Annotated in this window: 98 protein-coding genes, 1 tRNA gene and 1 pseudogene (1 of these 100 running past the window's edge); 47 read left to right on the top strand and 53 right to left on the bottom strand. The window is 53.8% G+C overall.

What is annotated here, in order from left to right; all coding sequences use genetic code 11:
* Positions 1 to 347 precede the first annotated feature (347 nt).
* The 17 genes from BLV48_RS01435 to BLV48_RS01515 all read left to right on the top strand — a co-directional run bounded on the left by BLV48_RS01435 (position 348) and on the right by BLV48_RS01515 (position 19418).
* Positions 348 to 1280 (top strand): helix-turn-helix domain-containing protein, encoded by a 933-nt coding sequence (locus tag BLV48_RS01435; RefSeq protein ID WP_091821931.1) that lies wholly within the window; start codon positions 348 to 350, stop codon positions 1278 to 1280.
* Positions 1281 to 1396: 116 nt separating this feature from the next.
* Positions 1397 to 3640, top strand: coding sequence for a TonB-dependent siderophore receptor (locus tag BLV48_RS01440; RefSeq protein WP_217632923.1), 2244 nt, complete (start codon positions 1397 to 1399; stop codon positions 3638 to 3640).
* A gap of 14 nt (positions 3641 to 3654) precedes the next feature.
* The gene (gene fepB / locus BLV48_RS01445) at positions 3655 to 4614 is read left to right on the top strand and encodes a Fe2+-enterobactin ABC transporter substrate-binding protein (RefSeq protein WP_091821936.1); all 960 of its coding nucleotides are present in this window, start codon (positions 3655 to 3657) and stop codon (positions 4612 to 4614) included.
* Positions 4611 to 5645: a FecCD family ABC transporter permease gene (locus tag BLV48_RS01450; protein ID WP_091821939.1), complete on the top strand. Its 1035-nt coding sequence runs from the start codon at positions 4611 to 4613 to the stop codon at positions 5643 to 5645. Before fepB ends, BLV48_RS01450 begins: the two co-directional genes overlap by 4 nt.
* Positions 5642 to 6679, top strand: a complete 1038-nt coding sequence (locus BLV48_RS01455; RefSeq protein WP_091821943.1) for a FecCD family ABC transporter permease — start codon at positions 5642 to 5644, stop codon at positions 6677 to 6679. Before BLV48_RS01450 ends, BLV48_RS01455 begins: the two co-directional genes overlap by 4 nt.
* A 39-nt stretch (positions 6680 to 6718) precedes the next feature.
* A complete protein-coding gene (locus tag BLV48_RS01460; protein ID WP_091821947.1) occupies positions 6719 to 7546 on the top strand; it encodes an ABC transporter ATP-binding protein in 828 nt (275 codons plus the stop codon).
* Entirely contained in the window at positions 7543 to 8853 is a 1311-nt protein-coding gene (locus tag BLV48_RS01465; protein WP_091821951.1) for an NtaA/DmoA family FMN-dependent monooxygenase, read from the top strand. The genes BLV48_RS01460 and BLV48_RS01465 overlap by 4 nt, the downstream gene beginning before the upstream one ends.
* Before the next feature lie 21 nt (positions 8854 to 8874).
* On the top strand, positions 8875 to 9612 hold the full coding sequence (locus tag BLV48_RS01470; protein ID WP_091821954.1) for a siderophore-interacting protein: 738 nt from the start codon (positions 8875 to 8877) through the stop codon (positions 9610 to 9612).
* 102 nt (positions 9613 to 9714) lie between these two features.
* Positions 9715 to 11892, top strand: a complete 2178-nt coding sequence (locus tag BLV48_RS01475) for a TonB-dependent receptor domain-containing protein (RefSeq protein ID WP_175527536.1) — start codon at positions 9715 to 9717, stop codon at positions 11890 to 11892.
* Between the two features lie 140 nt (positions 11893 to 12032).
* The gene (locus BLV48_RS01480; protein WP_091821962.1) at positions 12033 to 12902 is read left to right on the top strand and encodes an IS5 family transposase; all 870 of its coding nucleotides are present in this window, start codon (positions 12033 to 12035) and stop codon (positions 12900 to 12902) included.
* Between the two features lie 100 nt (positions 12903 to 13002).
* Entirely contained in the window at positions 13003 to 13629 is a 627-nt protein-coding gene (locus BLV48_RS01485) for a TonB-dependent receptor (protein WP_091821966.1), read from the top strand.
* A gap of 101 nt (positions 13630 to 13730) precedes the next feature.
* The gene (locus BLV48_RS01490; protein WP_091821969.1) at positions 13731 to 14936 is read left to right on the top strand and encodes a DUF2325 domain-containing protein; all 1206 of its coding nucleotides are present in this window, start codon (positions 13731 to 13733) and stop codon (positions 14934 to 14936) included.
* Between the two features lie 160 nt (positions 14937 to 15096).
* Positions 15097 to 15243 (top strand): hemin uptake protein HemP, encoded by a 147-nt coding sequence (gene hemP, locus BLV48_RS01495; protein ID WP_091821973.1) that lies wholly within the window; start codon positions 15097 to 15099, stop codon positions 15241 to 15243.
* Positions 15244 to 15766: 523 nt separating this feature from the next.
* A complete protein-coding gene (locus tag BLV48_RS01500) occupies positions 15767 to 16027 on the top strand; it encodes a type B 50S ribosomal protein L31 (RefSeq protein ID WP_091821977.1) in 261 nt (86 codons plus the stop codon).
* A 12-nt stretch (positions 16028 to 16039) separates the two neighbouring features.
* Positions 16040 to 16180: a type B 50S ribosomal protein L36 gene (gene ykgO, locus BLV48_RS01505; protein WP_010323113.1), complete on the top strand. Its 141-nt coding sequence runs from the start codon at positions 16040 to 16042 to the stop codon at positions 16178 to 16180.
* A gap of 161 nt (positions 16181 to 16341) precedes the next feature.
* A complete protein-coding gene (locus tag BLV48_RS01510) occupies positions 16342 to 17241 on the top strand; it encodes a helix-turn-helix transcriptional regulator (RefSeq protein WP_091821981.1) in 900 nt (299 codons plus the stop codon).
* Positions 17242 to 17339: 98 nt separating this feature from the next.
* Positions 17340 to 19418, top strand: coding sequence for a TonB-dependent receptor (locus BLV48_RS01515; RefSeq protein WP_091821985.1), 2079 nt, complete (start codon positions 17340 to 17342; stop codon positions 19416 to 19418).
* 52 nt (positions 19419 to 19470) lie between these two features.
* Here the strand turns inward: BLV48_RS01515 and BLV48_RS01520 are convergent, their stop codons facing one another.
* The 7 genes from BLV48_RS01520 to moeB are packed head-to-tail and all read right to left on the bottom strand — an operon-like array spanning position 19471 to position 27252.
* Positions 19471 to 20664: an MFS transporter gene (locus BLV48_RS01520; RefSeq protein ID WP_091821989.1), complete on the bottom strand. Its 1194-nt coding sequence runs from the start codon at positions 20662 to 20664 to the stop codon at positions 19471 to 19473.
* On the bottom strand, positions 20657 to 21823 hold the full coding sequence (locus BLV48_RS01525; protein WP_091821993.1) for an acyl-CoA dehydrogenase family protein: 1167 nt from the start codon (positions 21821 to 21823) through the stop codon (positions 20657 to 20659). Before BLV48_RS01525 ends, BLV48_RS01520 begins: the two co-directional genes overlap by 8 nt.
* A 9-nt stretch (positions 21824 to 21832) precedes the next feature.
* On the bottom strand, positions 21833 to 23482 hold the full coding sequence (locus BLV48_RS01530; protein WP_091821998.1) for a class I adenylate-forming enzyme family protein: 1650 nt from the start codon (positions 23480 to 23482) through the stop codon (positions 21833 to 21835).
* Positions 23479 to 25287 carry a CoA transferase gene (locus tag BLV48_RS01535; protein WP_175527537.1) on the bottom strand — a complete coding sequence of 603 codons (1809 nt, stop codon included), beginning with the start codon at positions 25285 to 25287 and terminating at the stop codon, positions 23479 to 23481. Before BLV48_RS01535 ends, BLV48_RS01530 begins: the two co-directional genes overlap by 4 nt.
* A gap of 18 nt (positions 25288 to 25305) precedes the next feature.
* A complete protein-coding gene (locus tag BLV48_RS01540; protein WP_091822005.1) occupies positions 25306 to 25605 on the bottom strand; it encodes a MoaD/ThiS family protein in 300 nt (99 codons plus the stop codon).
* A 51-nt stretch (positions 25606 to 25656) separates the two neighbouring features.
* Positions 25657 to 26061 (bottom strand): M67 family metallopeptidase, encoded by a 405-nt coding sequence (locus BLV48_RS01545; protein ID WP_091822009.1) that lies wholly within the window; start codon positions 26059 to 26061, stop codon positions 25657 to 25659.
* Between the two features lie 15 nt (positions 26062 to 26076).
* On the bottom strand, positions 26077 to 27252 hold the full coding sequence (moeB, locus tag BLV48_RS01550) for a molybdopterin-synthase adenylyltransferase MoeB (protein WP_091822014.1): 1176 nt from the start codon (positions 27250 to 27252) through the stop codon (positions 26077 to 26079).
* A gap of 259 nt (positions 27253 to 27511) precedes the next feature.
* Here moeB and BLV48_RS01555 point away from each other — a divergent pair, with 259 nt between their 5' ends.
* Positions 27512 to 28426 carry a helix-turn-helix domain-containing protein gene (locus BLV48_RS01555; RefSeq protein WP_217632924.1) on the top strand — a complete coding sequence of 305 codons (915 nt, stop codon included), beginning with the start codon at positions 27512 to 27514 and terminating at the stop codon, positions 28424 to 28426.
* A gap of 37 nt (positions 28427 to 28463) precedes the next feature.
* Here the strand turns inward: BLV48_RS01555 and BLV48_RS01560 are convergent, their stop codons facing one another.
* The 13 genes and pseudogenes from BLV48_RS01560 to BLV48_RS01620 form a co-directional block, all read right to left on the bottom strand.
* The gene (locus tag BLV48_RS01560; protein ID WP_091822022.1) at positions 28464 to 28607 is read right to left on the bottom strand and encodes a phosphoribosyl-AMP cyclohydrolase; all 144 of its coding nucleotides are present in this window, start codon (positions 28605 to 28607) and stop codon (positions 28464 to 28466) included.
* A 70-nt stretch (positions 28608 to 28677) separates the two neighbouring features.
* Positions 28678 to 30075, bottom strand: coding sequence for a dihydroorotase (locus BLV48_RS01565; protein WP_091822027.1), 1398 nt, complete (start codon positions 30073 to 30075; stop codon positions 28678 to 28680).
* Positions 30072 to 32120 carry a threonine--tRNA ligase gene (gene thrS, locus BLV48_RS01570; RefSeq protein WP_091822031.1) on the bottom strand — a complete coding sequence of 683 codons (2049 nt, stop codon included), beginning with the start codon at positions 32118 to 32120 and terminating at the stop codon, positions 30072 to 30074. Before thrS ends, BLV48_RS01565 begins: the two co-directional genes overlap by 4 nt.
* Positions 32121 to 32264: 144 nt before the next feature.
* Entirely contained in the window at positions 32265 to 33368 is a 1104-nt protein-coding gene (locus BLV48_RS01575) for a CobW family GTP-binding protein (protein WP_254774943.1), read from the bottom strand.
* A 67-nt stretch (positions 33369 to 33435) separates the two neighbouring features.
* Complete coding sequence (dksA, locus tag BLV48_RS01580; RefSeq protein WP_091822036.1) at positions 33436 to 33840, bottom strand: RNA polymerase-binding protein DksA; 405 nt, start codon at positions 33838 to 33840, stop codon at positions 33436 to 33438.
* Positions 33841 to 33869: 29 nt separating this feature from the next.
* Positions 33870 to 34043: pseudogene (locus tag BLV48_RS01585) on the bottom strand (GTP-binding protein); the annotation flags it as partial.
* Positions 34044 to 34280: 237 nt separating this feature from the next.
* A complete protein-coding gene (locus BLV48_RS01590) occupies positions 34281 to 35015 on the bottom strand; it encodes a PIG-L deacetylase family protein (RefSeq protein ID WP_091822039.1) in 735 nt (244 codons plus the stop codon).
* Positions 35016 to 35198: 183 nt separating this feature from the next.
* Positions 35199 to 36065: an acyl-CoA thioester hydrolase/BAAT C-terminal domain-containing protein gene (locus BLV48_RS01595; RefSeq protein WP_175527538.1), complete on the bottom strand. Its 867-nt coding sequence runs from the start codon at positions 36063 to 36065 to the stop codon at positions 35199 to 35201.
* A gap of 20 nt (positions 36066 to 36085) precedes the next feature.
* Complete coding sequence (locus BLV48_RS01600; protein ID WP_091822048.1) at positions 36086 to 36427, bottom strand: helix-turn-helix domain-containing protein; 342 nt, start codon at positions 36425 to 36427, stop codon at positions 36086 to 36088.
* A gap of 48 nt (positions 36428 to 36475) precedes the next feature.
* Positions 36476 to 37954 (bottom strand): surface lipoprotein assembly modifier, encoded by a 1479-nt coding sequence (locus BLV48_RS01605; RefSeq protein WP_091822051.1) that lies wholly within the window; start codon positions 37952 to 37954, stop codon positions 36476 to 36478.
* Between the two features lie 83 nt (positions 37955 to 38037).
* Positions 38038 to 38892: a Slam-dependent surface lipoprotein gene (locus BLV48_RS01610; protein WP_091822054.1), complete on the bottom strand. Its 855-nt coding sequence runs from the start codon at positions 38890 to 38892 to the stop codon at positions 38038 to 38040.
* A gap of 249 nt (positions 38893 to 39141) precedes the next feature.
* Positions 39142 to 39996 (bottom strand): Slam-dependent surface lipoprotein, encoded by an 855-nt coding sequence (locus BLV48_RS01615; RefSeq protein ID WP_091822057.1) that lies wholly within the window; start codon positions 39994 to 39996, stop codon positions 39142 to 39144.
* Between the two features lie 112 nt (positions 39997 to 40108).
* Positions 40109 to 43615, bottom strand: coding sequence for a TonB-dependent receptor domain-containing protein (locus BLV48_RS01620; protein ID WP_091822060.1), 3507 nt, complete (start codon positions 43613 to 43615; stop codon positions 40109 to 40111).
* A gap of 449 nt (positions 43616 to 44064) precedes the next feature.
* Here BLV48_RS01620 and BLV48_RS01625 point away from each other — a divergent pair, with 449 nt between their 5' ends.
* Complete coding sequence (locus BLV48_RS01625) at positions 44065 to 45993, top strand: TonB-dependent receptor (RefSeq protein WP_091822063.1); 1929 nt, start codon at positions 44065 to 44067, stop codon at positions 45991 to 45993.
* 207 nt (positions 45994 to 46200) lie between these two features.
* On the top strand, positions 46201 to 46953 hold the full coding sequence (locus BLV48_RS01630; RefSeq protein ID WP_091822067.1) for an SDR family NAD(P)-dependent oxidoreductase: 753 nt from the start codon (positions 46201 to 46203) through the stop codon (positions 46951 to 46953).
* Between the two features lie 139 nt (positions 46954 to 47092).
* On the opposite strand, the gene BLV48_RS01635 is transcribed toward BLV48_RS01630, so the two are convergent.
* From BLV48_RS01635 to BLV48_RS01650, 4 genes are all read right to left on the bottom strand, one after another.
* Entirely contained in the window at positions 47093 to 47401 is a 309-nt protein-coding gene (locus tag BLV48_RS01635; RefSeq protein ID WP_091822071.1) for a DUF2149 domain-containing protein, read from the bottom strand.
* A 1-nt stretch (position 47402) separates the two neighbouring features.
* Positions 47403 to 47897 (bottom strand): MotA/TolQ/ExbB proton channel family protein, encoded by a 495-nt coding sequence (locus tag BLV48_RS01640; RefSeq protein WP_091822074.1) that lies wholly within the window; start codon positions 47895 to 47897, stop codon positions 47403 to 47405.
* The gene (cobN, locus tag BLV48_RS01645; protein WP_217632926.1) at positions 47897 to 51748 is read right to left on the bottom strand and encodes a cobaltochelatase subunit CobN; all 3852 of its coding nucleotides are present in this window, start codon (positions 51746 to 51748) and stop codon (positions 47897 to 47899) included. The genes BLV48_RS01640 and cobN overlap by 1 nt, the downstream gene beginning before the upstream one ends.
* 67 nt (positions 51749 to 51815) lie before the next feature.
* Positions 51816 to 53750 (bottom strand): TonB-dependent receptor domain-containing protein, encoded by a 1935-nt coding sequence (locus BLV48_RS01650; RefSeq protein ID WP_091822082.1) that lies wholly within the window; start codon positions 53748 to 53750, stop codon positions 51816 to 51818.
* Positions 53751 to 54057: 307 nt separating this feature from the next.
* On the opposite strand from BLV48_RS01650, the gene BLV48_RS01655 reads away from it, so the two are divergent.
* Both BLV48_RS01655 and BLV48_RS01660 read left to right on the top strand, forming a co-directional pair.
* Positions 54058 to 55071: a methyltransferase gene (locus BLV48_RS01655; protein ID WP_422730686.1), complete on the top strand. Its 1014-nt coding sequence runs from the start codon at positions 54058 to 54060 to the stop codon at positions 55069 to 55071.
* Positions 55068 to 56288 carry an MFS transporter gene (locus BLV48_RS01660; protein WP_091822089.1) on the top strand — a complete coding sequence of 407 codons (1221 nt, stop codon included), beginning with the start codon at positions 55068 to 55070 and terminating at the stop codon, positions 56286 to 56288. Before BLV48_RS01655 ends, BLV48_RS01660 begins: the two co-directional genes overlap by 4 nt.
* 65 nt (positions 56289 to 56353) lie before the next feature.
* On the opposite strand, the gene BLV48_RS01665 is transcribed toward BLV48_RS01660, so the two are convergent.
* From BLV48_RS01665 to BLV48_RS01695, 7 genes are all read right to left on the bottom strand, one after another.
* Complete coding sequence (locus BLV48_RS01665) at positions 56354 to 57475, bottom strand: cytochrome-c peroxidase (protein WP_091822094.1); 1122 nt, start codon at positions 57473 to 57475, stop codon at positions 56354 to 56356.
* A complete protein-coding gene (locus BLV48_RS01670; RefSeq protein WP_175527540.1) occupies positions 57475 to 60108 on the bottom strand; it encodes a TonB-dependent receptor in 2634 nt (877 codons plus the stop codon). The genes BLV48_RS01665 and BLV48_RS01670 overlap by 1 nt, the downstream gene beginning before the upstream one ends.
* Positions 60109 to 60276: 168 nt before the next feature.
* Positions 60277 to 61278: a FecR family protein gene (locus tag BLV48_RS01675; protein WP_091822100.1), complete on the bottom strand. Its 1002-nt coding sequence runs from the start codon at positions 61276 to 61278 to the stop codon at positions 60277 to 60279.
* A 3-nt stretch (positions 61279 to 61281) separates the two neighbouring features.
* The gene (locus tag BLV48_RS01680; protein ID WP_091822105.1) at positions 61282 to 61785 is read right to left on the bottom strand and encodes a sigma-70 family RNA polymerase sigma factor; all 504 of its coding nucleotides are present in this window, start codon (positions 61783 to 61785) and stop codon (positions 61282 to 61284) included.
* Positions 61786 to 61853: 68 nt separating this feature from the next.
* Positions 61854 to 62609 carry a heme ABC transporter ATP-binding protein gene (locus tag BLV48_RS01685; RefSeq protein ID WP_091822111.1) on the bottom strand — a complete coding sequence of 252 codons (756 nt, stop codon included), beginning with the start codon at positions 62607 to 62609 and terminating at the stop codon, positions 61854 to 61856.
* Position 62610: 1 nt separating this feature from the next.
* On the bottom strand, positions 62611 to 63636 hold the full coding sequence (locus BLV48_RS01690) for a FecCD family ABC transporter permease (protein ID WP_254774944.1): 1026 nt from the start codon (positions 63634 to 63636) through the stop codon (positions 62611 to 62613).
* 1 nt (position 63637) lies between these two features.
* A complete protein-coding gene (locus BLV48_RS01695) occupies positions 63638 to 64480 on the bottom strand; it encodes a heme/hemin ABC transporter substrate-binding protein (RefSeq protein WP_091822114.1) in 843 nt (280 codons plus the stop codon).
* 143 nt (positions 64481 to 64623) lie between these two features.
* Here BLV48_RS01695 and BLV48_RS01700 point away from each other — a divergent pair, with 143 nt between their 5' ends.
* The 3 genes from BLV48_RS01700 to BLV48_RS01710 are packed head-to-tail and all read left to right on the top strand — an operon-like array spanning position 64624 to position 67631.
* Entirely contained in the window at positions 64624 to 66675 is a 2052-nt protein-coding gene (locus tag BLV48_RS01700) for a TonB-dependent hemoglobin/transferrin/lactoferrin family receptor (RefSeq protein WP_175527541.1), read from the top strand.
* Between the two features lie 12 nt (positions 66676 to 66687).
* Positions 66688 to 67104, top strand: a complete 417-nt coding sequence (gene hutX, locus BLV48_RS01705; protein WP_091822119.1) for a heme utilization cystosolic carrier protein HutX — start codon at positions 66688 to 66690, stop codon at positions 67102 to 67104.
* The gene (locus BLV48_RS01710; RefSeq protein ID WP_091822122.1) at positions 67101 to 67631 is read left to right on the top strand and encodes a HugZ family pyridoxamine 5'-phosphate oxidase; all 531 of its coding nucleotides are present in this window, start codon (positions 67101 to 67103) and stop codon (positions 67629 to 67631) included. The genes hutX and BLV48_RS01710 overlap by 4 nt, the downstream gene beginning before the upstream one ends.
* Positions 67632 to 67745: 114 nt before the next feature.
* Here BLV48_RS01710 and BLV48_RS01715 read toward each other — a convergent pair whose 3' ends face one another.
* The 7 genes from BLV48_RS01715 to BLV48_RS01745 form a co-directional block, all read right to left on the bottom strand.
* On the bottom strand, positions 67746 to 69812 hold the full coding sequence (locus tag BLV48_RS01715) for a TonB-dependent receptor domain-containing protein (RefSeq protein ID WP_091822125.1): 2067 nt from the start codon (positions 69810 to 69812) through the stop codon (positions 67746 to 67748).
* A gap of 68 nt (positions 69813 to 69880) precedes the next feature.
* Entirely contained in the window at positions 69881 to 71299 is a 1419-nt protein-coding gene (locus tag BLV48_RS01720; RefSeq protein ID WP_091822128.1) for an ABC transporter ATP-binding protein, read from the bottom strand.
* Complete coding sequence (locus BLV48_RS01725; RefSeq protein WP_091822131.1) at positions 71296 to 72066, bottom strand: ABC transporter permease; 771 nt, start codon at positions 72064 to 72066, stop codon at positions 71296 to 71298. Before BLV48_RS01725 ends, BLV48_RS01720 begins: the two co-directional genes overlap by 4 nt.
* Positions 72067 to 72069: 3 nt before the next feature.
* On the bottom strand, positions 72070 to 73023 hold the full coding sequence (locus BLV48_RS01730; protein ID WP_175527542.1) for an ABC transporter permease: 954 nt from the start codon (positions 73021 to 73023) through the stop codon (positions 72070 to 72072).
* Positions 73024 to 73049: 26 nt separating this feature from the next.
* Complete coding sequence (locus BLV48_RS01735; RefSeq protein WP_175527543.1) at positions 73050 to 74624, bottom strand: ABC transporter substrate-binding protein; 1575 nt, start codon at positions 74622 to 74624, stop codon at positions 73050 to 73052.
* Positions 74611 to 75366 (bottom strand): SAM-dependent methyltransferase, encoded by a 756-nt coding sequence (locus BLV48_RS01740; RefSeq protein WP_091822141.1) that lies wholly within the window; start codon positions 75364 to 75366, stop codon positions 74611 to 74613. Before BLV48_RS01740 ends, BLV48_RS01735 begins: the two co-directional genes overlap by 14 nt.
* 16 nt (positions 75367 to 75382) lie before the next feature.
* Positions 75383 to 77416, bottom strand: coding sequence for a TonB-dependent receptor domain-containing protein (locus tag BLV48_RS01745; protein WP_091822144.1), 2034 nt, complete (start codon positions 77414 to 77416; stop codon positions 75383 to 75385).
* A 119-nt stretch (positions 77417 to 77535) separates the two neighbouring features.
* Here BLV48_RS01745 and BLV48_RS01750 point away from each other — a divergent pair, with 119 nt between their 5' ends.
* On the top strand, positions 77536 to 78432 hold the full coding sequence (locus tag BLV48_RS01750; protein ID WP_091822147.1) for a LysR family transcriptional regulator: 897 nt from the start codon (positions 77536 to 77538) through the stop codon (positions 78430 to 78432).
* A 67-nt stretch (positions 78433 to 78499) separates the two neighbouring features.
* Here the strand turns inward: BLV48_RS01750 and BLV48_RS01755 are convergent, their stop codons facing one another.
* On the bottom strand, positions 78500 to 79192 hold the full coding sequence (locus BLV48_RS01755; protein WP_091822150.1) for a Crp/Fnr family transcriptional regulator: 693 nt from the start codon (positions 79190 to 79192) through the stop codon (positions 78500 to 78502).
* Between the two features lie 80 nt (positions 79193 to 79272).
* Here BLV48_RS01755 and BLV48_RS01760 point away from each other — a divergent pair, with 80 nt between their 5' ends.
* From BLV48_RS01760 to BLV48_RS01785, 6 genes are read left to right on the top strand one after another with little or no spacing between them, the layout of a single operon-like run.
* Complete coding sequence (locus BLV48_RS01760) at positions 79273 to 81396, top strand: TonB-dependent receptor (protein WP_091822153.1); 2124 nt, start codon at positions 79273 to 79275, stop codon at positions 81394 to 81396.
* Positions 81396 to 82460: an ABC transporter substrate-binding protein gene (locus tag BLV48_RS01765; protein ID WP_091822156.1), complete on the top strand. Its 1065-nt coding sequence runs from the start codon at positions 81396 to 81398 to the stop codon at positions 82458 to 82460. The genes BLV48_RS01760 and BLV48_RS01765 overlap by 1 nt, the downstream gene beginning before the upstream one ends.
* Positions 82457 to 83482, top strand: a complete 1026-nt coding sequence (locus BLV48_RS01770) for a FecCD family ABC transporter permease (RefSeq protein WP_091822159.1) — start codon at positions 82457 to 82459, stop codon at positions 83480 to 83482. The genes BLV48_RS01765 and BLV48_RS01770 overlap by 4 nt, the downstream gene beginning before the upstream one ends.
* Positions 83475 to 84248, top strand: a complete 774-nt coding sequence (locus BLV48_RS01775; RefSeq protein ID WP_091822163.1) for an ABC transporter ATP-binding protein — start codon at positions 83475 to 83477, stop codon at positions 84246 to 84248. Before BLV48_RS01770 ends, BLV48_RS01775 begins: the two co-directional genes overlap by 8 nt.
* 2 nt (positions 84249 to 84250) lie before the next feature.
* Positions 84251 to 84874, top strand: coding sequence for a hypothetical protein (locus BLV48_RS01780; RefSeq protein WP_091822166.1), 624 nt, complete (start codon positions 84251 to 84253; stop codon positions 84872 to 84874).
* Position 84875: 1 nt separating this feature from the next.
* Complete coding sequence (locus BLV48_RS01785; protein WP_091822169.1) at positions 84876 to 85517, top strand: hypothetical protein; 642 nt, start codon at positions 84876 to 84878, stop codon at positions 85515 to 85517.
* Positions 85518 to 85585: 68 nt separating this feature from the next.
* On the opposite strand, the gene BLV48_RS01790 is transcribed toward BLV48_RS01785, so the two are convergent.
* The 3 genes from BLV48_RS01790 to BLV48_RS01800 form a co-directional block, all read right to left on the bottom strand.
* The gene (locus tag BLV48_RS01790; protein WP_139253865.1) at positions 85586 to 86836 is read right to left on the bottom strand and encodes an MFS transporter; all 1251 of its coding nucleotides are present in this window, start codon (positions 86834 to 86836) and stop codon (positions 85586 to 85588) included.
* A 62-nt stretch (positions 86837 to 86898) separates the two neighbouring features.
* Positions 86899 to 88965 (bottom strand): putative bifunctional diguanylate cyclase/phosphodiesterase, encoded by a 2067-nt coding sequence (locus BLV48_RS01795; RefSeq protein WP_091822176.1) that lies wholly within the window; start codon positions 88963 to 88965, stop codon positions 86899 to 86901.
* Positions 88966 to 88987: 22 nt separating this feature from the next.
* Positions 88988 to 89296: a hypothetical protein gene (locus BLV48_RS01800; protein ID WP_091822179.1), complete on the bottom strand. Its 309-nt coding sequence runs from the start codon at positions 89294 to 89296 to the stop codon at positions 88988 to 88990.
* A gap of 343 nt (positions 89297 to 89639) precedes the next feature.
* Between BLV48_RS01800 and BLV48_RS01805 the strand changes: the two genes are divergently transcribed.
* From BLV48_RS01805 to BLV48_RS01825, 5 genes are all read left to right on the top strand, one after another.
* Entirely contained in the window at positions 89640 to 90281 is a 642-nt protein-coding gene (locus BLV48_RS01805; protein ID WP_175527544.1) for a TorF family putative porin, read from the top strand.
* Positions 90282 to 90423: 142 nt separating this feature from the next.
* Positions 90424 to 91245, top strand: coding sequence for a symmetrical bis(5'-nucleosyl)-tetraphosphatase (locus BLV48_RS01810; protein ID WP_091822186.1), 822 nt, complete (start codon positions 90424 to 90426; stop codon positions 91243 to 91245).
* A 3-nt stretch (positions 91246 to 91248) separates the two neighbouring features.
* Positions 91249 to 91566 carry a thiosulfate sulfurtransferase GlpE gene (glpE, locus tag BLV48_RS01815; RefSeq protein WP_091822188.1) on the top strand — a complete coding sequence of 106 codons (318 nt, stop codon included), beginning with the start codon at positions 91249 to 91251 and terminating at the stop codon, positions 91564 to 91566.
* Entirely contained in the window at positions 91566 to 92687 is a 1122-nt protein-coding gene (locus tag BLV48_RS01820) for a tRNA nucleotidyltransferase/poly(A) polymerase-related protein (protein WP_091822864.1), read from the top strand. The genes glpE and BLV48_RS01820 overlap by 1 nt, the downstream gene beginning before the upstream one ends.
* Positions 92688 to 92693: 6 nt before the next feature.
* Positions 92694 to 93431 carry a pteridine reductase gene (locus tag BLV48_RS01825; RefSeq protein WP_091822191.1) on the top strand — a complete coding sequence of 246 codons (738 nt, stop codon included), beginning with the start codon at positions 92694 to 92696 and terminating at the stop codon, positions 93429 to 93431.
* On the opposite strand, the gene folK is transcribed toward BLV48_RS01825, so the two are convergent.
* Both folK and folB read right to left on the bottom strand, forming a co-directional pair.
* Positions 93417 to 93941: a 2-amino-4-hydroxy-6-hydroxymethyldihydropteridine diphosphokinase gene (gene folK, locus BLV48_RS01830; protein ID WP_091822195.1), complete on the bottom strand. Its 525-nt coding sequence runs from the start codon at positions 93939 to 93941 to the stop codon at positions 93417 to 93419. The genes BLV48_RS01825 and folK overlap by 15 nt on opposite strands.
* A complete protein-coding gene (gene folB, locus BLV48_RS01835) occupies positions 93941 to 94297 on the bottom strand; it encodes a dihydroneopterin aldolase (protein ID WP_091822198.1) in 357 nt (118 codons plus the stop codon). Before folB ends, folK begins: the two co-directional genes overlap by 1 nt.
* 144 nt (positions 94298 to 94441) lie before the next feature.
* Here folB and plsY point away from each other — a divergent pair, with 144 nt between their 5' ends.
* Entirely contained in the window at positions 94442 to 95014 is a 573-nt protein-coding gene (plsY, locus tag BLV48_RS01840) for a glycerol-3-phosphate 1-O-acyltransferase PlsY (protein WP_091822201.1), read from the top strand.
* On the opposite strand, the gene tsaD is transcribed toward plsY, so the two are convergent.
* Positions 95011 to 96039, bottom strand: a complete 1029-nt coding sequence (tsaD, locus tag BLV48_RS01845) for a tRNA (adenosine(37)-N6)-threonylcarbamoyltransferase complex transferase subunit TsaD (RefSeq protein ID WP_091822204.1) — start codon at positions 96037 to 96039, stop codon at positions 95011 to 95013. The two genes, plsY and tsaD, sit on opposite strands and share 4 nt — an antisense overlap.
* A 183-nt stretch (positions 96040 to 96222) precedes the next feature.
* Between tsaD and rpsU the strand changes: the two genes are divergently transcribed.
* The 5 genes from rpsU to BLV48_RS01870 all read left to right on the top strand — a co-directional run bounded on the left by rpsU (position 96223) and on the right by BLV48_RS01870 (position 100978).
* The gene (gene rpsU, locus BLV48_RS01850; RefSeq protein ID WP_091822206.1) at positions 96223 to 96438 is read left to right on the top strand and encodes a 30S ribosomal protein S21; all 216 of its coding nucleotides are present in this window, start codon (positions 96223 to 96225) and stop codon (positions 96436 to 96438) included.
* 45 nt (positions 96439 to 96483) lie between these two features.
* On the top strand, positions 96484 to 96927 hold the full coding sequence (locus BLV48_RS01855) for a GatB/YqeY domain-containing protein (protein ID WP_091822209.1): 444 nt from the start codon (positions 96484 to 96486) through the stop codon (positions 96925 to 96927).
* A 37-nt stretch (positions 96928 to 96964) separates the two neighbouring features.
* Positions 96965 to 98806: a DNA primase gene (dnaG, locus tag BLV48_RS01860; protein ID WP_091822211.1), complete on the top strand. Its 1842-nt coding sequence runs from the start codon at positions 96965 to 96967 to the stop codon at positions 98804 to 98806.
* Between the two features lie 177 nt (positions 98807 to 98983).
* The gene (gene rpoD / locus BLV48_RS01865; protein WP_091822214.1) at positions 98984 to 100840 is read left to right on the top strand and encodes an RNA polymerase sigma factor RpoD; all 1857 of its coding nucleotides are present in this window, start codon (positions 98984 to 98986) and stop codon (positions 100838 to 100840) included.
* A gap of 61 nt (positions 100841 to 100901) precedes the next feature.
* Positions 100902 to 100978 (top strand) — tRNA-Ile (locus BLV48_RS01870).
* 41 nt (positions 100979 to 101019) lie between these two features.
* Here BLV48_RS01870 and BLV48_RS01875 read toward each other — a convergent pair.
* Positions 101020 to 102915: a trypsin-like peptidase domain-containing protein gene (locus BLV48_RS01875; RefSeq protein ID WP_091822217.1), complete on the bottom strand. Its 1896-nt coding sequence runs from the start codon at positions 102913 to 102915 to the stop codon at positions 101020 to 101022.
* Positions 102916 to 103092: 177 nt separating this feature from the next.
* On the opposite strand from BLV48_RS01875, the gene rfbB reads away from it, so the two are divergent.
* From rfbB to rfbD, 4 genes are read left to right on the top strand one after another with little or no spacing between them, the layout of a single operon-like run.
* Entirely contained in the window at positions 103093 to 104160 is a 1068-nt protein-coding gene (rfbB, locus tag BLV48_RS01880) for a dTDP-glucose 4,6-dehydratase (RefSeq protein WP_091822221.1), read from the top strand.
* Entirely contained in the window at positions 104157 to 105041 is an 885-nt protein-coding gene (rfbA, locus tag BLV48_RS01885; RefSeq protein WP_091822224.1) for a glucose-1-phosphate thymidylyltransferase RfbA, read from the top strand. The genes rfbB and rfbA overlap by 4 nt, the downstream gene beginning before the upstream one ends.
* An 11-nt stretch (positions 105042 to 105052) precedes the next feature.
* Positions 105053 to 105610, top strand: a complete 558-nt coding sequence (gene rfbC / locus BLV48_RS01890; RefSeq protein WP_254774945.1) for a dTDP-4-dehydrorhamnose 3,5-epimerase — start codon at positions 105053 to 105055, stop codon at positions 105608 to 105610.
* Between the two features lie 23 nt (positions 105611 to 105633).
* Entirely contained in the window at positions 105634 to 106500 is an 867-nt protein-coding gene (gene rfbD, locus BLV48_RS01895) for a dTDP-4-dehydrorhamnose reductase (protein WP_091822229.1), read from the top strand.
* 40 nt (positions 106501 to 106540) lie between these two features.
* Here the strand turns inward: rfbD and BLV48_RS01900 are convergent, their stop codons facing one another.
* From BLV48_RS01900 to BLV48_RS01930, 7 genes are all read right to left on the bottom strand, one after another.
* Positions 106541 to 107554, bottom strand: a complete 1014-nt coding sequence (locus tag BLV48_RS01900; protein ID WP_091822232.1) for an acyltransferase — start codon at positions 107552 to 107554, stop codon at positions 106541 to 106543.
* Between the two features lie 81 nt (positions 107555 to 107635).
* Complete coding sequence (locus tag BLV48_RS01905) at positions 107636 to 109393, bottom strand: ArnT family glycosyltransferase (protein WP_091822235.1); 1758 nt, start codon at positions 109391 to 109393, stop codon at positions 107636 to 107638.
* Between the two features lie 4 nt (positions 109394 to 109397).
* Positions 109398 to 110369: a glycosyltransferase family 2 protein gene (locus BLV48_RS01910; RefSeq protein ID WP_091822237.1), complete on the bottom strand. Its 972-nt coding sequence runs from the start codon at positions 110367 to 110369 to the stop codon at positions 109398 to 109400.
* Between the two features lie 13 nt (positions 110370 to 110382).
* Positions 110383 to 110730, bottom strand: a complete 348-nt coding sequence (locus BLV48_RS01915; protein ID WP_091822240.1) for an EamA family transporter — start codon at positions 110728 to 110730, stop codon at positions 110383 to 110385.
* Between the two features lie 15 nt (positions 110731 to 110745).
* The gene (locus tag BLV48_RS01920) at positions 110746 to 113046 is read right to left on the bottom strand and encodes a hypothetical protein (protein ID WP_091822243.1); all 2301 of its coding nucleotides are present in this window, start codon (positions 113044 to 113046) and stop codon (positions 110746 to 110748) included.
* A 26-nt stretch (positions 113047 to 113072) separates the two neighbouring features.
* Positions 113073 to 114017, bottom strand: coding sequence for a glycosyltransferase (locus BLV48_RS01925; protein WP_091822246.1), 945 nt, complete (start codon positions 114015 to 114017; stop codon positions 113073 to 113075).
* On the bottom strand, positions 114014 to 115343 hold the 3' portion of the coding sequence (locus BLV48_RS01930; protein ID WP_091822248.1) for a glycosyltransferase. Its footprint extends 866 nt past the window's final position; only the last 1330 of its 2196 coding nucleotides appear in the window; its start codon lies beyond the right edge, outside the window — the gene reads right to left on this strand; it ends in the stop codon at positions 114014 to 114016. Before BLV48_RS01930 ends, BLV48_RS01925 begins: the two co-directional genes overlap by 4 nt.

Here is a 115343-nt window from a genome sequence, read left to right on the forward strand (position 1 = left end):
TAACACTTGGTCACCGCCGTTCCACGCTAGGTCACCGTTGTCATCAAGCGTCACCTGCCAGCTGTTTTAACGGGGAGATTTTGGTGGAGAAGGAAGCCTGCGAAAATACAGCGAGGGCCCAAAAGAAATGAAAACTCACTAAAAGAAAGCCGCCTCCCCTTACTATTGAGTTGAAGGAGTATGCGGCCATAAATGCTGAACTTGGCTGTTTCGCAACAGCTGGGTCAGACCTGTCAATGAACGAATTAAATATTAATGATAGTTGTTCGTATTTGCAATACTTTTATTATGTTTGTTTTGCCGCTAACATAGCGACTCTCAATTGACTCACTCAGCGGACTCCGGCCATGAACGAATGTCAGTCCCAACAACCGCTGTCAACCCTACGCAACCAGCACTCTCCCATAGACAAAGTGTTGCGCCAGGGCCTTACTTTCCATTTTGGCGACACTCTGGAACAACAGGATCGTGTCAGCCATGGGCAGGTTGATGACCACATGCGGATCGTGCTGTTACTGGAAGGTTCGTTGGATCTGCGTTTCGGCGACCATGCCCTGCACATGAAATCGGCATCGGGTCGCTCGATACGCAATCAAGGCAGCTACATGGATGCCGCTCTGATCGCCCTGAACGCCCCCGAGCGTTTCAGTCGTATTGCACACAAAGGCCACTATTCCCGCCGTATCAGCCTTGGGCTGAGCGCACAATGGGTTGATGACGCTTTGCACAGCGGCGGACTCAATTCGTCAGGATCCATGAGCGGTTTTCGTCGCCACCTGAACACCTTCAGGTGGCGAGCTACACCTCACGCCTGTAGCATTGCCGAACAGATGCTGGCACCTCCAGCCCTGTCCGAAGCCATCGCTGGCATGTACCTTGAATCCCGTGCTCTGGAACTGATCATTGAAGCTTGGTCTACGCTAACAGATGCACAGCCGTGTACCACTACACCACGCCTGTCCGTCCATGCCACCCGGCGCATCCATGAGGTGGCGGCCTGGCTTCAGGAGCACGCCTCTCGGCACCTGACTTTGGCCGATATCGCCCGCGAAGCCCACATGAGCACGGCTACCTTACAGCGTCATTTCAAGCAAGTGCATGGCATCACAGTCGCCGATTATCTGCTGCGCACGCGCATGCAGCAGTCGCATCAGGCATTAACCCGGCAGGGGCTCAGCGTCACCGAAGCCGCTCACCTGGCGGGATATTCCAGCCCGAGCAATTTCGCCACCGCCTTTCGTCGTTACTTCGGCATTTCACCACGGCAGGTACGCACCTGAGCCAGCGAGGATCTGCAGCCAATTGCACCGTTTGCATAGGTTTTTGATCCGTTTACAAAGGACAAGGTACGCCCTGGAATGAAAAAATAATCGTTCTCATTTAAAGGAGCGATTGCATGATGTCTTTACTCTCAGACCGTCGTCCAAATCGGGTCAACCACTGTCCGGCCCGCCTGTCTCTGCTGACCTTAGCTCTGGCGACCGCTTCAGCCAGCGCCAGTGCAACCGATACGGATACTATTCGGGTGCAAGAGCCCGACACAGGCCGTACAGAACTGGAGACACTGGTCATCAATGCCTATCGCCCCGCCCAAACCATTGGCGGTGCAACCAAGACGGATACACCGCTGCTGGAAACGCCTCATTCTGTTTCGGTTATTGAGCGTCAGGAGCTGGATGCCCGCGGTGTCCAGAACCTGAATGAAGCCGCCCGCTATACCTCCGGTGTGCTGCCCGAAAGCCAAGGCATTGATAACCGCGTGGATGACCTTTACATCCGCGGCTTCGATGCCGGCAGCTTCGGCAATAACGTCATGCTGGACGGCATGCGTGCCCCTTCGGACAGCAACTTGAGCTGGAATCGCACTGCCTTCAACAGCTGGAATCTGGAGCGCGTCGAGATTCTCAAGGGACCGTCCAGCGTACTCTATGGCCAGATCGCCCCGGGCGGTATGGTGAACCAGGTCAGCAAAACGCCGACCCTGGACCAGGAACACATCCTGCAACTGCAGGCCGACAGCCACGGCCGCTATCAAACGGCCTTCGATACCGGTGGTGCCAGTGATGACCGCAACAGTCTCTGGCGTCTGGTGGGCTTGATCAAGGACGGAGGCACCCAGATTGACGATACCGAGCACCAACAGTGGTTCCTCGCGCCCAGTGCCAGTTTCCGCCTCAATGACGACAACACTCGGCTGACACTGTTGGGCCTGTACCAGCAGGATGCAGGAGGCAGCACTTTCCAGTTCATGCCCTATCAGGGATCTGTCATTCCGGGAGCAAACGGCTATATCGACAACAGCACCTTCCTGGGCGAGCCGGACTGGAACCAGTACGACCGCAACATCTGGTCGGCCGGCTGGCTGTTCGAGCACCAGTTCAACGACGACTGGCGCCTGCGTCAGAGCGCCCGCCATACCCATGTGGACTCGCTGTACCGCACCACCGTGGGTTACGGTGTACGTGGCGCGGCACTGACCGATCTTAATACTCTGACCGACGGCCATATACTCAAGCGGCGGGCGGTACAGGGCGAAGGAGACTCCGATGGACAGACGCTGGATACCCGTATCGAAGGTCGCTTCAGCACCGCAGCCCTTAACCATCAGCTGCTGGCAGGCGTCGACTGGCAAAAGACAGACTGGGACTTCCTGCGCAAGGCCGCACAGGTGGCGCCGGATGCGATTCAGATCGATATCTACAACCCCGAGTACACCTATTACGACTTTTCCAAGGTACTGTTCGACCAGATGTCCACCAAAGAAACCGATCGCCAGACCGGCGTCTACCTGCAGGACCAGATCGCCCTGAATAACTGGCGCTTCACACTAGGAGGACGTTACGACTGGTTCGAGATTGACAGCCTGAATCGCCTGAACGGCGTGACAACCCGCACCGAGGACGAGGCGCTCACTGCCCGCGCCGGGGTCACCTATTTGTTCGACAACGGCTTCGCGCCCTATCTGAGCTATGCCGAGTCCTTCCAGCCGGCCGTGGGCACCAGCCGCTCCGGAGCGGCCTTCGATCCGATCACCGGCAGCCAGTGGGAGATCGGCGTCAAGTACGAGCCCAGTCAAATCGACGGCATGATCACCCTGGCCGCTTATGATCTGCGACAGCAAAACGTGCTCACCGCCGACCCGCTGAACCAGGCCGATGAACGCTATCAGGTCCAAACGGGGGAGGTGCAAATCCGCGGTCTAGAACTGGAAGGCCGCATCACGCCATTCGCCGGTTTCAGCCTGATCGGTGCCGCCACCCGTTTCGACTCCGAAGTCACCCGTAACAACGACGGCTACACCGGCAATCGCATGATTCGAGTACCGGACTGGATGGCATCCCTGTGGTTGGATTACACCTTCCTCGGTGGCTCCCTGGATGGCCTGAGTCTGGCCACCGGCTCCCGTTACGTGGATGAAACCTACGGCAACCTGGCCAACAGTCTGAAGATCCCGTCCTATACCCTCTACGACGCCGCCGTCCGCTATGACCTGGGACAGGTCGGCAACAGCCGGGTACAACTTTCACTCAACGCCAGCAACCTGACCAACGAGCGCTATGTCGCCACCTGTACCGCCGCTACAGCCTGCTATTACGGCTCCGGCAGAACAGTGATGGCCACCGCCCGTTTCAGCTGGTAACTCCTAAGGCAAAGATGCAGAACACTTACCACAACACTCGCCTCTGGACGCCAGGGGCACTGCTGCTCCTGACCCTGCTGGCGACAACGCTACTTGCTCCCGACCTCTATGCCGAAGGCTGGCCGCGCAACTTCAGCAATGCCGATGGCAGCAGCACTCGCCTGACGGCACCGCCGCAACGCATCCTGTCCACCTCGGTGACCATCACGGGTACCCTGCTGGCAATGGATGCGCCGGTGGTTGCCAGCGCATCCTCCGCCAATGGCCAGTTTTTCGACCAATGGGCCGAGCTGGCAACCCGGCGCGGCCTGGAAAACCTCTGGCCCGCCGGCAGCATCGACTTGGAAGCCGCCTACGCGACGGCACCAGACCTGATCGTCATTTCCGTCAATGGCGCCGACTCTGCCCTGGAACAGCGCCAAGCGCTGAGCCAGATTGCTCCGGTCATACTGCTTGACTACGGCGCTCTCGACTGGCAAGCGCTGGCAGTGCAACTGGGTCAAGCCATCGGCCTGGAGCGACAAGCGCATGCCCGCATCGCGGCCTTCGAGAAAACCCTGGCCGAGGCCCGGTCACGTATCCGCTTGCCGGCAGGAAAGGCAAATATCGTCAGTTACAACGGTCCCGGTATCGCCAACCCCATCGCCACCGCCGAGGGTACCCACGGCCGCTTGTTGAGTGCACTGGGCTTCCGTATAGAATCCCCCGATCCGGCCTGGCACAGCGGTGCCGGCAAGCCCGGCGATTTCGTACGCTCCGAATATGCCTATCTGACCCGACTGAAGGCGCCAACCACCTTCCTGTTGCGCAGCGATGCCCAGGACGTCAGCCGATTTCGTAACGATCCTGTACTGGCAAACCTCCCATCAGTGCGCACGGGCCAGGTCTACGGTTTGGGCCTGAATTCCTTCCGGATCGACTATTTCAGCGCCAATGAAGTGGTCGCCGAGCTGGTGGCGGCCCTGCAGCCATGAGACTCTCCGACGCCCGACACAGAGTCCCTCCTCGACAAAGACGCTTGCTGAGTGGCCTGATCGGCAGTGGTCTGGCACTGCTGCTGCTGACCCTGCTTAGCCTGGCTACAGGCCTGCACGGCCTGGACCTGGCCGGTACTCGAGCGGCACTGTTCGCTTACGACCCCGGCAACAGCGACCATCTGCTGGTACGCCATCTTCAGGTACCGCGTACATTGGCCGCGATTCTGGTCGGGGCGGCGCTGGGCGTGGCCGGTGTACTCATGCAGGCCCTGACCCGCAACCCGCTAGCCGACCCTGGGTTGCTGGGTGTCAACGCCGGAGCATCGGCGGCGGTTGCCACAGTGGTAGCCCTGTTCGGCATTACCGAGATCGGTGGTCAGATGCTGGCCGGACTGCTTGGGGCTGGTCTGGCCGGTCTGGCGGTCCTGCTGCTGGGAGGCCTGCGCCAAGGTCATGACCCTGTGCGCTTGGTGATCGCGGGCACCGCCCTGTCCGCCGTGCTGCTGGCCCTGACCCAAATTATCACCGTCAACAGCGATACCCCCGTATTCGAGCAATTCCGTCACTGGGCCGTCGGCTCCTTGCAGGGACGTGGCTACGATGTTCTGCCGCCGCTGGCCCTACTGACCGCCCTCGGTCTGGTGCTGGCACTGAGCCTGGCCAGATCTCTGGACGCATTGGTGCTGGGACGTGAACTGGGGCAAACGCTGGGCACACGACCCAGACTGATCTGGTGCCTGGCCGCCGCGACACTAACCCTTCTGACCGGTGTTGCCACCGCCGCAGCAGGCCCCATCGTATTCATCGGCCTGACGGCACCACATATGGCCCGCTTTTTCACCGGCCCCAACCACCGTTGGCTGCTACCCTGTACACTGATACTGGCCGCTGTCCTGATGCTGGCTGCAGACACTTTGGGACGTCTGGTTGCCCGTCCAGGCGAGGTCAGCGTCGGCATTATGGCGGCATTGATCGGCGGCCCCTTCTTCGTTGCGCTGGTACGCCGTGGCGGCAGGATTGCGCTATGAATACTCGGTCACATACAGGCCGGGTCTGGCGTGCCGGCCCCTGGTCCATACTCCTGCGACCACGTGTGTTGCTAGTGAATCTATCCCTCTCGATTCTCGTCTGCGCAACGGCTCTGCTGTTACTGACCAGCGGTCGCTTTGAACTATCGATTGGTGACATCAGCCAGATCCTGCTACAACAGGAGTCCGGCCACACGGCTTCCCATATTGTCCTGAATATCCGCCTGCCAAGAACCCTGACTGCGGTATTTGCCGGAGCGGCGCTGGGCATATCCGGCGCAATTTTCCAGTCGATCTCGCGCAATGCTCTGGGATCACCCGATATCATCGGCTTCACCACCGGAGCCGCCAGTGGCGCCATCGCACATCTGATCTTTCTGGAGCCCAGCACCGTGGGTGTCGCCCTTGCGACTATTACCGGCGGCCTGTTCACCGCTGTTCTGGTATATCTGCTCACCCTGCGGCATGGCCGCATCGGCAGCGAACGGCTGGTTCTGATCGGCATAGGCACAGGCACAACACTGGCGGCTCTCAACGGGTTGATGCTGGTCAAGGGCGATCTGGACAGCGCCGTGATGGCCAATCTCTGGCTGGCCGGCTCGCTCAACGCGCGCAACTGGACCCACGCCCTCATGCCCCTGTTTGGCGTGCTGCTGTTGCTGCCATTGATACTACTGTCGGCACGTCGCCTGAGTCTGATCGAAATGGGCGACGATTTGGCCAGTCAACTGGGCGTATCCGTGGAGCGGACCCGAATGCTGATGACACTTTACGGCGTTCTGCTGGCAGCTCTGGCTACCGCTGCGACCGGCCCCATCGCCTTCATCGCACTGGCAGCACCTCAGCTGGCCATACGGCTGACCGGTGCTCAGGAACTGCCAGTGTGCGGTGCCGCCACCATGGGAGCAGCATTGCTGGTGCTGGCGGATCTGCTGACACAATCCATACCGATCTCGCTGACACTGCCTATCGGCCGCATGGCAGCCATCATCGGTGGCCTGTACCTGCTCTGGCTGCTAAGCCGACGACGTTAAACTCTGCCTTCAACCTGTCACAACGAGAGCAACCCACACATGCAACAGGATCCACTCGACACAGCCATATTGAGTGCCAAATCAGTACGGCTCGCCTATGACCAGCGCTGCGTTGCGGATCAGTTGAGTCTAGCCATTCCCAAAGGCCGCATCAGCGTCATTCTCGGCGCCAACGGCTGCGGCAAATCAACACTGTTGCGAGCGCTGGCGCGCCTGCTCAAACCCACCACCGGACATATTTTGCTGGACGGTCGCGACCTGCGTTCCTACGCCAGCCGCGAACTCGCCCGCACCCTGGGCCTGCTGCCTCAGGCACCCAATGCACCCGCCGGCATTCGGGTCTGGGAGCTGGTTGCACGCGGCCGTTACCCGCATCAGGGCCTGTTGCGACAGTGGAGCGAGACCGACGAGCAGGCGGTACGCCAAGCGTTGGCCAATACCGACCTGAGCGAGCTCGCCGAACGTCCGGTTGATGAGCTATCTGGCGGTCAGCGCCAGCGCGTCTGGCTCGCTATGGCGCTGGCACAACAGCCGGACGTAATGCTGCTGGACGAACCCACCACCTGGCTTGATATCGCCCACCAGTTCGAGGTGCTGGAACTCTGCCGACGCCTCAACCATGACCAGAGCAAAACGCTCGTCATGGTACTGCACGACCTTAATCAAGCCGCCCGTTATGCCGACCACCTCATCGTACTCAAGGCGGGGCAGGTCATCGCCGAAGGTCCTCCCGAGCACGTGATCAAGCCCGATCTCATCGCACGAGCCTTCGGTCTCAACGCTGTCATCATCGAGGACCCGGTGACCGCCACGCCTCTGGTGGTACCTATCGCCGGCCCAGCCCCCACCACAGGAGACCCTTTATGAACACCACTCCCCCTCTGTGTATCGGCCTATCACTGGCCGTCACCTGGCTCAGCGGCAACGGCTGGCGCCGCGCCGACAGCCAGGTTGAAGGGATCTACAGTGCCGGTTTCTATACCCGACTGGCGCAACTGGCCGAACAGGCTTGCCTGGACTTCCTGTTTCGCCCGGACTCGCTGTTCATTGAGCCGGCCACACTGGAGCAGGCTCCCGGCTTCAGTAGTCTGGACCCGACGCTGCTACTCACCGCCATCGCCCGCGAAACCTCTCATATTGGTTTGGTAACGACAGCCTCTACCACTTTCAACTCGCCTTATCTGGTAGCACGCCAGCTGCAATCACTGAGCTGGCTCAGCAATGGCCGGGCCGGCTGGAACGTGGTCACGGCACTGGATGGGCAGCGCAACTTTGGTCTGGAACAGATGCCTGCTGCAGCCGAACGTTATGCCCGGGCGCAGGAGTTTGTCGATGTCGTACAGCAGCTCTGGGACAGCTATCCAGACACGGCGCTGCTGGCCGAACGCCGCTCAGGTCAGTACGCCGACAGTGGTCTCATCCGGCCAATCCAGCATCAAGGTGTATATTTCAAGGTAGAAGGGCCGTTGAGCACTCCAATGCATGGCAGTGGGCGAGTCCCCTTGTTTCAGGCAGGGGCTTCACCGGAGGGACGTGATTTCGCAGCTCGCATTGCCGATGCCATTTTTGCCGCCACACCGGATATCCATGCCGGTGTTGAACTGCGCCAGGATATCCGCACCCGTGCTCAGCATCATGGCCGAAGCCCTGGCTCCGTGCGTGTATTGCCGGGCCTCAGCCTGTATCTGGCCTCCTCGCGTGCCGAGGCGCGCGACTTGTTTGAAGCCACCCAGACCGAGGATAGCCGCATGCGTAAGCTGAAGTATCTGCAGACCAACCTCGGCCTTGATCCCACCACTCTACCACCGGACCAACCCATTACCGCCGATCTACTGCAACCCACGCCAGCGAACGTCAGAAGTAGAACCCATGCAGGGCTGCTGCGTCGTTTGATCCTGCGTGAATCACCCAGCCTCAACAACCTGCTGCAACGCCCCGAAGTCAGTCCTTCAGCACACTGGCAGGTGATAGGCACGTCGGAGGATGCGCTTCAGGCGATTCTGGAACGCTATCAGGCGGGCGCGGCTGACGGCTTCATCGCCCTGCCAGGAGGCGCCGTGCAATCGCTCGAACTGGTATGCGCTGAACTGGTGCCGGCACTGGCAGACTTGGGGCTGTTCCGCCAGGCATACCAGGGCACCAGTCTGCGCGAGCACTTGGGACTGCCCTATTAAAACAACTTCAGAGGATTCGACATGAATCAACCGCAACGCCGTACGCACCGTATTCACTACGAACTCAAACATCGCCCGGTACATGTGGTACGCATTGAACCTCAGGGCAGTCAGTTTATCCGCATCGTTTTTGGCGGGGAGGCGCTGTATGATTTCTGCTCGCGTGGCTTTGACGATCACATCAAGTTCATTTTTCAGGATGTAGACAGTAGCGAGACCCTGATGCGTGACTACACGCCACGACACTTCGACCCTGAACGCCAGGAGCTGAGCATTGAATTCGCACTGCACGGAGAGGGCAGCGCCTGTCGCTGGGCACAGCAGGCCCGCCCCGGCCAGACAGCCACCATCGCAGGCCCAAGAGGATCTCTTCTCATTGCCGGCGACTACGACTGGTATCTGCTGGCGGGAGACGCCACAGCCCTGCCCGCCATACGCCGTTGCGTAGAAGAGCTGCCAACGAACAGCCGAATACGTGTCATGTTGCAAATGCCCGAGGACTACAGCGCTGACGAATGGCAGGCACACCCGCATATCGACCTGCACTTGCAGCACACGGACTCCGCCTTGCTCGAACAGCTACAGACCCTGCCACTGCCAGAAGGCATCGGTTTTGTCTGGGCTGCCGGCGAAAAAAACAGCATGGCCCAAATACGCAAACTCATCCGTCAACAGACACCGTTTCTGAGTCCGAACACACGTATTGCCGCCTATTGGCGCAAAGGCTGTCCCTGTTTCCACGAAGAGCTGCAGGAGTAAACATTTAAGTTTGATGTATAGGGTTCTCATCCTGACACAACAAATGCTAATATTTGAATGATATTAATTATCATTTACATTAAATCATGTGAGGAATACAGGATGAGGTACCCCACCCTGACGCAGGTCACGCTGATGACAGCGGGCCTACTCAGTACCCATATGGCCCAAGCAGATGAACCCTCCGTACAATGCACCCCAACCCTTAGTAATCAATGCGAGCAGGTAAGGCCCCCATTAAAATTACCCCCTGTTACCATCACCGCCAACCGCGTCGCCACTGAATTGCCGCGTTATACCGGCCAAATCAGTGTTCTTGAGGCTGGTGATCTAACCAGTCCAAATATCATCGAAAATCTGACGCAGATCCCGGGGTTTGAGACTGGTGATGATTTTGGTCGCCAAATTGGCTCTCAGTTCAAACTGCGTGGCTTTGGCTATCAATCCGAAACACGCGTCATCATCGAACAGGACGGCGTTAAGCGCTCTCCCAGTTTGTTCTCTAACCACATATCGTCATTTCGAACCGATCCCAACCTGTTGAAGCGCGTTGAGGTGGTAAAAGGCGGCTCCTCCGTGCTTCATGGCAGCGGCGCCATTGGCGGTATCGTCAGTATGACGACCAAGGACGCGAAAGACTTTTTGCGCGACGGCGATAGCACAGGAGTAACACTGGGTACTCGTTACGACAGCAACAATTCACGGCAGGCACACATTGCACTGGCCATCGATGCCGAACAGGCCCCTGTCGATTTTCTTGTGTACCGCAAGCAAGGCCAATTCGATGACATCACGCTGGCTGATGGTGGCGTCCGCAATAGCGAAGATGGCAGTCGCATTGATGAAACCCTTAATGACGAAACGATCAAAAACAGTTTCTTCAAAGCCGGATGGGATATCAGCGATGAACAGCGCATGGCCCTGTCCTACTACAAATACGATGAGGAACTCGAAACCAGCTGGCAAACACTCTGGCATCGTGATCCAGGCGAATCTCCAGTGGACGGAAATCTGGAACAGCGCGATATCATTCTGGATTACAGCTTTGCACCCTCGGATAATGACCTGATCAATTTCAGCGCCAAGGTATACGATTCCGAAGCGTTTTACCGCCGAACACGTGCCAGTGACACCTACAGCGTCTTTTACATCAACAGGGACGAACGTCAGGGTTTTAACCTCAAAAACAGTGCCGAGTTCACCACCGGTAGCCTGAAGCACTCATTGGTGGCAGGCCTCGACTACGAAGAGCGGGAGGAGGACGCAACTTACCTCTACAACAATGAACCATCGGACTTTGGCTCTTTCCCGAACTACTACAAGGATACCGGCCTGTATGCACAGGATATTATTCAGCTCGGCAAGGCAGAGATTTCCTTGGGCGGACGTCTTGATCGGTTCAAGCGAGGTGTCGATCTTCCCGGGCGTTCAGAATACAGGGACGGTCATTTTTCACCCAAAGTCGGTATCAGTTACGAAGTACATGACGGGGTGTACTTGTTGGCCAACTATGCGGAAACTTTCCGCGGGCCAACACCTAACGAAACCTCTGCCAGTGGCGCATTGAACCCTCATTATTGGTATGTTCCCAATAATGCTCTTAAACCTGAAGTTGCCAAAGAATATGAAATTGGCTTCTCCCTGAGTCAACAGAATCTATTGGGAGATGACAGTCTCTATCTGAAAGCAACTTGGTTTGATGGGGATATCAAGGACATGATCAGCCTTGAGCGCTCACCCGAACTGGGGATGCCGCCGGATATTGGTGATGGTTACGCAGACTATCGGGAATATGCCCAGTACAAAAACATCGCCAGTGCCAGCCGAAGAGGTTTTGAGGTTGAAGCCAAATACCGCCTGCCTAGCTGGGCCTTTGCGGCAGGTTATGACCACCTCAAACTGCATGACGATAGCACGGGCAAATTGCTGCAGCCTTCTACCGACAAGCTTTACCTGAACGCCAGTTATACCCATCACCCCTGGGATCTGACTACAGGTATGCGTCTAACACACTGGTTTGAACCCAAGCGGGACAGCTATGTTCGCGTCATCAGTGGTGAGGAGTACCATTATATCAAGGATAGCTTCACCACGGTTGATCTGCTTGGCAGCTGGCAACCCAGTAACTGGGGGCAGCATGAACTGGCACAGGACTGGTCAGTGAAGTTTGGCATCAACAATCTGTTCGATGAGCAGCGCATTAACGCCGCCAACTATACAACCACTACGGCCGTTGGCAAAGGGCGCAACTACTACCTTACCCTGGAAAAGTACTTCTAATTTGGCAGCATAACCGCCCGTGACGACGAGCCATTCACTCTAAAACCCCGGTCATCACTGATCGGGGCTTTTCTCATTCAGCACAGTATCAGCCGCAGAGGCCCTATCAGCGCGCAGCACTTTAACCACTTCCCCATGTTCTGAATCGCCACTCAACCTCTACCGGATTCCGTGACTTACAAGACAAGCGCCGCCAAACCCGCAAGGAGAAGTTCCTGGGCCGGATGGACAAGTTGATCCCTTGGGCACGTCTCGAAGACGTCATCGAACCTCATTATCCCAAGGCCGACAACGGTCGTCGGCCTTATCCGTTGTCCACCGTGCTGCGAATTCATTGTATGCAGCAATGGTACAACCTCAGTGATCCGGCCATGGAGGATGCACTGTACAAAATTGCCTCCATGCGCTTGTTTGCCGGCCTGTCACTGGACAAGTCCATCCCGGATCATTCCACGATTCTGAAGTTCCGCCACCTGCTGGAACAACATGGCCTGGCACGCCAGATCTTCGGCAAGGTCAATCAATGGCTGTCAGAGGCGGGTGTACTGCTCAGGGAGGGTTCTTTGATCGATGCCACCATCATCGAAGCTCCCAGTTCAACCAAGAACCGCAGCGGCAAGCGCGATCCGGAGATGCACCAGACCCAAAAAGGGAATCAATGGCATTTCGGCATGAAAGCTCATATCGGCGTGGATGCCCGCACCGGTATCACGCACAGCTTCACCACTACGGCAGCCAATGAGCACGACCTGAACCAAACAGAGCACCTGCTTCACGGTGATGAAGCGTTCATCTTTGCCGATGCGGGCTACCGGGGCGCCGAAAAGCGGGAGGAGCTGAAGGCGAGCCTCCGCGCCAAGGTCGAGCATCCGTTCCGGATCATCAAGTGCCAGTTCGGCTTCGTGAAAGCCCGTTATCGTGGCCTTAAGAAAAATGATGGAAAATTGGCGATGCTGCTTGCTCTGTCAAACCTCGTGCGCGTGGATCAGATGTTGCGAGCACAGGGCTAATCCGTTTGAAGTGCCTGAAAAGGCAGCTTTCCGAGGGAAAACGCGGGATAGTGACGCCTGAATTGGACTCCCGTAGCGAAGATTACTGGTTGCAGTGGGAATGGGAGGGGACTTAATCACACGTTCCCTAAAGGCAGAAAAAGCCCATAATTTTGAGCTTGGAATGGACCTTAACCATGGCTCATTTGACTTTGGCGCAGGGCTCTACCACTCAAAAATTGCAAACCCAATTGCCGGAGCAACTCCGTGGTCCAAAGTTGCAATAAACTTGGAGGATGACATTGTCACAAGGGGATACTATTTAAGGGCTGGATACGCGAAGGGACCGTGGGAGATCTCAGCCGAGATCAATATTGCCGATACGGAATTTGACGACCAAACAGTAACCCGTTATGTCTACTCTTCAGGTGCTACCAGCATAGGCAATACACTGGCACTGGATGTGAACTACCAAGCCAGGCCAAACCTGAAACTGGGATGGACGGCTGAATTTGTTCGTGGAATGGAGTCTTTCGAGATTAACGTTGCTGGTGAACAGCTTAACGTTAAAAAGCCCGGTTACGCGGTGCATGATGTGTATGCCCACTGGCTACCTACTGGCCGCGACACTTTCGTCATCGGGTTGAGTATCAACAACCTGTTTGAAGCCATGCCAGCGTCGAAGACCTTACAGCCAATCCGGGATACTCAATCATTTCGGGCTATCCAGAGGCCGGTCGTGACATAAGACTATCTGCAAAGGTCCGCTTCTGAATGACATAATTGCAGATGATAACCATTAGCATTATCATGCAGTAGTAATGCTAATGGTCTTCGGAGGTGCCTGTCATGTGCCAAAGCTGCAACGGTATCAACTCAGCAAAGCATCAGCGCTTGTCAAAACGCTATAAACTCTGGCAACTCCCCACCTACACCCACTGCCCAGTTATCGGCACCTGCTTAACTTTGGATGAACTGGTCAAGATAGTCCGGCAGACAGGATTGCTTGTCGAGCAGGGCAGTGACTACTATCTTCACAGCAGCCTGGTTCAATTGGCAGACCAAAACGTGCCACCCTCACGCCGAATCCAGAAGATTCTCGACTCAAAATACAGCCGCTGGATCAAATCCTATGGCGCACTGACAACTGACGCAGAACGAAAAAAGTTCTGGCATGATGCTGTCAAAACAGGACAAGTACCGGGAGCCTTCTGGGCCGTTATCAGCCACACTCACTCCCCTGCCAGCCTAGTTGATCTGGCCCTTGGCGATGTACATATGCTCTCACACCTTCAAGGGGCGCTGAACAGGGCTGACTTGCAGTACATGGCCAAACTTGAGCAGGAGGTTTGCACTCTGCGTGACAAGCTTGAACGCCAGCAGATACAACACCAAAAATCACAGCAGCAAAGCAACCGTCTGGTGACGGCTCAAGAAAAAGCATTACAGAGCTTGCGACAACAAATTCAACCTGATGAAAATAGCCCTTCGAATGTGCAGAAAGAACTGGAATCTGTGCGCAAGAAATACCACTTGATCGCTCGCCAGAAAGATTGGGCTCTCAAGCAACTGCAGCAACGCCAGACGAACATAAAACGCTTGGAAGAACGACAGGAGGCGCTTGTTGATCAACTTTTGGAGACTACGCAAGAGCGCGATGCCCTCGAGTCTACAGTTGAAAACCTGTTGCAGCCCGGCCGCAGTGAAGACGAGCATAACCGAACCGCCCGCCTGTTCGACCTGAACGGCCGCAAGCTGGCCTATGTGGGTGGGCGCACAGCCCTGTTTCCGAGGCTTAAATCATTTGTAGAAGCCCACAATGGGCAATTTTATTGTCATGACGGCGGCATTGAAAACAGCCATCCGGAACTCAGCCAATGCCTGTCAAAAGCAGACATGGTGTTCTGCCCCATTGACTGCGTCAGCCATAACGCCTGCCTGCAGGTCAAAAAGTATTGCAAACGCAATTCAAAGCGGTTTATTCCGCTTCGCAGCGCAAGCCTTGCGACCTTTACATATCAACTGAAGCAGAATTGTGAAGCCATTGTAGATTGATACCCCCAAGATTCAGCAACTAAAACAACTAAGGATGGAAAATTGATGTATGGGGGTTTTTTTGCTCCTTTTTACATCAGGAACTCTGAAAGCTTGCATAAGATGATAATGATGAGTATTCTCATTATCATCTTATGCAAGCCAGACAAGGACCGCATGTATGACTGACAAACTTGAGCAACAGGGAGTCAAATGGATACGCAGTGACGAGTTGGTCAAGAGTCCATCGGGACTGCTCATTCTGCACAATGACGAACCTTACCGATTGCGCATCACACGCAAAGGCAAATTAATATTAACCAAGTAACGTTCACCCAACCTGACAGCTATTAGCCAGACGCTCAGCCGCCAGCCACAGCCTGTCTCCCTGATACAACCAGTTTTTGCGAGAAGGCGATTGCCATGCATCTCATTTTCGATGTCCCAACCACCAGCACACCAATGCGACATCATTTTGATCAACGGAATACGCAACAAAGGTCACTTGTCGCCCCGGTACTGTGGGACGGTGAAGCGGATTTGGTGGGCACATGAAAACACTTGTTTACCACCTGCATATCCCTCTGCTCGGTGCTCTATTACTTGCTTTAATGCTGGCTCCCTCTGTGAAGGCGGAGACGCTGCAGCATGTTGTGAATGTAGATACCTCACCGGCAGAGATATCGACTGTAGCGCGTTGACTTTGACAAAGCCTGCGATCAACAAGCAGATGCTCTAGCTAGACACCTGCTTTGTGTCACCAAACTTCATTGTGCTAATACAAAGCCTTTACACATTAATGAAAATGATTTTCAATACTATTAATTTTGTTATGTTATAACGGAGCAGAAATGAAACACGGTATTCACCCAGAGTACGACTATGTCGTTTTCCGCGACACCAGCTGCGGCAAGACATTCCGTATCCGCTCAACCTGCACGTCAACTGAAACGATCACCTGGGAGGATGGCAAAACCTATCCCCTGATCAACCTGGATATTTCCAGCGCGTCACATCCTATCTATACCGGCGAGCAGCGTCAGGCCAGCAACGAAGGTCGAGTGGCACGCTTCAACAAGCGTTTCGGTAATCGCAATTTCAAAAAGGACTGAGGGGGTAACAACATGCAAGTATTGAGTTCACTGAAGACCGCCAAACAACGCCACCCCGACTGTCAGGTCGTCAAACGTCGAGGTCGCTACTACGTCATCTGCAAAAGCAACCCGCGCTTCAAGGCGCGACAGGGTGGCGTGAAAAAGCGCTAACCTCCATACGCACTGGCTGGTATCGGAGCTCCCCTTCCTCCGGGCCAGTCAGTTACAGCACCGCCATGTTATTTCTAAATGCAAACAGCTCTCAGCCTTTTGCAGACTCTGCACGAGATCGCTATGATAATGATTCTCAGTAGCAGGGATTGATCAAACACATGCCTCTCCATCTTTCCGCTGACTTTTTTATCAAGCAACGGCAACTCAGTGGCTGGTTTGAACAAAACCTGGCCGTAGACGGTATAAACCGCTTCACCACCGCACGCATCAGCCCTGATATCCAGATTACCCGAAGTCATTGCAACTTCACCGATTCCTGTCAGTGCTGCATCGAACACCCTGCTCCCACTACGCTGGTACTTTACGGGATCAGTGGCATTTGTCAGTTCAGCACGGAAAATCACCAGTGTACGGTACGTCCGGGGGATCTCTGGGTAATGCAAACAGCCGAGGAGCCGCTGCAACGCTTGACGCCCGCCAACCAGATATGTGCCATGCAGGTCGTCAAATGTTCAACGCAACGCCTGTATGACACGGCGATACCCGCCTTGATCCCCCCCTTTCGGCTCTGCCGAATCGCGCGCCAAAGTCAGCCTCCGGTCGGTTTTCAACGATTGTTCAATAACCCGCTCAGCACAGCGATCGACAAATTGATGGCAGAATCCCAAGCCCTCGAATTGTTGGCGCACAGCCTCAACCTGATGCAGGCCGAAGCGCCTCCGCAGCCGCCTGCTGGTGCTTCAGATACCCTACATCTAGCCACCGAGTTGCTGACAACAGACCTGTGCTCGCCCCCATCACTGGAGGCGCTTGCAAAGGCAACCGGCATGAGCCATGTCCGGCTCAACCGGGAGTTCAAGCTCTACTTTGGCAATACCGTATTCGGCTGGCTACGCCAGCACCGCATGAGTCTGGCCCGGCACCAACTCAGGCACAGTCGACGTGAAATCACGGAGATTGCACTGCAGCTGGGTTACAGCAGTGCCAGCCACTTTTCCAGCAGCTTTCGCCAACACAATGGCTGTACGCCTCTGCAATATCGTATCAACGCCGCCTGAGTCGTGCGGCATTTGACACTGGCCGATTCAGCATCTGAAAGCACTGTTACGCGTCTGCGCCTACATTAGTGCCATTCTTCTCTGGCCAGGACTCACTCATGCCTTCCAACACACTCACGATGACGCGTCGCTTTCCTATCAAACCTTTGGCGGCTCTGCTCATGCTAACGCCCTGCATTACGGTAGCTGCCGCCGAAACCACGGTCGATACCCTAGTGATTACCGCCCGACATTGGCAGGAAAATGCTCGTCAATTGCCCGCCACGCCAACCCTGCTGACACCCGAGCCTGATGATCATGAACTCTGGAGCAGTCTGGAGTCGCTGACCGGACGCACCGCAAATGCGCGCCTGGAGGATTCATCGGTACAGAAACGCATCGTATTGCGCGGCATTACTGCTGTTAACACCGGGTTACAGGACCCTCTGGGGGTCTTTGTCGATGGCGTAGGGTTGCCACTGGGGCTCAACCAGGCTCCAGCACTGTTCAACCTTAACCGTATCGAACTGCTCAAGGGGCCACAGGGCACTCTGTACGGCCGCAACACGGAAGCGGGAGCGCTACGCCTGATCACTCCAGCCCCGGCCCAACAGCTGGAAACCTGGGCAAGACTGTCACAGCTGTACCTCGACAATGGCAACGGCGAGCAACGCAGCCGCTTGGCCGCCGGCGTGTCCGGTCCGCTGAATGAGGCGCTGAAAGCAGGACTGGCCATCCGCGCCGAAGGCGGCGGCACCGGCATTCACAACACTCATGCACTGCACGATGAAGCTGGCGACTTCGAACAGCTGTCACTGTCGGCCAGCGCCGACCTCGATCTGTCCCAACGAACACGGCTCGCTTTTCGCAGCCGTCTGGACAGGACCAACAACGACATGGAGCGCATGCGCTACGCCAGCGGCCCCCTGCGTACCGATCCCTTCACCACCGCATACAACCGTGATGCCTACAACGAGCAGCATACCGGCGTTCACTCCATCAGACTGACACACCAACTGCCGACCGCCGAGCTGACCGCCATCACAGGTGTCAGCCATTATGACCGTCACTTCATCATGGATATGGACGCTTCCACCCTTCCAGCCCCAGCATCGGCCCTGGATCAGGACAACCGAATGTGGTCACAGGAGATAAGGCTGTCGTCACTGCCCAGCGCAGCGCGCCAGTGGCTGATCGGCCTGTACCTGTTCAATGAAGACAGCGATATCGATTTCAGCACTGGTACACCCACCACACTGCGGCACACCAATATCGATCAGGAAGGCGTTGCCCTGTTCGGCCAGGTCGAATTCCCGCTGGGCGAACGCTGGATGTTGACCACGGGAGCGCGTCTTGAGTACCTAGACCAAAGCGGGAACCAGGACAACATCAGCCTGCTGGGCCAGCGTCGCTATTCCGCCGATCACGGCAACACCGAGTTCCTGCCCAACCTGGGGCTCAGCTATCACCTGACGGACGGCAGCCTGGCCTACTTCAACCTGTCACGCGGTTACCTGCCCGGCAGCTACAACTACAATCAGGCCAGTGATGCCGAGAGTTTCACCTATGACGCCGAATACACCGACACCGCCGAACTGGGACTGAAAACAGATCTCTTCAACGGCAGGCTCGAAACGGACATCAACCTCTTCTACAGCCGGCTCAGCGACAAGCAGATTGTCGACCTGCAGCCCGGCGGCACCCAATCCGTCTCCAATGCGGCCAAGGCTCGTATCTACGGACTGGAACTGGCGCTGAAGGCCTCTCTGGGCCAGGGCTGGCAGCTTGACTCGGCCTTCGGCCTGCAGCATGCAGAAGCCACCGACTACACACAGAACGTCCTCTCCGGCGGACAGCTGGTGCATGCCGACCTGTCCGGCAACGACCTGCCGCTGGCGGCTCCCTACACCTACAGTCTGGGCGTACAGTATAACAAGGGGCACGGCTGGTTTGGCCAGGCTCGCCTCAACGGCAGCGGCGGCTACTACTTCGACAGCCAGAATCAGATCAAGCAATCGGCCTGGCAGAGCGTCGACATGGAGCTGGGCTATGCGTTCCGCGACTATCGCCTGTCACTGGCGGCACAGAACCTGTTCGACGAGCAGTACTACACCCGGGCGCTGAATACGCCCAACGGTTTGCTGGTGGAAGATGCCGCCGCGCGGGAAATCAGTCTCAACCTGTCGGCACGCTGGTAATGACAAAAGCCCCGGACGCCGGGCATCCGGGGCTGGGGCGCAACCGATAGATTCATCCACTGGCAGGGGCCAGTTCCGCCCGGCGCCGTCTGTGCCCTGCAAGCATCACCACGGCGACCAGCGCCAGCAGCAAACACGCCACCAGTCCCCACAGGGCTATAGTAAAACCCCAGGTCGCCACCAGCGCACCAAAGCCGGGTGGCCCCAACGCAAAACCGGTGAAAAAACCGGCCGACAACCAGCCGGAAGCTCGCGGAACCTCGCCGAAACCAGGATCATGCAGCAGCATGCTCATGGCAATGGCGTTGGTGGCCACCAGTGTAGCCCCGATGCCCGTAACCGCCGACCACAGCGGTAGATGATACGCCTGCGTCGTTAACTGCATGACGCTTAACGCCACACAGGCTCCCACGATCAACACACCCAGCATCAACGACTCGTCAGGCCAGTTCCGGGCTAGCGGGGTCAGCAATGTCCTTGCCAGCACGCCGATCACGCCGAACAGCATCACCATCAATCCTACCGAGGACGGCGACACTCCCATTTCCGCGGCAAATACCCCCAGATAGGTCATGAACGAAGACAGGGTCAGCCCGACCCCAAGCTGCACCAGCGCCAGCAGAATCAATTCACGATTCGGTCGTATCACGCTAATGGGACGTGAAGGCCGATCACTCTGATCACTCGGAATCATCCTGGCCCCCAGCAGCACCAGCACGATGAGCACCGGCACCCAGAATAGAAAGGCATCCTGCCAACTAAACCAACCCGCCAGCAACGGCATCAACGCACCCGCCAGCAGAGCGGACAATTGCACCCCAGACTGTTTAAGGCCAACCAGAAAAGCCTTGCGTTCCGGATCAGCCCAGTGCGCAATGGCCTGGTTGGTTGACGGGTTGGCCAGCGCCTGCGCCAGTCCACATACCAACAACGCCATCAACAGGCCATAAAAGCCGGATGTCATTCTAATCAGCCCAAAAGACAGCGCCACCAGGACAAACAGGGCCAACAGGCTGCAACGCACGCCAATGCGGCTCACCAGCGGTCCAGCCACCAATGACGCGGCGGCGGCCACGCCAAAGGTGGCCGTGGTTAGCCATCCCAGCGCCGCTACTGGCAGCTGCAGAGTCCACATAATCTCGGGACCCAGTACCCCCACCGCGTAAAAGACCATCATCGGCATCCCCATGGCGGCCAACAGCAGGGCCGTCAGGGCAGGCTCGGAGACCCTGATTTGATTATGCATAACGCACCTCTGGAGCGTCGCCAACCGCACTTTCTCGCAGAAGTTCTCGGCCAATACTGCTGACAAGCGCTTCATCGGCACCATCGAGAATATGCGTGGCCCGCGCCAGCGCATGAATACGCGCCAGCGGCAGGCCATCGCCCAGCCCCTCGGCGCCATGTACCTGAATCGCACTGTCCACCGCCCTGCTCAGGGCATCAGAGGCGGCCAGCTTGGCCACATTAACCGCGATGCTGTCCGTTTCACCGCGGTCATACCCGGCAGCAGCGGTTTGCAACAGCCCTTCAGCACTGGCGATTGCACGGTAAACATCATACACGCGCGCCCGTACAAGCTGCTTGTCCGCCAACGGAATGAGGCTCCCGCGCGGGGAATGTATACGCGCGTGCATCAATTCTGAACAGCGCCGAGCCAGACCTATCCAGTGCGCCGATCTCAGCATCCGCCCCAGCAACAGACGGGACTGCATCACCTGCCTTCCCTGCCCCTCGCGACCAAGCAGGTAACTGAACGGAATCCGTACTTGATCGAAGCTGAGCGCGCCTTGCCCCTGCCAGTACCCCAGGATGTTCAAACCACCTTCATAGGTAAAGCCCGGCGTATCGGCGGGTACCAGCAGCATAGACAGGGAATCCTCAGCCGTCCGCGCCACCACAGTGAAGAACTGCGCCCGCCCGGAGCGACAGATAAACCACTTGCGTCCGTTCAGACACCAGCCATCAGCGGCCTTGCGTGCATCGAACGCCAGCGTTGCCGGCACCGAACCGCTGCGATCAGGCTCCGACATGGCATAGCCGGCAACCGTCAGACCGGCCGCCAAAGGTTTGGCAAAACGCTCATGGATCAGCGGGCTACCGAAGCGGTGCAGCATATGTGCATCCACGGTCAGGTCCGCCCCAAGGATCGCGGGCGCGAACTCAGATCGTCCCTCTTCAAACGCCACCAGCAGGTAATCGCCAAGGGTGGCAATTTCCCCACCCAGTGCATCAGGAAAGAACAAGCCTGAAAGCCCCGCCTGTCGTGCTTCCTGCGCCAATTGATCGCTCAGCTGCGAAGCACCATCATGTTCCGCGGCCAGCTCAGCCTCATGCGGAATGATGCGGGTATCGACAAACTGTCGGATCTGCTCGGCCAATGTCTGGCCAGTAAATGTTGTCATGACTGATCCTCAACCTGCCTTTAATGTGGGTACCGCCAATGCGGCAACATCTTGCGCCAGCGCACGCTTGTCGACCTTCCCTGCTGGGGTCATCGGCAATTGGCGGCGAAAGTGCAGATACTCCGGCAGCTTGCCGGCATCCAGTCCGGCCTGCTGTAAAAAGCCCCGGATAGTCGGCAATGAAAAGCGCGTACTGCCTTCTTTCAATGTGACGCACAAACAAAGGCGCTGGCCCATGTCCTCATCCGGGACCGGAACACAGGCGACCGACACCACGTCAGGGTGCTCGGCCACCAGTCCTTCGACCTGCACCGGGCTGATATTGACCCCGCCGCGTATGATGATGTCCTTCTTGCGTCCCTTCAGCACCAGGTAGCCTTTGGCATCGATCATGCCCAGATCGCCCGTTTTGACCCAGCCCTCTGACGTGCGGTAGCGGGCATCCAGATCTGGAGCGTTGACATACTGCATCGGGCTCAGGGGGCCACGTGCCAGCACCTCTCCAATTTCGCCCTGCGGCAGTGTTTTCCCCTCATCGTTGACAATGCGGATCTCACATACGCCAGGATTGGGCTTGCCAGCAGTTGTCAGGATCGCTTCGATATCATCATCCGGCAGGGTATGGCAGTTGACACCATCGGCCGAGCCATACAGGTTGATGAAACTACAGCCGAAAGCACCCGTACAGCGCTGAACCGTGGCCCGATCAATCACGGCGCCACCACAGATCAGGGCACGCAGCCCGCTTCTGTCGATCTGCTGCAGGGCTGGTTCTGCTGCGATACGCTGCATCATGGTCGGCACACCCAGAAGGAAATTAGGCTTATTGCGTTCAATCATCTGGACTGCCTGGGAAACGCTGAATTTCTGCATGATCACCACGGTGCCGCCCAGCCAGCACAGCACACCGACAGTCGCCGTAGAACCGAAGGCCGAGCCTAACGGCACCATATAAAAACCGGTAAACGTCTCGTTCTCGGGTAACAGGCGCTGCAGGAAACGCCCCCGACCGCCAATCAGTGCATTGTGGGAATAGGCCACCAGCTTGGGTTCGGACTCAGTACCGGACGACACCAACAGGCGCACCGGCGAGTCGGGACAGACCAACGGTAACTCCGCTTCAGACAGAGGCTCAACGTCCAGCATCCGGTCCAGCGTCTGCCAGCCCGCACGTGATGCGCCCTGCACGACCAGCAGGCGCAGCGACAGCAGCGATGGCCGCAGCGACTCAATCATCGCGCACAGATCCACCTCGTTGTAGGCCTCCGGTGCCACGATGACGCGGGCATTGCAGCGTCGAACCAGCGACTGTATGTCCAGTCGGTCACGCCCGGCCGGAAAAGGCGCAACAACCGCGCCAAGCGCGGCCGCCGCCAGGTCAATGGCGCAGCAGGCCCAATGGTTGGGTAGCTGACAGGCGATTACATCGCCCGGCACCACGCCGGCATCACGAAAACCGCGTGCCAGGCGCAGCGCAGACTGATACAGCTCGCGATAGGATATGCTCTCATCCGGACTGATCACCGCAGCCTGGTCGGGATGCGCTTCGACCTGTTCTCGAAACAGCTCAAAAGCCGGTTTATTCGGATAAATACCTTCGTCTTTCCACTGTTGACGTACAGCGGGTGGAACCAGATCGATAATGCCGGCAGTATTCATATGAACCTCCAGGGGGATTGCACAGCCGCATAGTCACGACATATCAGGTAGGGTTGAGTTATCTCGCAGGTACAAAGATCGCTCAGGTGTTCGATAACGACGGATGCCGGTACACGCTCCGCACGCAGGCGTGTTTCCCAATACTGGGCGGTCCGGGATAACAATCTGTCCTGCAATTGGGGTAGCAACTCGGCTTTCGAGCAATGCTCTATACCGGCCAAGTTACACAGCGCCCTGTATTCGCAGTCTGTGTTGCATTCGATGGCCAATAGCCCCTGCCCGGTCGACACTACCGTCTCAAATATGGGGCGAGACTGATAGTTTCGCACCAGCTGCAACAACAGTTCGGCGCCTCCCAACAAGCTGCTTTCGATGCGCACTCCACGCTGATCCAATGCACGGTACAACAGGCCTGCCGTTGCACCCAACGTGGCCATGGCACCACCGAGCACATCCAACACTGTAAACAGAGAGCCTCCCTTTTCGCCGGACTGCTCGGCAATCACGGACGCTACTCCCGACCAAGCCTGAACCACAAAATCGGTGCCCGGCAAATCGGTCTTTTCAGTGCCCCAGCCACCAGCATAGGTGTACACCAGCCCCGGCTGATGAGACGTCATCATGTCAAAATCCAGTCCCAGTGCCCGGTCCTTTCCCGGCGCCCAGTTTTGCAAAAAGACGTCGGTTTCCGGCAACGACGCAGCGATAGAATCCCGCCCTTCCGTTGTACGTATATCCACTTCCGTGACCTGCTTGCAGGCACTGATCGCATCGAAACGGACTGAACAGCCATTAACACAAGGCGGCATCGCCCGTAGCGGGTCGCCGCCAGGGGGCTCCAGGCGCAGTACTTTAGCCCCGGCCAGACTTAACAGGTGACCGGCCAGCGGGCCCTGAATCCGGCGGCAGGATTCCATTACTCTGATCCCGGCCAAAGGCAGAGTAGCATCCTCACCAGCTTGTCTCAGCGCCGGAGCAATCGGCCCCTGTTGCACCTGCCACAGCCTTGGTGCCATGGCGCTGGCCTCTGCCTCGCGCCAGTTTTTCAGTGGAATTACCGCTACGCCGGCAGCTTCCGCCAAAGCTTGGATACGGGCAAAAGGCAGTTGAGCCAACGCCTGCATACAGGCCTCCGGCATGGGTGATTCTGCACGGGCGTAACGCATCAGAAAGCCTCGCCAGGCACGACCGGCCACCGCGTCGGGCAAATCGACTTGCTCCCAGAACTGCCGCCAGGGCTCCGGCGTTAGGGTTTCCAGTTCAAATCGAACACCATCGGATGAGACAAAGGGCGGGCGAAATGATGGCGAGGAGGAATCCGGCAGGATTGATTCGGCCTCATCGGCGGCAGTGGCACCCGCCAGATATTGACCGATACTAATCAGCCCCGCCCCCAGCATCGATACCCAGACGTCACGGTAAGGTCGTCCCTGTTGGGCGGACACCAGTACCGCCAGTCCGCCCTGCAGCGCCAAAATGGCGGACAGCGCCGATACATAAGGCAATCCCAGCGCCTGCGCACCGCCGCCCGAGCGCCCATGCACCGACATGATGCCGCACTGGGCCTGCAGCACCGACTCAGACGGCGCCATCCCCGGGATACCAGTGGCGGTGACAACCCGCACTTCATTTTGGCCGCAACCCTGTAAACCGAATGCCAGACAGTCCGGCTCGGCCTGTAAGGTTTCTCCAGGCAACACATTTATACCCAGTGACTTCGCCAGAAGGTTAACCGCCGACACAAAGGGAGCCCAACCATCATGATCGCAGCGGCTATGCCAAGTGAGCGTTAATGAATCGAGCATTGATCTCATCACTGGCACTCACTTGTCGCCAACTGTCTTGGCCAATGCACCACCGGCGACCGCCGGCAATACAGTCAGCCGATCGCCACGGATAACCGGCGTGTCCAGCCCCTGGGAAAAGCGAATGTCTTCATCATTCAGAAAAATATTGATGTAGCGGTGCAACTGCCCACCAGACATCAACCGCGCATTGATTCCGGGGTACTGTGCTTCCAGGCTGGCAATCACATCGGTGATGGTTTTGCCTTCCGCGCTGACTTCTTTGTTACCCTGAGTAAACGGACGCAGAACAGATGGGATCATTACAGTGATAGACATGGGTACTCCTTGTATGCCGGGATGCCCGGCGCTGAATAAATGAAACGCCAATCAGACGGGGACAACCTGCTCTTCCAGCACCGCGCCGTCTGATATGCGGAAACTGCGTACTGGACAGTCGGCCGGCTCCCAGGTGGAAACAATCAGGTAATGCGCATCGGGATAGAGGGCATGCTCGATATCTTCACGACTGGGCCAGGCAATGCTCGCGGTATGGGAGTGATAGATAACCCGGCACTCCTGGTTGCACTCCTCCAGCTCGCACCAAACCTTGTATTGCTGACGTGGATCGAAACAGAAAAAGGTTTCGGAAGCCGCCTGATTGCGCATCGGAATCCACCGATCGGCAACCGGGCTGCCAACATCGGCCGCTACTACGCCACAGGTCTCGATAGGATGGTCCTTGCGTGCCTGCTCAATGATGGCATCCAGCACTGCACTACTGATCTTCAACATGACTCTGTCCTCGCATCAGTAGGATGGCAATGCGGGGTCGATTTCGCTGACCCAGGCCACCACTCCACCTTGGAGATTGTGCGCTTTGTGCACACCAAGCGCTTGCAACTCGGCAGCGACCGCCTGCGAGCGCTGACCTGATTTACAGACGATGATCATCTCTGCATCAGCGCCGTATTCGTCCACAAGTTCCTTCGCCAGGTTGGAAGAGCGTGATCTCAGGCAAGACTGGGGAATACGCACAATGTCCCATTCGGTGGGTTCACGCACATCAATCAGTAGGGGCCGATGCCCTTCCGCCAATTTGGCGCTCAAGGCCTGTACCGATAATTGCGGCACGGGCAAGGCGGACGTTTCCTGCACCGCCAGACCCAGGCCACAGAAGTATTCGTAATCTACCAGCTCCGTCACCGGAGTCCGCTGCGGATCACGTCGTAACGGCAGTTCATGATAGTGCATCGCCAATGCATCATAGGTAAGCAAGCGCCCCAGCAAAGGGTCCCCAATACCAGTAATCAGCTTGATCGCTTCGGTCGCCATGACAGACCCTATCGAAGCGCACAGGATACCCAGCACGCCTCCCTCGGAGCAGGATGGTGCAAACTCGGGTGGCGGCGGCTCTGGATAGAGATCACGATAATTGAGCCCCAGGCCATCGGGGGCACTTTCCCAGAACACGGATACTTGCCCCTCAAAACGGAAGATGGAGCCCCAAACATAGGGCTTTTCCGCCAGAATGCAGGCATCATTGACCAGGTAACGAGTCGCGAAATTATCGGTCCCGTCCACGATCAGGTCATACTGGGAGAACAGCTCGACAGCATTATCAGGCTCCAGCCGAAAGGTATGAGTTTCAACACAAACCAGCGGATTCAGGGCATCAATGGCACGCTTGGCACTCTCAGCCTTCAATACACCGACCTGATCCACTTGATGGATCACTTGACGCTGCAGGTTGGATTCCTCTACCCGGTCGAAGTCAACGATCCCCAGGGTTCCGACACCGGCTGCAGCAAGATACAACAGTACGGGAGAACCCAAGCCGCCCGCACCGATTACGAGTACACGAGCATTCTTGAGTCTGCGCTGCCCCTCCATACCCACATCGGGGATCAACAAGTGTCGGCTATAACGGTTAATTTCATCCCGGCTCAACTCGGCGGCGGGCTCCACAACGGGGGGCAAAGGCATAATCCAATCTCCATGCTTAAAACATAACGATAATCATTCTTATTAAAAAAATAACAAATGAAAAGCCATTTTTCGTATGCAAAACAGAAAAAACTATGCGAAACAGCTCAGGAGGGAGAGGGTCACAAGGCACTGCAACCAGAAGGTAATTAACTTGACTACTATATAATAATGATTATCATTTGACCCGGTAAGACTGACAGGAGTCAATATCATGCAGAGTACCCCCATTCGCTTGGGACTGGATGTCCCACGTCAGATGTTTCAGCTGAAAAACGGCTGGTGCCGTCGGCAACTACCATCCGACTTGGGGTTGTGCTACTCAGAGCATCTGGAGCTGGAGACTGGCCTGGCCTTAATCCGGCTGCACTACCATCCGCGGCGCCCACTGATCGAAGAAACCGCCTGTCCTCACCAGGGACGAGTGCTAGTCGTCACACTGGGAGTGAATGGTGTCTCCGCTTTTTACCAGCAAAAGAATTCTGACTTATCTTTCAAGGCCGGACACACCACTATATCCACCTTTGCCAACACGCCTGGCGAACGTCACTACAAAGCCAACCAATCAGTTTCGCAGCTACGGCTGGCGGTCAACGAAGTCTGGCTACAACGTTATCTAGGCGACGAGCGCTGTAACGCTCTGCTGGGCGATGGGCATCTTCATCAACTTGCCTTTCACCACAACTCCATGGCTACTAATAGTCATATCAAGGCACTCAACCGACATAACCAGCCAAACATTAACGACATGCCCAACAAGCTCAACGCACATATTCATGCCTTGAGCTTGCTAGCCGAACAATTTGAGCAGCTTGTGCCAGAGCCGTGTAAGGAAAAACAGGTATTCAGCACTCAAGAGTTGGAACGGGTTGAGCAGGCTCGAAATTTAATGAATCAGAACCTCGATATTGATCTAACACTGTCTTACTTGAGTCACCAAGTTGGACTGAGCGAGCACAAACTGAAGCAAGGGTTTCAGTATCTGTATAACACAAGCCCCAAACAGCTGCTGACCGAGCTACGCATGCACAAAGCTCATACACTCCTGACTTCCGGCTATCAGGTCGCACAAACGGCCTGGATGGTCGGTTACCGTTACCCCAACAACTTCAGTGTTGCTTTCACGCGTTTTTTTGGTCATGCGCCAAAATCGGTGAAAAGCAGCGGGAACTAACGTTCCGCGGGTGACTTGGTGACCGTGCTTGATGAGATTACAATGGGCGTTCATCTGCTCTACCGGAAGCAGGCAGCCAGACCGCATCCTGCTCGTCATCGATTCTCAGCTCTTCTACCTGCTGTACCAGACCACTGGTCGCCACTTTATGCCAGAGTACCTGGGTTGCAATTCTGTTCACTCTTGATTGTCATAACGATTACTCTCGACTTTCTCTTCAGTTCATGTCATAGGCCTGCAGTAAAAAGCCGTCAGCTTAGCTTTTCTTCTGCTTTCGCATCTGACCAGGCTTCCAGGAAGCGCAGAGGCTCACCCTGGGGCTGCCCGGACAAGACTTCATCCCGCACAACGACCTGACCGCGAATGATCGTGTGGATAGGCCATCCGGTTACATTCAGATCGTTGTAGGGCGTCCAGCCACTGCAGCTGGCGATCCAGTCGTTACGAATCGTACGTCGAGCCGACAGGTCCACCAGCGTCAGATCGGCATCAAAGCCCAGCGAGATGCGCCCCTTTCCTTCGAGACCGAAGATCCGTGCAGGGCCCGCGCTGGTCAAATCCACCAAGCGTTCCAGGCTCAAGCGACCGGCATGCACATGGTTAAGCATCACCGGTAACAGGGTCTGCACACCGGTCATTCCGCTGGGCGACTGCGGGTAGGGCTTCGCCTTTTCTTGCAAGGTATGCGGCGCATGATCGCTGCCAATCACATCGACCAGGCCGTCTTGAATGGCACGCCACAAGGCATCCTGATGGCGTTGATCGCGAACCGGAGGGTTCATCTGGGCGAGACTGCCAAGGCGCTCGTAGCAATCGGGAGCACACAATGTCAGGTGATGCGGTGTCACCTCCACCGTTACCCGGCGCTTGTGCTGCGCCAGAAGAGTCATCTCCTCGGCGGTGGAAACATGTAATACATGCAGGCGACGTCCGGTTTCGGCTGCCAGCCTCAGGATACGGCGCGTTGCCATCAGGGCACTTTCCACATCTCGCCACTCGGGGTGCTGACGGACGTCACCACTGGTTTCGACCAAGGCCTTACGCTGGCGCAGTCGCGCCTCATCTTCAGCATGCACCGCCAGCCGACGACGTCCCTGACTGAGAATCCGCCGCAAGACCGCCTCATCATCCGCCAGCAGATCGCCGAAAGAACTGCCCATGAAAACCTTGACACCGGCACAGCCGGGCAGGTTTTCCAGCACAGACAGCTGGTCTGCGTTGGCTGCCGAGCCGCCTATGTAAAAGGCATGATCACACCAGGCACGCCCTCGTGCAGCCTCCAGCTTAGCTTGCAGGTCTTCCTCCCAGAGCGTCAGCGGGCTGGTGTTCGGCATTTCAAACACGGCGGTTACGCCACCCAAGACAGCGCCACGAGTGCCCGCCTCCAGGTTCTCTTTATGCATCAACCCTGGCTCTCGGAAGTGCACCTGGCTGTCAATGACGCCGGGAAGAACATGCAGGCCAGACGCCTCAATGCGGGTCTGCGCACTCCAGTCAAGCCGCAGATCGCCCAAGGCGACAATACAGCCCTGCACACACGCCAGGTCTATGCGTTCCGCACCATTGGGGGTCAGTACAGTGCCGCCCTCAATCAGAAGATCAGCATGACGAAGTTCCAGGCGACGGCTCAGAGTATCAGCATTATTCATTCAGTAACCTCTTCGTTGGCTGGCTTCGTCAAAGACTGGCCCTCGGCCGCACTCAATCGTGCGTGCCGCTCCTGCTGCATGCGCTGACGTACCGCCCAATCGGGCGCCCGTGATGCATCCAGCAAATACTCACGCGCCTGCTCCAGCGCCAGCACACCCAGATTCTGCCCATCCCGGCTACGCAGCGAGACCTGAGCGGACGCCATCTCGTTTGCGCCCACGACAATCAGGTAGGGAATGCGCTGCAATGTCTGTTCACGTATTCTGTAGCCGATTTTTTCGTTGCGCAGGTCTGTTTCAACACGCAGCCCTGTATCCCGCAACCAATCCGCTACATCCTGGGCATAGGCCGCTTGCGCATCCGTAATCGGCATGACCATCGCCTGTACCGGCGCCAGCCAGGCCGGCAGCTTGCCGGCATAGTGCTCAATCAGGATACCGGTGAAGCGCTCCAGCGAGCCGAACAGCGCGCGGTGCAGCAGAACCGGACGTTTGCGTTGGCCAGCTTCATCGACATATTCGATGCCAAACCGCTCAGGCAGGTTCATATCGACCTGCAGTGTGCCGCACTGCCAGTCACGCCTAATGGCATCGCGCAACACGAATTCCAGTTTAGGGCCATAGAAGGCACCTTCACCGGGGCTTAGCTCGTACTCCAGATTCAGGCTGTCAAGCGCCTGTACGAGAGCACCTTCCAGCAGATCCCAGGTGGCGTCATCCCCCATACGGTTGTCGGGTCGGGTCGACAGCTTGATACGGATATCGTCAAAACCGAACTGGCGATAGATATCAAGCACCAACACCACAATCTGACGGCACTCCTCGTCCATCTGTTCAGGTGTGCAGTAAATATGGGCATCATCCTGGGTGAAATGACGTACACGCAGCAGACCATGCAAAGCACCTGAAGGCTCATAGCGATGGACTTTGCCGAACTCTCCCATACGGATAGGCAGGTCGCGGTAGCTTTTCAACCCCTGGCGGTACAGCAATACACTGCCCGGACAGTTCATGGGCTTCAGCGCCAATACACGCCCGTCCTCAGTTGCGGTGGTGAACATGTGTTCGCTGTAATTTTGCCAATGGCCCGAAACTTCCCACAGGCTGCGGTCCATGGTGTCAGGGGTATTGACCTCGATATAGCCAGCCAGCTGCTGGCGGCGACGCATGTAAGTAATCAGCTCCTGAAACAGGACCCAACCGCGTGCGTGCCAAAAGACCGCGCCTGGTGCATCTTCCTGGAAGTGGAATAGATCCAGCTCACGTCCCAGTTTGCGATGATCCCGCTTCTCAGCCTCCTCAATACGCAACAGATAGGCACTCAGCTGCTTTTTATCTGCCCAGGCGGTCCCATAGATTCGTTGCAACTGCTCATTATTGGCATCACCGCGCCAATAAGCGCCCGAGAGCTTGGTCAGTTTGAAATGTTTCAGAAAGCGTGTATTGGGCACATGAGGGCCACGACACATATCCACGTATTCTTCGTGATAGTAGAGGCCCATTGCCGTCGCATCAGGCATGTCGTCAATCAAGCGCAACTTGTACGTTTCATCACGCTGACGAAAAATGGCTATTGTTTCATCGCGTGAAGTCACTCTCTTGATGACCGAGTAGTTAGTGGCGATGAGCTCGCGCATGCGCTGCTCGATGGCCGCCAAATCCTCTGGCGTGAAGGCGCGTTCATACGAAATATCGTAATAGAAGCCATCATTAATAACGGGACCGATCACCATTTTTGCCGTCGGGAAAAGCTGCTTGACCGCATGGCCAACCAAGTGCGCACATGAATGACGAATGATCGCCAGCCCTTCTTCATCGTTTGGCGTAATAATCTGGACAGTGACATCACGGTCGATCAGGTCACAGGCGTCAACGAGCTGACCATCAATTTTTCCTGCAAGGGTGTTCTTGGCCAGGCCGGGCCCAATCGACGTGGCGACATCCGCCACCGTCAAAGGTGCCGGGAAGCTTCGCTCCTGCCCATCGGGCAGGGTCACTTTGATACTTTGTGTATCACAGGCAGAGGACGTCTGAATATTGCTCATAGCATAGGCATCCAGACGTCAGCCCCATGGGCACTGATGACAGGAGCAGGACTAATCTTGAACACCTGAGTTCCACCTATTTGATTGTCAAAACTTGTTTTGCATTTGGTTACGATCATTGACGATGAGTGCCGTTTTAATGGGTTATGCCTTGCGCAGAGCATTGAAGATATTCTCGATCACGTCTTTTTCTACATCCTGGGTGATGAATACCAGGCGCGAGCGGCGGTCGTCACTTGGCCAGGCGGGCAAGGTGACCGGTGGATGAAAAATATGCTGGACGCCCTGAATGACGATTGGTTTGCTGTTCCCTTCAACATTCAGAATGCCCTTCACACGCAAAATCTGACTGCCGACAAAGCTCATCAACACCTCGAGCCAGGTCATCAGCGTTTCCTCCGGGATGGGGGTGTCGACCGCGAAACAGTAAGCCCGTATATGATCATCATGCCGATTGATATCATGCAGAATCTGGTGGCCAAATTCGGGGGTTTTCGGGCGCATCGAAAACCCAGCCTGACCGCCACCGTGAACAGGCGCAACGGGGCGAAGCGCGTCCGGTGCATAGGCTTCTTCTTTTAACCAGCGCGCCACATCGTTGGTTTTGTTCGCCGTTGAAAACAACCCGAGATTAAGCAGCTTGTCCGCAGTAATTTCGCCCTGACTAACCTTCCAGCGCGGAGCTGCCGGGTTGATGTTATCCAGCCGCTGATGCAACACCTCAAGTTGCTCTTCGGTTGCCAAATCAGGCTTGGTCAGCAACAACGTATCTGCCATGGCAGCCTGCTTGACTGCTTCAGGGTGATGATCGAGGGTATGCATACCCGTCGCCAAATCCAGCGTTACCACAATGCCATCAAGACGGTACCTGGGTGCAACCTGAGGATCTGTCATCAACGTATGGATGATCGGCGCCGGATCGGCAAGCCCTGTGGTCTCAATCAGCACGCGTCTGAATTGCCGCTGCCCTTTGCGGGAAAAGCGCCAGGTAATGTCGCGCAGTGTCTTGACCAGGTCACCGCGAATGCTGCAGCAGACACATCCGCTACTCATTTCCATCACCAGGTTTTCTGTGCTGTGAGCAACCAGCATGTGGTCAAGTGCCGCCTCACCAAATTCATTGATAATGACCAGTGCGTCCGCCAACTCAGGTTGACATACCAGCTGGTTAAGCAGCGTGGTTTTACCGCTACCCAGAAACCCAGTTAACAGCGTTACAGGAATAGTGTCGGGCATATCGGCTGTCACTTATGACTCCTTACAAATACAATCAACCTCCGGAAAGCAGAAAGACTTACGCCTGCCTGTCTCTACTTCAATCTTTACGCTGGTGTTTATCTAAACGTTCCTGCCGCTCTTTGGCTTCAATACTCAGCGTTGCCGTTGGTCTCAATAACAACCTTGGCAGGCCTATGGGCTCACCGGTTTGCTCGCACCACCCATATTCATCCAGAGCCAGGAGATGCAAAGCATGATCAATCTTTGCCAGAAGCTTTTTCTCCCGCTCCAGCATCCGCAGGTGTGACTGACGCTGCTCTTCCATGCTTCCCATGTCCGCTGGATCGCTGCTGGATTCATACTGGCTCAGTGCTTCAACGGCACTATCAATATGATTTTGCAGCTCCTCGCGCTGTTGATGTAGAAGCCGATTGAAATACGCCTTCTGCTCTTCATTCATGTACGCATCTTCAGGCTGCTGCAACAGCTCTTCTTCCGTCATATGCCCTCCTGCGAAAGCTCCGCACCACCCTCGCGCACGAGGGTGGCATCGATATTTACTTCGGACATATCGTTCACGATCACCGCCACACGTCGGCCTTCGCGATTGTTAAGAATGTGATTGAGCAGAGTGGTTTTGCCCGCGCCGAGAAATCCGGAGAGAACGGTTACCGGTAGTCTGGCGGAAGTGGGGTGGGTGTGCATCGTGTTACCGTCCAGCATATGTTCGCCTGCCCCTCGGATTACAGCCAGCACCCAGAGGTTGAACTTAAGCCTGCTGACTGAATTCGAGGATTCATTAAATGTTATAACATAACAATATCATCATAGCCGAACGTCCGCTAATCCCTTTTGCAGTTCCTGGCAGGCGAAGGTCACAGCATCAGCGGCCTATCTGCTTTCACGGCGACAAAATCCTGGATGCCTGTCCACAAGGCACGCTTACAAGGACTCGACGCACCGCGGGTAGAGTGATTGAAAGCCTTCAGCATAGCGACAGTTCTTGCCACCGGCCTGGCCACCCGAATTACGGCGGAAGTGATTGGCGCGGTTTTCGGCCAGGTTTTCATAGAACTTCCAGAGATGCTCCTGCCCTTGCATACACTCGATCGCAGCCTTTTTCTCGTCCCACACTTCAGAAATGTCCAGGAAGAGGTCTGGCTTCCAATCCATCTGTTCGCTTTGATGGGGCTCGAACAGGTACAGCTGAGGTGCACTCAGCACTTTCTCACCGGGGTTGTGCCCCCAAGCCTGGGCGATCATCCGGCACTGAATAGCTACCTCGGTCGCATACATGTGGTCGGTATTGTATGGGTCCCATTTCGAGTGACTCATCATGAAATTCGGTTGAGTATCCCGAATCAGATCGACTATCTGGTATTTACCATCCGTATTGATCTCCAGTGGGTAATCCCCAAAATCAAAAAAACGGATGTCATGTGCGTTGAGTGCCTGAGCGGCCGCCTCCGCCTCTTTACGACGCTCTGTTTTCACCTTTTCAAGCGTCATATTCTCCTGTTTCCATAGCTTGGCCGATTCACCGCGCTCGCCGTAGGACAAACAGGCGATCGTCACCTCATAACCAAGTTTTTGATGCAGCGCGATGGCACCACCGCAACGCCATACAAAGTCTGCAGAGTGAGCACTGATAATGAGCGCAGTTTTCTTTTCGTTCATGACGAGACCCCCGTAATAAGGACAGATAGAGATGCACATAACACGTAAACGTTATGTTATAACCCTACATACAGTATTTTGACCGATCCATTTGCTTTCGTTTTCGGAGGCATAAGATTTTGATATAGCTGCATGTTTTAATTTGTATTTTCTATTGTTAAACCCCGCACCTGTAGGGAACCGTTAAGGCGCGCTGTTGTTCAATGCCCGTAGAAAACTAGCCAGCTCGGCACGTACGGCAGCGTCTGCCTTGGCATTGATACTTGCAGAGCCACCCATCGGGAATTTTGGGTCCAGCAGATGACCGGCTCCAGGATAGCGAAGGTGCGTACAGGATTGCGACGACATGCGGCTGCACACCTGGTCCCCCATCGTCGCAGCAGGCCAAATATGATCATCCTCGCCGGACAGCAGCAGAACCAGTCCCGCGATGTTTTCGACCGGGATCCGTGCGCGCTCTGTAGCGGCGTGGTCATGTAACCCGGTGGCAAAAGCCGCCAACAACCCCTCCTGCTGAAGCAGTCCTTCATCTAGCGGCACGAAATCCAGCCCCTTGCCGTTCTGGCTCCAGCTGCTGACTGCCGGTGCTTCAGGTGATGAACGCCGTGCCGACCAGACCACAGAACTGGGGGCAATGGCCACGACTCCAGCATAGTCTTCATTATGCGCAGCCAGCAGCAAGGCCAGCTCGGCCCCCTTGGACCAACCCAACACCACCACTCCGTCGGGGCGTGTTTCAGGCTGTTGCAACAGCCATTGGCGCGGCGCTTCAAAGTACTCCAGTGGTATCTCTTGCAGTGACGCCGGCAGGCCCGGCGCACCGAAGTAGGCCAGCGACAATACCGGATATCCCAGTTCGGCAACCTTAGCGGCCAGGTAGTTGGACTGCCCCCCGCGCGATCCTTCCAGAACGATGACACCATAGCGGCCCTGTTCGGTAGCACGGCTATAATCCGCCACAAAAGGCGCACCCGTTACTGGTACGAAGTGCGTTTCCGCTGCCCTGACCTGCAAAACCGCAAGCAGCAGGCAAACAATCAAGTATTTCATCATAGCTCCCAATCGTCGTTTCAAGGTGCTAGTTGTTCAACCGTACACCCCAGTGCTAAAGCGACTTGTTCGAGTGTTTTTGGACGTGGTTTGACATTCGGACGTTCAAGACGGGTGATAGTGGATTGAACCATATTTAAGCGTTGAGCCAACTCACGCTGTGAAATTCCACGATATTTGCGCCAGGCACCAATACGACTGAGGTTATTGCTGTATTGAAGATCCAAAACACGTTGTGGAACATGGGAATGTTTTGCGCCCAAAAGCACGAGGTATTGATCATAGGGCACAACCGCGAATGCAGGTTCTCCCCCTTTTGTAATGACTTGCACTTCAGGACAGGGCAAATTCAAATCGTTCATCTTTTTCGCTACCCATTTACTGTATGGTTCTCTCGTATTTGTTTCGTATCAGAATGTCTTTTTTAACTTCAATGCCGCTTCCGTACGCTCATAGCCATATGCCCAGTCAATGCTGCTTTCATTCATCGTATGCTTGAGCGACAAGACCGGCACAAACCCCTTGATCGCCCAGCGCGGCAGATCCACATTCAGCATGTAGATCTGCTGTTTATCCTCACGCAGACCGCCCAACAGGGTGTTGGCCTCATCGTTGCGCGTTTCACGGTACAGCGCGGTTGCGTTCAGGTTGACACCCGGCATCAGCTGACGGTACACGCCCAGGTTCAGCATCCAGGCATCACTGCTGGCGGCATCGGTGGGGAAATCCTTGCGGGTATAATCCAGCCCGCCGTACAGCGCTGTTACCGGATTGAGCAGATAACTGGCTGACAGGCCCAGCCGGTGTTCGTCATAGTTTTCAAAATAGACGGCATCTTCGCCCTGAAAACGGTAACGGCGTGTTTGCAGGTAGGTATTGAGCTGCAGGGGCGGCGACCACTGGTGCTTCCATTCCAGCCGCAGCCCGCCCGCCTCGTAGCGGGTGTGGCGGTCACTGTAAAAATGTTCGAATGTCGGCAACAGGTTCAGCTCGTTGCGGGCCGATTTATAGCTGTAACCGGCGTAAAGCACGCTGGTGTTTTCATCGAAATAGTCGGTGCTGTCGCTGCCTTCCAGTGCCTTGTCGGGGTAACTGCCATACACAATGCCACGCAGCAGCAGGTTATGATGGCCGCTCAGGTTGAAACGGCGCTCGGCCGTGAGGTCGTACACCCATTCGGACGATTCCAGCGGCTCGGGCATGCGGCGGGTTACCGTTTGGCACCAGTTGGGCAGATAACACACCTGGCTGACCCGCATATCTCCATTGCCCTGATTCAGGTTAGTGTCGTACCCCAGCCCCAGCGACAGGCTGCCCTGCCAGCTGGCGCGCCGGTCCAGCGCGGCCAGGTATTGATCGATCATGCCGAGCACCTGCGGCGGCAGCCCGGCGCTGCCTTGCGCCCGTTCGAAGGCGTCGCGGGCGGCGTTAAGCTGGTGGTCTTCAAAGTAGATGCGTGCCAGCTCCAGCCGGGCACGGACAAATTCGGGCTTGCCGGCCAGTGCCGTTTCCAGTGCGGCGATGGCCCCGGCATAGTCGCCATCGACCCGCGCCAGCATCCCTTCGGCCAACAGGGCCAGGTTGGCATCATGATCGGGCAACTGGCGATAGCGTTGCACAAACTGGCGCACCTTGTGCCACTGTTTCAGGTTGATGGCCACATACAGGGCCGGCCCCAGCGCCTCAAGAGTTTGTTCCACCTGGTAGGTGGTGCCATTCACGGTGAACAGATCGGGGTTGTCGGCCACGGCCGGTGTCGGGTAGGCGCGTTCTTCGCTTTGCTGTTGGCGGTCCATCTGGTTAAGCAGAAAGCGGGTGTCGTCATCGTCGGCCAGTGCGGCCGTCGGTGCCAGCAGCAATACAAGTGCGCAGGGTATTAAACGGTGCATGGCGATACATCTCAACGGCAGGAAACATAAATAATGGGGAGGCACACCTCCCCCTCAAGTAAACACCCAGGGGTGTTTAAGCCTTACTGCTGAGCACCGCCGAAGGCCATGTCATTGGCCACGCCAGTGGTGTCATACATGCCGGCCAGCGCCTCGGCACTGTTGCCGTAGAACTTGCCAGAGATGGTGCTGCCGTTGGAGAAGCTGCCATCGCTGCTGATGCTGGTACCGCTGAAGTTGACGCCGTTCAGGGTACCGGTGATGGAACCGGTGCCGCTGAAGTTGGCGGTCAGGGTACCGGTGTAGACACCGGCCTGAGTATCCGGGTTGTACTTCTGGATACCCACCACATCGTAGGCCACGTTGGTCAGGTTCGGCATACTGGAGGTCGGGTTTTCACCCACGTAGTACACGGTGCGCAGTGAGCTGTCCATGCCCAAATCAGGATCGTGCGCCGTGCCAGCACTGCCATCCCAAGGTGCCCATTCCCCGAAGTAGACGGCGTTGCTGGTGGCCAGGCCCGGTACCTTGGCGATCACTTCACCGCCGAAGTGAGGGAAGTTCCATAAGGGACTTTTGAGCTGACGGTAGGTGTAGATCTCGGTCCCGACCCCGGCACCGCCGGCGATGGTGTACTTCCAGGTTTCAGACATCAAACTCCCATAAACGGCGATATAATAATTGCCATTGGCACCACCACCAATAGCCTGATTAGCCATCTTTATCGGCCCGGCTTCAAAGCTGACAACCCCAGCAAGGTAGCCCGGCACGGCCGGGTGATAGGCCGGCATGGCGATACCAACGCCCGCGCCCAGAATGTCGCCCGTACCCACCTGAACATAGGCAGTATTGGAGGAGCCGCCCTTAGTCGCGTCGGGCACTGCAAAGACCGGAGAGGCTGCCAGGGCGATCGCGGAAACAAGCAAAAGCTTTTTCATGTATTCATTCCTTTGGTTTGGTTAGTTCTAATGATCGCTTTGCGGGGTGCGACCGCCCCTGTCTTCCTTGGCTGGCGGGCTTATCTTCTGCCCGGCTGGCTTGGATATTCGGTTAAAACCGTGGTCAGACCCTGTTTGAAGACACTGTGTCAGACCAACGGTGCATGGCGATACATCTCAACGGCAGGAAACATAAAAAAGGGGGAGGCACACCTCCCCCTCAAGTAAACACCCTGGGGTGTTTAAGCCTTACTGCTGAGCACCGCCGAAGGCCATGTCATTGGCCACGCCAGTGGTGTCATACATGCCGGCCAGCGCCTCGGCACTGTTGCCGTAGAACTTGCCAGAGATGGTGCTGCTGTTGGAGAAGCTGCCATCGGCATCGATGCTGGTGCCGCTGAAGTTGACGCCGTTCAGGGTACCGGTGATGGAACCGCTGGTGCCGCTGAAGTTGGCGGTCAGGGTACCGGTGTAGACACCGGCCTGGGTATCCGGGTTGTACTTCTGGATACCCACCACATCGTAGGCCACGTTGGTCAGGTTCGGCATGCTGGTGGTCGGGTTTTCACCCACGTAGTACACGGTACGCAGTGAGCTGTTCATGCCCAGATCAGGGTCGTGCGCCGTGCCGGTGCTGCCATCCCAAGGTGCCCATTCCCCGAAGTAGACGGCGTTGCTGGCGGCCAGGCCCGGCACCTTGGCGATCACTTCGCCGCCGAAGTGCGGGTAACCTGACACAGGGTCATTCACCTGACGGTAGGCGTAGATTTCAGTATCCGCACCGACACCGCTGGCGATGGTGTGCTTCCAGGTTTCTGAAATGATGGTACCGGCAATCGCGATATAGCTATTGCCATCGCCCCCCCCGAGAACCAGGTTGGTTTTGTCGATCGGCCCACCTTCAAAGCTGACAACCCCTGCAGGGTCGTTCGGCATGGTTGGGTGATTGGCCGGCATGGCGATACCAACGCCCGCGCCCAGAATGTCGCCCGTACCCACCTGAACATAGGCGGTATTGGAAGAGCCGCCCTTAGTCGCGTCGGGTATTGCAAAGGCCGGAGAGGTTGCCAGGGCGATCGCGGAAACAAGCAAAAGCTTTTTCATGTTCACATTCCTTTGGTTTGGTTAGTTCAAATGGCCGCTTTACGGGGTGCGGCCGCCCCTGTCATCCCTGGCTGGCGGGCTTATCCTCTGCCCGGCTGGCGTGGGTGTTCGGTTAAAACCTGGCCGTCAGGCCCAGTTTGAAGGTGCGCCCCGGGGCCGGCAACAGAGTGCGAGTCAGCGGATCCAGATAGTACTCATCGGTAATGTTGTTGACGCCTGCATTCAGCTTGAATACGTTGTTTATCTCGTAGGTGGCGTAGGCGTCGTATACCAGCACCGATTCCAGGTTGTAGGCTTCGTTCAGGTAACCGGTATACAGATAGTGTTCATCGATCCACTGCTGTTCATCTTCGTTTTCGGCACTGCTGTGGTAGGTGACCCGCCCGCCCAGCTCCAGGCGGTCGCCCATCAGGCGCATGCCGCCATCCAGGTTGATGGACAACTCGGGCTGTGTACTGGTGCGGGTAAAGGTGAGCGGGAAGCCCCCATCAACACAAGCGGCATACTGCCCCTGGTTATATGGGTCGAGCGTGGCGGCGTAGTCGGCATCACACAGGTCGTTGTTCAAGCGGTAGGTGGCGCCCAGGCCGGCAAAATAGCGGCCGGTATCTACCCGCGCCTGCAGCTCAATGCCTTCAGTACGCTTTTCATCAAACTGCAGCACCTGGTAATCGACATTACGGTCGATGTAGTTTTCGATGCGGTTGCGGTAGTAGTTCAGGCGTACGTCCGCCATGCGTACATTGCTGAGCCAGGGCGTCAGGTCCTGCACATAGCCCAGTTCGATATTACGGGTGCGTTCCGGCTCGATGGAATATCCGCTCACATCCGTCCCCGTTGTATAAGAGCCATAGCCAACGGCAGACTGGGTATCTTCCCACAGGCTGGGGAAGCGCACATACTCGGAGTAACGGGCATAAACACGGTTATGTGGCGTCATGAACCAGGTGATGCCCAGCATCGGCGCCCAGGCTTCGTTGCGCCGCTTCTGCGGGCGCGACCACTGCTCGGAATCATCAAGCACACGTGTAACATGGCTGATAGTCGCAGGCCCATAAACAATATCGATGTCCTTATATTTTTCAGGATTTTCCACTCGATCATTGCCTACGAAGCTGGTTGTTCCCAGCCGCTCACCGGTCTCTGCGTTGTACGCGTTAAATCCAGCCAGGTACTTGGGCAGCTCCTTGCCATCGGCGGTGGTTACGGTTTCATTGATATCCAAGGTGCCGTTATAGAAGGGGTTTCGATCACGCATCCCCCTGAAATCACCGTCGGCATAGTCCACAATCGCTGCCGTCAAGCCCCGTGATGACGCGTTATGGCCACCAATAAGTCCACCACCAAGATATGTAGCCCCCCCGATTTCTACGGTTGGGACTTTCCCGTAGCTGGACGCACCGTAAAACACCAGGTCCTCGTTCGCTGCCTGAAGCTCCTTCGTCACCGCGAAGTTGCCGCCGGTCAGCTCGGCCAGCCAGGCATTGGACTCCGCGGCAAAGGCGCGCTGCTCATCGGTCAGGGTGCCTGACGCTCGGGCGCCACTGATTTCCCGTGCCCGGGCAAGATAGGCGTTCAACTGAGCGGTCTGCTCTTCGCTCAGATAAAGGCCATAGGGGATCTGGGCATAGGCCACTTCGTATTCCTTAGCCCACCCACGGTGCTGGTTGCGCCGGTGTTCATCAAGGCCATCGTCAAAGGACCAGTAGCGGCTCCATTTCAGGCCACCGGTGATCATCACCGTATCCGTGGGGAACCACTCCATCTGCATGGCGGCATTGTATTCACGGCGAGTGCCCGCACGCGGGCCCATATGGCTGTTGCCCCATACGAAGGGATTCTTACTCAGGTGCGCCTCGGATGCATCCCAGCCGTCCAGCTCTTCATGCTGTGCATCGGCGCTCAGGGTGAGGGCGAAATCGGGGCTCAGCTGAAAGCGGTTACGCACGTTCAGGCCGTAACGGTCGTGGTTCCATTCCTGGCGGGAAGCATCAACCAATGTGCCATCAATAGACTCATCCCGGTAGTCAGGGTCATGCTCGTAGGGGTTGGTATCAGGGTTATGCAGAATCCTACAATGGTTTTCATACATGGCAGCCTGCTCCGGCCAGGCTGACTGGTACACCGAACACCATAAATAGTTGTTGTAGTTTCTGTCGGTCTCCATTGGCTGATACTGGAACCCTCCATTCTGGTGCCGCACACTGAAGCTTTGGGTTGCCCAGGCGCCGACCTTCAAGTCGATCAGTGGGTTGTCCGGGTTCCAGCTGTAACCCAGATTCCAGGTATCCTGATCCACTTCAGATGGAGGGTTATTGTACTGATAGGCCATGTCACCAGTGCCATCCATATCAATCATATTTTTCGGATCGTGGGCGATCATACGGATCGATACGTTACTTTCACCGTAAATTTGCTCGGTGTTCATCCAGCTCAGGCTCAGCTCCTGATTGTGGGGCAGTTCCAGCCGACCTTTCAGCAGGGTGCTGGTCATTTCACTGTGCGTATTCAGTACCTCTTGCCCTGGCCGAAACAAATTGGCCAGATAATCGTTGTATTCGCTGCTGTTCCCTGCCCCTTGGCTTTTCGCCTTTTGCATCGCCTCAATCCAATCTTCGGTGCGGTAGGCATCGGCACCGTTTTCACCGGCAAAATAGTTGCCGCTGCGGCGGTAGCTGTGCACGCCAATCAGGTCGAAGTGTTCCTGCTCGGCTGCAACGGCCAGGCGCCAGGCATAATCCTCGCCATTAAAGCCCTGATGGTCGCTGCCACTTTCCGGCACCAACGTAACCCCACCCCCAAGCGGCGCAACTATTCCGCCATAATCACCACCCGTTCCAATGATCGGTACACCATTCGCCTTAACGTCACGGTAATCCTGGCCATACCAGCCGTTGGCCCCATCACGCTCAGCCACCGTGTTGGTGGCGGTTTCGGTTTTCAGCTCGATGCCCCAGGTTTTGCCCGGCTGAATGATATCGCCCGGCTCCAGCGTACGGATGCGTACGGCTCCGCCGATACCACTGGGGCCTTCAAAGGACGGCCCTTTCTCGGCGGTAATGCCCCCCACCAGGTTAGGGTCTACATAGCTGCGATTACTGATGCCCCCCGGCCCCAGCCAAATGGTAGTAGACTGCTCGGTGCCATCGACCAGCACCGGTACACGCCCGGTGCCCTGAATACCGCGGATGTTCGGGTCCAGCGCACCGGAGTTGCGCGCCTCGCCGGTGTATACGCCATTCAAGCCCTTGAACAGGTCACCTACCGAGGTACCCTTGTAGTTCTCAATGTTTTCACGAGTGGCATGCACGTTGGAAATATCGCGCAGGTAGACATCTTCCGTTGATAGATCGCGGCCTTGAATAACGGTAGTTTCGCTGCCAATCACCGGCAGTACCTCGTTAGAGGTGACGTCCTTGTCGGTGACATCCTTGTCGGTACACTCCTTTCCGCCATTCACTTCTGCTGTATCACTGGTAGAGCAGTCATCCAATGATTCCTTCACCTGAACCACCGTCTCCGCCTGCGCGACTTCCATCGTCACTTGTGACATCGCCAGCATCACGGCCAATGCCAATGGCTTAAGCCGGGGGGCTTCTTGATACAGCGAAACGTTCATCAATCACTCCTTTTGTTGTACAGCCCGCTGAGCTGGTCTTTCTATCGGTTCTGAAATTTGGAGTGCATCGACGCTCTCCACCTGGCATACACCCATGCTACCCTCAAACAAGAATGATTATCGGTTAGATTCATATGCGAAACTGAAAATTTCGTATGGATTTCGGTGTACATCCTTGGGATGTGTGCGGTTATTAAATAATGCAGTGAGTGCGTAACGTCCGTGACTTCACGTGTCGATAGCACGATAGAAATGGTGATGTGTGAAGCTGGTTAGTGCAGGCTCTGATAGCCGGTTTGAATCATTGCGCTACCGTTATCCTCCGCGTTGGCTGTGACACTATGTCACATTGAAGTTCAGCGGCTGGCGCGCAATCCTCCCTGCTTTTCACAAACAGTACATCCTGTGCATAGCAAACGGATGCGACATGAATAGCAAAGGAGCGCTTCATGCCCACCAAACCCATACCAGCATTACTGCTTACCCTTGCAGCAGGTGGTATTTCTGATGTTGCTTTGTCTTCAAGCCCGAAATCTCATGACCCGTCGACCTTAACCGTGACAGGCTCGCCAATCATTGAGGGCAACCAAACAGACAATTTTGCAACTCTGAGTACCTGGGTCGATAAAACTCAGGTGCGTGATTTGCATGCGCTGGATTTGTCTTCAGCCTTGCGCCGCACTCCGGGCGTGGTGGTTTCACGGTTCAATCCGGTCGGTTCCTTCGGTGGTGCTGAAGGTGGTGCTGTTTATGTACGCGGCATGGGGGCCAGTCGCCCAGGCAGCGAAATACAGACATACATTGACGAAATTCCCTTTTACATGCCGCTATGGGGACACCCGTTACCGGACCTTTTGCCGCTTAACGGTATGCAGTCCATTCAGGTATACAAGGGCCCCCAACCTCAGCAGTTTGGTAATACCTTTGCTGCCATCAACCTGACACCCGAAGTTGCCAAAGCGGATGATGGCCACCAGGGCTCATTGCAGTTGTCAGGTGGCAGCTTTCACACGCTTTCAGAACAAGCTGTTTTCACCGGCCGTGAGGGAAAATGGGATTATATGCTGTCACAGGGCTATTCCCGTTCTGACGGGGCGCGTGACGATGGTGACGGTCGGCTAAGCAATGGCATGGGGCGGCTGGGATACCGCATCAATGATAACTGGTCTGTCTCTGGCCTGGCCCTGCACACCGACAACCGGGCTTCTGACCCGGGCGAGGAGGGCTTGCCCGCCACAAAAAATGGCGATTTTCTTACCCGCGCAACCCTGGCGTCTTTTACGCTGTCGCATCATCATGCCCGCGCACAAGGCGAACTTCGTGTGTATTACAGTCACGGGCGCGGTGCCGCATTGAATCAAAGCGGCATTGATGGTGACACGATCAGTGATTTCAGTACCCGCGGACTACGTTTTACCGAATCCATGCAGCTCTGGCCACAGGGCGATGTCAGGTTTGGCCTGGATATCGACGAAAGTGAAGGCGATGTCGCATTTCGTCGTGTCGCGCCCGCCCCCGCTGACTATTTCAACACGCCTGTCCTCAGACTGGTGTCGCCTCATCTGGCCATCAGTCATTCTCTGATGCTGAATGATCATTGGCTGCTAACGCCTTCCATCGGGATCAGGGCCTACGATCATAACGTATATGATTCAAGTCTCGCTCCCCATGCAGGCCTGGTGCTCTCCACTGATCACATTGAGTTGCGGGCTAATGTATCCCGCGGTATGCATTACCCGGGGCTGGAAACCTCTGTCATGTCTCAGTTAATACCCGCGTTGGGAGATAGTTGGGAGTCGCTGGAACCTGAAGAGCTTGATCACCGGGAAATTGGGCTGCGTTTCACTCCCTTCAGCGGCACAACCTTTGATCTGGCAATGTTCAGAGATAATCTGAAAAATCGTTATCTGTTTGCCTTCCCCCCTGCTGTCACCCGACCTTCGTACATTAATCTGGGTCGATATCATATCAATGGGGCCGAGTTTAGCTGGCAACAAAGCTGGAGCCCTGCGTTCAACAGTTTTGTCGGGATAACCTGGTTGGATTCCAGCTTGAAGACGCTACCCTACGCTCCGGATTACGCAATCTCGGCCGGTATTAATTACCAAAAAGGCCGCTGGCATGTCAGTGCAGATGCCCAGTATCAGCGCGATATGTATGTTCTCAGTCAGGCTAGAACCGCCAGCAGTACAAATCTTGCCAAAGTCAGCAGTTTTACTGTGGCCAATCTCCGCACCAGTTACCGTATGCCACAACTGGGGCCTGACGGTGAAGTATTCCTTGCCATCGAGAACCTGTTCGACAGTGATTACGCCTATCGTCCGGGCTATCCCATGCCGGGCACGTCTGCACAGATAGGTGTTCGAATGGGATTCTGATGACGTCCCTTATTGATCATTTGAATATATCCCCTTGACTACACCCTTGCGCTTACAGTTAATAATAAGCATTATCATTATCGAGCTTTGTCAATTATGATGAACATCACCTTGCTATTCAAAAGTACACGAGGAAGACATGTGTGCACTTCTCGTCGTGATCTACCCTGCTACGCACACACAACTATCATGTAAAGGAACGTACTGATGTTGAACAGATTTGAAGGAAAAACAGCACTGATAACAGGTGCAGCTTCAGGCATTGGAAAGGCTACTGCAATCAAGCTTGCTTCTGAAGGCGCGGCTGTTGTTGTCGCTGACTTGCACGAGCAAGCTGCCCAGGCGGTGGTCGCCGAAATCACTGGCGCTGGTGGTAAGGCCGCTGCGTTTGGGGGTGATTTTACATCACCCTCAGTGAATGAGGCTGCTGTAGCTTTTGCTGTTGAGACATTCGGGGCCTTGCATTTGGCGTTCAACAATGCCGGCATCATCGGGCCTCAAGGGCCACTGCATGAGGTGGATATTGACGGATATAAAAAACTGATCGACATTAACCTTGATGCTGTTTTCTACGGACTGAAATATGAAGTGCCCGCTATCCTTGCAGCTGGCGGCGGGGCAATCGTAAATACGGCTTCCATTCTGGGCCTCGTGGGCACCCCAGGCTATGTGCCTTACGTTACGGCGAAACACGCTGTATCCGGTTTGACCAAGAGCGCTGCACTGCAGTATTCCGCAAAGGGGATTCGGATCAATTCCGTGCATCCCGGTTATATCGACACACCTCTTTTAAATGAGCTTAGCCGAGAGGAGTATGACTCTCTCGTTGCTTTGCATCCTATGGGGCGTCTTGGTACGTCAGAAGAGGTAGCCAACGTAGTTGCTTTCCTGCTTTCGGATGATGCTGCTTTCGTGAGTGGGTCACAATATACCGTTGATGGTGGCTACACGGCACAGTAACCATCTGTGCCTATATCGGTGCACAACCTGAATCCAACGGCTCTACAGAGTCATTGAACTGTGTGTACAGAATCAGGGCCTGATGTTCATCAGGCCCTTTTCAGCTCTTCGACCGTGGCTCATAAGCAATCATTTCAGGTTATTCCGGCACGTATACCATGCGCCCGTCGGGCAAGCGGTAAGTAATCCCGGCCTTTACGCCCTCCCCTTCTCCCATCTCGCCACTGCTTTCATATCGGGTCAGTTCTTCACCTTTTTTCACGGTTATGCGCATGTTGTCCTGCCCCGGGTTTTCAACCACCACGACATTTTCGGCCACAAAAGGGTTGAGAGGATTGCGTACGACAACCAGCAACAGGATGACTACAATCACCAGAAACAGGTCGATCAGATTGACCACCGAGAGTATGGGATCATCGTCTTCGTGGTCGATAAAGCGTCCTGCCACCTCACACCCCCTCTTGGCTCAAGCCAGCCTGTTCGCGCTCGATCAGGCGCAGTTCTTCAAACAGCCAGCGGCGACGGATACTCAGGACAACAAAACTCAGGCTGGCCGCAATCAACGCCAGTGTTACACCGGCAAAGGCAACTACCATGTTCGAGCCCACGGACGCCACTTCGTTTTCTGCCAGTGCCAGCAGGGCCGGTCCCATGGGTATCAAGGTTGCGACCAGCCCCAGCAAGGGACTGACACGTGAGGTAAGGCGCAATTTTTCCAGGCGCCGCATAATCCATAATTCCAAGTCATCGCTGGTGATGCCTTGCTCCTGGGCATAGCGGCTCAATCCCGAACGCACAGGTGTGCGGCGGAATATCAGGCTATCCGCCAGCAATTGGCCGGTAGCAATCAGAGCGTAAGCCAGGGCAGCCAGAATTAATACTAACGCGGGCAGCAGGAAGATACTGGTGATTTGATAGAGTAAGGCCTCAAATTGGCTCATCATCAGACGGTTTCTCGATTACTAAGGTGAATTTTGTGCTCACGGTGGGCGCGCCACGCGCCCAGGGCCAACAGCAGTAACATACCGATCAGGCTCAGGCGGTACGACCACTCATCCTCTGTGGGGACGTTCATCTCCTGAGCTTTCAGCACCTGACCTTTAACCTGCTGGCTTGGCTGGCTGGCGCTGTTCTCACTGTTGTCTGGACTGGCTGCGGCCGAGGATGACGCCAGCTGAGCGGACAAGCCAAACCCCAGGGCCATATCCTCGATGTAGTCCACAGTTTTAGGTGCACCAGGCAGAGCTCCCTTGTCCTGTACCAGCGTTTGCCAGCGTTCGGTCAATTGCTTCAGGGTGGTTTCACTCGGCTGCCAATAGCCTTTGCGCACAGCCTCGACCATCCGTTCGATCAGCTGTGATTGAGCATCGGGATTCTGTTCGGCAAACCATTCGTTCAGTCCCAGCTCATGGCGGTCCATCACATAGGTTTCATGCAGGGCTTGCCACTGATCGGCACGCACCATGCTGGTATCCATGACCTGCCAGCCAAACAGGTTGTTGACTGTTTTCAGCATCTGCACCGCCCCGGAATAGCCTTCCGCCTGCATGGCCTTGATCCACTGCGGGTTTTGGTAACGGGTTCTAAGTTCAGCAGACAGAAATGCAGCCGCTTCAGCAATGCGTGGGCTGTTACCACGGTAATCGGATATGTACAGTGTCGGGGTTTCGCCCCTTTGCTGACGTACCGCGGCCGAAAGTCCACCCAGATATTCGAACGGGTGGTCCGTGGACAACAGGCCATGCACCTGACTGGAGCGCGACATCATCACGGCATCAACCTGCGCCAGTTGATCTTGCAGCAGGTTCACATCGGCAACCGCCCTTCCCCATTCACGGGTGGTGAACACATGAGACTGGCTGGCTACGAAAGTATCGGCCAGCTGGCTGTCGTCCTCCCAGGCGGTGGAGTTCATGGCCAGATCAGTGACACCGCTGCCATAACTGCCCGGTGGGCTGCTGAACACCCGTGCGCGTGACAATTGCTGGGCATCCTCGTCGGCCAGCCCCCTTTGGCGCAAGGCATCGGCCAGCTGACGACTGTGTGCCGCGATGGGGTTGGCGGGGTCTTCCTGTTCGGACAGCGCCTCAATAACGGTGGCATAATGCCGCATGAGGCCATCGAACTGATCCCGATAGACGCTGGTCACCTGCAACAACACATCCATCCTTGGCCGCTTGAGCTCGGCCTGCGGAATAATTTCCAGACGGCGTACACGTCCCCCCTCATCCCAGACCGGCCGCACACCCAGGGCATGCATGACCTGGGCTTCAACCAGCCCCTGAGTGCGTATGGCTTCTGATGACCAGAGGGTAAAGGCCAGGCGCTGGGGCGAGTCCCCCTGATGTTCTTCGCGATAACGCTCAACCAGCTGGTCCAGCATGTCTTCGGCAGCTGCGTAGGCGGCCTTGTTGGGAATCTTGTCCGGTTCGAAGGCGTACAGGTTGGTACCGCTGCTGGTGGCCGGGTTGCGTACCGGGTCACCACCTGGACCGGGCGCGACAAAGCGGCCCTGAAGGCCCGCCAACAGGGCTTCCATTTCGTTATCCAGACTCAGGTGAGCATCATTGTCGAGTGCCTGCTGCAACAGGGGAAGCAGTGGCTTCGGTAATGCTTGCTCTGGCAGTTTCCGAGTGGCCAGCGTTTCGGCCAACAGACTATAGGCCGGTTGTTGTTGCAACTGTTCCGTCTCCAGGGCCAGCAGTTCATCACCTTCCACGCCAAGGGCATCAAAATAGGGCATACCCAGCTGCTGTAGCACGGTCATAACCCGATGTTCAGGCGCAGCGGCTGTACCAAAGGTGTGCAGACCCAGCGGAGTGGATGACGCGGCCAGCTCATGCAGGTGATCATGCAGTGCTGCCGCAAATGCCGGTGGGTTGGATTTAAGGCTCGCCTCATCCCAGCCCATATCCAGATGCAGGTTTTGCTCAATGGCTGCATTCAATAGTTGCTCGCCCGCCTTGTCCTTCACTGGTCCCGAATCGAGCATCTGATAGGCATGCATGAGTTCATGCAGGTGTGTCAGTTCAGCATAGAGACCGGCAGGGCCAAAGGCCGGGGTCTGGTGGCTGATGACGACCGCTCGCCCGCGCCGCTTGGCCTGGAGCGCTTCGCCGATATTGTCCTGAATATAGGGATAGAAGACCGGCAGATTGCCGACGGCCAGGTTCGGATAATCGTAGGCCCAGAGCCCTCTGTCCTTGCCGGGCGTCCATTCTTGGGTGCCATGGGTTCCGAGGTGGATAAGAGCATCCGCGCCATAGGTTTCACGCAGGTACAGGTAGGTGGCCAGGAAAAAATGCCCCGGTGGCTGCACGTTGTCATGCACATGCGCACCCAGACGGTCTGCTCGGGGCGGTTGGGGCATCCAGAGGAAATGTCCCAATTGCATGGCAGGAATAACAAACCGAAGCTCCCCGTCCAGGGTACGGATACTCCAGTGTTGCTCAGGTTCCCCCCAGGTATGTTTCACCTGATTTTGAATCTTGCCGGGCAGAGATGCCAACCACTGGCGATAGCGACTGACCGGAAAACTGACCGCCAGTCCCTTGACCAGCAGGTTGTCCAGCTGGTCATGACGGTAGAGTCCGGACAGCATGGCTTGCGCCTGCTGGATCACCTTCTGTTCGTCCAGCGCCGACAGCGTGTATCCGCTGGCCACCAGTGCCGCTGTTATGTCTGCAATACTGCGTGGCACATTCAGATGAGAGGCCGAGAGATTGCGCTCACCTGCGGGAGAGTTCCAGAACATCAGCGCCAACTTGATGGACTCAGGTGTCTCACGCTGTAACCTGGCAGCGGCCAGGAAGCGTCCGATCAGCAGTTCGATTTGCTCCGGGATTGCCACGCGGCGCCCATCCTCCACCGCCGACAGCACCAGCGGATCGGTCATGCCCCAGCGCTCTGGCGTGGCCATGAGTACGGCAGCCATACCTGCATCCATTCCCTGAGCCTGGCTGCGCCACTGCTCCACAGTCTGACGGCTGCCCAACCCCATCACCACCGGAATATCCAGCGCTCGAAACGCCCTTTCCATCGCCTCGCCGTCCAGCATGTGCGTGGTATTCAACAATAGACTTGGCTTTGCCGGAGCCAGCATATCCTGCACCGCATCAGGCTGTTTGCGTCCATACCAAAACAGCAATGGCACTCCACCTGCTGACTCGATAGCGGCTACCAATTGATCATGAAACGCTGTCTGCTGATCGCGCAGTACACCCGATGACATGGCGATCGCCAATATCGGTGCGTCCTGAGGCCAGCGATCCTCCCCCCAGGCAAAATAAGCATCCAGATCCGTAAATGGCTGCTTTGCTGCAGGATGGTAGTAACCGGCGGCTGGCAGAGGCACGGCAGGAGGAAGCTGTGCGGTAGACTCACCCCGGTGCCAGGCAGATAGATACTGCATCATGCGGCTCAGGTTATCCCTGCCTCCGGCGACATAATACGCCGCCAGATCATGCAACACCGGTCCAGGTAGCTGACCGCCCTTGGGTGGACCACCGCCTACCGCCAGCCAGGGCCGCTCGGATGACGCCAGCCAAGGCTGACTGAACGCCATCACCTGCCGCCTATCACTGCCACGTGGGGTATCCAAAATCACCAGATCGGCATCGAACCAGGCAGCGGCATCAGCCGGCGCCTGTTCGATCTGAAAAGCTGTTAATTCAACATCGGCGTCCAGCGCCAGTACCTGCAGGTCGCGGAACTTGGCGACCGAGACAAAATCATTGCTGATTACATGCACCCGTGCAGCCGAAGCTTCCGCTGCAACAGCAGACGCTGATCCCAACAACAGCCCGAAAAGAACACATAATAATAATGGAAACCTGATAGCCGTTATGGTCATCTGCTTAGACTCAGAAACGTGCTGTCAGGCCAACACGTACTGTCCGCCCAGGCTCTGCCAATCCGAATAGTTCCGACTCATCCAGCAAGCGAGTATCCATAAGATTTTCGACCCCCGCGTTCAATGTCAAAGCCGTGTCCAATTCCCAGGCAAAATCCAGATGGTGCAGGGCATAAGACGGGGCATACTCGCCGTCACCCACATACTGGCGCCCAATAAGCTCTGAACGCCAGCGTACCTGACTGCCAGGCTGGAAATGCCAGCTCACTGCCAGATTGGCGCTATGCTCCGGCCTGAACTCCAGTGGCTTACCGGTGCCACGATCTTCTGTATCCAGATAGGTGTAATTCAGGCTAAGGTCCAGCACCTGCAGTGGACGCATGCCCCAGCCCAACTCGATACCATTGATCACCGCTTCATCTATGTTTTCGTAGTAACGAATCTCACGGCCACGTATGCCACAATCGACGCTGCAGACAGACTGAACAAGGTTCTCCAGATTGTTGCGGAACAGACGGGCCGATGCATTCCAGTTATCCGCCGTGTAATCAATGCCCAACTCCGAAGTGGACGATTGCTCAGGCTGCAAATCCGGGTTGCCATAGACCCAGAAGCGACCGCCAGCTGCCAAGATTTGATAGTTCGGTGACAATTCGCTCAAGGTCGGGGCTCTGAAACCCTCACCATAGCCGGCCTTCAACACCAGGTCGGGGCGAGGCTCATACACGGCATAGATGCGCGGGCTTACTTCATTTCCATAGCGCTCATGGTTATCCACACTGGCCCCCGCGACCAGCTGCAGATTGGGTGCAAAGCTGACTTCATCCTGAAAGAACAAACTTTTGTGCAGTACGGAGTCTTTGCCCCGGGTATCGACACGGGGATCATACAGGGTTTCCTGGCGCAACTGTCCGCCCAATGTCAGCCAGTGCATATCGCCCAGTCCGGTTGAGAGGTGCCCCTGTACAACCTGGTCTTTAACCTTCTGAGCGGGCGTAGCCGTATTGCCGGCCGTTCGTGTATTTACGCGTTCCACAGAAGACTGATACGCCGAAATAGTACTTTGCCCCCAGGACCAGTCGCCCTTGTGGGCCAGCGATAGCTGTTCGGTCTCGAGATCGTCTTCTGAATTGTAATAGCTACTGCGACTGGCCACGTTACGGCTACGCTCTTCGTCTCCCCTCGCATAACTGAGATCGATGCGCTGATTGTCGTACGGAGTCCAGATTAGATTGCCCTGAATCGAGCGGTTCTCCCTGGCTTCAATTTCGGAGATCTGAGGATCTTCTACCAGCTTAAGCTCATCCCGTTCCAGCCATTGACCAGCCAAGCTCATGGCAAGCGTACCCGGCATCGCTGCTCCACTGAGATAGAAGGATGTTTTACTGGCATCGCCACCGTCGCGATCATCCTGCCAGACGTGTGTTGTTGATATTTCGCCGCTTAGCGCATCCTCGGGCACACGCGTAATGAGGTTAACAACACCGCCCAGTGCATCTGAGCCGTAGAGGGACGACAATGGCCCCCTGACAACCTCAATCCTTTCAATTGCAGACAGAGGTAGCCAGCCCAGCTCAAAGTCCGTATGCGCCATAACACCATTACTGGAACTGATACGGCGACCGTCAATCAAGTACAGGGTATGCTCAACCGGCATGCCACGAATACTGATGCCACGGCGCGTCTGTCCAATCGAACTGATGTTGACACCTTCTTGTGCACTCAGAGCATCAGCCCAATCGTCCGCATTGGACAACTGCAACTCTTCGCGATCAATAAGTGAAATACTGGCGGGCGCGTTCACCAGTGGTGCTCCATGCAGATTGGCGGTCACAACCAACACATCATCGCTTGAAACTCGCAGCTCAGCCCAAGCCGGATAACTAGAGCAACCGACGAAGACCAAAGCGGTGGCGACTATATGCCGAGTATGAGTGATGAGCATGAGTTACAGGACCTCCGAGCGAACACTTAATGATTCGTTATAACATAACATATATTTACTGTGTTTTACCTGCTCCTATAGAGGGAAGCTGTAAGAACAGCGACGACCGGCAAAAGCCACCCGGAGATGACAATTTCTACCCCAACATCAAAACGCATACTTTTCTTTACGTTCATCATACTTTTTAAATGATAACCAGTAGCATTAAAGAGTTAGGCTATGCACATCACACTCATCACACTAACCATCTGGTTGGTTCAACTTTATGACATGGAGATGATGCATGGATTTAACCTCCCCCCATCCTATGCAGCGATACTGGAACCTGGCTTCTGCTGGGCTGCAGGTACAGGCTCTCGAGTACGCCATGACCAGCGGGCTGCTGAACGCTCTGAAAACCTCATCAACCTGCGCAAAACTGGCCAAACAACTGCATTTCGACCCCAAAGCCACTGAAGTACTGATGGAACTGCTTTGGAGTATGGACATACTCGAAAGGAAAAAGTCCGAGGGGGGCTCCGTTGAAACCACGCTCTACACATTGACCCCCTCTGCCAAGCGCTATCTTTTGGATGATGCGGATCAGGGCTACGCTAAAGCTTGGCGCTTTCGCACTGAAACGCTTAATACATGCGGACAAAGTCTGCCGGCATACCTTGAAGGCCGTCTTGAAGGAAATGATTTTGCGGCGGTGCAATCAGAACAGGCATGGGCCCATGCAGCTCAGGGACAAATCGCTCAGGAGCAGCGTACCATTACCGCCCCAGCTGTGGCGCAATTACTGCGAGAGATCGAGATCCCCTTCCGGGGTCGGTTTCTTGACTTAGGCGGAGGCCCAGGCTTCGTTAGCATTGAGTTGGCCCTACAGTACCCGGAGATGACGGGTACTGTTTTTGATCTGCCATCAACCGCTGAAGTTGCTAACAGCAATATCAAGGCAGCAGGGCTGCAAGAACGGCTGGACACTCTTGGGGGGAACGCCGCTACCGATGATCTCGGCGGCCCCTACGACCTCATCTGGTGTTCATCAGTGCTGCACTTCCTTCCTGACATTGACACCGTGCTGCATCGAATGATCTCAGCACTCAAGCCCGGTGGGCTATTGGTATGCGCTCATGCGGAAATTGCCAATACGGCAGCCGAAGCCTTACAAACACTTCCGTTCTATATGCCTTTGATGTTACGTGGACACTATGTTCCACACCAAGATGAACTGCCCACCATCTTGCAACGTCACAATCTGACACTACTGGACAGCCGACAGTTGCTGCATGCACCCATGACCCCTATTTGGGTCCACACAGGAAGGAAACCGGTATGAGAAACACTCACTACTGGCCCCTGCAATTGATGCTGGGCTGGCTAAACTTTGCGTTCACGGCTCCCATTATTTATCTATATCTTGGTCTACCCATGATCATGCGCCAATATGGCTGGTCTGGGACCGAGATCGGCCTCTTCCAGTTGGCCGGTTTACCTGCCGTCCTCAAGTTTCTGCTAGCAACACCTGTTGATCGTTATCGTATCGGTCAACATGGCTACCACAACTGGAGCATGATACTGACCCTGCTGTATTCCTCCATACTCGTACTTCTGGCTTTTTTCGATATTCAGCACACGTCCTGGGGCATACTTTTTACCCTGGCCTTGACCGCTAGCTTGATCGGCACCTGGGCCGATATCCCAGTGAATGCATTAGCCATTGAGTACCTGCCCGAATCTGAGCGTATCCGAGCAGGTGCCATTCGCTCAGCAGCGACATCACTGGGTGCCATTATGGGAGGAGGCGTCATGCTGCTGATGCAAACACGGCTCGGTTGGGCTTGGCCGTTTGCTACTCTAGCTGCGTTGCTGGGGTCTGGCGTATTACTACTAGCTCTGACACGCACATACACACCCATCCAACACGCAGAGTCAAGCACTCCGCACGCGGGACTCAAGGAGTGGTTGAGTTATTTCTCAACCCCAGACTTTCGTCGCTGGGCACTCATGATTTTGCTCTATTTTCCGTTTATCGGTGCGGCCTGGGTCTATGTGAAACCTCTGATGCTGGATCAGGGTTTTGAAGCCGATCGTATTGCTACAGTGGTCGGTATCGGCGGTGGCTTTGTTGGTGCTCTCGCGAGCCTACTCGGCAGCCGCCTCACTCGCAGGTCTGGCCCCGTTGTAGCTCTTCCAGTTTTTGCTTTCCTGAGTCTAGCCTCTGTTGGCAGCTTGCTATTGGTTAGTACATTCCAAATGTCGTTCCCGGCTTTTGCCGCAGCTGCCCTTTTCACCGCTCTGGCTATGGGAGCGGCCTCAGGGCTGATTTTTGGCTTGATGATGTACTATACGCGCCCAGGCTTAACCGCGGTGGATTACGGTATCCAATCGAGTTTGTTTGCGTTCGCACGCACCCTGGCACCAATGGCCTCAGGCATCATGATCGGAAATTTCGGCTATGGGGGCATGCTACTTGGCTTAGTTATCTGCCTGAGCGTCGTTTTTGTTTTAGCAATCACGTACCGCAAGCACATTAAGGAAGCTATACATACTTGATGTAAAGATTTTGGAGCACTGTTCACTCACGTTTCGGGTCATAGATGCCGATTGGATATTAATCTTCAGGGCAATAGTTCTGGCATTTCCATCCACGGCATCGTCCCATTCAGACTGTTCAAGAAAGCCTTTAGCGCATGCACCTCTGTACCGCTCAAAGACAACGGTTTGATAAGTGGAGACAGCTTTGCTGTGGGTATGTCGTTGCCTTTTTCCGGCAGTTCTGCATTTTGCCACCACCCCATGTTATAAAGCGCGAGCAGCATATCCAGATCCTTTACAAAACCATTGTGCATGAATGGCGGCGTTTCAGCCGCACCTCGAAGACTGGGAGTTCTGAACGCACCTACATCATCTTGGGCACCTGTGAGCCTATAGCGCCCCTGAAAATCACCCACGTTATGAAAAGACGTACCCAAATGATGGAAGCGGTTATCAGTCAGCTGCGGACCATGGTGACAATTGATACAGCGTGCCTTGGTGCGGAATAAGTGCAACCCGTGCAAGGCCTCGTCACTCATTGCATCCGTGTCTCCTCGCATAAAGCGGTCGAAGGGCGTGTTGGTCAGAGTCAAACCTCGCATAAAGCTCGCAATCGCTTGGGCGACCCGCTCTGGTGTCACTTCCGCGCTACCAAACGCCTGCTCAAACAGTGCAGGGTAACTTTGCGTCTCACTCAAGCGCTCCACTGCCACATCGGTATCAGCAGCCATCTCTATTGGATTGGTCCAGCTGGCAATGACCTGCTCTTCCAGTGAGGCTGCACGCCCGTTCCAGAATATATGAGTCAGCCACGCCGAGTTCACCACCGTAGGTGCATTGATGTCGCCTTTCTGGCGGTTATGGCCAATGGACGCACGCCGACCGTCAGCCCAACCAAGATCAGGATCATGGCAACTGGCACAAGCGATCTGCTCAGACGCAGATAAACGTCGATCAAAAAACAGATGTTTTCCCAGCTCATGCTTTGCGGCGGTTAATGGGTTATTTGCTGGAACCGGCACCTGCTCGGCGATCGCGGCCAATGGCTGATAGTCAACACCTGTATCCACGTTAGCCTGTGGCCAATGGTCGGGGCCTTGCCGGTAACGCTCGACCAGCGCGTGCAGTGGGGATTCTGAGGCAAGCGCCAGGGCCGGTACTGCAAGCAGCACCAGCATACACTTCAAGATAGCTGGCTTGTTCATCAGAAACGGTATCCCAGCTCCAACCAGAACTGTCGACCTACGCCGAACAGTTGCACGCCGGATTCACCACTAATGGCATTTCCGCTATTCAGAACGTTGATCACGTCCGCACGCAAATACGGCGAAGACGGGGACGCAAGCAATTGATATTCGACACTCAGATCCCATCGGGCTGTAGCACCCTGTTCTTCAATGGAATAGGCTTTCAATCCAGTCGCACTGTCATTGCCCAAACTTTTCAGGTAACGATAACCATCACTCAATGCCACAGAATTCCGTACAAACAGACGGTCGTTCAACGTCTGCGTAATCAGATCAACATTGGCCGTTATCGGTGTGGCAAAATCCGTTGCCGGCATCTCGTAACGCGCCATGCGCTGACCTTCGTAAATAATCTCTTCTTCTGCATCACTGCTGGACAGATAACCACCCGTACCACTGGCGTAACGGCTGTCGGTGTTCTTGTCCATCCAGGCTAGGCTAGAGTTTAAAGTCCAGTTGGCGCCCATGAAAGACAGGGGCTCAGAGCGCCAGAACAAATCAACCTGATGGGTGTCACTGGCACCATCATTGGCAAACCAGCTCATTTTTCGTTCGGGATCATAATGGGTGCGTATTTGGTCACGCCCCTTGCGCGTCACCAACTGCAACCCGGCCTGGCCCGCCATCACCGGCCCATAGAGTCCCAGGCTGTACTCATCGTCATAAGGGGTTTCCAAATCACGATATTCCCATTCACTGTTCGGATCGATATTGACCCAAGCGCCAGTGCTACCGGTACGTTCGCGAATGGTCAGCAGACTACGCTCTTTTTCACGCAGTCTATAGGACAGGAATGACTTGCCATAATAGCGGTTGGCACCCAACGTTACGCGGTAGTCATGCGCTTCATCCAAGTACAAACCCGCCAGCAGACGCGGCGCCAAATTGGTATTTCCCAACCAACTGTCTCGCTCAAGGCGTGCACCCGTGCGCCAGAAGAAACGGCCTTGTTCGCCTTCCAGTTCGGCATATGCGGCTGAATTCAGGTTGGTAAAATCGATGACACCCTTGCCATAAGTGGCCTCACGGCTGTGGTATTGAGCATCTGGCGCCCATGACCCCGGTGAAGTCTGAGGCGGCAGAGGTTGGGAAAAATCGAGCGTGTACTCGTTAAAAGTAAAATCGTTGCCCCTGTCCTGCTTGTAATAGGACCATTTGAATTCACCGCCATAATTCAGTTTCACCTGTTCATTCAGCGGCGTGATGAAGTCCAGTGTTGACCCCAGTGTGCGCTGAGTATTGGCCAGCTGCCCAAACCCTCCATTAATCCCTTGCGCTCCATAAATAGAGGTGTATTTATACTGGTCGATGACATTCTGCTCAAAATTACGCTCATCCGAGCTGGTACCAAGGCTGACGTTCAGGTCCATCCGGGTTTCACCCAGGTTCTGACCAAAATTCAGGCTCAAATTCAGGCCGTTGTGCTGACTTTTGTAATCAGAGTTGCGGTAATTGATCAGGAAGCTGTCTTCTTTGTAATCGCTGTAAGCCAGAGAGGCATTGAAGTCATAGTCACGTTCCAGTAGGTCCATCCGCATCACGGCATAGCGCGAATTTCGGTCAAGCGCCTTTTCCTCGCCAGGCTTGAAAATACGGCCGGTTTCTAAAAAGTGATCCATATCGATAACGACGGCCTGTTTCTGAGTGATTTGGGCGCGTTTTTCGCTCAAACCAAAGAACAGACCCAAATCACCGGCACGGGTTGCGCCCGACAGAGTGGTTTCGGATTTTTCAAAATCAGGTTGGAACTCACCCGGCACCCCAACCGGTAATTGTGCAGCACCATCTTCAAACTCTCCCAGTTGTGAGTCGTCCACATGAAACTCGGTCCAACTGCCCTTGGTCATTCGATGGCTGATCTCAAAACGATCACGGCCATCATAGGATTGAGTTTCAGCCTTGACTACACCACCGATGAAATCACCTTCACGAGCCGGTGCGTTGACGTCAATCACTTTAACTTCTTTGACAAACCCCGGATCAACAAACAGTCCCTGCGAATGCCCAGCAACACTGGTGTAACTGTCCTGTCTCTCTTTTTGCATCGGGTCCAGCATACTGTCGATGCTGGAGCCATCAAGCATCAGCTTATTCTGATAGGGTGCAGCGCCACGAATGGAGAATTCGGCTGGCTTTAGGTCTCCCTGTCGCAGACTCGAGCTGGCGGTGTCATCCACTCGAACAGACGGCACCATGCTCAGCAGTTCAGCAAAGTCAGAACGTGCGCTATCACGCATATCGATCTGCTTGAGCTGCTTTATATCGGGCGATTCCTCACGACCTGTTACGCGCACCAATGGCAGTGTCAGCGGTTGGTCAGCCTGGTCCGCGCCTATAATGGCGTAACTAACAGGACCATACTGTTTGACACCGAGTCCGTGCACCTCAAGTATCTGTCGCAACGCCTCCGGCAGGCTATAGCTGCCATTCAGTCCAGACGATTGCTTGTCCTGCAACAGCGCCTGATCATAACTGATCAGGATACCTGCCTGCTGACCCAGGGCATTGAGCACACTGGCCAACTCTCCTCCATTGATTGCAAAAGCATAGCGCTTTTCCACTTGGACAGAAGCCGTGGTCCTGGCTGCCATCTGCTCCGGCATTGCAGCCATAGCGTGTGAGAAGCCCAGAACCGTTAGGGTTACCCCCCCTGCCAAGGGCATCAGATTAAAGTATCGTTTACTATTCCCATCCATTTTACTGCCCCGTCACTCAGTCAGTTTTTGCTGCTTTAAGACAAAGACGAATGAGAATTAAAATCAGCTCAATTTATCTCGTGCAATCACCCATACACCCAGATAAGTATTGAATTCCACGCCAAGCTGATCACCGAGCACTTTGAATACCGAAGAAAGATCATCAATCGGATAGGTGCCTGAAACCGGGTATTCAGCAATACTCGGGGCACAACGAACCCACATGTGATGGTAACGAGACAATTCCTTAAGAAAGTACTTCAGTGGCATACTGTTGACGACCAACATACGCCGCTGCCAAGCAAGTTCCTGGCTGTTGCTTTGGCCTCGGCTCACCTTACCCGATCTGGACAGGGTCAGAGACTCTCCTGGCAACAGTTGCCAAGATTCCTGTGCCAACGGTGAATCGAGCTGCAAACCACCTTCATACAGGGACGCCTTGACATAGGCGTCGTCCACGCGCACAGAGAACCGGGTGCCCAGCGGCTGTACTCGCATCAACTCGGTCTGCACGACCATGGCTGGATCCGGCGTTGCTGTAGAAGTCTTGCGAGGAACGGTTTCGACCAGTATTTCGCCGGCGGTCAGGCGAAGGTGCATTTCCCCTTCCGCTCCCACACTTACATAAAGTTCAGTCGAAGTATTGAGCTGTACTCGGCTGCCATTGTGCAGCGTCAGGCTACGAACTTCGCCGACGCCGGTACGGTATACCACACCAGCAAACGGCTGCCGTTGGGACCAGAACCAGCCAGTACTCAAAGCACCGCAAGCAATACCGGCCAAAAGCAACTGCCGCCGTCCAAGGGCTTTGCGGCGACCCAACACCCGCCGGCTGACACCTTGAAGATTTTCTGTATGAAGCGCGTCCCAATCTGTCTGAAAAGACGTCAGGCGTTGCCAGGCGAGCTTATGCAAAACGGAGCGGTTTTGCCATTGAGCCAGACGTTCCAGCAGTTGACGCCTTTCACCGGACTCACCGGCCTCTTGTAACAACATCCACAAGTCAATCGCTTCATTGGCAATATGCCGGGGAATTACAGCATGTTTGGGCGAATCCTGACTCATCGGTTACTCGCAGTAAAAACAGCACTCTAACAGTGCAGCCTTGAGATGCCGTTTTACTGTACTCACCGAAATACCCAACGACTCAGCCACTTTGGCATACCCCCATCCTTCCAGCTGCACTCGCAGAAAGACCTGCCTAGTCTGGACCGGCAAGCGCTGTACAACCTGGTCAATCCGATTCAGCAAATCCAGGTGCATGTGCTGCTCTTCCGGAGAAGGGTGGTAGGCCTCGCCCTGTATGTGCAACGCTTCCATATATGCTGCTTCCAGTGCTTTTCTGCGCCAGTGATCGATCACAAGGTTACGTGCAGTGGTTTTCAAGTAAGCGCCACTCTTTTCAACATCCCCGTATGATTCGCGTTTCAACAGGCGCTCGAAGGTATCCTGTACCAGATCAGCGGCAAGATGTGTACAACCTACTTTGCGGTATAGCCAGCCTCGCAGCCATGATTGATTCTCAACGTATAGACTAGCCACTGGATGTGATTTGATGTGCTGTTTTCTCACTGCCCGCCGCCTTCCGATAAAAATGGATAAACATCATTCCGTGGAAAAAATCCGGTCCTGATGAGACTTCACGCCATCACAGCCCGCTGATCTTCCAGCGTGCCGAAGGCCGGACGGTAGTGCCAAATATCATGAATGTTATCCGGAACGAGAACTTTGGCAGGACTACCCTGGTGACGAACTTCGCCCTGCTCCAGTACCAGACAGCGCTGGCAATAATGCAGACAATGGTTGAGGTCATGCAGGATACTGATGATGCCATATCCGTCACGGGCAAGCTGGTTAAGCAGTGCCAGCAGGGTATGCTGATGCCCCAAATCCTGAGCCGACGTAGGCTCATCCAGCAACAACAACGGGGGCTGCTCTGCCTGACTCAGCTGCAGCAGCACACGAGCCAGCTGCACACGCTGTTTTTCACCGCCTGACAGAGTCGGGAAAGCTCGTTTTTTCAGGTGAGCGCAGTCACACAACTCCATCACACGATCAATTTCGGTTTTGGCCTCACCGCGTGAAAAACTCAACGGGATAAGCCCCAGTTCAACCACTTCCCGCGCCAAAAAAGGGAAAGTCAATTGGCTGGACTGAGGCAAGACACCCACATGACGAGCGCGCTCATCAGCAGGCCAATCTGAGAGACTCCGGTCATGTAACTGAATACTGCCCTCACAGCGGATTTCACCACAAATGGACTTCAACAGCGTTGACTTGCCGGCGCCATTTGGACCCAAAACCGCCAGAATTTCCCCTGCTTTCAACTTGAGCTGCGTAACACTCAACAATCGGGAACCACCACTGTGGCATGCGAGATCATCGATTTTTAACATATCAAAGCCTGCCCAAACTACGTTGTTTAATCAGAAGACCCAGGAAGAAGGGAGCACCAATTAGAGCAGTAATAATTCCAACTGGAATTTCTGCAGGCGGTACCAAAACTCGCGCCAAGGTATCCGCCAGAAGTAACATCAATGCCCCGCAAACCGCAGACAGTGGCAGCAACAGGCGGTGATCCGGCCCCGTCAACATACGCACGATGTGTGGCACGACCAGCCCAACAAAACCGATCACACCTGTATTGGCAACGGCAACACCAACCGCAACCGCCGTCATCAGAATCAGTTCCAGTTTGAGTCGCTCAACGTTGATTCCCAAGTGACGCGCTTCGGACTCACCCAACAGCATGGCGTTTAATGCCAGCGCACGGCGCTGAAATTGAACCGCCGTCATGACAAGCGCTGCCAGTCCGAGCCAGCGGCCGATATCAGATGAAGATGTCAATGATCCCATTTGCCAAAGGCTAAGCGAACGCAGATCTTGATCACTGGCAAAATAGCTCATCAGGCCAATGGCGGCGCCAGCAAATGCAGCCAAGGCAACACCCGCCAGAAGAAGGATGGTAACTGAAGTACCATTACGGGTACGGGCCAATGAGTACACAACCAGAGTCGTTGCCAGGCCTGCCAGAAAAGCACCTACGGGGGTAGACCACTCGATCCAGGCGACAGGTGCGAGAGTGATGGCAAAAACAGCCCCCACCGCCGCTCCAGAAGAGACACCTATAATGCCCGGGTCTGCCAGTGGATTACGAAACAGTCCCTGCATCACAACCCCACATTGAGCCAACAAGGCACCGGTCAGAATCGACAACAGTGTTCTGGGTACACGCATCTCCATGATCACGGCCCGCTGGTAATCCTGTAACTGCGCCAGCTCCCAGCCAAAAACATGGTCAAACGGAACCAACAGACTTTGATACATCGACAACGCCATTGGGCCGGTGGTAATAGAGAGCACACCACCCAAAGCAAGGCCTGAAAGCAGGGCCAAAGCAACGATGGAAGCCGATAGGCGCACTTCAATCGTCCTCCATCAAGGCTGTAATCCGCAATGCTTCACGCAACGCAGCCAGTCCGATACCAGACACCAATGTACGGCCATCAACGGTGAAAACATGGCCATTTTGGGCAGCCGGCGTATGTGCCAGCATAGGCGCCTGCTTAAGCAAGCGATCAGCTGTGGCCTGATCGTTTTCACCTGACAGTACTATCAACTCAGGCTGGAGCGCGAGAATTGCCTCTGCGGTCACGGTACGATAGTTTTCAAAGTCAGCCTGGTTATCAGCGCCGATAAGGCTTAGCAAAGCGTTACCTGAAGTGCCGCTACCCGCCAACCGCAGACGACTTTCACCTGCCATCAAAAAGACCGCACGGGTACCCGGTAACGTCTGTCTTTCCAGTTGTACCCTCTGGGCTTGCAACTCGGATTTCAACGCTTGCACTGCTGCATCGCCGTTCAGCTCATCTGAAAGCTGCTGGATATTAGCCTCAAGCTGATCAAGGTCCAAAGACGGCGGCAGCCGAATCAGCTGTACGCCTGCGGCTCGTATTTGCTCAACGACGCTCGCTGGCCCCATATGCATACTTCCGGCAAGCACGTCCGGGTTCAGGCTCATAATGCCTTCCGCTGATAGTGCACGGTGGTAACCCACGCTGGGCAAGCTCGAAAGATGCTCAGGCAGCGTACTGGTGACATCGACCGCGACCAGCGATGCGTCCAATCCCAGCGCCAACAGCATCTCGGTGGTTGCCCCATCGGTACTGATGATTCTTCTGACTTCAGCCTGAACAGCAGGTATAGCCGAGCCAACCACAAGAAAAAGCGTAAGCCTGGCCAAGTTCTTCTTCAGTCGCGCACTCATACCCACTTCCGTTCCCTTTCTGTTGAATTATTCAGCACATGGATCATATGATATTGATAACGATTTGTATTTACAACATTGATTATTTTTGATTCCATACTGAAACACCGTTCAATCAAATGACACTAACTGCGAGATCAATCATGCACACGCTTGATAGAAGTCGGCCTGTCCATATGCTTCAGCGGGGCATTGTCCTGGCCATCAGCGCTGTTCTCTCCAGCACCTGCGCAGCAGCAGAAACCAAGACTCCCAAAAGCGAGCCAGTTTACGAGCTGAACGAGTTGACCATTCGCGCCACACGCCTTGGTGAAAGCGTTGTTTCCAGCCGCCGTTCCGTTGGCGTAATCGACACTGATGAAATGGAGCAGCGTCAGCCTCAGTCGGTACCCGATGCGCTCAGGGCTGTACCTAACGTGAGCGTGGCTGGCGGCTCTCGCCCCCTCAACCAGACCGTCAACATTCGTGGTCTGTCCGGCAGTCGGGTATTGCAAACTGTTGATGGCGTGCGGCAGGACTTCAGCTCGGGGCATCGGCCAGATTACTTGCTCCCTCCGGAGCTGATCAGCCGGGTGGAAGTACTGAAAGGCCCGGTCAGTTCACTGTGGGGATCGGGTGCCATCGGCGGTGTTGTTGCGCAAGAGACGTTAAGTGCAGACGACCTACTGGAGGGGGATGAAAATTTTGGTGGGCTGATTAAAACCGGACACAACTCCAACAGTGATCTGCAAGCATCGGTCGCGGCCCTCGCAGGGCGAGAAGGTTCAGCCAGCTGGATGCTGGGTGGGTTTTACCGCGATGGCAACAACCTGGAACACGGGGACAACTCCTCATTGGAGGGCTCCGAGATTCTAGACCGAGGCGGCATTGCCAAACTGGATTGGAAAGTTGATCAGGACCAGGCGCTTGACCTGAGTTATGTTGAGGTCAAGACAGCAGGACAGGTACCGTCCAACGGCGCAGCGGTGTCTAACGCCAGCAGCAATTTCATGATTGACCGCGACACGCGCAGCCGTAACCTTCGGCTGGGATATCACCTGGATACTGCCTCACCGTTACTTAACGCCAATCTGATGGTATGGCGCAATCAGGTTGAGATGGAAGAATCTCGGCTCAGTGATGGCCGTCAAGACAGCACCCAAATGGACGCCTACGGGTTTACTTTGAATAACCTCACCAGCCTTGGGCAAATGCAGTTCCTTTATGGTATTGATGCTGGTCGTGAAGAGTTCAGTGGTCAGCGCTCGGGGAATGGGCGCCCGGTTCCACCGGATGCCGAATCCGATAAGTTGGGTGCATTCCTGCAAGCCGACATTGCACTTAATGAACACTGGTCGGCTCGACTGGGAGGGCGCTATGATCACTTCGAGACCGATGCCGAAGGTCTGGGATCTCGCTCTGACAGTGCGTTTTCTCCTTCGGCAGCCCTGACCTGGAGCCCGGTTATCTGGGGCAGCCTGTCGTTACGCCATGAACGCGCATTCCGTGCACCAAGCTCGGAGGAAATGTATACCACCGGCACTCACTTCTGCATGGGGCCTGGCTTTTGTAACACCTTTGCATCAAACCCTGACCTCGACGCTGAAAAAGCCGCCAATACTGAATTGGTTGCCAATGCACACTGGGCTGAGCTGCTCGGTGGCGACAATCTGGAACTGCAAATGGCGGTCTTTGAGAATGAAGTTGATGACTTCATCGAGCAGATTGTTGTCGGACCTTCTTTTTTCCCTGTCATGGATCCAGGCTACACCACTTGGGTAAATGTGGATAAAGCACGCCTCCGCGGTTTTGAGGTCAGTGCGGCCTACAAACTTCAGAACCTGAAAATCAAGCTGGGTTATGGTCTGACGCGAGGCAAGGATCTGCAAACCGGTGAGGATTTAACCAACATCCCTGCCGACACCTTCACCGCTGATATCAGCCATGGTTTCTGGAATGAACAATTGCTGGCAGGCGTTCGATTGGAGCATGCTCGTGCCCAGAACCGCACTGGCTATGAAGAAAACACCTCTGGCATACGCTACGATGGGTACACCTTGACTGACCTTTACCTGTCCTATACACCCAAGGCCATTCCGGGCCTTGATCTGAATTTGACGGTGAACAACCTGACCGACAAACACTATCGACGCGCCTGGGAATCGCTGGACGAGGCCGGTCGGGAATTGATTCTGTCGACCACCTATCGTTTTTAAGGAGCGGAACAGATGAGTGAAATCGATACAGTGCTCCCTGGGGATGCGGCTCAGACCCTACTGAAAACCATCGCCGATTGGGGCGATATGATGACGATCATTCAACACGGCGGGTCCGTCTTTGAATTCAAGGGCCCTTTTCCCAAAGGGGAAGTCGGGCACGGCTTTTACAATCTGATACCCGCTGGCGCTGGTTTCCAGGGCCATCTGGACTTGAGCAAAGTCCACGAAATTCGATTTCAGGACACCCCACGCGGTGGGCGCGAAAGCTACGCCTTCGTGTTCTGTAATCAGCAGGATGACGTGATTTTCAAAGTATTTTTGGGCAGAGATCGCGAGGGACAGCTGTTTGCAAACCAAGTTGAAGCGTTCAAGAAAATCAAAAATGCAGGCATAGAATTTTTGGGTAATACAGGAGCTGACGCATGACGAACCCTACCCAGGCAGAGAAAATTGGTACCGAGGTCCAGTCCTTCATCGACAGCCGTCGCAGTCTGATGCTGTCATCACTGACCATAGAAGGCGAGCCATACGCATCTTATGCACCTTTCGCATTCAAGGACGGCGAAATTTATGTCCTGCTGAGCGAAATAGCCATACATGCATTAAACCTTCAGGCCAACCCGACGGCATCGGTTCTGATCGTGGAAGATGAAGACAGTGCCAAGGAGCTGTTTGCCCGTCGACGAGTCAACTACAAGGTACAGGCACAGCACATTGAAACAACATCACCGGGATGGGAAGAAGGGATCAAAATTCTTTCAGCACGCCTGGGTAACCGCATTGACAATTTGAGCCAACTGTCCGACTTCAAACTGTTCAAATTGATTCCTCAAAGTGGCCGTTATGTAAAAGGATTTGGTCGCGCCTTCACATTGGAAGGTACGGGTACTCAGGGTATGGGCGTTAGCCACCTGCGTGACGGACACAAAAGGCGAGAGTCCGTCACAACCTGATGTCTGATGATCATGGCCGGCAGCGACAACAGGTTGCCGGCCCATCACTCCTCTGCCAGCAGGCAGATATTTTATATACACCTATTCAATATCTGCCTGCTGGCTTTCAAGTCATTAAAAACGCCAATCCAGACCCAATCGAAGATTGCGACCTGCCTCCCAGCTGGCAAGCTCAGAACCATCGTTATTAATCACTCGGACCGTAGAATGTTCCGCATAGCGCTTATCAAACAGGTTTTCCAGCGCGAGCGTCAACTCTAACTGCCCGCTAGCTGCTTGTGGTTGCCATTGTAGCTGAAGATCATGGACAACATAGCCGGGCTTCTCCGGTCGGCCGGGACGTACATCCGTAAGACGCTCAACTGCTGTTAATGTATAGCCCAGACTCAGGTCCGGCCTTACCTGCCACAAGGTATCAAGTACCAGACGATCTCCAGTTGATACCCCCACTCGTGCCGATGCCCCGGTGGTATCACCTGGCAGGCCATCGTAGCCACGGAAGCTGTTATGGCTATAAGCAAGGTTCATCAACAGGCTTTGCGTACCCCAGTGGGCGCGAACGTCAAAGCCTCGACTGGTTACATCGCCATCCGCGTTATAAATTCGATCTGTCACCCCTGTCGGACCTTCGCCGTTGGTGACCAGATAATCATCTATGCGTGTTTTATAGAAACTGATATCGAAACCGGCATGATCACCATCCATGAACATGTCCAAGGTGTGCCAGCGGGCACCCCATTCATATTGCGTTGCGCTTTCAGGATCCAGCTTTCCATTATTACCCAGAACGAAATCTGGTGTGTATTTGTTGAGCCAGCCCGCCTGGTTGAGTCGCCCGCCCCGAATGGATTGACCATAGCCCGCAAACAGAGTTAGCTGGTTATCACCTGTCAGCAGGTCCCATTCTCCGCTGATGTTGGGAGACCACTCATCTCCCGAGGCTTTATATTGATCAGCATAGTAGGTTGTATAGCGATCATGCCTGATTCCACCCGACAAACGGAAAGCACCCAGATTCATACGATTCTGGATGTACAACCCTGTATTGCTACCATGCTCTGTTAAAGTTACGTTTTGTGAGCGACTGATGCCCTCATCACGATAATAATCCACCCCATAAGTCAGCGCATGACCAATGTTGCCCGTATCAAATCTACTGGTGTTGTGTAAATTGAACCCTCGGCTTTCAGTGACCCACTCCGTAGTGCCTGAGGGCAAGAAGCGCTTCAGACCTACTTCCCCAGTGTATAGATCAACCCCCATATCCACTCCGGGTTGACTATCGGGTTTGAACTGGTAATTCAAGGTATGCGATTCGTTGGAGATACGTTGTTTGTCACCTCCACGAATAGTGCCCTGATTCGTTTGCCATGGATAGTTGGCGCGAAGTGCGCCGCCGTAATCAAGAGACCGAGAGGTGCTGATGCGAAGAGAGTGACCTTCATAGTCGAGCAAACTGCCCTTGAACAGATAGTTATTGTGCTCACCATCTGTTGATACCATGGAATCACCGCCCCCAGCACGCACCTCGTTGTTGGTGTTGGTCCGCGTGTATGCCAGAATACCCATGTGTTCATTTACTTGACCATAAGCAGCTGCAATGCCTCCGATAAAATCACTGGCACTCTCATACTGCGCCCCCAACCGGGCACCAAAGAGTTTACCTTGCAGCAAATCCTGAGCATCAACAGTTTGAAACTGAACGCTTCCGCCCAAGGCCCCAGGACCTGCATCCGCCTGAGCCGGGCCAGTAAACACCCTCACCTGCTTCATTAAAAAGGGATCAATCTGCACCCGCGCTTGATGGTGAAACACATTTGCCCCTTGCCGCGCTCCATCAATCTGTATATTCAGATGCAGGTCTTCGACACCTCTAAGGAATATCTTTTGCCCGTTGCGTGAGCCAGTGCCAACCTGAATAGACGGATCCAACTTGAAACTATCCTGAAGGTCCTGTGCCAAAGTGCGCGAGAGGTACTGGGTATCGACATCCTTTGAAAAAGTATCTGTGCCAACCGCTGCTTTGATTTCAACGGTTTCTCCGAGCAGAGGTTCAGCCCCGACATGGTGATTGTGCTCATCACTGTGTCGATGCTCCTGCGCAAATACCGAGTTTGCTAACATGCAGGCACAAGCTAGAGGCAATAAACGAAATACAGGTTGGACGGACGCACCAGACATTAAGACAGCTCCACATAAAGAATATCTAAATTAGATCAATCTTAATATGTTATTTTATAACATTACAGTTATATCTGAACGTAATGTCCATTTTCTGACAAGCCCGACGAAGTCAATTGCCACCCTGCTTGCCCTGTTAGATGCACAAGAGCTTTGTCATGGGTAAAAATAAGCAAGGTACAATCGCTCAATCTTTGCACTGTAAGTAATAGAGAGACCATTTCTTCACGCAGTGCAGGATCCAGCGCTGAGGTTGGCTCATCCGCTATCAAAAGCTCCGGCTCTGACAACATGGCTCGCGCCAGCAGTAAACGCTGTAATTCCCCTCCACTCAGACTTGCAGGATAGCGTTGCAGAAACTGATCCGTATGCGGTAGATGCACTTGTTTCAGCCAATGACGTATCTGTGAATCGTGAACTGGCTGTTGTGACACTATCAACGGCTCTTCAAGAATTTGTCGCAAGGTAAAATGCCTGGCACAAGCAGCTGTTGCATGCTGCGCCAGCAACACAGCTTTACCATTACGATGGAGTTCAGTGCCCTCTGGTAATGGATCCCAGCCTGCCAATACACGCGCCAAAGTAGTTTTGCCTGAACCACTGGCGCCATACACCAAGGTCAGACTGCCACGCAGTAGGTCCATTTTAAAATTACTGAACAATACACGCCCATGATGATTCAGATTCAGCTGCCTCAGCTCCAGAACCTGCTGGCTTGGGCTGACCAGAGGCTCTTTAAACGTATCAGGGGCTCTACTACAAATATCTGACGAAAGACTAGTGGCTGGAGCCTGTTCCAGCACTTTCCCAGATCCCATCCGCACCACCTTATCAGCCACGGCTCGTGCCAGATCCATGTCGTGTGTGACCAATACAATTGTGCGAATTCGCCTTTGCTGAGCCAGCAGTTGGTAAATTTGATTACGAGTATATTCATCCAGTGCTGCTGTTGGTTCATCCAATAATAGAATCTCCGGATCACTAACCAGTGCCAAGGCTAAAAGTACACGCTGGATTTCCCCGCCACTGAGATGACGTGGGTACCGTTTCAGCAGCACTTGTGGCAGTGCCACCTGTCTGGCCAAGTCATGGGCACGCTTGTGACACTCACGCCGTGACAACTTGAAGTGGATATCCAAACCATCCAGCAGGTGTTCGACTACGGTCATATGAGGGTTCAAATTATCCGCCACCCCCTGTGGAACCATTCCGATACGAGAGTCAGGACTGGCTAAACAGTCTGTACCAAAATGTTCAATATGACCTTCTAAATGGCCATGATAGATACCTGCCAATAGCCGTAACAACGTACTCTTACCAGCGCCAGAAGGGCCAGTGATAGCCACGCATTGCTTTTCTCCGAGTTGAAAGTCGACATTTTGCAATATGGGTTTGTTATCCAGAGTAACTGTAATGTTTCTCAACTGGACCAAAGGTTCATATCGAGCACCATTTGTAACCTGTTGAATGGAGCTAACGGCGTTCATGTGTGTTCGGGATTCCGTTTTCCGTTGAAATTATTGAGCAGCAGTATCAGCAGGGTCATCGCACAGAGCGGCCCTGGAAGCATCCACCAAAAAGCTGGATGGTGTATCCGTTCCTGTGCCTCAAGCAGCAGTGTGCCCCAATTAGCAAGCCGTGGATCAGTGAGACCGAGGAACGCCAGACCGGCGCTTAGCATGATTGCCCTGCGAGCATTCTGGAGTAACAACGCCTCCATTAAGGGGAACAAAACGGGCCAGACGTGCCGTCTCAGTAGATAAAAGCGCGCAGCGCCAAAATGGCGTGCGCTAAGCACCGCATCACTGAACAGCTGCCGTTGTATTGCTGCACGTAACACCCGAAAATCATCTGGCCAGCTCAGCGCACTGATCAGAATAATCACGGTGCTGACGCCCGGCTCGAGCAAGGCTGACATGATCATCAGTGGAAGAATGGAGGGGATGATCATGAAAATATCCGTAAGCTTGAGCAAAGCACGATCAACCAACCCACCACAGAACGTGCTCACGGAAGCCAAACCTAACCCTGCAGCCAACGGCAATATTCCACAACAAATCGCGACCAACAGCGTACCGGGCAACGCCTCCAAAAGACGTAGCAAGACATCCTGGCCAAGCGTATCGGTTCCCAGCCAGTACTTCACAGACGGTGGCTGCAATATATGAACGCTCATCTCTACCTGAGGCCAGTCGAGCCACCAAATAAGCAGCCCAAATAAAGCCAAAGCCATAAAAAACAGACGCGCATTCATCCTTTAGCCTCTGTTGGTCAAAACAGCTATTACCAAATCCAGCAGCGTATTTCCAAGCAGGACAATGCTACCCGTCAACAAAAGCCCTCCTTGCAAGAGCTGGTAGTCTCTATTGTTGATTGCATCAAGCATCAACGACCCGCTTCCCGGGTAGGAAAAAACAACTTCGATCAGTAAAGATGCTCCTACTACGCCAGGGAGACTGCTACTTAAGCGAGACAGCAACTCAGGCATGGCATTCGGCAGATACCAGCGCCATAGCAACCGCCATCCTCGTACACCTCTGATCCGTGCATGCTGAATGAATGGACGGCGTCCAACTTGCTGTGCCAATCCATAGGCAAGATAGAAATAGCGCACACTGCCATGAAGGCTCAACGCCAACACTGGCAGAAAGGCATGATAAGCCCAATCAATAATAGCAAAGCTACCGTGCAACTTAGCTTGCAGACTAATACCACCTCCCGTTGGAAACCAGCCCAGTGAAATGCCAAACAGACTGAGTAATAGCAAAGCAACAACAAATCCCGGAAGACTGCTGAGCAGGGTCACCAATCCAACCAGCATCCGCGAAACTGTTTGAGCAGGCGCAATTCCGGCCAGCAATCCAAGGAATGAGCCGATAATTAATGATAGCGGCAACGCAATGACAACCAACGCCAGCGTCCAGGGCAGTGCCCCCATCAGCACCTCAACAACAGGTGCCGAGTAGAGTAAGGAATACCCCATATCACCCTGTATCAAGCCACTGACCCATTCCATGAACTGCTCTGGTAATGATTTATTCAAACCTAATCGTACTTCTGCCTGACGATAATCTTCGGCACTGATATCAGGCCTTATATCGCTGCTCAACAACGCATCAGCCTGATTACCCGGCAAACTCTGAAGCAATACAAAACTCAAGATGAGCAGCAGAACCAACGCCAAAGCATTATCGAGCAGTGGTTTGAGCACCCTAATCCGTATGTTGGATTTAAAAATCATTGAGTGTTTGTCGACTCAGAAGTTTTTTCCGACCTGAAAAGCGCCAGTTTGTTGAATGGAAGGGGAACGCCCATCGCTATCCCGCCAGGTGTGAATGCAGCACCGCTATCCGGACGTTGAGCTGCAAAATTAACTGGATTAACCAAGGGCAATGATGGCAAGTCCTCGTTATAAAGTCGTTCAGCATGCATCATCATCGACTCACGCTGATCCGAACTCAGCTGGTACCTCATCAATTCAAGCAATTGAATCAGCTCAGTATTCTTAAGGTATTGATCACCGCGCCCTTGGTTACTGCTGAGTAATGTTCTAAAACGGTCTGGATTCCCTTGGTGACTTTGACTCAACAACGCAAGATCAAAGTCTTTTTGTTGCAGCGCCTTGGTCAGCGGCACATCCTGAAGCAATGCGATACTGAGACGAAAACCAAATTCAGTTAACTGATGCGCCAATACCTTAGCCAGGCGCTCTGAAGTCGGAGATGCAATTAGCTTCAGATGAATAGGTTGGCCGCTTGCATCAGCCCAGCGCCCGTCAGGCAATCGTGTCCAGCCTGCAGCTTGAAGCTGCACCGTGGCAAGTTCAGGATCAAAGGCATACAGGTCCAAACCATCGAGGCTGCCTTCTTGACGGTATGCCGGCCGCGCAGGCAATGCATGCCCGTGGAATGCCAGCCCAACCAGCTGTGCACGGTCGATTGCTCTTGCCACGCCATGACGTGCCACTTTGTCGACAAAGCGATCACTGTGATTGAATAACAAACGATAGGGATGGTTTGAAGCCGTCTGTAAAATATCAGCTCCAGCATTGCGAAACAGATCCACAAACTCTTGCGGTATGCTCATAACATCCACATGCCCGTCTCGCATCGCGGCGGCTGCCGCATGCGGAGAAAGACGGTTAATAATCACGTTTTGGTAACGTGGTTTCCCTAGATGCCAATTATCATGGCGTGATAAGTGATAGAACCCCTGGGCTCGATTGTAATCAGTCAATCGGTAAGGCCCTGATCCCGTAAGGGCCTTGGGGTTTGTGAAACGCTGTGGATCATTAACCTCAGCATAAACATGCCGTGGAAGAATCGGCAAAGAGCCTGCTACATGTTCGACGAAAAGCGCATCAGGGCTCTGCAGACATATGCTGACTTTATTCCCATTTGAACTGACGGTATCAATACCGCTGACATCTACGAAACGATACCGATGCTCCTGAGCATACTCCAAGGTAAAAATTACGTCCTCAGCGTTAACCGGCTCGCCATCATGCCACCGAGCCCGATCATCCAGTGAGAAATGATGACATCGCTGATCTTTATCACTCGACCACTGCTTCGCCAACAAGGGTTTGAGATTACCTTCTTCATCTTTCCAGACTAACGTATCGAACAGGAAGCTCGTGTAAACGTAACCCGGACCTCGCGCCATATGTAAGTAAGGTGCCAGCTGCCCCCAATCCCCGCGTGCATCAGCAATAACCAAACGCTGTTCATCAGCCTGCGTTGCGGGCACCAAGAAACTGCAGTGGAGAAGAAATCCTGCCAAAATCCTCTTTGTATGTTTAGCGGTCAACATCGATTGCCCCCACATAAATCAGGCAGGCCCAGGGTATTTCAAGCTCTTCTCCCTGCTCACGAAAAGACTCCAGCGTTAAATGAATAACCCGTTCGTGTTTATTGAATCCTGCAGATAGCACAAGCACCAGGGGCGTATCCGACGTATACAGTTTCAGCAGGTTTGAGCACAGCTCTTCCACATTCAACCGCATGGTAAAGAGTACCAACACATCCGGTGGTATACCTGTATAGTCCTTGATGCCTCCTGCAGTCGTCATCATCAATCTTTGGCTACTGCTATGTAGCAGAGGCTGGGCCAGCAAGGCATTGGCCGCATTGAAACTGGATATACCCGGTATAATCACCGGATTGAGGTCATGAAACTCCCCCAGGTAGCCGACCTGTGGACCAAACAGTGTTGGATCACCAAATTCAACCACTACCACACAAAGACCTTCTGAAACGGCCTGACGCACACGGTGACGAACGTGAGTTTCCCGCTTTTCAATCTCAGAACTATCAACTCCACTTCGCGCCAGAGAAGTAAATAATCCGTGTCCCGCATCCAAGATCTCAACACCTTCAGGAAAATGTTCAGCAAGCTGTTTTTCAACAAATGGCATAGCAAGGATCAGGTCGGCACTTTGAATGGTCTTCAACGCCTTCAGTGTCAGGTTATCCGCGTCGCCGATACCGGCACTCACCAGGTACATCTCACCTTGTGTCGGGGTAGGCGTAGTCGGAACTGTCTTGGTACTCATAAATAACGCTCTCTGTTTAGAAGTTGTATGCCAAGCTCAGACGAACATCACGCCCTGGCTCATCCAGAACACCTGTTGACTGACTGAATAGACTGGTATGGTTTGCATAGCGACGGTCGAACATGTTGTCGATGGCAAGCGCAAGCTCAAGATCCTGTACCGGGCTCCAATGCGCCCTTACGCTGTGGATGTGGTAGCCATCTCTTTGCGGCTCGCCCTGTGGCACGTCTTTCAAATCAGCAACCAGCTCGAGTTTATAGCCAAAACTCAAGGTATCAGTTGCCTGCCAACGGTTATCCCAAACAAGGGTATCTCCAGTTGGAGCCGTCAAACGACGTACGGCACCAGGGTCCTTTCCACCATATTCCACATCCAGGATATTCAGCCCGAGCTGACTGCTATACCGGCCGGCATCCCATTGAGCACTCAGCTGCCAACCGCTGACCTCGAGCCGGTCACCATTAAAAATATCACCGCGTCCCAGAGGAGCACTGCCACGACCAACAGTTTGAATCGTGTCATCAATTCGCGTCTGGAACGTCTTGAGTTGAACGGTTAAAGGCAGGCGCTCTGGTGTGTAACGAACACCGAGTTCATGCTGGCGGGATTTTTCCGGATCAAGGTTACCACCCTGCGCTTGGGTCGTGTGGTTCAGGCGACCAAGAAAACCTACAGGGATAACTCCACTGGCACGGGCAGCCTTGCTGTAACTTGCAAAGGCTGAAAAATCATTATCGAAGCGATAGTCAAAACGAAAGGCAGGTGAAATGTCATTACCGCTCACCTGAATCGGGCCATAATTACTGCTGAAATCATCAAGGCGAAGCCCAACTGTGGTAGTCAGCGAGCCCAGTTCGATTTGGTTTTCTACAAAAACGCCCAGGTTCTTGCTGGTATATTCCACTTTTTGTCCACGCAAGTCGGGCCAGCCCATTGCATCTTGCATATCCAGTGCGTTGGTATGAGCCGTTTCCTCAAACCAATCGGCACCAACAGTCAGCCTGGAAGGAAAACCTGCCAATGCATAGTGACTATCGTTGCGAATGGCCATACCCCATTCTCGCGTGAAAATATCGCTAATGCTGCTACCGGGATAACTTAGCCTGTTTTCAGTACGGTACAGGTTAGTCCTGAGATCCAGCGCTTGATGATCAGAATTCCAACGATGCTCAAGTGTCAGTCGGTCTTCTTCAGTTCTCTGTTGCACACGCGAGGAGGGCCCGGTGGGGTTCTCGGGCAGATACCCCATATCACTGCCATTACTGCCTCGCGCATAAAGTCCGGCATTTTGACTGCGACTCAGCCCAAGGTGTAGATCCTGATCGTTGAAGTCGAGCATACTGACTTTCAAGAGGTAATCTCGGTCTTGCCCACCTGAACCGATAGCACTCCTGCCACTCCCTGTCTCATAGTCACCACGATTGTCAGCAGCAACATGGGCCAAAACCCCAAAATGTTCTGAGGCCATACCATACAGACTGACATCACCATGCTTACCCTCATCAACAGAGCTATACCCCGTCTTTAAACGCGCACCAAAGCTATCTCCATGACCATAGCGCTGCAGCATTTCACGCGCATTCATCGTCGTCATACGGATAGAGCCACCCAACCCACCTGGACCGTCAGCAACCCCCGTAGTTGAGTCAATTTCTACCCGTTGCAACAAGTCTGGATCTATTCCCCCAAAGCCGCCACGATGCTGATGCAGATTGCGCCCACTTCTTGCCCCATCAACACTGATATTGAGGTTACTGCCTTCAATTCCATTTAAATAAATCCGTTGCGCATTACGGCCCCCGCCACCTATGGTTACATCGGGCACTGAGCGAAACATATCTCGACTACTGAAGCTGAGTTGCTCCTGAATAGATTCGGCACCCAGAATAGTGTTGCCTAATGCTGTAACTGACTGACCCAATACAACAATTTTCTGATCATCAGTTGTTTCGGGATCTCCGTTTCTGATCGTTTCCGCAGTGGCAGTCGCGCCATGAGCCAGCACAATTACGCAAACAAGTTCCTTTTTCCATCCGAACCGAACAACCATAGAACTTCCTTACTCAATTAGTATTAATAATGATTCTCATTATCTTAATATTAGGGTAAATTACCCCTGACAATACAGCCATCGGAATGCAACGAATTGTTCAGGAAAGTTGAAACGTCATGAGTGAAATTGCTGCGATGAAGACCTTGCTGGCCTTACGTGATTGCGAAAGTCTGACTCAAGCGGCACAACACATGGATGAACCCAAGTCCACCTTAAGCCGTCGACTTGCAAATCTGGAAATATCATTGGGACAACCGCTTACGTATCAAAACGGGCGGCGTTTATCGCTGACATCAGCTGGGTTGTGCTATGCCGAATATGCAGAAAAAATTCTGCGGCTCGCCGACGAAGGACGTCAAGCAATTAACACGCTGAAAAAGGAGCCCTCAGGGGAGCTGCGTGTGGGACTTTGTTCTGAGCTATCACGAGGCTGGTCCACTGATGCTCTCAACCGCTTTGGCGAGGCATACCCGGATGTCAGTTTGGATATAAGAATTCTGGATGAAAATGGTGCTCATCAAAAAACCGACCTGGACTTGTTGATCAGTTGTTGTGACCGCACCTTTTGCTCGGAACTCAAATCTCGCTTGCTCGGACGCTGGGAGCAAGGGCTCTACGCTGCAGTGTCGCTTAAAAACAGCATCTCGAATACTACAAAGCTGGAACAGTATCGCTGGATTTGCAGTGCAGATGCAGGAGAGATAATCCAGCTATACACCGATGACAGCAAGGCGGCCCTCACCCTGCACATAGAAGAACGCATGAAAATAAACTCTCTACACATGCGAGCTGATGCGATTGCTTTAGGCTATGGTATTGGCTTGCTGCCATGCTGGGTTGCGGAGTGCCGACGCCATGGACTACAGGGGCTGAGGCGCATATATCCGAACATCAGGGGCCATGATGTTCAACTTCGTATTCACTACCACCCTCAGAAAAAAACGGCTGCCGTCACCGCGCTGCAGGAATGGCTCACACAGCAGCTACCCAAACGATGGGATTTTGCACCCTAAAGACTTTATTTCACAAATCAACTCATACGACTCAACAGGGGTTATCTGGCTACCCCTCCGCTCAAAGCTACTGGCATTCGAGCCGCTTCGGATCCAACACCAGCCAGTTCAGCCGTTTACCCTCCAGCACCTTTTGTTCACGCAGGCTACGGAACAGTCTGCTGAGTGTTTCTGGCCTGATCCCCAGTTTCGCCGATAACTCCCGATGACTTAGGGGCAGCCTTATCTCGGCGCCTTGCTCCTGGTAAAGCGTGTGTAGATAAGTAGAAAGCCTCTGCGGGCCATTTCGGCTGGACAGATTTTCAACCTCATTGATACGGTTACTCAAGGCGATCCCTGCCACCTCCAGCATTGCCACCGCCACTTCGGAATGTGCATGGCAAAGTGCATGCAACTGATCGCGTTTCAAGCGACACAGGGTTGTTAAACCCACGACTCTTGATGACACAGGGTACGTTGGCTCAGGCATGAACATAACTATCGGTGCCAGAAGCTGACCCGGCTTAATGGATTGAACCACGCGGAACTCTCCATCAGCGCCTTCCCGAAGAGTATCAACGCGCCCATCGATCACCAGGTACCAATACTCAGCTCGCTCCCCCTGATAAAAAATACGCTCATCATTCTCGTAGGCGAGGATATTCCCCGCGATTACAAAGCTATCAAGCTGATCTGCAGGAACCGTTTTCAGAAAAGACAACCCCTTGAACATCTCTTTCGCCCGACGAAATTCTGGCGAGTAGGTCTTGATAATTGTCATTTGGTTACGACCGACAATAGAAGATAATGGATGCTAATGATAATACATATCAATTAGATTAACTTACAAGGGACAGATAGATGCTACTGAAACCTCGGCATTTGAGCTACGTTCTCACCACGATGGGCATTCTGACGATTTCGGCTGCGCAGGCCGGGACACACTTGCCGAGCGGCACCCATGCACTGGATACAATGACTATTTCTGCTACACGTTCAAAGCTTGCTGCCATGGATTCTCCCAGAACCATCAGTGTCATTACTGCTGATGAAATTTCAGAAAGAATCGGTTCTGGTGGGCTGCAATCTTTATTGGAAGAGCTGCCTGGCATTGAATTTTCACGATCTGGAGGATTGGGCGGCCAGCTGGTGACTCGTGGTTTCAACAGCAACACCGGACGCACCATCCTTGCCATTGATGGCGAGCGCTATCGTGGCCGCAGCACCCTTCAATTCAACATGATTGACCCCGAATCCATCGAGCGCATCGAGGTGATACGAGGGCCTGCGTCAGCCCTGTACGGCTCGGATGCAATGAACGGCGTAATCAATATTGTCACTCGTCGCGCCAAGATAGATCCGGACCAAGACTTTGCTCTGTCGCCCAAGCTGCGTGCTCTGCAATTCGAAAGCGGTAGCGATATGGCCGGTGGACGCGTTGAACTGGTCGGCGGCGGTAACGGCTTCGATATTCTAATTGGCGCTCACAACCGCGAAGCCGGTGACTACGACAGCCCGCTGGGTACTGCCGATAACAGCGAGTACAGCATGCAGGGGTTGGACTTCAATATCGGCTACCGCCCAAGCGAAACCTCACGTTGGGAGTTGTCCGGTCGTTATCAGGATGTATCTACTGGCCGTGCGGGAGGGCTGGGGGGCGCGCCCGGTGCACCTTATGTCAAAGTGAACGAAGACCCAATCATCGAACGCTATCTGCGTCTTGGCTACCAAGGCGAAAACTGGGGGGCACTGGCTGACAGTCTGGATGCTGGCATGTACATACGTGACTTCGAGACCGATATCTACAACCGTAATGCCAAAAGCCCGAACGTGACAGCACTTGCCCATATCAAGGTTTACAGTCCCACAATTTTCGGAGGTCACATCACCGCACAGAAGCAGCTGGGTGACCACTCTCTCAGCTACGGAGGTGATTTCTTCCATGAAGCTTTCGACGGCCGAACCCGGCAAATCAACCGCTATAACACGAATGGCGATCTGATTGGCCATGTTGACTGGCACCCGATGGAACGCGATTCAGAGATGCTGAATATAGGCACCTATATCAGTGATGACTGGTTCATTAACGAAAAATGGTCCCTCAGCGGCACCCTGCGTGGTGATTTTTCCAAGATCGACATCGGTGATGCGCTCGCAAGTGAAACACCTACCCAACGGGCAGCATTCGAAGACAATCTCAGTAACAACTTCTTTGCCGTCACCGGCAGCCTTGGGGGGATCTACCGTCTCACACCCGACTTACATCTGGTCGGCAACCTTAGCCGAGGCTTTCGTGCACCCTCAGGTATGGACATGACCATTACCAGCGTAGCGGGTACGGTGACCACGCTGCCCTCCCCGCAGCTTGAGGAAGAGACCAACATTACCGGGGAGCTCGGCCTGCGCTGGTACGGTGAGAATACAGAGCTGAACCTGACCGCTTATGAGAGCCGCTACAAGGACCTGATTAGCCTGGCGCACGTTTCAAATGATCTTTATCAGCGCCGGAACATAAGTGAAGCGACCATCCGTGGCGTTGAGATTGATGGCCGCACCCGCCTTACCAACAACTGGAGCCTGAAATATGCGTTGACCAGCACCCGCGGTACAGATGACAGCACGGGTACACCGCTGGCCTATATTGCACCACTGTCCGGTCGTGTCGGCCTGCGCTATGACGGTCTGGGCTGGTACAGCGAGGCCAGTGTCCGTGCCTACAAGGGCAAGACCCGTATCGATACCAGCCAGGAACGAGAAACCGCCAGCTATGCCATCACCAACATCTATGCCGGCATGGACCTGGACCGGGTCATGGGTGCGGATTGGCAGGACTGGAAACTGCGGGTCGGTGTGGAAAACCTGTTCGATCGGGAAGGCCGCAACCCCTCAATCAACGAAGATCTCAACTTCAGTAATGAGCTGGTCGGCAATCCACTGGTTGAGCCCGGCCGTTCCTTTCTGGTGAAACTGACGGTGGACTACTGATGCGCAAACAGCTGCTGCCCGGCCTGTTCGTGGCACTGATGACCGCGCAGGCCCAAGCCCTGCCAGTCCAGGACCAGAACGGATATGTGGTCAATGTTCCAGATAAGGTCGAACGGGTCGTGTCGATCACTATTCCTCTGGCTTCCATGATCATGGCTATCGACCAAGGCACCGAACGCTTGGTCGGCATGCACAAGGCCAGTCGCATGGATATCGACTACGGACTGCTTGGACGGATCTTCCCTGAAGCCGAGCAGATTCCCTACAACATGTCCGGCGAGGGATTTGTGCCCAATGTGGAGGCCCTGGCCAGCCAGGCACCGGACCTGGTGTTCCAGTGGGGCGACCGGGGCGCGAATATCGTTACTCCGCTGCGTCAGCTGGGCCTGCCGGTACTGACCTTGAAATACGGCGACAGTGCCTGGGCCGCCGACTGGTTACGTATGGTCGGTCAGGCATTGGGCAAGACCGAACGCGGCAACCGTTTGGCCAACTGGTTCGAGCAGCGACTTGACCAGATCCGCCAGCAGGCTGCCAACGTCGAGCAACAGCCTCGTGCTCTCTACTTGTTTCGCACTCGTTCCGGTTTTCAGGTAGCCGGAGCCAATACCAGCATGGGGTCGGACCTGGGCAAGGTAGGCGCACTGAACATGGCCGCCGAAGTGCCCGGCTTTGCCAGCGTGGACATTGAACAGTTGATGGTCTGGGATCCGGAGCTGATTTTGCTCAATAACTTCGAGCCGGGCCTCTCGCCCGAGGATCTCTATGATGACCCACGTCTGCAGGGCATCAGCGCCGTTCGCGAGCGTCGTGTGTATGTTTATCCCTATGGCGGCTTCCGCTGGGATCCGCCAAGCCAGGAAACACCGCTTTCACTGGACTGGCTGTTTTCACTGGCTCATCCCGAGCACGCTGAACCCGACCTTCGCCAACGCATTCGTGAAGGCTATCGCCTGTTATATGACTACGAGGTTAGCGAACAGGATCTGGATGACTTGCTTAAACTGGAGCTCAACGCGGGCAGTCGCGACTACCATCGTCTATTTGCCAAGGAGGAATCATGAACCAGCGCACCTTGCCACTGCCTCTTGTGACGATGGCTCTGTTTCTTCTGATGTTGGTTGTCATGGTTCTGGCATTGGGCACCGGTCGTTACCTGATTGCGCCCGAGACGGTTGGCCATATTCTACTGGCGCCGCTTCTGGGCGTGGGAGACTGGAGTCCGATCGAACAACGGGTGGTCGAGCAGGTTAGACTGCCCCGCATCCTGCTGGCGGCTGTCATAGGGGCAGGTCTCGCCGGAGCTGGAGCCGCGCTGCAAAGCGTGTTCCGCAACCCGCTGGCAGAGCCCCAACTGCTTGGCGTGTCCTCCGGTGCCGCCTTCGGTGGCGTACTGGCCTTCCTGTTCGCCGGGGATGGCTGGCCGGTGGTGATCGGTGCTCTGGTATTTGGCCTCATCTCACTTGTGGCGGTGTTTTGGTTGGCTGGGGGGAAGCAAGCTCGCGGCAGCGGTACCGTATTACTGGTACTGGCAGGTATTGTCGTCAGTGCCGTTTTCGCTTCTGGAGTATCACTGGTCAAACTGGTGGCTGACCCACAGAACCAGCTGCCAGCCATTGTATTCTGGCTGATGGGCAGCCTGTCCGCCGCCGACAGTGCCAAACTGATGCTTGCCTTGCCCTGCACCGGCATCAGTCTGGCGTTGCTGTACAGCTTGAGATTCCATCTGATGGCGCTCTCGGTAGGTGACCGTGATGCCCGTGCCTTGGGCGTGCCGGTGCGCCGCGCACGCACCTTGGCATTGCTGGCTGTCGGCCTGATTGCCGCGTCCAGTGTTGCCGTTTGCGGCGTGGTGGGCTGGGTCGGTCTGGTGGTGCCCCATCTGGTGCGCATGGCTTTTGGCACCGACCACCGAAGCTTCATGCTCAATACCCTGCTGGCAGGCGCTATCTATCTGGTATTGGTGGACACCTTGGCACGCAGCGTCAGCGAGGTGGAAATTCCTTTGGGCGTGCTGACCGCACTGTTGGGCGCGCCCCTGTTTGCCTTTCTGGTGCGCCGCCTGGGGAGAAGTTTGCATGGTTGAGTCAATTAACGGCCTGCAGCTGGAAGGCATCGGCCACGCCTATGCCGACCACCCGGTGCTGAACGCGCTGAGCTTGAGTCTGCCCCAGGGCAGTTTCTGCGCCCTGCTGGGCGCCAATGGTGTCGGCAAGTCCACCTTGCTGAAGATTCTATCCGGCTCGCTTGAGCCACTGCGCGGCCGAGTTGAGCACAACGGCAAGCTTGGTTTTGTACCCCAGGAAGTGCATCCGGCACTACCACTCACTGCACTGGAGATGGTGCTGCTGGGACGCTCCGGTCAGATCGGACTGTTGCGGGCGCCGGGCAAGGCTGACTACGTCGCAGCAGAAGCCGCGCTGCATCGAGTCGAAGCCGAACACCTGACCCGGCGTGCCTTTGCTTCGCTTTCCGGTGGCGAGCGCCAACTGGTGCTTATGGCCCGAGCCCTTGCAACCGACGCCGATATCCTGTTGCTGGACGAACCAAGTGCCGCCATGGATTGGCATAACCAGGCTCTGATCCTTCGCCTGTTGCGCGATCTGGCTGACAATGGAATGACTATCGTGATGAGCACCCACTCACCGCAGCATGCGTTGGAATTCGCTAGCCATACCCTCCTGTTGTTTGGGGCCGGCGAGCACACCTTCGGCACACCTGATCAGGTGATGACCGAAGACGCCCTGTCACGTCTCTATCGCCTGCCCGTGCGCCGTGTAGCCATGGATGAACTGCCTCATCAAGGCACCGCCGTACCCATCTTTTCAGACCTGAAAACACAGGAATACTAAACATGATGAACATTTTGCACCTGCGAGCCATATCGCATGAGTTGCCAGCCTTTGTACAAGCTCTGGAAGCACGAGGCATAGCCTCGCGTTCTGTGAGAGACCTCTGTGCCGACGACCTGCGCGCCAGCCAAGTACTTCTGATTGAAGCCCATATTGACCAAAAAGCCCTGCTGGGCATGAAAGACGGCTTGATGGATTGCCTTAATGCTGGCGGCACCATCGTCTTTAATGGCCATCTCGTTTATCCCCTGATTGATGGACTTGAGCCTTTTCAAGTGGCAGCAGGACGCGGACGTGATGACCTTGTGGTTGAGCGCGTTCATACGCATCCCGTGTTTGACGGGGTCGACTGCCAGGATTTGAGTTTCCGCCGTGGCGTGGCCGGATTCTATGCCCGCGGCGCCAACCCTCCGCCGGCAGATGCACAGGTATTGCATCGATTGAAACAGGATGGGTCGCCCATCGACTGGGTCTGGCAACGCCCCGAAGGTGGCCAGGTTTTCATGCATAGCGGCAATACCATGTGGATGTACCTGAACGATAAGTCCAGCGCCGCTCGCATCGCTCCCCAGCTGCTGGACTGGGTGTGTGCCAGCGCTTCCGAATTAACCGAGGAGGCCCATTAAGATGCGTATTGCCTTTATTGATGGTGGCACCTACTACCACCACGCCACCTATAACGATCCAGAACTCAAGCCGTTCTTCGACCGCAATATCTACGTACTGGACCTGCCCGACGCTGACTTGTCCGAGGTAGATTGTCTATATATTGCCAGCCGCCAAAACCCGGCCGACCTGATCGCCGCTCGTGACCGAATCGCCGACTTTCTGGCCGAGGGGAAAACAGTCATTGCACTGGGAGAAAGCCATTGTGAGCAATGGCTGAAAGGGGTTGAGTGGACGCCTGGCATGACCAACTTCTGGTGGTGGCTCACGCCAGGTGAGGACTCAGGCCTACGCATGAGCACACCCGAACATGATCTGTTCCGGTATATCAGCCTGGACGACGCCACTTGGCACCGCCACGGCACCCTGATCATACCTGAAGGAGCAGTATCATTGATCGATGCAGTGGAAGGCGGGTCTGTGCTCTACGACGACAGCAGCAGCGGCCCCGGCCGACGCATTGTCAGCACTCTGGACCCCTGTTATCACCATGGCAGCTACTTCATGCCTTCGACGACGCGTTTTTTAAAAGGATTTCTGCCTTGGTTAAAGCAAGGCGCAGCCAGGTGGTCACTTGAGCCAGATGGGACTTCAACCCAGTGAAAATCACTCGAAACACAAAATTGGCCCCATCACCAAATAAGGAGACACAACAGTCAACCTGAAATCGATCACTGGACAGGTGGGAGATCATCCCTCCTGTCCACCGTAAACCCGTGTCCCAGCCCCACACGCCAGGACCAGACCAGAAACAGCAACAACAGGATGCCGGCTGAGAGGGCGAACGCGGTCGGAAATCCGTAAAGCTCAGCCAGAAAACCAACCATAACGGGTGCGGATGCCTGAGCAAGTCGGTTACCCATCAGTCGTGTAGCCAGACTGGGAGATCGCTGCTCACGGCTGACGCTTTCGGACAGAATCACCATCGACAGCGGCTGAGATATCCCGCCCGCGACACCGATCGCTATGGTCAGCAGGGCCAACAATACGACCTGGTCACCCACCATACCGGTAAGCATCAGCGCCCCCGTCACCACAACAACACCTATTTGAATCGAGCGGGTACGCCCGCCGAGCCAGTCGATCATACGCGACATCACCAATCGCACCAGCATGGAGGTCAGCGCTCTGAGGCTTAGCAGTACACCGATTAGGCTCGCGCTGATGGCAAGCCCTTCAAGGTAGATCGGCATGAAGCCTGCGTGTGCCCCCATGATAAACAGCGACACACTCGACATGATGATCGCCAGCTGTACGCCGTGGTTGGTTCGAAGCAAACGCCACTGGGCAACATAACTGGCATTGCCACGCTGACTTTTTCCACCATAACCAGCACTGGACGAGAAAAACAGCGCACTGACAAACGACAGCAGCGGAATGAAAGCGATGGTCGCAAAAGACAGGTGCAGCGAGTAGTGTTCAATCAGATAGCCTGCAAGCAGAGGCCCCAATAGCTGCCCGGCTGACATACACATTGTGTACCAGCCGAAACAGCGCTCAAGCACTCGTCCCTGTCCAAGCCCGGACACCAATGACTGGGCGGCAATAATAAGTACCATATTAGACATGCCGGCAATAACCTGGTTGGCCAGCAGACCCGTCAAGGAGGGGAAGAACAGTGAACATAAAGGCCCCGCAGACATGCCCAAGGCCCCGGCCAGAATAATGTTTCTGGCACCCATACGGCCGACGAAACCACCGATTGGAATGGCCAGCACCAAAGGCAATACGTAGGGAGCTGCCACAATCAGACCGATCATGGCAGGGCTGACCTGCAGTTCCAACGCCATGAAAGGCACCGTCAGCAACAGCATGGTGTTGGCCAACATGGCAAGTGACAGGGCAAGGCTCACGACGACGAGATCACGGTAAGCTTCTGGGTAGGCTATCTCGTCTCTGGGCGTTTCAGGCGTATCCGGCACGATGCAATGTCCAAAAAACTCTCGATTCTACACCAGCCAGCTTTCTGATGGAGCATCAGGGCTCAGTTGCCAGCCGAGCAGCTTTTCCCATACAACTGCATGAATTCGCTTGCCGGCATGGGCCGATAAAACAGAAAACCCTGCCCTGTCTTGCATCCTATACCCTGCAGCAGCCGGGCTTGTTCATCGGTTTCAATCCCTTCGGCCACCACTCCGAACTCCAGCTCAGAGAGCAGCTGGATCATGCCTTTAAGCAAGGTAGCCGCACGTGCATCGGTACACAGGTCCGCTACAAAGCTGCGGTCGATTTTCACCACATCCAGAGGCAGACGCCTCAGGTAGGTCAAGCTGGAATAGCCGGTCCCGAAGTCATCCAGCGCCAGGCTGAAACCAGCAGCACGCAAACTGGCAAGCTGTCGCAACACATCGTCCGCCAGGTTGATAAATGCGGTCTCGGTCACTTCCAGTTCCAACTGTTGCGCCTCCAAACCATATAGTGCGATGGTGTGCAGACACCAATCAACCAGATCCGGCTCCTGCAGCTGCCGTGCCGACAGGTTGACACTCAGTCTTGGCAATCCGGGCAGCAGAGTCTGCCATTGCTGCAACAAAGCACAGCTTTGACTGAACACCCAGCGGTCCAGCGCCACAATCAGACGGCTTTCTTCGGCTAGTGGAATAAACTCGCCCGGCGAGATCATTCCTTTTTCAGGATGTTGCCAACGCAACAGAACCTCTGCTCCCACCAGCGCACGGTCGATGATGTTTACCTTCGGCTGCAGGTAGAGTTCAAGCCCCAGACCGGTTTCATGCTGAATCGCCAGTCTCAGCTGTTGCTCCAGCATCATCCGTTGACGCAATTCGTTACTCAGAGCTTCGTCGTAGAAACGATAACTGTCACGCCCGGCCTGCTTGGCCGCGATCAACGCTGTCTGGGCGCAGGCCAGCAGAGTATCGGCATCATCTCCATCTTTGGGGAAAACCGCCAGCCCTGCCGAAGGACTCAAGCGAATCGTCTCACCTTCAAGGTATAACGGCACCTGCAACTGGCTGATACACTCATTGGCATAACGCGCCATTCCGGTCAGGTCATGGGGGTCATTGATAATAGCCACCAGCTCATCGCCGGTCAGACGAAAAAAACTGAGCCTGTCGCCCAAGTGTTGCTGCAGTCGTTCAGCCTGACGTTTGATCAGCTGGTCGCCGCCACGCATGCCAAAGCGATCATTGATCGGTGACAATTGACCAATGTCGATACACATCAAGGCAATCAAGGCTGAGTTCGTAGAGGGTTTTCGGTTTCGTTTCAGCAGCTGGGCAAGCGTCTGCACCAATTTGTAGCGGTTACCCATCCCCGTGAGCGGATCGGTGAATGCCAGCTCCTCGATTTGCGCCTCTTTTGCACGCATTTCGGTAAGGTCATGGAAGATGGAAACAAAATTGGTTACGACGCCGTTATCATTTTTCAGTGCACTGACCGACATCCACTGTAGATAGACTTCACCACTCTTGCGCCGGTTCCAGACCTCCCCCTGCCAACTGCCGTGGCGTCGCAGCGACGCGTTCATCGCATCATAGAAGGGCTGTTCGTGATGATTAGAGCGCAGCAATTTGGGTGTCTGCCCAATCACTTCCAATGCAGAATAACCGGTAATTTGGGTAAATGCCGGGTTAACCCGCTCGATCCGAGCGGCGGCATCCGTGACGATAATACCTTCGATGGTGCTGTCCAGAATGCGTTCCGCCATTGCTTCCTGGGTTTGAAAGGCACGTTTCAAGCGCTGATCCTGGCCTATACCGGTCAGGCCGGTTACCTGACCATGCTCATCCAGATGAGGCAAAATGCGGAGGCTGACAGGCACTTCATGTCCCGCAAGGGTGCGGAAATTTACCACCCCGGCCCAGTAACCGCATTCCAGTACCTGCGGAAAAATTTCGCGGGACAGCTGCTGCCAGGTACTTTCGGTATGAAAGTCGCTGACGTGCAGCGGCTGCACACTCAGGTCATGTTCCTGACCGATTCCCAGCAGCTCACGGCCGGAGCGGTTTATAAACTCGATCCGGTAATGCTTGTCGACACTGGCAATAAAATCGCCGGTCAGATCCAGAAACTGCTGTTGTCTATCCATCGCTCAATCCAGTTATATTCCGTCAAGCGCCACTGCTCTGCCAGAATTGTGCTGCAAGCGCGTTAAAGTCCGTTGCCACTCGCAATACGTGCCGTCCGACCAGTCCATCACGCTGCGAGCGCAGCATTTTCATCACCAATTGTACCCAACCGATCCCATCATGGCGCCCGGTGCAGATATAGCGCGCCACGGGGTCACCAATTGCCACCTGTGCCTCGGCAGCAAGCTCTCGCCAGGGTTGCATGGTCCAGACGATCAACAGAGTAGAAAGAATATTAGCACTATCTGAAAACGTTTCTTCTTGTTGTGTAACCGGCATGTTGATCTTCAACTGAGATCTCCTGCCGGGCGTACAGTGACTCACTGAGAATGCAGCCATGAAAAGACACTACTTTAGTATCAAAAGCGAAGCAATAACCCTTTAGGTTGTGTCAAATTGTTCAAAATACATTTTTAACTGGATCACCTGCCCTCACGATTGCCAACGGCTGCACACTCCTGGAGCCGAGTGCGTTTTATTGGTGCACAAATCAAGAGCACAACATTGTCATATCCATGTAACACATTGTAAATATTTGTATTTATCAACACTGGCACAGCTTTCGCTTTTACCGGATCAACAAGCGGCACTCAATGCCCGACTTGCTATTTCAAGAGACTGTAAGGGGAATATGATGAAAAAGCTGACCAAATCTCTGATCGCTGCCGGCCTGCTGACTGCATCCGCTGCTGCAAGCGCTGAACTGTCGGTCAACGTGGGCGCCATGAGCGACTACTGGTTCCGTGGCATTGATCAGACCGCCAACAACGCCAGCCTGATGGCTGGCGCGGACTATGACTTCGGTAATGGTTTCTACGTCGGCACCTGGGGTGCTCAGCTGGACGATGCTGAAATCGAATACGATCTCTACGGTGGCTACGCCGGTGAAATCGGCGACTTCACCTACGATGTAGGCTACGCTGGCTACTTCTACACTGTTGATGATGCATCCGATTACCATGAACTCATCCTGGGCGGCGGTTACAAATTTCTGAGTGCCCAGTTTGTCCTTGGCCGTGAAAATGTTGACGGCGCAGGTGATGACGCCGACTACACCTTCTTCAGCCTGACAGGTGAATACGAAGGTGCCTACCTGACCTATGGTGTATTCGGTGAAGACTATGAAGGTGACTACGTCGAAGCCGGTTACGGTACAACTATCCAGGGTCTGGACATGAGCCTGGCATTCATCAAACAGTTGGACACTGAACTCGACGGCGATGGCGAGAAAGACTCCGAATTCGTCTTCACCATCAGCAAGACCTTCGATCTCTGATCAGACATCTCCTCTGCGTTACTGAACATACTAAGGTTGTCTTGGGGCCCTGCGGGGCCTCTTTTTTTCAACTGCCGTCGGGTTTCAGATCAGTACCCGCTTCCGTTATCATGCCCACCTGTATCACTGTTTTGGAGCCTCAATGGCGACCTACGCAATTGGTGATCTGCAGGGCTGTTATAACGAATTAATGCAGCTTCTAGAGCAGATCAACTTCAACGACCAGGATCAACTCTGGTTTGCAGGCGATCTGGTCAACCGTGGTCCCGGTTCACTGCAATGCCTGCGCTTTGTCAAAAGTTTGGGGGATCGCGCTGTCTGTGTACTGGGCAACCACGACCTGCACCTGCTGGCCCTGCACAATGGCAACGGAAAGAAAGCAAACTCCACACTGGAACCGATTCTGACCGCACCCGACCGGGATGAGCTGATGCACTGGCTGCAGCATCGCCCCCTGCTGCATGATGACAAGTCGCTGGGCTACGTCATGACCCACGCCGGCATTCCTCATATCTGGAGTCTGAAAACTGCCCGCAATCTGGCTGCCGAGCTTGAAGCTGTGCTCCAAAGCGACAGGGCCGAACGTTTTTTTGCCAATATGTACGGCAACCAGCCTGATCTTTGGCAGGACGACCTCAAGGGACCCGCGCGTTTGCGCTGTATCACCAATTATTTGACCCGAATGCGCTTCATCACGACCGAAGGGCGGCTGGAATTCAGTGCCAGCGGCCGCCCTGAAGAGGCGCCCAACGGTTTTCGCCCCTGGTTTGAACTGCCGCCGGCCAAACCACTCAAACGCATACAACTGTACGGCCACTGGGCTGCACTGGGGCATCATCGCAATGAGCGCAGCATCTCGCTCGATACCGGCTGCGTATGGGGTAACGCCCTAAGCGCACTGCGCCTGGATGATGGCCAGCTGTTCAGCCAACCCTGCACTGACCACCCAACACCCGGAGACTGACACGTGAGTGAGTACCGCTGTATCAACATCACCGAAGCCTGTGACCTGATCGACCAGGGTGCACAGGTAGTCGATATCCGCGATGAAACCAGCTTCAACAAGCTTCACATCCGCGATGCAACCAACCTCAGCAACCACAACCTGCCGGAGTACCTTGCACAGGCAGACTTTGACCAGCCCTTGATTGTCTGCTGCTACCACGGCATCAGCAGTCAGTCGGCAGCCGCCTATCTGGCACATCAAGGTTTTGAACAGGTCTGTAGCCTGGACGGTGGTTTTGAAGCCTGGCGCGCACAGTGCCCGGACCGTTGCAGCCGCTGATGCAGATCTATTTGGTCGGCGGCGCAGTCAGGGATCGACTGTTGGGGCTTGAGATCAAGGACAGAGACTGGGTGGTGGTCGGTGCCACCCCTGACGAGATGCTGGGTCGGGGTTTTAAACCGGTCGGACGTGATTTTCCTGTGTTTTTGCATCCGGATACCGGTGAGGAATACGCTCTGGCCCGTACCGAACGCAAAAGCGGCAAGGGGTATACCGGCTTCCAGTTCCATACCAGCCCGGATGTTACACTCGAAGAAGACCTGCGCCGCCGCGACCTGACCGTCAACGCCATCGCAGAAGCGGAAGACGGCACGCTGCACGACCCCTGGCACGGTCAGGATGACATCAAGACGCGGATGCTGCGCCACGTATCACCGGCCTTCAGCGAAGACCCGCTGCGAGTACTGCGAGTGGCGCGCTTCTATGCCCGCTTCGCCGATCTTGGCTTTCAGGTTGCTGACGAAACGCTGGCACTGATGCGCGAACTCAGCGCCGGGGATGAGCTTGCCCACCTGACGCCAGAGCGTGTCTGGCAAGAGACAGAGCGCGCGCTGACCACTTCCAGTCCAGCGCATTACTTCGCCCTGCTGCAAAAAACGGGGGCGCTGGGCAGCCTCTTTCCCCAACTGGAAGGGCTGGACACAAATCGATTGGCTCAGTGTCTGTCTGGCATTGCCGATACCGACGCACGACCAGCCATGGCGCTGGCTCTGCTGCTGTATCAGGCCACCGAGTCGATACTGCCAGAACAGGCCTGCGACATTATCGGCAATTTTTGCAGCCAGCACCGCGTACCCAACCGGATGCGCGACCTGGCATTGAAACTGCGCCAGGGTGTAAACGGTCTGTATCAGTTTGACCGGCTTGACGGCAACGCACGGCTACAGCTGCTGAAACAACTAGACCTGATCAGGCGCCCGGCTCTCATGCCTACGCTTCTACAGCTGGTCCGTCATATCCACGTCATACCGGTAACGCGGGAAGCCGCTCTGCAACGACTGCTGATGCAGTTGTCTGAAGTGGATACCCGCACGCTGATTGAGCAGGGCTTCAGCGGCAAGGCTTTGGGAGAGGAGCTGGCCCGACAGCAGGCCGAAATCTGCGCCCGGTACAAGGAGTAAAATGCCATGAGCACACGTCCGCTGGCACTGGTCACCGGTGCCGCACTCAGGATCGGCGCAACCATCTGTGAACGTCTGCATGATGCAGGCTACGATCTGTTACTGCACTACCGCCATTCGGCCGAAGCTGCTACTGCACTGTCCGAACAGCTCAATCAACGCCGCGGCGACAGCTGTCGACTATTGCAGTGCGACCTGGCCAATCTCGATGAGCTGCAGGGAATGATCGACACACTCGGCACAGAGACCCGTTTGGATCTGCTGGTCAACAATGCCTCCAGCTTTTACCCCACCCCGGTGGATCAGGCGACCCAGGACGACTGGGATCAGCTGATCAACAGCAACCTGCGTGCTCCCTTCTTCCTGAGCACTGCGCTGGCCCCGCAGCTGAAACACAACAGTGGCTGTATCATTAATCTGGTGGATATACATGCCGAGCGCGGCTTGAATGGTTACCCCATCTACTCCATCGCCAAGGCCGGTCTGAAAATGATGACTCATTCCATGGCAAAGGAGCTGGCCCCTAACGTGCGAGTCAACGGTATCGCTCCAGGGCCCATTCTGTGGCCTGAAGCTGAAGCGGCATTGAGTGAGGCGGCACGGGAGCAGGTACTCGCCAAAACACTGTTGCGCCGCACCGGTTCACCCGAAGACATCGCTCAGGCCGTGCTCTACCTCGCTCAGGCCGATTATGTTACCGGACAGGTATTGGCAGTGGACGGCGGGCGCTCACTCTACAGCTGAACCTGTCCGCGAAATGGCTCGCCCGTGCCAGCTGAAATTGATCGGCCACAACTTCTGCTCCCGATCATAGGCCTGCCAGAGTTCAGCATAGGGACGCTGGAGCACCGGGTGCAGGTCATCCGGTGCAATTTCGGCCAATGGCAGCAGCACAAAGGCGTTATTGAGAATTTCGTCACGCGGCAGCTGCACCCCGGCCACCGGCTCAGTCAATTCATCGTAGGTTAGGATATCAATATCGAGCGTACGGCCACTGAAGCGGGGACCACTGCGCTCACGGCCATTATCATCTTCAATCCGCTTGAGGCTGGCCGAGAGCGCGGCCACATCCAGATCGGTTCCAATCCCGACCACCAGGTTATAGAAGTTATCGCCCTTGAAACCTACCGCTTCACTTTCATACACCGACGAAATCTGCAAATGTCCAAACAGGCGGCTCAGTGCATCAAGCGCAGCGCGAATATAGTGCTCACGCTCGATATTGCTGCCCAGACTGAGGTAAACCCGGTGCATCAGCCCCGCTCTCCTCGCTCGATGATCACCCCCACATCACGTGCACCACGTACGGCGCCGGGCTTGCTCAAGCGCAGCCGCAGCCAGGGTACGTTAAACTCTTCCTGCACAATCTGAGCGATCTCTTCGGCCATGGTCTCGACCAGCAGGAATTCACTCTGGCCAATAAACGCAATCAGCCGCTTGGCTACAGTTTTGTAGTTGAGAGTGCTGTCGATATCTTCAGTGGCGGCAGCTGCACGAATATCCGTCCCCATCTCCAGATCGAGACTCACGGTCTGGCGCACTTCACGCTCCCAGTCGTAAATACCGATAACGGTTTCAACCTGCAGTTCTCGAATGTAGACGATATCCATCTGTACTCCCGTCGGTACGGCGCATGTCAAAGTTGCATTGTAGCTGACACCCGCCTTGTATATGCTTGATTTGAGGCAGTTGTTAATTTACCACGCTGGCAGACGCTCCGCGAAGTGTCGATGCTGGCCCGTCTGGAATCCTGCATGTTTGAATTCTGGCTGCTGTTGTGCGCCTATCTGCTCGGCTCTTTTTCAAGTGCTGTGCTGGTTTGTCGTGCAATGGGTCTGCCAGACCCTCGTCAGAGTGGCTCCGGGAACCCCGGCGCCACCAACGTGCTTCGGACAGGTGGCCGAGAAGCCGCCATCCTGACGCTGGCAGGCGATCTCGGCAAGGGCTCACTGGCCGTGCTGCTAGCTCTGCTGTCCGGTGCCTCACTGCAGCTACAGGGCTGGTGTTTGCTGGCTGCGGTCTGCGGCCATCTGTTTCCGTTTTTCAGCAGCCTGCGCGGCGGCAAGGGTGTCGCCACTACGCTTGGCGCCATGCTGGTACTGCACTGGCCCCTGGCACTGATTCAGCTGGCGTGCTGGGGGATCCTTTTTGGACTGAGCCGCATTTCGTCACTGGCATCCATCGCCACCGCTCTGCTGACACCCCTGTTCTGCCTGTTGCTGTTGCCCGAGCTGATCTGGTCAATCAGTATCACCTGCCTGCTGTTGCTGCTGCGCCACAGCAGCAACCTCCGCAAGCTGATAAGCGGTCGAGAACACCGCTTTTAGATCTCATCCAGCGTATCCAGTGGCCAACGCGGTCGGCATTGGATAGTCAGATCAGCCTGCTGTCCTGCCAACAGCCGCTGACAACCGGCATATGCAATCATCGCACCATTATCGGTACAGAATTCGGGGCGAGCGTAAAACAGCTCTGCACGTTCCTTTTGCACCATGGCACCCAGTTTTTCACGCAGATGCCGGTTGGCACTGACCCCACCGGCAATAACCAACTGTTTCAAACCCGTTTGCTGCAGGGCACGCTTGCACTTGATCGCCAACGTATCCACCACCGCATCCTCAAACGCACAGGCGATATCCGCCAATGTCTGCGGATCGATCCGCCCCTGCTCATCCCGTGCGGCGTTGGCCGTATTCAGGGTAAAGGTCTTCAGTCCCGAAAAACTGAACTCCAGCCCGGGGCGGTCGGTCATGGGCCGCGGAAAACGGTAGCGACTGCGATCCCCCTGCTGTGCCAGTTTGGCGATCAAGGGGCCGCCCGGGTAATCAAGACCCAACATCTTGGCTGCCTTGTCGAACGCTTCACCAGCGGCATCATCCAAGGACTCACCCAGCAGTTCGTAACGACCGATACCATCCACACGTACCAGCTGTGTGTGACCACCCGACACCAGCAGTGCCACAAAGGGGAAGGCCGGAGGCTGTTCTTCCAGCATCGGCGCCAACAGATGGCCTTCCATATGATGCACCCCAATCGCAGGTACTCCCAGCCCAAGCGCCAGCGCACGGCCGGTTGAAGCGCCCACCATCAGCGCACCGATCAGCCCTGGGCCAGAGGTGTAGGCTACGCCGTCCAGATCTGCCAGCGTCAAATCCGCCTTCGCCATCACTTCGCGGATCAGCGGCAGAAGTTTGCGCACATGGTCACGAGACGCCAGCTCAGGTACAACGCCACCATATTCGGCGTGCATTTTGACCTGGCTGTACAGTGCATCCGACAGCAATCCCTGTTTACTGTCGTACACCGCCACACCGGTTTCATCACAGGATGTCTCAATTCCCAGCACTCGCATAACAGCCTCTTCGACAACGCAGTTGCAATATAGACGGCATTATCCTTCAGATAGAGGCAAAATTCACGGGTCTTTGCTTTACACCACAGCCCGGGCTTAATAAAATATGCGGCCTTCTTGCCATGGATCCCTGATCCGGGCGGGGAGAAAATCCAATTTCCTTACAGATTCAGGAGACTCTGAATGCCTCAGGTTAAAGTAAAAGACAACGAGCCGTTTGACGTTGCTCTGCGTCGTTTCAAGCGTTCTTGCGAAAAAGCCGGCATCCTGGCTGAAGTACGTCGTCGTGAATGCTATGAAAAGCCCACTTCCGTTCGCAAGCGTAAAGCTGCTGCTGCCGTTAAGCGTCACGCCAAGAAGCTGCAGCGCGAAACTTCACGCCGCGTACGTCTGTACTGATTTGACGTTTTAGCATCTGAACTCACTGCCACCGGAGCCTCTTGAATGTCTGATCTGAAAAGCACACTGACAGAACAGATGAAAGATGCCATGCGCGCAAAGGACAAGGTTCGCCTTGGTACGATCCGCATGATTCAGGCCGAGATACAACGTGTCGAAGTCGATGAGCGTGTTGAGCTCAACGATGAACGCATTCTGGCCGTGATGGACAAGATGCAGAAGCAGAGAAAAGACTCCATTACCCAGTACCTGGCGGCTGAGCGCCCGGAGCTGGCAGAAAAGGAGCAGCAGGAGCTGGAGGTGATTAAAACTTTCCTGCCGCAGCCACTCAGTGATACTGAGATCGCTCAGATAATTGATGACGCCATCGCCGCATCAGGCGCAAGCTCGATGCAGGATATGGGCAAAGTGATGGCACTCGTCAAACCCCAGGTTCAAGGCCGCGCCGACATGGGCAGCATCTCCGGCCTGGTGAAGCAAAAACTCTAAGGTCCGCATACGCTGACCTGTCCGCAGCGGAGCGAACATGGCAGGTCGAATACCCCAACACTTCATCGACGACCTCCTTGCACGCGTCAACATTGTTGACGTGATAGACGGACGCGTAAAACTCAAGCGCGCCGGCAAGAATTACTCCGGCCTCTGTCCTTTCCACAAGGAAAAGAGCCCCTCCTTTTCGGTAAGCCCCGACAAACAGTTCTATTATTGTTTCGGCTGCGGCGCCGGAGGCAACGCGCTCGGCTTCCTGATGGAATATGATCGTCTCAACTTCCCCGAAGCCGTAGAAGAACTGGCCAAACTCGCCGGTGTCGACGTTCCCCGAGATGAAGGCCAACCTGCCGACCATCAGCGCGAGCAGGAGATCAAGCGCCAGTTTGAAGCGCTGGAGCACTCCAACCGTTACTTTCAGGACATGCTGCGCAGCTCCTCCGAGCGCGAGCGCGCCATCGGCTACCTGAAGCAGCGAGGACTCAGCGGCCAGATCGCTGCAGCCTTCGGTATCGGCTACGCTCCTCCGGGCTGGGACAATCTGTTGCAACACTTTGCTCATCTGGAGAATGCCGCCCCCCTGCTGGAGCAGTCCGGCATGGTGATCCACAACGAAGACAAGCAACGCTATTACGACCGTTTTCGTGACCGTATCATGTTTCCAATCCGGGATGTACGCGGGCGTGTACTCGGCTTCGGCGGACGCGTTCTGGGCGACGACAAGCCAAAATACCTGAACTCGCCGGAAACACCGACCTTCCACAAGGGGCGTGAACTCTACGGCCTGTATGAAGCGCGCAAGCACAGCAATCAGCTGGAACGACTGCTGATTGTCGAGGGCTACATGGACGTGGTCAGCCTGGCTCAGCACGGCATCCACTGGTCCGTCGCTACACTGGGAACCGCAACCACTGCACAACACCTTGAGCGTCTGTTCAAGCTGGTACCCGAGGTGATCTTCTGCTTCGACGGCGATGCAGCCGGGCGCCAGGCAGCCCAACGCGCACTGGGCGTTACACTGCCAGTGATTCGTGATGGCCAGGAAGCTCGCTTCCTGTTTCTGCCCGATGGCGAAGATCCCGACACCCTGGTTCGCCGCGAAGGCGAAACGGCTTTTTCCCAGCGAGTAAGTCAAGCCCTGCCGCTGAGTGAGTTCTTCTTCCGCCAACTGTCAGATGAAGCCGATTTGAGCAGCATGGATGGCCGCGCCCGTTTCAGCAACCAGGCCCTGCCGCTCATCCAGTCGATGCAGCCCAGCCTGTTGAAGCAAATGATGCTGGATCGCATCTGTGAAATCACCGGGCTGTCACTGGAACAAATCAGCAGCGTTATCGACCTGCACCAGGCAACCAGCACGCCAGCACCAATCAGTGCAGAGAAAGCCTCGCAGCCGGCTTCCACGCACAACCCTTACCAGCAAATACGACCGACACCTGTACGCAACAAACCAACCCAAAGCGAGCATCGCAACCTGGTCAATCAGGCCATCTCCATCCTGCTGCACCGACCAGATCTGGCTCGCTCTACAGCACCAGCGGCCGACTTTGTCAGCATTAGTGAAACCAACATCGGCGTACTGATCCGACTGCTGCATTATCTGCAGCAGGAACCTAAAGGCTCTCTCGGCACGCTGCTGGTTGACTGGCAGGACGATCCCGACCATCGCGCAGATCTGATGTTGCTGAATGAGATCTCACACCTGGACCCGGTGATGGGTGATGTGGACGCTGCACGCCTGCTGGAGGACACTCTCAACCGCCTGTTGGGCCGTCGCCATGAGACTTTGCTTGACCAGCTCTTGAAAAAATCGCGTCAGGCCCCATTAACCGATGATGAGAAACGTGAACTGCAGCAGCTACTGCAAAGCCGCCAACCATGAAGGTTTTTTGCTTTTTTCTGCAAGCGTCTGATTTCTGGTCTATTCTCATACCAACTCAGGTATATGCCTGCAGTGCAGTAAAGACCAGCTGTAGCCGCAACGTCGGCAAACAGGTATAATACTGCGCTTATTTTTACGCCATCCGTCACACCAGCATTCATTCGTCGCAGGGGCTCTATGTCAGACAAATCCCAACAGCAGTCTCGTCTAAAGGAACTGATCGCCCGGGGTAAAGAGCAGGGCTATCTCACCTATGCCGAGGTTAACGATCACCTGCCGGAAGATATCGCCGACCCGGATCAGGTCGAAGACATCATTCGCATGATCAACGACATGGGTATCCGCGTTGCTGAAGAAGCACCGGATGCCGAAGATCTTCTGCTGACAGGCGGTGACTCGGCCGATGAAGCAGATGAAGAAGCCGTTGCCGCCCTGGCCGCCGTAGAGTCAGATGCCGGCCGCACAACGGACCCCGTGCGCATGTACATGCGTGAGATGGGTACGGTTGAACTGCTGACGCGTGAAGGCGAAATCGACATTGCCAAGCGGATCGAAGAAGGTATCCGTGAAGTCATGATGGCCCTGTCCCGCTTCCCGGGCAGCGTTGACATCATTCTCAATGCCTATAACCAGGTATTGCAGGAAGAGGGTCGCCTGAGTGACATCTTCAGTGGCTATATCGATCCCGATGCCGAAGTGCCCGAAGATGAAACCGATGCGCCGGTCGATATCGATGACGACGATGATGATCGCAGCGACGACGATGATGACGACGACGATGACAGCGACAACAGCGACTCCAGCACTGACGAAAAAGAGCGCGGCCCAGACCCCGAGGAAGCCCGTCAGCGCTTTGGCCTGATTCAGGAGTGCCTTGACAACCTGAATGCAGCTCGCGAGCGCAATGCCAGCAAGGATGAGATCTCCGAAGCGGTAATGGCATTGTGCAACGCCTTTGCACCGATCAAGCTGTCGCCGCGTTACTATGAGTTACTGGTCGAGCGTGTGCGCAACTGCATTGAAGGCATCCGCAAGCAGGAGCGCAGCATCATGCGCATCTGCACCCAGAAAGCCAAGATGCCACGCCCTGCGTTCATCAAAAGCTTCCCGGGCAATGAAACCAGCAGCGAGTGGCTCGAATCACTGGCCAACGGCAACAAGCCCTATGCTGCTGCCATCAGCCGTAACCTGTATGATCTGCAGCGCGCGCAGCGCAAACTGATTCAGATTGAAGAGACCATAGGCCTGAGCCTGGCTGACATCAAGGAAGTCAACCGCGCCATGTCCATTGGCGAAGCACATGCACGCCGCGCCAAGAAAGAGATGGTTGAAGCCAACCTGCGTCTGGTTATTTCCATTGCCAAGAAGTACACAAACCGCGGTCTGCAATTCCTCGACCTGATCCAGGAAGGCAACATCGGCCTGATGAAGGCGGTGGACAAGTTCGAATACCGTCGCGGCTACAAGTTCTCCACCTATGCAACCTGGTGGATTCGTCAGGCGATCACTCGCTCCATTGCCGACCAGGCACGCACCATCCGTATTCCGGTGCATATGATCGAAACGATCAACAAGCTCAACCGCATCTCCCGCCAGATGCTGCAGGAGATGGGACGCGAAGCGACCCCGGAAGAGCTGGCCGAACGTATGGAAATGCCGGAAGACAAGATCCGCAAGGTGCTGAAGATCGCCAAAGAACCGATCTCCATGGAAACCCCGATCGGCGACGACGAAGACTCCAGCCTGGGCGACTTCATCGAGGACACTACCCTGTCCTCCCCGGTGGACACTGCCACCGGCGAAGGTCTGCGTGAAGCGACCAAGGAGATCCTCTCCGGCCTGACCGCGCGTGAAGCCAAGGTACTGCGCATGCGCTTCGGTATCGACATGAACACCGACCACACCCTTGAGGAAGTGGGCAAGCAGTTCGATGTCACCCGTGAGCGTATCCGTCAGATCGAAGCCAAGGCCCTGCGCAAGCTGCGTCACCCAAGCCGCTCCGATCACCTGCGCACCTTCATCGACGAAGGCTAAGTACTTCATTTCAATAGTATTGCGCCAATGACCGGAAGTGGTATCATTGGCGCTCTTTTTGGGGCCTTTAGCTCAGTTGGTTAGAGCATCCGACTCATAATCGGCAGGTCCTGGGTTCAAGTCCCGGAAGGCCCACCATTTTCTGAAAAGCCCCTGTCAATTGGCAGGGGCTTTTTGTTTTATTCCGTCAACCACGCATAGTACCCTATACCTTCATACACATATGAAGGGAAGGTCGCAATTACGTAGTCCCGCTCCCGTGGATCAGCCGTATAGAAATGAGTAGCCGTTCTGGTATTGTAAAAACGGTATAGAGGCGTAGCGTTCTCCGTATCACCACTGGATGCATACCAGGCATCACCTTCATAAGCATAACTGTCAAAGCTTGCAATCACATAGTCACGCTCAGCTTGGTTGATCGTATAAAAATGGGCACCTGTATTAAAATTATAAAATCTGTATACAGAATCAAGATCTGGCAACGCTTTTTTGTACGCATAAAATGCAATACCTTCATACACATAGGAAGGGTAATTAGCAATAACGAAGCTTCTCTCACCTGCATCAGAGGTAAAGAAATGAGAACCTGAATTAGCATTATAAAAACGATATACAGGACTGCGTGAAGCATCCACAGGCTCAGGATCAAGCCAAGTGGAAAGGCCATTTTCGAAAGCAACCCCAAAACTGCCGTAGTAATCGGTTCGGCTGGGAGCTGCACAGGATGACAACCCACCATGCAACTGCCCAACCAAATACTGGCTACCGTTAATGGATTGAAACAAGCCCGCACCACTACTGCCTGCTTCAGTTACTCCACTACTCCATTTAACCTGCATATGATTTGATGAAATCGCGCTTGAATCAAAACAAGAAAAGTCGCCCTCGTCAGAGATTATTTGGCAGTCACTAAACCCATAAATACCCCCGGTGGAAATTTTTTGCACGTCGCCGGAAGGATGATGAACACTTCCAACCGATGTTCCATACGCCGGCAGCGAAGTCGACCACCCCAAGTATTGAACCCCTGCTGGTGGGGCATCATTCAGCTTCAGAAGAGTGCTATCTGTATCTATGGAAGTATCAAGCAGCGTAGCGCCACCATAGAGAACTTTTAGCGAAGAGGAAGCGTCCTGCGAGTTACAACTGGTGCTTTTATAAAACCAGAAAGTTTGCAGTGTTGATGCATCGTCTTGGGTTGATATGCAGTGATTTGCTGTTAAAAAGTAAGGAGTAGCCGAATTAAGCGTATCGTTCATCAAATTGCCCGTACAGGTATAGGAATATCCATCACGAGTATCCGAGTACAGCATTTTGGCGATACCACGGCTAACATCATTCCATTCAGGTTTACAGGCAACGTCAATCTGACAACTGGAACTTTCACCAACCTTTGAATTGAGCTCTTCGTCATGAGGTGAAATAAAGATATGTGACAGTGCAGGAACTGCCAACCTCACAGTATCAGGGCTGACTCCGGCGGGAAGAAAAACTTCCAGGGTAGACGTTTCACCATCAATATATGGACCGGCAAAGAGCCTATCCTGTTTACCTCCAGCCGTCACCGCATCCAGAACTTCAAGACCAGTTACCTGGTGAATAAGCTGGTCATGTCCATCCCGGAAAACAAAAACGGCTTTAGGGTCAATGCTTAAAACGCGTAAAATCAATCTGTTTCCAACAGCCCCAGGACTCACAAATGAGATGGCCGCCAGTGACGAGCCATCCTGCATCGTTTCCCAGTCCAGGAGTTGACCGAACAGTTTCTGGTTACGTGTGGCATTAACAGTCCTGCCAATGCCCGCTGACAATGGCACGCCCGAAATGCCCCCATGTCGTGACAAGGCCTGCTGCCTCAGCTCACCAGACCGCTCTAATTCGTCAAGTGTAATCGTTTTGTGCCGTCCGCTGCGTGTGTACTCAGCTGGAGCGGCCTCCCGTCGAACCTCGAAATCACCCCGGGCTTCGAGCGCCCCCACTCTAACGGTGTTGTATGACCCAGCAGCCTGAGCACCTACGTGCCACATTACCGCTACCATCAAAATAGCGAGCACCCTGACTGCCTTTTGCAACATTTCCAACCTCTGCCTCAAAAAACGACGATGGTTATCAACCCCGTCTCAATAGTCAACACTTGCTCCCGATTTCAGCCTGCTGGTCCCAAGGTCCCGGCAAGTGTAGAATTGAGGCCTTTGATCCAGCTCGAATGACACAAAGAGCACGACCCTTCAGGCCAATATCTGAGAGAGCAGATGAAAATTCTGATTACTGGTGGAGCCGGCTTTATCGGCTCGGCGGTTATACGTCACATGATTTCAAATACCGAGCACTCTGTCATCAATGTTGACAAGCTGACGTATGCCGGAAATCTGGAGTCTCTCCTCGAAGCATCCGGTTCTGATCGATATGAATTCGTGCAAGCGGATATATGCGACCATGGTGCCATGCACGCAATCTTCGCGAAGCATCAGCCCGATTGTATCATGCACCTTGCAGCGGAAAGTCACGTGGACCGCTCCATTTCAGGTCCCTCAGCTTTCATTGAAACCAATATTGTAGGGACTTACACCCTATTGGAGGTCTGCCGTGAGTATTGGCAGAGCCTTGAAGGTAACCAAAAAAACGCCTTCCGCTTTCACCATATATCCACGGATGAAGTATACGGTGACCTGCACGGAACCGATGACCTGTTCACAGAAACAACGCCATATAATCCCAGCTCGCCCTACTCGGCCAGCAAGGCAAGCTCAGATCACTTGGTCCGAGCGTGGCAGCGTACATATGGTTTGCCCATTCTGATCACGAACTGCTCCAACAATTATGGTCCCTGCCAGTTTCCGGAAAAACTTATTCCGCACATGATCCTAAACGCCATCAGTGGCAAGCCTCTTCCGGTATACGGTGACGGCAAGCAGATCAGAGACTGGTTACACGTAGAAGATCATGCTCGCGGCCTGTGCCAGGTCCTTGAGCAGGGCAAACCCGGATCGACCTACAACATAGGCGGCCACAATGAAGTGGCCAACATTGAAGTGGTACGTGCCATATGCACACTTCTGGAAGAACTTGCGCCCGAGACCAGGCCCCAGTCCGAACAGGGTTACCACGACCTGATTACCTTCGTAACCGATCGCCCCGGCCATGACGTACGCTATGCCATTGATGCCAGCAAAATTGAACGCGAACTTGGCTGGGTACCCGCACACACCTTCGAGCAAGGCCTTCGAGAGACCGTTATCTGGTATCTGAACAACCGCAACTGGTGGCAAAGAGTCCTGGACGGACGTTACCAACTGGAGCGCATTGGAGAAACAGTATGAAAGGCATAGTACTGGCCGGCGGCAGCGGCACCCGCCTCTACCCGATTACCAAAGGGGTATCAAAACAACTGGTCCCCCTGTACGACAAACCCATGGTCTACTACCCCATTTCGGTCTTGATGATGGCGGGCATCACCGAAATCCTGATAATTACAACCCCAGAGGACCAGGCCAGCTTCCAACGCCTGCTGGGCGACGGCAACGAACTGGGGATACGTTTTGAGTATGTAGTACAGCCGTCACCAGATGGTCTTGCACAAGCCTTTATCCTGGGTAAGGATTTCATTGGCAGCGATGACGTGTGCCTTGTACTGGGCGATAACATTTACTACGGACACTCACTGACTGAAATGCTGCAACGTGCTGTAAACAGTGCACGTGACGAAAGCAAGGCAACCGTATTCGGCTACCATGTCACTGACCCGGAACGCTACGGTGTAGCCGAATTCGACGCGGCTGGCAACGTGATCAGCCTTGAAGAGAAACCGACACAGCCCAAGTCCAATTATGCCGTTACAGGTCTCTATTTTTACCCGAATGACGTGGTGCAAAAGGCGATCGATGTTAAACCCTCCAATCGCGGTGAGCTGGAAATCACCAGCGTAAATCAGATGTACCTGACAGAGCAGCGCTTGAAGGTTGAGCTGATGGGCCGAGGTTTCGCCTGGCTCGATACCGGCACCCATGAAAGTCTGCTGGAAGCATCTTCATTCATCGAAACGATTGAAAAACGCCAGGGTCTGAAAATTGCCTGTCTTGAAGAAATCGCATACGAGATGGGTTACATCAGCCGTGAGCAACTGCTTGACCTGGCCAGACCACTTCTCAAAAATCAGTATGGCCAATATCTGCTTCAGCGTGCAGGGGCACCGAAACAATGATCATTGAGCCCATGGATATTAAAGGCCTGTATCTAATCAAGCCTGAAGTACACGGTGATCAACGTGGCTATTTCGTTGAAACGTTCCGTCAGGACATTCTGGAACGTGCTCTGGGACACAACGTAAACTTCATTCAAGACAATGAGTCACGCTCATCTCGTGGTGTTTTACGTGGCATACACTTTCAGCTGCCGCCCTTTGCCCAGAGCAAACTGGTGCGGGTTATTGAAGGAGAGGTGCTGGATGTCGCCGTTGACCTGCGACGTGGCAGCCCCACCTTCGGCCATCACCTGGCCGTTCACCTCAGCGGCGACAACAAACATCAACTGTTCATTCCGCGTGGCTTTGGCCATGGCTTTGTCGTGCTCAGCGAGAGTGCAATATTCAGTTACAAGGTGGATAACTATTACTCGCCCGATCACGATCGTGGCGTTGCATTTGACGACCCCGCCCTTGGCATCGACTGGCAATTGCCCGCAGACAGCCTGATATTGTCAAATAAGGATCGTAAGCAGCCCACACTCAGCCAGGCTGACAATCTGTTTGACATCAACACTTCATTTTATTGAGTCACTCACGGAGCCAGTCCCCGATGAAAATACTGATTACCGGACAATCTGGACAACTGGGCCAGGAACTCCATGCGTTGCATGAATACTACCCGGATCATCAGTTCACTTTCACCGGGAGACACCAGCTCGACCTTTCCAACCCGGCCAGCATTGACGCGTGGTTTCGTCAGCACCACTACGACATCATCATCAACGCTGCGGCCTATACAGCAGTAGACAAAGCAGAAGACGAGCCGGAGTTGGCTGACCAGATCAATCACAAAGCCGTAAAACAACTGGCCGATATTGCTGCCAGCAGCGGTACACGCCTGCTACATGTTTCAACTGATTATGTGTTCGATGGCGACCACTGCCGCCCCTGGACTGAAACCGACAATACACGCCCTCTGGGGGTGTACGGGACCACCAAATGCCGTGGCGAAGAAGCAGTCGTCGCCGCACATGGCAACAGCGCAATTGTACGCACTGGATGGGTTTATTCCCGTTACGGAAACAACTTTGTAAAAACCATGCTTAAGCTTGGTGCCAGCAGACCGTCTTTAAATGTCGTCAACGATCAGATCGGGACACCAACCCATGCGGCTGCACTGGCAGAAGCGGTCATTCAGTTGGCACTTTCAAAAGAAGCTGGAAGGTATTCAGGTGAAATATTCCACTATAGCCAAGAGGGTGTAGCCAGTTGGTACGACTTTGCCTGCAGCATTATGGAGTTGGCAAACCTTGATTGTCGTATATACCCTATTCCTTCAAAAGATTATCCTACTCCTGCCAAGCGTCCTGCTTTCAGTATTTTAGACAAGCGTAAAATCAGTGAGCAACTGGCGATTGAAATCCCGCACTGGCGAAGCGAGTTGATCAAAATGCTCACTAATGAACATGAGCCATAACAGATCTGTACATTATATTGATGCAACTTTAACTAAATAATCATCCAAGTATATTCTTCACAATTTTAATTTTTCCCAAAAGCATAACAACCAAAAAAGACAAAATAAAAACAGAAAGAATAGATACAATTAAAGCCAATCCACTACCACCATATCCCATGGCAGAAATACTGAAGCCAAAACTCCCTATCGAAAGCAAGTGAATCAAAAGCACGTGTATCCCATATATCCCGAGGGCATACTTACTTATCGTCGTGATAAAAGTCTTCATGACACACGAACGCATGTCAGCATCTTTCAATAAGATAAATAAACAAATCGACATAATCATAACATTGGGTGATCGATAGGAGTAATATTTTTTAACAAACTCACCTGCTTCAAGCGAAAGCTGGTATGTTTTAAGAAATGTTATCAAAAAACATACAAAGAAAAGTATAAAACAAGAAGCCTTAATTCTAAATGAAATTTCTTTTATATTACCAATATAATATCCAATAAGCATATAACCAGCAAATTTTGATATAGGATCAAATCGCCAGTATACATCTACAGACATGAAACCTAAAAATTCTTTAGAAAACCAAAACACCATAAAATATATCACTAATTTTTTTTCAATAAATGCCTTCATGAAAGGAATCAGCAAATATAGAAAGAAAATATCATACAGAAACCAGAGATGATATTGAGCTGGGGACTTAAGTAAGCTCATATAATCATATTCTATAAAATAACTTAATCCATATTCGGTAGCCGCATATGAGATATAGAAAAACGACCAAAAGATAAGCGGAATCAAAACTCTTTTGGTTACACGAAATATATTCGAAATGAAATTATAGTCTTTATTTAAAACCAGATACCCTGAAATCATGAAAAAAAATGGGACAGAAACCCTGGCAAATGAGTCGAATGCATTGGCCAGCAGCCAGTCTCTAGGCTCGACCTCAGAAAAGCTGAGTACAACAGGAGAGCTTGTATGTACAACCACGACAAGAAAAATAGCGAAACACCGAACAAGGTCGGGCCAAAAAACTCTCTCTTGCACCACTGAAAGCCTCTTTTGGGAATTATGTGTAGCCTAAAGACTGGAAGGTTTGATCAAGCCATGAAGAATCCATTGCACACGTAGTCATCTAATTACTTTAAGCTCTTCAGGGAGCCTTTCACGATAGTATCTTCCCGCCTGTGACAAGTACAGGGCCATACTATTAAACTTCATTTCTGTAGCTATTGGGCATTCGAACGTCACTGTAATAGAACCATTCTTGTGACCTAATCTATCAAATGGCTGCGTCCCAAAATTCAGCAAACCCGGACTATTAAAGCCATCCAAACGCAGACTTTCGACTCTCGGAGCAATACCATCCGCTGTATATTTAAAATAAACCTTCCTACAGCGACTATCGAGCGTCTCAATGTCAATTTGGAGAATGGGGACTCCCCCTTTTTTTCTGTCATCAAAGCTATTCCATGTGATTGACGCCTCATTATCGATAGTATGCACCGTATCTATAAATGGATTTCCTTCCAAGCCATTGAAACTAATACTATTTTCATCTGCCAACAAAGCCATTTTGACATGGCGGTTACTTGTATTAGGCACAAGAGGATGGCTGTAGGCCATATGAAGCCCCCCAATTGCAGATAATAAGAATATGAGGGTAAAAACGAAAACTATAGTTTTGCATGATTTTGAAAATAATACAGCGGTACCCACTCCGGCCATTATCACCAATAGTAAGTCTATGTTACCAATACTGTAACGCTGGTTATACATGACAGGTATCAAGACTGCCACGGCGTATGCTGTTATAAAAAAATACATAACAACAACAGGATTATGGAAAAGAATAAAACATCCATATAATGCCAGAATGATTAACGAGATGCGTAATGTTCGCTTATTCAATATATAATCATTAAGATGTTCTTTACTGAAAAACAAATTCACACCTAACTTATTAAAATAAAAAATAGTTAATTCTTTTAGAGGTGTATCTTTTACTCTTTCGAAAGCAGCATATTTCAAACGAGCATCATTTTCGGGTGCCAAATGTGATCTCTTTCCATCTATTATCATCCACTCTTGATGCAACAAGCCAACATACTGTGGCTCATAACCATGAGTTACAACATCATTCCCAAAATACAGAGCTGCACCACTGCCTGTTGCGATCATTGGTGTATTAAAGAAATAGTCATTATGTACAACGACTGCAGATAGACCCACAGCAGTAATAACATGTGAAAAAGCAACACGCACAGCAAATCTTTTTACATCAGTCCTCTTTGCTAAAAAATACATAGTTGCGCATATGAATAATGCTGCAATAGTCCAATAAAAGAATATACCTCTCGTAATAATAGAGAGAAACAATGATACACCCGACAGGACCACAGGCCATCTTTTATCAGGATATGTATATATTAATGAAAGAGACCAGAGCCACACTAACGTAAAGAAAACATACGGCGGCTCGCTCAATGCAGGGACAATTACCTCTGTAAGAGTTGGTGAAACAGCATAAAAAAAAGCAGCCAACAACGCGCTTTTTTTGTTGAACACCCTACGAACCGTATCGAATATTATAAAAACAGACATTATTGCCAGTATCATATTGGCGATTAATATATTTCCCTTTTCTGCACCAAAAAGAGCCATATATATATAACTTCCCGGTGCGACCGTAATTGCTTTCTCAGATCGTAGAGCAGCTAAAGGGTCTTGAAGAAAAAACTCAGCCAGAGGTAAATACGTTGTTGATGTATCAGGATAATCAATCGTATAATCAGCAGAATTTAAAATCTTAAATATCAGATATATGCAACATAAAACTAATGCACTAATCCAATATATGTTATTTTTAATCCGGATAAAATCAGGCATTAGATTAATTCTTTTCTGCGATTTCAGAATCTAGTTGAGGCGCCAGTGGCTCTGATGGAACATTAGCCATGTCAAATTGAAGAAAAGCAATTAAAAACTGGAATCCTATGATAACAGGTAAAGCAGCGAGCATTACTGTACCACTGGAGTTCAGCTCATTATGCAGGTTACCGATTAACCAATGATATCCACCAAATATTGCACTAATGCAAAGCAGCAAGGCACCCAGAACACTGTATATTGATGCAATATTAAAATCCCGAAGCCAATAGCTGTACCCGTAACGCTTGACGAGACGCTTCATATTATTCTTTATGAATTCGGGTAGAACTGTCTTTATATGAAGATTTGACTTTTCGTCTTCATATAAAGAATCCATCGGAACATCACGTACCACAGCACGCACTGTATTCAATCTGAACAGCATATCTGTTTCAAAAAAATAGCGTTTTGATATTTTTTCTAAAGGCAGCTCTCTAAGTATTGCGCTATGGATCGCTGTATATCCATTGGTCGGGTCCATTATATTCCAATAGCCACAACTTGCTTTGGTTATAAATGAAAGCGCCGCATTACCTAATAGTCGTACACGCGGCATACTCTCCAAAGACTCTAATCTAAAGAACCTATTACCTTTAGTATAGTCGCACTGACTATTCATGATGGGTTTGATAAAGAGAGGGATTAGCTCTGGCGCCATTTGGCCATCACCATCAACTTTTACAATGATATCCATTCCATCTGCCAAAGCCTCTTTATACGCTCTTAAAACAGCGCCTCCTACCCCTTGATTCTCATCATTGTAGAGCACCACTAACCTGGGATCATTCCCATGCTCTTCAATCCATTGACCACTCGACTCTGGGCATGCGTCATCAACTGCATAAATCCTATCAACGATTGCAGGTATTCTGGAAATGACGTTCAATACGTGCTTTTTTACCTTATAGCAGGGAATTGCAACCGCTATTTTCATTCTACTTCCCCGATTATGTGGTGCTCGTAAGGGTCACACCAATGATGATAAGAACACTGCCAATGAATGTTCTTAACTCCACAGACTCTTTAAGTATTAAAAAACTCATAACCGGTACGAGAATAAAAGCAAAAGCCATAAATGGATACGCCAAACTAAGTGGTGCATGCCTGAGTACCCACACCCAGAGCAGAGTCGTAAGGCCGTATAAAACGAATGCAGATATCAGCCAAATATTATTTACCCAGTCAAAAAAATGAGCATCATCTGGCAGCTGGATAGCCGCTTTTTTAAACAGAACCTGTCCTACGGCTATACCAAAAACACATAATAAAGTAAGTAGAACAAGCTTATATGACACAGTATAGCCCTCAACTCATTTTTTATTTTTCACAATAGGCACAATCGCCACATGATCAACTACTGTTTTCTCATTTGATCTTATTTCAATTTCAAGCTGAGTTCGATCTGTATCCTCTAACTCTATCATCCACTCATAGCCAACACTTGAAGTATTTGAAATCAGTTCTGCACCTTTTGTTAGAGATGAATCATAAAGCACATTTCCTGTTTCTTTATTTCTTAACACAAGCTTTAACTCGGCAGCTTTATTTATATGGTTGAATTTGATTGCAATGATGTATTTACCGGAGTAACGCAATTGAAAATCCGGCGATGTTACACGTATATTTCCGCTCTCGGGATTAATGATAAGTTTTCCATTTTCTCCATGCAGGGAGCCAGGCTTACTTCCTGTCCAGCCATCAACTGTTGAGATACCTCTAAAACCAAAAGGCCACAACTTGGCTGTACGGCTGAGACCTTTACGCGCCGATGAGAAATCCATGAATGCTTGCTCTGCTGGTGTATTTCTCCATGAGGTATATGAGACGAACCCTTCACTGCCTGCAAAGATTCCATTAGAGCCATTCCACGCCATGGGCGAAACATAACGCACATTACTGTTCAGCAATTCCAGCACTGCTTGATAAGCAAGATCATACCCAGGAAGATCGGCTGGCTTATCAATTTTTGCCAAGTTAAATTCCGGGACACCCCAATCCAGATCGAAGCTTTGTATATTCGCAAACAAACTGAGATCATTTTCCATTCTGGCCGTATTAATAGCACTGTCGCCGTACAGAATGGCGCCAAGATGACCATTCTCAGGCTTGCTACCCTCGATACTCATACCGGCTGTATCGTAGTTTTTTCCGGGGCTCATAATGTGAACTGGCATAGGCATTGTTTTTTCTGATGTTGCTGCAAAGCCTTGTGCCGTAAAGATTTTGTAAGGGTCAATTCCCGCCTCTTCGACCCAGTTTGCCATGTCATTGTAGTGTTGATATACCAAGTGACGGCGGAACTGCCCCCATAACTCTTGCCAAGGGGTTTCATGAACACCCTTCTTAAGCTTGGGGGGGGTAACTTCTTCCCAAGACAGAAAGCGTTGTTGTGCAATATCTGACACATCTGCCAACGTCAAAACTGGACTAAAGTGCTCCCCTTCCAGCACACCACCTGTACTATAAGGACCTGTACCAGCAAGCCAGTGTCTGAACTGTCTTAATGTATCAGGGTTATAATCAAACCAGGCTTTGCCCTCAAAGAAAGGATTGATATAAACGTCAGGATCAAGATTGATACCAATAAACAGTTCAGGATGTTCCTGTGCAAAATTTGCGATAATGCGCGCTGCTTGTTGCAGATTCCTCTTTTTGTAATATCGAACTTCATCGGCGAAGACATTCAACGTCAAGGCGCGTGATAGCTCAGGTGACAATGTTGAGCCCGGCAGATTTGAGAGATATTCATCAGAAAACACTTTTCCTTCATATGTCCACTGACAGTTTTTTTCATCTTCCTCAAGATGATCTATTAAATCCCAATAAGGTTCCGTTCCTGATGCATCAGCCCAAATACCACCATTCAATGTGATAAGAACCGGAATGTTGAACTCGATTGAACGCTTCAATGTGTCATTCAGCGCATCTTCAGCGATCAGTTTACCTGTCTCACTACGGGTTTCAGTATTGAAGTCGGGATCAAAAACCCAGTCATTATCCCTTCCTTTCGTCGTACGCATGTACAATACCGGAATGCGCAGGCCAATCCTAAATGTTTCGTTTTGCTTAGCGCCATATACCGAAACAAGCTCTTTAGCTTGTGGGTCACCTAAGCCGCTGGTTGCAACAGGCAAATAGAATGGTTCGAGGTCCCATCCCGACACCTCGGATGCGCGTTTAAGCCAATCAACTTGCTCCTTTCCACTCCAGTCAAGTGTGGCAAGTTGGGTACGATTACCATTAATGTCGATACTATATACAGCCAATACATCTTGACCTTCCAACAGTCCTGTAAAATCTGCCTGTATAAGAAATCCAGGTGTGTCTGTCGCAATATGTGGGTGGGCCTTGAGTACATCTGCTCTTTTCAATTTTGGAACTGTTGAAAAGACATGCTGGTCATTCAATACAACATTAACAGACTTAATACCATCAGGATCATAAACCCAACCCTCGATGTTGATAATCGGCGTATCCCACTCATCCACTCGAGGGGTATCGACAAAACCAATGGCTGGTTCATCACTTGGGGTTGAACAACCACCAGTTAACGTAATAAGAAGGCACAATGACAGCAGATTTATCAGCCCTGATATACTATAGCGCTTCACAATAATCCCTCATGCATACTGCACATTTATTGATTCGAATATTTATGGTTATTACGAAAAATACTCAGCATCATAAAAGGTAAAATGAGTACCAAGCACATCCGATCAAACAGTCGGCGGCGAATTTTTCCTGAATTTCTGATAAGGAATATAACTCCACGCGGACCAATTCGACGCCAAGGAACGACAAAGGGGTGCTCTCTCATTCCAATAAGATCAGCAATCAGTAAAGCCTGCTCTAACCATGCTCCTGACAGCATATTCCGTAATCGTTTGATCAGTGCCTTGACTCCACTGTTCACACCCAGCACATTGTTTTCGTGTTGCCTGTATAAAAGCCGGCTTTCTTGATCAATAAACCAGCTATAGCCATGGTAGCGGGCAAAGGCATAAATTAACCAGTCATGAAATGTTACACGCTGAATATCTGCCAGACTGGTATCTCTAAAATGAGAGCAAAAATGCTCAACCAAATGGGGCTTCAGGATGAAACTACAACCAGGTCCCGGCGATTCGAACAGATAGTCGTACTCTCTCTGCGGAGCACTCTTGTCTATAAAACGTTGTTGCCCCGTGGTGCCCCAGAAGGCTATAAAACTGGACGAATATGCATCCGCTGCCATATTTTCAAGGCAGCTAATACCTCGTTCAAGCTTATCATCTTGCCAAATGTCATCCTGATCAGCCAAGGCTATGTACTCATAGCTATGCGTACTGACTTCTCTCATCAGTCGAACAAAATTGCCACATGCACTGCCAGGTCCTGATCCCTGCAATACACGTACACGTGACTCTTTCGATTCTAACTCGGTGCAGAAAGATTCTGTATTATCGGCAGACTCATCAACACTTATATACAGGTCCAGCTGAACCCCTCTCTGCGCAAGGATGCTCTCAACTTGCTCTTCAATCCAGGGTAGCCCGTTACACACGGCCATAAGAACAGCAACACGGGGTTTATCAGCACTCATTCGTGTATCGCGCCACGTACCAGTAGACGCTTGATTCGCCGTTGTAATCTCACCGGTATCAACCTCCCAACCCTGGAGCCCCAGCGGGTACTGAGCAATGAAAGCAGTTTGTCGAATATCCAGCGCCGTCGCCCACAGCTCCGGTCAACCAACAAAGCCCGCTCCATTTGCGCTCGGATCAAATCAACAGTGACCGATGCAGTTACCGTCCCAAACGCAAGCCCGTCGGTATATGCCTGATGATAAAACGCCGTGTCTACGGATACTGCCCTTGATCTATCCACTGTTTCAGAGAGGAGCCTGGAATAGTCAGACGCTACCGAATTCCAAAACTCTACCCACGCGTTACTATCCGTATATTGTTTGAATAGATGGCTACCTGCACGGCCCGCCAGCCGCTCCGGGAATGCACCTATATCCGATGCCACAACAGGGAGTCCTGCCTCCAGTGCGAGACTTAATGTATAGCTGTACGTCTCGGCACACAGCGCAGGAAACCACACAACATGTGGAGAAATCTCTTTAATCAGCTGTATTGCATCTGACTCTGCATAAGCACCATGTGTGATCACACGCTCATTCAAAACACGGTAGGCATAGCCAAGCAAATGAAACTGAACACGTTGATCTTGTATTTCAGTTGCAACCGTTTCCAACACATCAGCTCCCTTTTCAGGACTGAGTGCTCCCAACACCAAAACCTTTAGAGGTCCTGTACCGCGTTCGGGTGGCTGCAGGTTGTTATCGAGGCGGTGGTTATCCATATGCGGCGCAATCACCCAGCTTTTCAGGTGACTGAACTCATCCAGGCTGGACAATCGTCGGTGCATATCACCACTTGGGCAAATAAGGTAGCGTGCCCGATCAAGCAGAAACAACTGATTTTCACGCCATTGCTTTGCCGTAACCCCTGTGGGTAAAGGGATATGTTCTGCACAAAGCCTGTCACGCTCAGCGTGATCTCCTACAAAAATACCGTCTTTGCCGAGCAAGGCGGGATTTCCGTTGACGATCGTGTAGTCATGCAGCGTGTAGTCCATGGAGACCGATAAATCACGCGCCACCCCCCACACGCGCGTCGGCAGGCCCAGTGTATGATGAAAATGGGCGTGACCAACACCTGCTGCAGACAGTAATTGCAGTAATTGGGGATAGTCTGCCTCTATTTCAAAATCAATGTACAGGCCTTTTGCAAACGGCTTGAGGTGCAACCGTACTGTGCCGCCGGTGATGGGTTCAAGCAGTAGGTATACAAGCTCTTGTTGCTCTGCAATCAGTTCGCGCAGATGAGTGTAAACACCGCCTCCCATGCCATGAGCAATCAAG

This window comes from Marinobacterium iners DSM 11526 (assembly GCF_900107855.1).
Lineage (GTDB): Bacteria > Pseudomonadota > Gammaproteobacteria > Pseudomonadales > Balneatricaceae > Marinobacterium > Marinobacterium iners.

What these genes read in the sequence shown, in the direction of transcription:
- BLV48_RS01435 (WP_091821931.1), top strand. Translation starts at nt 348, where the DNA reads ATGAACGAATGTCAGTCCCAACAACCGCTGTCAACCCTACGCAACCAG.
- BLV48_RS01440 (WP_217632923.1), top strand. Translation starts at nt 1,397, where the DNA reads ATGATGTCTTTACTCTCAGACCGTCGTCCAAATCGGGTCAACCACTGT.
- fepB (WP_091821936.1), top strand. Translation starts at nt 3,655, where the DNA reads ATGCAGAACACTTACCACAACACTCGCCTCTGGACGCCAGGGGCACTG.
- BLV48_RS01450 (WP_091821939.1), top strand. Translation starts at nt 4,611, where the DNA reads ATGAGACTCTCCGACGCCCGACACAGAGTCCCTCCTCGACAAAGACGC.
- BLV48_RS01455 (WP_091821943.1), top strand. Translation starts at nt 5,642, where the DNA reads ATGAATACTCGGTCACATACAGGCCGGGTCTGGCGTGCCGGCCCCTGG.
- BLV48_RS01460 (WP_091821947.1), top strand. Translation starts at nt 6,719, where the DNA reads ATGCAACAGGATCCACTCGACACAGCCATATTGAGTGCCAAATCAGTA.
- BLV48_RS01465 (WP_091821951.1), top strand. Translation starts at nt 7,543, where the DNA reads ATGAACACCACTCCCCCTCTGTGTATCGGCCTATCACTGGCCGTCACC.
- BLV48_RS01470 (WP_091821954.1), top strand. Translation starts at nt 8,875, where the DNA reads ATGAATCAACCGCAACGCCGTACGCACCGTATTCACTACGAACTCAAA.
- BLV48_RS01475 (WP_175527536.1), top strand. Translation starts at nt 9,715, where the DNA reads ATGAGGTACCCCACCCTGACGCAGGTCACGCTGATGACAGCGGGCCTA.
- BLV48_RS01485 (WP_091821966.1), top strand. Translation starts at nt 13,003, where the DNA reads ATGGGAGGGGACTTAATCACACGTTCCCTAAAGGCAGAAAAAGCCCAT.
- BLV48_RS01490 (WP_091821969.1), top strand. Translation starts at nt 13,731, where the DNA reads ATGTGCCAAAGCTGCAACGGTATCAACTCAGCAAAGCATCAGCGCTTG.
- hemP (WP_091821973.1), top strand. Translation starts at nt 15,097, where the DNA reads ATGACTGACAAACTTGAGCAACAGGGAGTCAAATGGATACGCAGTGAC.
- BLV48_RS01500 (WP_091821977.1), top strand. Translation starts at nt 15,767, where the DNA reads ATGAAACACGGTATTCACCCAGAGTACGACTATGTCGTTTTCCGCGAC.
- ykgO (WP_010323113.1), top strand. Translation starts at nt 16,040, where the DNA reads ATGCAAGTATTGAGTTCACTGAAGACCGCCAAACAACGCCACCCCGAC.
- BLV48_RS01510 (WP_091821981.1), top strand. Translation starts at nt 16,342, where the DNA reads ATGCCTCTCCATCTTTCCGCTGACTTTTTTATCAAGCAACGGCAACTC.
- BLV48_RS01515 (WP_091821985.1), top strand. Translation starts at nt 17,340, where the DNA reads ATGCCTTCCAACACACTCACGATGACGCGTCGCTTTCCTATCAAACCT.
- BLV48_RS01520 (WP_091821989.1), bottom strand. Translation starts at nt 20,664, where the DNA reads ATGCATAATCAAATCAGGGTCTCCGAGCCTGCCCTGACGGCCCTGCTG.
- BLV48_RS01525 (WP_091821993.1), bottom strand. Translation starts at nt 21,823, where the DNA reads ATGACAACATTTACTGGCCAGACATTGGCCGAGCAGATCCGACAGTTT.
- BLV48_RS01530 (WP_091821998.1), bottom strand. Translation starts at nt 23,482, where the DNA reads ATGAATACTGCCGGCATTATCGATCTGGTTCCACCCGCTGTACGTCAA.
- BLV48_RS01535 (WP_175527537.1), bottom strand. Translation starts at nt 25,287, where the DNA reads ATGCTCGATTCATTAACGCTCACTTGGCATAGCCGCTGCGATCATGAT.
- BLV48_RS01540 (WP_091822005.1), bottom strand. Translation starts at nt 25,605, where the DNA reads ATGTCTATCACTGTAATGATCCCATCTGTTCTGCGTCCGTTTACTCAG.
- BLV48_RS01545 (WP_091822009.1), bottom strand. Translation starts at nt 26,061, where the DNA reads ATGTTGAAGATCAGTAGTGCAGTGCTGGATGCCATCATTGAGCAGGCA.
- moeB (WP_091822014.1), bottom strand. Translation starts at nt 27,252, where the DNA reads ATGCCTTTGCCCCCCGTTGTGGAGCCCGCCGCCGAGTTGAGCCGGGAT.
- BLV48_RS01555 (WP_217632924.1), top strand. Translation starts at nt 27,512, where the DNA reads ATGTTTCAGCTGAAAAACGGCTGGTGCCGTCGGCAACTACCATCCGAC.
- BLV48_RS01565 (WP_091822027.1), bottom strand. Translation starts at nt 30,075, where the DNA reads ATGAATAATGCTGATACTCTGAGCCGTCGCCTGGAACTTCGTCATGCT.
- thrS (WP_091822031.1), bottom strand. Translation starts at nt 32,120, where the DNA reads ATGAGCAATATTCAGACGTCCTCTGCCTGTGATACACAAAGTATCAAA.
- dksA (WP_091822036.1), bottom strand. Translation starts at nt 33,840, where the DNA reads ATGACGGAAGAAGAGCTGTTGCAGCAGCCTGAAGATGCGTACATGAAT.
- BLV48_RS01590 (WP_091822039.1), bottom strand. Translation starts at nt 35,015, where the DNA reads ATGAACGAAAAGAAAACTGCGCTCATTATCAGTGCTCACTCTGCAGAC.
- BLV48_RS01595 (WP_175527538.1), bottom strand. Translation starts at nt 36,065, where the DNA reads ATGAAATACTTGATTGTTTGCCTGCTGCTTGCGGTTTTGCAGGTCAGG.
- BLV48_RS01600 (WP_091822048.1), bottom strand. Translation starts at nt 36,427, where the DNA reads ATGAACGATTTGAATTTGCCCTGTCCTGAAGTGCAAGTCATTACAAAA.
- BLV48_RS01605 (WP_091822051.1), bottom strand. Translation starts at nt 37,954, where the DNA reads ATGCACCGTTTAATACCCTGCGCACTTGTATTGCTGCTGGCACCGACG.
- BLV48_RS01610 (WP_091822054.1), bottom strand. Translation starts at nt 38,892, where the DNA reads ATGAAAAAGCTTTTGCTTGTTTCCGCGATCGCCCTGGCAGCCTCTCCG.
- BLV48_RS01615 (WP_091822057.1), bottom strand. Translation starts at nt 39,996, where the DNA reads ATGAAAAAGCTTTTGCTTGTTTCCGCGATCGCCCTGGCAACCTCTCCG.
- BLV48_RS01620 (WP_091822060.1), bottom strand. Translation starts at nt 43,615, where the DNA reads ATGAACGTTTCGCTGTATCAAGAAGCCCCCCGGCTTAAGCCATTGGCA.
- BLV48_RS01625 (WP_091822063.1), top strand. Translation starts at nt 44,065, where the DNA reads ATGCCCACCAAACCCATACCAGCATTACTGCTTACCCTTGCAGCAGGT.
- BLV48_RS01630 (WP_091822067.1), top strand. Translation starts at nt 46,201, where the DNA reads ATGTTGAACAGATTTGAAGGAAAAACAGCACTGATAACAGGTGCAGCT.
- BLV48_RS01640 (WP_091822074.1), bottom strand. Translation starts at nt 47,897, where the DNA reads ATGATGAGCCAATTTGAGGCCTTACTCTATCAAATCACCAGTATCTTC.
- BLV48_RS01650 (WP_091822082.1), bottom strand. Translation starts at nt 53,750, where the DNA reads ATGCTCATCACTCATACTCGGCATATAGTCGCCACCGCTTTGGTCTTC.
- BLV48_RS01655 (WP_422730686.1), top strand. Translation starts at nt 54,058, where the DNA reads ATGCAGCGATACTGGAACCTGGCTTCTGCTGGGCTGCAGGTACAGGCT.
- BLV48_RS01660 (WP_091822089.1), top strand. Translation starts at nt 55,068, where the DNA reads ATGAGAAACACTCACTACTGGCCCCTGCAATTGATGCTGGGCTGGCTA.
- BLV48_RS01665 (WP_091822094.1), bottom strand. Translation starts at nt 57,475, where the DNA reads ATGAACAAGCCAGCTATCTTGAAGTGTATGCTGGTGCTGCTTGCAGTA.
- BLV48_RS01670 (WP_175527540.1), bottom strand. Translation starts at nt 60,108, where the DNA reads ATGGCAGCCAGGACCACGGCTTCTGTCCAAGTGGAAAAGCGCTATGCT.
- BLV48_RS01675 (WP_091822100.1), bottom strand. Translation starts at nt 61,278, where the DNA reads ATGAGTCAGGATTCGCCCAAACATGCTGTAATTCCCCGGCATATTGCC.
- BLV48_RS01685 (WP_091822111.1), bottom strand. Translation starts at nt 62,609, where the DNA reads ATGTTAAAAATCGATGATCTCGCATGCCACAGTGGTGGTTCCCGATTG.
- BLV48_RS01695 (WP_091822114.1), bottom strand. Translation starts at nt 64,480, where the DNA reads ATGAGTGCGCGACTGAAGAAGAACTTGGCCAGGCTTACGCTTTTTCTT.
- BLV48_RS01700 (WP_175527541.1), top strand. Translation starts at nt 64,624, where the DNA reads ATGCACACGCTTGATAGAAGTCGGCCTGTCCATATGCTTCAGCGGGGC.
- hutX (WP_091822119.1), top strand. Translation starts at nt 66,688, where the DNA reads ATGAGTGAAATCGATACAGTGCTCCCTGGGGATGCGGCTCAGACCCTA.
- BLV48_RS01710 (WP_091822122.1), top strand. Translation starts at nt 67,101, where the DNA reads ATGACGAACCCTACCCAGGCAGAGAAAATTGGTACCGAGGTCCAGTCC.
- BLV48_RS01715 (WP_091822125.1), bottom strand. Translation starts at nt 69,812, where the DNA reads ATGTCTGGTGCGTCCGTCCAACCTGTATTTCGTTTATTGCCTCTAGCT.
- BLV48_RS01720 (WP_091822128.1), bottom strand. Translation starts at nt 71,299, where the DNA reads ATGAACGCCGTTAGCTCCATTCAACAGGTTACAAATGGTGCTCGATAT.
- BLV48_RS01725 (WP_091822131.1), bottom strand. Translation starts at nt 72,066, where the DNA reads ATGAATGCGCGTCTGTTTTTTATGGCTTTGGCTTTATTTGGGCTGCTT.
- BLV48_RS01735 (WP_175527543.1), bottom strand. Translation starts at nt 74,624, where the DNA reads ATGTTGACCGCTAAACATACAAAGAGGATTTTGGCAGGATTTCTTCTC.
- BLV48_RS01740 (WP_091822141.1), bottom strand. Translation starts at nt 75,366, where the DNA reads ATGAGTACCAAGACAGTTCCGACTACGCCTACCCCGACACAAGGTGAG.
- BLV48_RS01745 (WP_091822144.1), bottom strand. Translation starts at nt 77,416, where the DNA reads ATGGTTGTTCGGTTCGGATGGAAAAAGGAACTTGTTTGCGTAATTGTG.
- BLV48_RS01750 (WP_091822147.1), top strand. Translation starts at nt 77,536, where the DNA reads ATGAGTGAAATTGCTGCGATGAAGACCTTGCTGGCCTTACGTGATTGC.
- BLV48_RS01755 (WP_091822150.1), bottom strand. Translation starts at nt 79,192, where the DNA reads ATGACAATTATCAAGACCTACTCGCCAGAATTTCGTCGGGCGAAAGAG.
- BLV48_RS01760 (WP_091822153.1), top strand. Translation starts at nt 79,273, where the DNA reads ATGCTACTGAAACCTCGGCATTTGAGCTACGTTCTCACCACGATGGGC.
- BLV48_RS01765 (WP_091822156.1), top strand. Translation starts at nt 81,396, where the DNA reads ATGCGCAAACAGCTGCTGCCCGGCCTGTTCGTGGCACTGATGACCGCG.
- BLV48_RS01770 (WP_091822159.1), top strand. Translation starts at nt 82,457, where the DNA reads ATGAACCAGCGCACCTTGCCACTGCCTCTTGTGACGATGGCTCTGTTT.
- BLV48_RS01775 (WP_091822163.1), top strand. Translation starts at nt 83,475, where the DNA reads ATGGTTGAGTCAATTAACGGCCTGCAGCTGGAAGGCATCGGCCACGCC.
- BLV48_RS01780 (WP_091822166.1), top strand. Translation starts at nt 84,251, where the DNA reads ATGATGAACATTTTGCACCTGCGAGCCATATCGCATGAGTTGCCAGCC.
- BLV48_RS01785 (WP_091822169.1), top strand. Translation starts at nt 84,876, where the DNA reads ATGCGTATTGCCTTTATTGATGGTGGCACCTACTACCACCACGCCACC.
- BLV48_RS01795 (WP_091822176.1), bottom strand. Translation starts at nt 88,965, where the DNA reads ATGGATAGACAACAGCAGTTTCTGGATCTGACCGGCGATTTTATTGCC.
- BLV48_RS01805 (WP_175527544.1), top strand. Translation starts at nt 89,640, where the DNA reads ATGAAAAAGCTGACCAAATCTCTGATCGCTGCCGGCCTGCTGACTGCA.
- BLV48_RS01810 (WP_091822186.1), top strand. Translation starts at nt 90,424, where the DNA reads ATGGCGACCTACGCAATTGGTGATCTGCAGGGCTGTTATAACGAATTA.
- BLV48_RS01820 (WP_091822864.1), top strand. Translation starts at nt 91,566, where the DNA reads ATGCAGATCTATTTGGTCGGCGGCGCAGTCAGGGATCGACTGTTGGGG.
- BLV48_RS01825 (WP_091822191.1), top strand. Translation starts at nt 92,694, where the DNA reads ATGAGCACACGTCCGCTGGCACTGGTCACCGGTGCCGCACTCAGGATC.
- folK (WP_091822195.1), bottom strand. Translation starts at nt 93,941, where the DNA reads ATGCACCGGGTTTACCTCAGTCTGGGCAGCAATATCGAGCGTGAGCAC.
- folB (WP_091822198.1), bottom strand. Translation starts at nt 94,297, where the DNA reads ATGGATATCGTCTACATTCGAGAACTGCAGGTTGAAACCGTTATCGGT.
- plsY (WP_091822201.1), top strand. Translation starts at nt 94,442, where the DNA reads ATGTTTGAATTCTGGCTGCTGTTGTGCGCCTATCTGCTCGGCTCTTTT.
- tsaD (WP_091822204.1), bottom strand. Translation starts at nt 96,039, where the DNA reads ATGCGAGTGCTGGGAATTGAGACATCCTGTGATGAAACCGGTGTGGCG.
- rpsU (WP_091822206.1), top strand. Translation starts at nt 96,223, where the DNA reads ATGCCTCAGGTTAAAGTAAAAGACAACGAGCCGTTTGACGTTGCTCTG.
- BLV48_RS01855 (WP_091822209.1), top strand. Translation starts at nt 96,484, where the DNA reads ATGTCTGATCTGAAAAGCACACTGACAGAACAGATGAAAGATGCCATG.
- dnaG (WP_091822211.1), top strand. Translation starts at nt 96,965, where the DNA reads ATGGCAGGTCGAATACCCCAACACTTCATCGACGACCTCCTTGCACGC.
- rpoD (WP_091822214.1), top strand. Translation starts at nt 98,984, where the DNA reads ATGTCAGACAAATCCCAACAGCAGTCTCGTCTAAAGGAACTGATCGCC.
- BLV48_RS01875 (WP_091822217.1), bottom strand. Translation starts at nt 102,915, where the DNA reads ATGTTGCAAAAGGCAGTCAGGGTGCTCGCTATTTTGATGGTAGCGGTA.
- rfbB (WP_091822221.1), top strand. Translation starts at nt 103,093, where the DNA reads ATGAAAATTCTGATTACTGGTGGAGCCGGCTTTATCGGCTCGGCGGTT.
- rfbA (WP_091822224.1), top strand. Translation starts at nt 104,157, where the DNA reads ATGAAAGGCATAGTACTGGCCGGCGGCAGCGGCACCCGCCTCTACCCG.
- rfbC (WP_254774945.1), top strand. Translation starts at nt 105,053, where the DNA reads ATGGATATTAAAGGCCTGTATCTAATCAAGCCTGAAGTACACGGTGAT.
- rfbD (WP_091822229.1), top strand. Translation starts at nt 105,634, where the DNA reads ATGAAAATACTGATTACCGGACAATCTGGACAACTGGGCCAGGAACTC.
- BLV48_RS01905 (WP_091822235.1), bottom strand. Translation starts at nt 109,393, where the DNA reads ATGCCTGATTTTATCCGGATTAAAAATAACATATATTGGATTAGTGCA.
- BLV48_RS01910 (WP_091822237.1), bottom strand. Translation starts at nt 110,369, where the DNA reads ATGAAAATAGCGGTTGCAATTCCCTGCTATAAGGTAAAAAAGCACGTA.
- BLV48_RS01925 (WP_091822246.1), bottom strand. Translation starts at nt 114,017, where the DNA reads ATGAGTGCTGATAAACCCCGTGTTGCTGTTCTTATGGCCGTGTGTAAC.